The sequence below is a fragment of the Algoriphagus litoralis genome (assembly GCF_003259255.1).
Taxonomy (GTDB): Bacteria; Bacteroidota; Bacteroidia; order Cytophagales; family Cyclobacteriaceae; genus Algoriphagus; species Algoriphagus litoralis.
The window spans coordinates 57672-173014 of record NZ_QGOL01000013.1 but is presented as its reverse complement, the minus strand read 5'-3'; the positions used below and the strand labels follow the sequence as shown (position 1 = coordinate 173014).

The following is a 115343-nucleotide window of genomic DNA, read 5'->3' as shown; positions in this document are numbered from 1 at the left end:
AACCTGGTCAAACTCTCCGATAGAAAATGCCTGGGCTATTTCGATTCTGGTCATGGCTTAGAGGTTTTATAATGGGAATTGCCCGTTTAGAAATTTGCTCCTCGAGAAAAATACCAAAAAAACTCAACTCCCCTTCAACTTCTCTCCTCTTGCTGAAAGCTGCGCCAACTCCAAAATCCGGGAATTTCTTGTCTTTTCGGTTTTGGCAAGTTTCAGCCAACGTAGGACAAAACGCTTGCTGGAATCATTGATTGCATAAAAAAACTCGGTAGCGCCTGCATGCTTTTCTAGTTCCTCCTGCAGATCCTGAGGGACGATCAGCTGATCCACATCATCCATAAAATCCCACAAACCGGCTTGTTTGGAAAGTTCAATGGATCGAAACCCTGCTTCTTGCATTTTGCCTTCCTCGATGAGTTTCGCAGCGCGGTCTTTATAGGTTTTAGCCCAATGCTGCACACGGCGTGGGGAGATCAACTGCATGGTCCGGGTTTCGTCAAGCTTCCTTCTGATTCCATCGATCCAACCAAAACAGATCAGTTCGTCCAAAACCTCCGATGTAGAAAGATATTTCTCAGGCACAATTTTCAAAAAAGTCACCAACCAAACGGACTCCTCTTGGCCATAATGCTGCTCCAACCAAGATCTCAATTCGGTACTGGATGAAACTTCAACTTTGAGGAAATTGTCGGTTTGGAGCATTTTTTAACGGTTTGGAATTTGGCGAAGGAGCAGAATTCGAATCACTAAACTGTCTGCCAACACTGAATCCCGCACCTGCGGGAAACAAAGCTTAATTAACCACTGAATCGCCACTTTTGGGTAGGTGTTGTTATGCGGTCGGCTTTCTTGTTCTACCATTGTTTAGTTATTTTTTCAAGTCTATCATTGTCGAATATTAGCAAAACTCGATTGAGTGAAATGGTGTCCGTTTTGAAGTCCATAAACTCAAAATCCTTTCGGTCTTTAAGTTCGGTCTCTATTTGTTTTTTAGTCAAGTCCGTTTTATTAATGATTTCAATTAGTTGGTCAAGGTCGTTTTCTGTGTCTCTGTAACCTTCTTTTTGATAGGTCAGTGTTACACCTTGGTCAATAATTGAATAAACAGAAAAAACAGTCACCGCAACCAAAAGTGTCAAGCAACACCAAAATGCAATTTTCCATTTATTCATTTTCTGGCTTGGTCTTTATACTGTTCAACAAATTCCTTAGCGTCACGAAGGTTGTCAGGATACTTTGCATAATTCTGATAGTTCGTCACTCCATTTTTAGTCTCAACTATTTCATATATGTGCTGAAAATAAAATCCATTTTCAATTAGAAACTTAACTGTTTCCCATTTTATGTCTTCTGTCTTCTTAGCTGGTTTAAATAGGTGAGGCAAAAGTGTCATTGGTTTTCCGCATTCAGGGCAAGGATATGTTTGTTCAGAACCACTGTCAAATGGTCTGTTAAGTGTTAATCTACATCCTAAACAAACTTTTTTATGTCCCATTACTTTCTATTGTCGTGTCGTTTTTTAAGCTGCCGCCAACGGTTAGTATATGAAAAGTAGGCGATTTCGAAGCTCTAGACTTTCGGTTAAGCACAAAGATTGATGCGAGCTAAAAACCTTGAATTCAGCACTATTTCGCCTATTTTTTATATACATTGTTAACAGCATACCTTTTTATTTTTCCCTGTTCTCATAGAAATATTCACCAAGTTCAATAACCTTATTTTCTATAGAGTCCTTTGCCTGATGTTTGAATTCTCTTATCAATTTGTTGGAAATTTCATTGTCAAACGTCCTTAATGTCTCGTAAGCGTCTGCCCGATAAACTTCCTGTTCTGTTTTGTCAAATAGAATTTGTCCCATTAGGTCAGTCGCAGGTTGATAATCAATTTTTTGAAGTCCGAGAATTGCGTATGGTCTGTACTTCATTTGCTTGTCTTCAATTTTCTCTGTCAATATCGGTCCAATTTCTTTACCTGCTTCTTCAATCGGTCTCACAATGTACCCTTCGGCAACTGATTGGTTATGAAAAACAGAGTAGTAATGGAAAGCACATTTTTTGTCGATTACTTGTCCAACTGTGAAGTGATAAATTAAAGTCAATACTATTACGGCTCCTGCTGTCTTAAAATTCCTTTTTCTTAGTTGGAGAAGTCCAAATACAAAGAAGTTTGCCGTAACCAACCAAAAAATTGTCTTGTAAAAGAAAATCGAAGTCAGGGCAATGTCGAGCATTAGCAATTCTTTTCCTTCTGGATTCCAAGCGTAATTGTCTGTCCAAGTCCACATTTTCCAAAATCCAATTACCAACAAACTGGCAATCAAATAGGGTAATATTTTCTTGGTGAATGTTTTCATTTTTTAGGTTGCTGCTAACTCATGTATTATCTCACTCCAAACTACTAATTCCCTCTCACTTAAAAAAGCCCATCCCAGCGCATAAACCCATATTATCCGACAACAAACGACTACTATCGACTACAAGCGTTTAGCTACCGACTAGTTTTTGCGCCTCCTCCCAACTTTGGACCATCAGTTATCCTCTAGCGGAAATTGTTAATCAAATCTTTCACATCTAACATTTTAAACATCATGAACACGCTAAGAAACAAAGTTCAGCTCATCGGTAACCTGGGTGCCAAAGTAGAATTGAAAACCCTCGAGTCCGGCAAAGTCGTAGGCCATGTCACCATTGCGACCAACGAATCCTACAAAAATCAACAAGGCGAAAAAGTCACCGAAACGACCTGGCACAACCTCGTTATTTGGGGCAAGCAGGCAGAAATCCTTGCGAAATACACCGACAAGGGCGCCGAAGTCGGCATCGAAGGTAAAATCACCAACCGCTCCTACACAGACAAGAATGGTGAAAAGCGCTACATGACCGAAATCGTGGTCAGCGACTTCCTCCTTATGGGCAAAAAAGGAAAAGAGGATTGAGGTTCCTGTGTATTTGTAAATGGTCAGTGGTGAGTTGTGATTGGGTAAACATTGCGCTTTCACATCTCACCTTAATGTCCAGAAAAAAGGATTTTTATACACAAGAACTATATCCTCTCCAAACCCGCGGAATTAAAATTTCAAAAAATCCGCGGAAACCTACCTGTGACAGGCAGGTCTGGGGAAACCATAAAGAAAAGCCACTATACAAAATGGAATTAAGTGGAGTTCTGAGATAGTCAGTCCTCACTTCGCTTTCTCTATTAAATACCGATCCAACAGCTCCCCATCCACTCCAAAAACCTCCCAATTCAAACCCTCCTTTTTCACCTCCAAAATTCCGAAATGGTGGGTTTTGATCAGCTTGTCCATCTGAGGAAATTCGGAAATTTTCCCATTTGGCTCCAAGCCTCCACCTGCTCCGCCCACGATCAAAAAAGTCACCGGATTCCCCGAAAAGTCTCTAGTCAACCGCTCGTAATCGTGCGTATGCCCAGTCACCACCAGATCAACTAGTCCCCGATGAAAATACGGCTCCAGCAAGTCCTGAATTGAGGTTTCCCCATGGTAACCCGGCCAACCCTGAGAATAAGGGGGCTGATGCAGCACGATCATTTTCCAAGTTGCAGCTTTCCATGCTTCGGATTCGATGGCGGATTCAAACCAGGTACGCTGAGTCGTCCCACCCGGAATACTTACTGGAAAATTGACATTGGGATCCAGCGTAATCACCGCCAATGGTCCCAAAAGCTGCATTCCATACGTTGGCTCATTCGGACGAAATAGGAATTTCTTCATCAAATCCGGCTCCAGGTCCTCATAAAATCCGTCGTAATCGTGATTCCCGGGTACTGGCAGTGTTGGAGTTTTCATCAGACTGAGGGTTTGCAGAAATCGCGGATAGGCAAATTCCTCCGAACCATTATTCACCAAATCTCCCGCTCCGATATTCAGGTCAGGTTGGTGACCTTGAATCTGCTTGGCAATCTGGGCAAAGGTCTTCCATCCACCCTGTGAATCTCCCCAAATGGCGAGTTTCAATCCATCTTCAAGTTTAGGTACGGCAAAAGCAAAATTCCCAAAATTCGAATTCTCCTGATGAAGGCTAAACTCCAACTCGTTTCCTTCTGGTTCGAAAGTGAAAACTCCATCTTCCGACTTGACTTCTTTTTCTATTCCTCCGGCAAAAGTAAGCTTTGCAATTCCAGCCTTTTCACTTATCCATCTGAGGAAATAACTGCCATCAGTTCCCAAGAGTAGTACTGGTTCCGTCAGCAAAATCGGATATTCCTCCAGCATGATTTTCTTTTCATCTATGCTCAAATCAGCCAATTTGGACGAAAGGTTTTGATCCTTCAGCATTCTTGACTTTCGCTCGAGAAAAATCGAATCCTGAATGGCGAGTTTCTTTTCCTCCCTATTCAAAAACTCCTCCTGACTGATCCACGTCACTTTGCGAAGCCCACCAGCCATAGCATTGTTCACAGCACGGATGAGCAGCTCCTTTTCTCCTGAATCTGAAATCTCAAAAAACTCTCCCCGCTCCGATCTTGGGATTCGCTCCCCATTAACCCAAAGCTGGGCACCGTCGTCCGCATCAATCAGAAGCACTCCGGGCTCAAGCGTGACTTTTGCTTTGTACCAAAAATTATGATTGGCAGCCGTAAGCCGATGAGGAAGCTTGATCTCCTCTCCACTTTCTAATACCGGGATTTGCGGTGCTATGCCGGGAATGGAGTCTTTTCCCAAAAAGATCCAACCCGAATCCAGCGGAACTGTCTCCAATGCAACTGCTGGATTATAGTACCCTACCAGCTGGGATTCATCCGAAAAAAATGCCTCTCCAAAAGTCGGAGAGGCATGTTTAGAATCTGTAGACACGCATCCGACAGCAAATAGGAATGCAAAAAGTAGGATTACAGACTTGTTCATTTTACCATTTCTTTGATCGCAGGAGCAGCTTTTGCATCAGGGTATTCCAAGCCCAATAATTGGAAAATGGTTCTTGCGACCATCGCAGATTGCCATTGCCCTTGCGTTTTCATCTCACCAGAAGCGGGAGTATCAGGCCCGATGGCCATCATCCAGATTTCTCCTGCATCATGCACCGATGCTCCATGACTCTTCCAGCTGGTTTTGGTCGTACCACGCCCATGATCTACAGTGATGATCATCGTGGTTTTGTCTTTGTATTGAGGATCGGCCTGAACGGTTTCCCAGATTTCACGGATAAACGCATCCGTCTGCTTTGCCGACCAGATGTATTGATCGTATTTGCCTCCGTGTGCCCAATCGTCCGTCTCTCCATAGGCGATGTAAAGCACCTTCGGCTTATACTTTTTGATAGATTCCAAGGCATAATGCTGGGTAAACGGATCCAATCTCACCCCTCCCCATGGACCACGGATCTCGGATTGGAGTCTGTTGACGGTTTTCTCCACATCAGTCAGATCATTTCCTTCAGCTTTGTCAAAACCTGCATTGACCGGTACGCCGCTTCGCTCCTCATTCACGATGTAGGGGAATACATCCCAGCTTCCAAAAGCCATTACTTTGCCTTTGTATTCCGGCATCTTATTCAGGTGTTCCAGTAGCGTGACGTTTGGATTGTTGATTTTGGAATTGGAGTTGATCCGTTCGTCATCGGCAAATCCGCTTAATACCTCATTGTAGCCCGGGTAGGAAAACCACATTTTGTTTTGATTGTCTACCTTATTGCCATAGGCACGGTTGCCGTAGAGTTGCCCCTGAGTGGCGATGGTGTTCCAAAAGAAAGGGAAAAGCATTTTTCGTCTAACTAATGGATCCTCGTGCCAATAATCTGCCAGCAGGGAACCCGGAGTTTCGATCATCCCGGTATCATCTATCAAAAGGGAATCTGCACCCTGAAAAAGCTCCTGCCAGCGAAGTCCATCGAAAGTGATCAGGATGATGTTTTCGGTTTTGTAGTCAGTGGTTTGGGAAAAGGCCGGCTGAAACGCCAAAAGGGCGATGGCCAGTAAAAGGAACCTTAAATTCTTCATGTTGGTATGGGAATGGGTTTTAAAAAAACCGCTGCCTGAAACCAGGCAGCGGATATTGGATTTAATTTACAGCAATTTACTTCACATCCCACCACACTCGCGTGGTAATGGCATCTTCACCTTGTCTCGCTACTGCTGCTTTATAATTTTCTTCATTCAAAGCTTGGGCACTACCCGGATACATGTAGCGAACTGGCACCGTATTAATAAATGCTGCCGGACCGGGCACGATCTCAGGATAGCCTGTTCTTCTCCAATCGTACCAGCCTTCCATGCCTGTAAAATAAAGGGCTAGCCATTTCTGCGTGCCGATTTTCTCCAATTTCTCCTCCGCTGTACCTTCGTAAGCCACACCGGACTGAGCGAAATAGGATTCATCCAGGATTAATTTATCTGCGATTTGAGGCAAGTTGACCAGTCTGTATCTTTCATTGTAATACTCAAATGATGACTCGATTCCCTTTCGGTAATACTCCGAAGCAGTACCGGTAGTGATAAACCCTCTTTCACGAGCCTCTGCCAGAATAAACTGCAATTCAGCGTAGCTCATCAAAATAGCCTGATATCCTGTTGGATTTGCAAGGGAAGTACAGGCAGAGCAAGACCATAGCAACCCAACCCGTGAGATGTAATTGGAACCGCCTTTGGCTGGATCACCAGAAGGTGAATACTGCAGCGCTTCTTCGTCACCTAAGCCGTTTGGCACACCCTGATAATCGTCCACTGTTCCCAAAACACCTGCCCCAGAAGCAGTAGTAGGCTGTGCATAGGCAAATAATCTTCCATCATTCAATTCCTTCAGGACACCTTCCATTTTCTCGCTTAAGCGGTACTCATCGTAAGAACCAGATCTGGTAGTGTAAAGTGGATGCTGATTTGGCACATCGCCCAAGTATTGAAGTGCAGCCTGATCTTCATTTCCTTCGAAAATCGGAGATTGGCTGGGATTGCTAAGAATTGCCTGCATTGCTGCAGATGGATTCTGACGGTCTGACAATCTCATCAAGATTCTCAATCGAAGCGAATTGGCAAACTTCTTCCATTTCATGACATTGCCTCCGAAAAGGATATCCCCGGCGACAACTTCTGAAGTGGAACCCAATAGATTGTTTGCTTCTTCCAATTCCGCAAGAATTCCTGCATAAATGGTTTCCTGTGAATCAAAAACCGGATAGTTCACATCACTCTTCGCCTTGATAGCTTCAGTGTATGGTAGATCGCCATATGCATCTGTCATGAAGGAAAACAAATTGGCGCGCATTACTTTGGCTATACCTACGTAATTCTGCTGACCTGCTGCCTCAGAGAGTTCGATCACATTATTGATGTCCCGCAGCGCATTGTAAAAGGTGCTGTACGGATTTCCCTGCGGACCCCAGTTGTATCGGTCTTCGTTGGTAAACTGGATTTTGGCAGTTTGCTGCATCACCACATTGCCATATCCCCAAGCTCGTCCGGCGATTTCATTGGTCGTAGCGCGAATGACGTTAGGCAAAAGTAGCGCTGAGGAAACGGTCTCAGGGCTGTTTGGATTGACGTTGATTTCTTCGAAATCTTTGTCACAACTGCTCATTCCCAATACCAGGGTCATGGCAAAAGCTGTTAAATATCTTTTATTGAATTGCATGATTTCTGTTTTTAGATGGATGAAAAATCAGCCAATTAGAATTTGACATTGATGTTGAATCCTATGCTGCGTGTGGATGGGAAAGCCATATCCTCTACTCCTGGAATGAGCGTACCTCCACCCATAGAAAGGGTCTCTGGGTCGAAGTGTGGATTTTCTGTCCAAAGGGCCAAGTTTCTGCCGACCAAGGAGATTTTGACATCCTGAATTGGCATTTTGCCAAGGACACTTCTAGGAATAGTATACCCGATGGTCACTTCTCTAAGCTTCAGGAATGTGGCATCATACTTAGCAGCTTCCACATTGTTTCGCTCGTAATATCTGTTGTGCCAGTTTCTGGAAGTGATCTTGATGGTATTAGGAGTGAAAGATCCGTCAGAATTTCTGATGACCCCTTCGGAAATAATTCCATTTCCTTCTACCGTCAGGTCATAGCCATTTTCACGTCCGAAAAGTGTCTCTTCCAATTGACCGGAAGTAGAACCGATTGTTTTGGTACGGGAAACCACGATTCCTCCATATCTGAAGTCAAACAAGAAACCTAGGTTGAAACCCTTGTAGCTCAGGTTATTTTGCAAACCTAGCATCCAGTCAGGATTGTAATTGCCCTGATTTTTCAGCGTAGGATCTGTGATCGGAGTGCCGGAAGTGTTGTGGATGATCTGTCCGAAATAGGGTGAAGCTGGATCATCGACTCTGGCAAAGCCAGCTCCGTAGATATTACCCATTCGCTCACCTACTCTTGCCTGAATGTTTGCACCGTTTCTTCCTGTGAGTGTATAGGTGTCCAGACCTTCGGTCAATTCCAGGACATAGCCTCGGGTACGGGTGAAGTTGGCCATGAAATCCCAAGTGAAGCCTGATGCAGACTGTACTGGACGACCGCTCAATACGATTTCGATCCCTTTGTTTTGGATCTCACCTGCGTTGATGATTCTGGACGCATACCCTGTGGCGATGTCCAATTCAATTGGGATGATCTGATTTCTCGTTCTATTGTCAAAATACGTGAAGTCCAATCCCAATCTTCCTTCTAAGAATCTTACATCCAAACCTGCCTCAAAAGACGCAGTACGCTCAGGCTTCAAGTTGGCATTGGAAAGGCGGCTTGACTCAGTTTTTGCCTGAATAGTACCCCAAGCAGTGGCTGTGTTGTAGACATTCGTAAGCGCATAAGGATCGGTATCGTTACCTACTTCAGCATAAGCTGCACGTACTTTCATGAATGAGATTGCCTTAGGCAAAGTGATCATATCGGAAAGAACCGCACTTAGGGTTGCAGAAGGATAGAAGTAGCTGTTGTTGTCAGCAGGCAAGGTGCTTGACCAGTCATTACGACCAGTGACATCCAAGAAAAGTACGTTTTTGAAACCAATCTGGCTAAAGCCATAAATGGAGTTGATTCGCTTCTCAGAGGTAAATTGGTTTACCTGAAGGTTTACCGCTGTGTTGGTGAAGTTGTAAATCCCAGGGATCAACAACTGAGGTGCGACGGTCTGCACGTATCTGTTTTCCTGACGCATGGCATTACCACCTAAGGCGATGCTGTATGACCATACTGGCTTGGTAGTCTCAGAGAAAGTCAACAAGAAATCGGAGTTTTGCTCGCTGAAGAAGACATCGTCTTCACGGTAGTTACCTCTTGGGAAACGCTGTGTGCTGAATGCACGCTTTCTGTCACGAAGCTCATTGTAGGTATCCAGACCTGTCCTGAGCATCAGGCTCAACTTAGGAGTAAACTTGTACGTCGCTGAGATATTTCCAAAAATACGGTCCTTACCCTGTCCGTTGGTATTTTCATACACATTGAAATACGGATTGTCGTGGTAGTTGTAGTTGTAGTTAAACTGCTGCTGACCTTCCAATCCAGGCATCCAGTAATCCCTCAGGCTGTTGGTATTCACCTGACGGCCATACCAGATCCAGAGATACATCAAATTCTCAGTCCCGTAGGAAATATTCGGTCTGTTTCCGCTGTTGGATCGCTGGTAGTTGATGGTAGAGTTTACCGTAAGTTTATCTGTCAGGTTCATTCCACCATTCAGCGCGATGGTATTACGCTTCAGGTCTGTGTTAGGCACGATTCCCTTTTGATCCAAATTCGTCCAGCTCAGACGGATATTTGATTTTTCGTTGGCTGCTTCCAGTGAAATGTTATTGGCAAGGGTTACTCCAGTTTGGAAAAAGTCATTGATGTTATCAGGTGCGGAGACCCATGGTGTAGCATTGATCGTGCTTCCCGCAGGAGCATTCAAGTCACCACCTCTGAAACCAGGTACGCTTCTCGGAGAGTCAAACTGTGGAATCAAGAGGCCTTGATCCAATTCAGGACCCCAGCTTTCGTCTACCCCATCAGCAATACCAGAACCGGCTCCATTGACGAAAGCAAACTGCCCGTTGTTTCCTTGTCCATATTTATCCTGCCAGTCAGGAAGTCTAAGCGGATTGTCGAACGTTGTGTTCGAATTGATCGAAATACCTAGACCTTTTTTACCTTTTCCAGTTTTGGTTGTGATCAAGATCGCGCCATTTGCTGCTCTGGATCCATAAAGTGCTGCAGCAGCCGGACCTTTCAATACAGTCATGGAAGCAATATCATCTGGATTGATCTCACCCGCAGCGTTGCCATAATCGACTTCTTGGTTACCAGATCCAGAAGAACCTACGATGTTATTGGATATCGGAACACCATCCACTACGAATAGCGGCTGGTTTGCATTGATATTCAAGGAAGATTCGCCTCGAATCGTCACCCGGCTCGATCCTCCCAAACCGGAAGAACCATTAGTGATCTGTACACCTGCTACGCGACCACTTAGTGAGTTGAGGACGTTAGTTTCTCTTGCTTCGGTAAATCGACTTCCGTCAACAGCCTGCACAGAATACCCGAGCGCTTTGGTTTCTCTTTCCACACCCAAGGCAGTCACCACCACTTCACTGAGTGCTACACCTTCGGAGAGTGACACATTGATGATGGTGGAATTTCCAACCAATTGTTCTTTGGCCTCAAAACCGACAAAAGAAAAAACAAGCGTTTCGTTGCTTGCTGCCTCGATGGCATAGGAGCCATCCACATCTGAAACTGTACCACGAGTGGTCCCTTTGACCAGGACAGTAGCTCCCGGCAGCGGTTCATTGTTCACATCACTTACTTTCCCTGTGACCCGGACTTGCTGGGCGAAGGAAAGATTGAGGACGAAGATCAGACAGGCTGTCGTCATCCATTGCCAAATGCTTTTTTGAGCAATCATTTGATAGTAGAGGTTTGGAATAAGTAAACTTTTTGGTTAAAAATTTTACCAAAGCTATACTTCCTCTGTTCCGCTGGCGTTAATCCGACTTTATCAAAAAGTGAATTAATTCATTGTTAACTCGCTCAAAAAGTGAATAAATAGTCTCAAATTAATCAAAATAGCCCATTTTAATTTCTTAACATTGCCTGAAATGTGTAGGAATTATTAAAATCAGGTTAAGAAAAAATGTATATAAATATTAAACATTTCAAATCGCCCCTCAAGGCCCTTTTTTCTAAAAATCAAGTAGCGATTGGAGCTTTTTTAAACAAAGCGACTCGAAATGGGGAAGACTTTTTTAAAAAAATTGGTTGTCCACCACAATGCCAGTAGATCAATATTCCTCCACTTGGTTAGTCCATTGGATTAGATAGTATTGGTAGTAGGGCTTTAACCAAATCTTGAAAAAAAATTTGGCTAAAGCCTAAATTAATTGTGGGTTGAACTCACAGTGAACTCACTAATGCCTCGTTCCAATTCATCCCACTCAAAGCAGATTAAATCCGCCTTTAACCAACACAATGATGGATTCATCCAGACCGGGAACAGGTTCTATTGCGGTCATTGCTTTATTCTGCACTCCCGGATTGACTTTGACCCGCTCCAAGCGATAGCCTTGTTCGGTTTTGCCTTTTTGAACCAAAACAAAATATTCCCCATCGGACTCCACCAAAGCATCGGAAGGAAGTGCCCAGGACTGCTGCGGATCCAGTTGAATTGTAGCCTGAACAAACATCCCAGGAAACAGCTGCTTTCCCTGTTTTTCGTCCAGGAGATCTGCATGGACATTGATCTGCCGCTGTTCATTGACAGATTGCCCTACGACATGGATTTCTGCCAAATAGTCTTTGCCCGACACATCCGGCAGGGTAAAGCTCAACTTCTGGCCAACGGAGATTTGTGCGGCATCCTTTTCAAAAAGAATCAATTCGATATGCAAATGATCCTTATTCAATAAAGAAATGGCTTTGCCGGAAGCTGGAAGAAACTGACCCGGGACCACAAAAACCTCCTCCACAAACCCGTTGACTGGCGAAAGGACAGGAACTTTGGATCGAATCGATTCAGGGGTAAGTTGGTCTGTATTGATATTAATCAGACCCAGCTGTTTTTTGAGGCTTTGGCTTCGCGCTAAAGCACCGAGGTAGTCCGCTTCGGCTTTGAGGAAGTTTTTCTGCGCAGATATCTGCTCTGCAAAAAGTGTCTTTTGCCGTTCAAACTCTGATTTCAGATACGCCAGTTGACTTGTCGTCTCAAGGTAATCCTGCTGCAAGCGGATGAAATCGGGATTTTCCAGGTAAAAAAGCGTTTGCCCTCTTCGAACTGTCTGACCTTCTACCAAGCTTATCTCACTCACATATCCGCCAAAATAGGCCGATATTTCCTGCATGCCCTCAACGGGCACTTTGACTGTTCCCTGCACATTGATTACTTCGGAAAATTCCCCTTGGACCGGGCTACCCCACTCCATTTTCATGGTATTGAACTGCTCCTCGGTCAGGTATAATTCCGACGATCCCTCTGGCGCTTCGGAGACTTCTATCCCATCCCCTCCCGAGGGTTCAGATTTTCCACAGCCTGAAAAAATCCCCAAAATCAGGGCGAAAAGGCCCAAGCTATAATAGTTTGATCGAATCGCTTGCATCAGTTATTGAGATAAATAAGTTCTAATTGATTGAGTTGAAAATCCAGTTTGGCCTGAAGGTACTGCAGGGTGATACCCCGGGAGTTTTCAATCAGCTGGACGTATTGGAGAAAGTCAATTTCGCCTTCCTTATAGGAGCGAATGGCTTGTTCACGCAATTGGGTCGACAGCTGCAACCCTTCGGATTCATAGTAGTCGATGACCTGTTTATTTTGGGCCAAAGTAGTTTGGATATTGGAAGCGTTGGTCTCTAGCTTTTGTTTGTAGGCTTCTGCCTCCAGCATAATTTGCTCCTGCTGAAATTTTCCGGCTTTTACTTTTGCACTTTGGGAGCCAAAAAACAAAGGAATTCCCACTCCGGCCTGAAAACCCGGATAAACTTTAGCACCTGGTTCGGGATTGGTTCCCCTGAAAAGGTCCACATTCAGATCGGGCAGCAATAATCGCCGATCGACTTTTACCTGACTTTCTGCCTCGAGATAGGCTGACTCATATAAAAGCAGCGAAGGATGATTCGCCAAATCCACCGCTTCTGAGAAATCAAATGACTCAGCTACCAACTCTACTTCTCCTTCGATATTCAATAGCTGTCGAAGCCCGTTTTTAGCAATTTCAAAGCTTCGGCTGGCTTCCGCTTTCTTCAATCCGATCTCCCGAAGCTTACTCTCTGCTGTGAGTTTTTCCAGCAGGTTGGACTCTCCGGTCTCCAGCCTTCGCGTAGCAGCCCTTGCAAATTCCCCATACAGACTGTCGAGGAAACTGTAATTCTGCTCCAATTCTTTCCAGTACAACGCAGTGACGAAGGCTTGACTGATCTCTTTTTTGAGCAGGCGATTACTCAATTGAAAGCGAGCGGATTCCTGCATTTCCATAGCTTCAAGTACATTCTTTTGCGCAGCATAGACTGAGGGAAAAGCAAAACTCTGACGTACTCCCCAGACCCGGTTGTAAAATCCATTTTCCGCGATATCATTTTGGTCAGCACCATAATAGACTTCAGTTTTGCCGACATTCCAAGCAGAGCGGGATCGGGCGGCGGCTGATTCCAGACCTTTTTCCGCAGCCTGAATTCCAAGATTTTGCTGCTGAGCAATTTCCAGAGCCTGATCAAGTGTTAGCTTTTGTACTTCAGTCTGAGAAAAAGCCGGAAAAGAAAACCCTACAAAAAGACCCAAAACCATAAGTGCTGATTTGGGAAGTTTATTTCCACTCCCTTTTTGGGAATTAAACAGCACGTATAAAACCGGCAACACAACTAAGGTCAGCAAAGTGGCAGAAATCAACCCACCAACGACCACTGTCGCCAATGGGCGCTGTACCTCAGCACCTGCCGAACCTGAAACTGCCATCGGTAAAAATCCCAGCGCAGCAGCCGAAGCAGTCAGCAAAACCGGACGCAATCGCTCTTTGGCACCCACGATCACGAGCTCCCGGATGGAAGTGAATTTGTCTTTCATAGATTTGAAGTGTTCGATCATGACGATCCCATTGAGGACGGCGATGCCAAAGAGTGCAATGAAACCCACACCTGCAGAAATACTAAAAGGCATATCTCTGATCCACAGGAGCAGGATTCCGCCAATTGCCGAAAAGGGAATTGCGGTATAAATCATAAAGGCATCCCGGGAAGAGGAAAACGCGAAATACAACAGGATAAAAATCAGAATAAGGGCCACAGGAACGGCAATCATCAAGCGGTTTCGGGCTTGCTGCAAGTTTTCAAACTGCCCCCCATAATCCACCCGATAGCCTTCCGGAATGTTGATCTTCGAGACAATCCCCTGGATGTCATCGACCACGGACTGCAGATCTCGGTTACGTACATTCACCCCGATCACGATCCGCCGCTGAGTGTTGTCTCTGGAGATCTTGGCTGGGCCTTTGGTATAGGAGATTTTGGCTAATTCGTGAAGGGGAACACTTCCTCCTGTAGGAACTTGGATGGAGGCGTTTTCGAGATGAATGATATCCTTGCGGAAAGGCTCCGCAAACCGTACGACTAAGTCAAACTGTTTTTCACCTTCGAAAACCGTCCCTGTACTCAATCCTGCAAAACCCATGGTAACGACCTGATTCAAGTCTTCCACATTCAAGCCATACTTGGCAATCTTGGCGCGGTCGTATTCGATTTTCATCTGAGGAAGGCCATCGACTTTCTCCAGAATAATGTCAGCGGCACCCTCTACGCCTTGAATGGCAGCCTCTATTTCCTCTGCTGTCTCCAGCAAGACCTCCAAATCTTCTCCAAAAACCTTGATCGCCAAATCTGCCCGGACACCAGTAATCAATTCATTGAATCGCATCTCGATCGGCTGGGTAAACTCAAAATCCAATCCAGGGATCGCTTCCAGTGCTATTTTAAACTCCTCGGCCAATTCATCTTTGGTCTCGACAGTCGTCCATTCAGAGGGAGGATGCAGCGTCACAATCACATCACTTTCCTCCATAGACATGGGGTCAGTGGGGATTTCGGCTGCACCGATTCGGGTGACGACCTGATTCACTTCAGGGAATTTCATCAGAATCTCTTCCATTTTGGTCACCGTTTCGACCGTATTGGAAAGCGTGGTCCCAGTCTTCAACACCGGCTGAATGACAAAGTCCCCTTCATCCAGAGTTGGGACAAACTCAGATCCCATGGTTGAAAAAAGTGCAAATGCAGCGATAAGAATCGCAGCTGCTCCAGCCAATACAGCTTTGGAATGCTTCAAAGCCCAATTCAGCGTAGGCTCATAGATTTTGTTCAGGAAATTAATCAGGCGGACAGACACATTTCTGGGTCCAGGTGCTTCTGATTTGAGGAAAAGTGAGGATACTACCGGTACATAAGTCAAACCCAAAATCATCGCACCGATGAGGGCAAAGCTGAACACTTCAGCCATAGGTCGGAACATTTTCCCTTCTACTCCAGAAAGTGAAAGAATGGGAATAAATACAATAATGATGATGATCTGCCCAAAAATCGCCGAATGCATCATCTTGGAAGCCCCAGAGAATGCGATTTTATCTTTCTCGATCTGTTTTTCACTTTTACTAAGTCCCTGAAAAAGCTCCGTAGATCGGGTAAATCGGTAAGCAATGTACTCGACGATGATCACCGCACCATCGATAATAATTCCAAAATCAATCGCTCCCAAACTCATCAAGTTGGCATCGACACCGAAGATGTACATCAGCGAAAGCGCAAAAAGTAAACTCAAAGGGATCACCGAAGCCACTACCAAGCCGGATCGAAAGTTGCCGAGCAGCAGGACCACGACAAAAACCACAATCAAGCAGCCCAAAATAAGGTTCTCCGCAATGGTAAAGGTCGTCCGATCGATCAGTTCGGACCGATCCAAAAAGCCGTTGATCACCACCCCTTCAGGTAGCGTATTTTCCATTTCGGCGATCCGTGCTTTGACACGATCGATGGTTCCTTTGCCATCCGCTCCTTTGAGCATCATGACCTGCCCCAATACTTTTTCTCCCTCCCCGTTGGCAGTGATTGCTCCAAATCGATTGGCATGTCCAAATCTGACTTCAGCAATATCCCGAATGAAAACAGGGGTGCCATTTCTGACATCCACTACGATATTGCCTATATCCTCCAGACTCGTCACCAAACCTTCTCCACGGATGAAAAAGCTTTCGTTGGTCTTTTCGATATAGCTTCCTCCAGCGACAGAATTATTTTTACTCAAAACCTCATAGACCGAAGCAAGATTGATATCCATCCCCTTCAGCCGGTCAGGATTGATTGCTACTTCGTATTGCTTGAGAAATCCACCCCAAGTATTGATTTCGACTACTCCCTGAATTCCGGCCAATTGTCTCCGAACCACCCAGTCCTGAATGGTGCGCAGGTCAGTGATCGAATACTTGTCTTCATATCCGGGCTTGACATCAATGACGTATTGGTAGATCTCTCCCAATCCTGTAGAAATCGGCCCCATAAATGGAGTCCCAAAACCCTGCGGAATCCGCTCCTGTGCCATTATCAAGCGCTCAGAAATCAGCTGACGGGGTAGGTAGGTCCCCAACTCTTCTTCGAAAACTATGGTCACCACCGAGAGTCCAAACTTGGAAACCGACCTGATTTCCTTCACCCCAGGGAGGTTGGCCATCTCCAGCTCTACCGGATAGGTGAGGTATTTTTCCACATCCTCAGTAGCCAGATTGCGGGAAGTGGTGATGACTTGGACTTGGTTATTGGTGACGTCGGGTACGGCTCCGATGGGCAAATTGGAGAGGGCGTAAATCCCAAAACCCAACCAAACGGCAATAAAAATGAAAATGATGAGCTTGTTGCCAATACTCCATTGGATAATGCGGTCTAGCATGAACTTGTAGAATTTAAACCCGAAGGTCTGAGTTCAGCCTTAATCCTGCCTTAGGGGATTCTTAAGATTTGCTTAAGAAAGGGGAAAATCGAGTCTAAACGTACTTCCTTGTCCCTTTTCACTGACTACAGAAATCTTGATTGCAGATTCCTGAGCAAGTTTCTTCACAATGGCCAATCCTAGTCCCGTACCAGGAATCAAGCGGTCGATTGCTTCTTTTTCCCGAAAAAACGGATCGAAAATTCGCTCCAAATGGATAGGAGATATCCCTACCCCTTTGTCGCAAATTTCAATGAAGGGAATTTTGTTTTCGACCCCTGTTCGCACCAATACCTCAGATTCGAAATCGGAATACTTGATTGCATTTTGGATCAGGTTACTCAACATCATCTGAAGGGACTTTTCATTGACTTTGACGTAGATCGGGATTCCGGAGAGGGATTGGAAGGTGATCTTCCGCCCCTGCTCAGTGGCTGTTTGATCGGTGATTTCCTCCAAAAATGTAATGAGCTCCAATTCTTCCTTGACGAGATTTTTCCCTTTTTCCTCCCGCGCCAAAGCCAAAAGCTGATCGATCGTCGCCGACATGCGATCGATGCTGGCAAGGGAGGTTTTGATCTTTTCCACATATTCTTCCGCTGTCCTTGGCTTGCGAATCAGCACTTCCAAAGTTCCTCTCAGTACAGAAAGTGGCGTCCTCAATTCATGAGAAGCATCTGAGGTAAATTGTTTTTCACGGTTCAGGGAGGATTCCAAGCGTTGCAGGAGTTCATTGATCGACCGGGTGAGTTGGCCGATTTCATCGTTGGGATCTGCCTCAGGCACACGCTCGTTGATATTATTTTGGGTGATTTGGTTGGTTTTTCGGATGATGGCTTGGATCGGCTCGATGCTTTTTCCGGCGAGATATCGCATGGTAAGAAAGAGCGAAAGCAAAATAATCGGATAGAGGATCAACAGGACATTGCGGAGATTATTCAGGAGCTCCCGTGAATCCTCAAATGACTTGGCCAACAAGAGGTAACCTTCAAGTTTACCGGCATTGAAGAGCGGAATCTGCATCTGTCGTACTTCACTGGCACCGATTTTCAGGGTCCAGGCTTCTTTTTCTGCCGATTTTTCTGGAGAAAAACTAAGGTGATTTTCACGAAGATTAGGGGATCGATCCATGGATTTGCCTTCCAGGTCGACGATCTCGATAAAAATCGGATTAAGCTGAATCTGGCTGTGCTCCATCTCCTGCCATTCGTCCTTGTGCAAAAACCGAATTTCTCCATTGACCATGAAGATCTCGCCTTTATGCTTGTCCGTTTCCAGCCCTAGTTCGCGATCTATATTCCTCACGACAGTCACGTTGGCTACAAGGTAAATCACCGCAAAAACCACCAAAATGATCAGTGCCGTCACTAGGGTAAGTCGGGTTGCGATTCGCTCTTTATAGGCCAGTTTCATCGTTCTTGACTGTATTTATAGATCTTTAGCCATATAGCCGACTCCACGGATGGTCTGAATGTAATCCTCATCAATGTGTAGATTGAGCTTTTTGCGGAGCGAGTTGATAAAGACATCGATCACACCGGTATTGTATTCAAAGTGAATATCCCAGACACTTTCGATGATCCGGGTTCGGCGGCACACCTTGTTTTTGTTTCGGACGAGATATTCCAGCAGTGCAAATTCCTTTTGCGTAAGCTGAATCTCTTCTTCTCCATTCAGGACCAGATGCCGATCTGGGAAAATTGAAATTGGCCCCAGACTCAGTTTCTCCTCCGAATCCGTTTTCCCGCGGAGCTGAACCCGGATTCGCACCAGCAATTCTTCAAAATGGAATGGCTTTTTGATGTAGTCATTGGCTCCCGATTGGAGACCGAATACCGTCTCGTCTACCGTGTCTTTGGCAGTAAGAAAAATGATCGGCGTCTGTGGGAAGTCTTTCCGAAACTGACGGGTGAGCTCGATGCCGCTGATGCCGGGAAGCATCCAGTCGAGCAAAAGCAAATCGTAATTGCCAGAAAGCGCCAGCTCCAGCCCCTCTTTTCCATTGTCCGCCACATCTACGGCAAATGCCTCCTCTTCCAATCCTTGCTTGAGGAAATTGGATATTCCGGGCTCATCTTCTACTATCAGAATGCGCATAAAATGGATTTACGGCAACAAAATTTGAAAATCCAACGAGAAAACAACGATTTGAAGCCTTAAGATTCACTTAACTTTTCACTTCGCCGGAGCACTGACCACTCCCACCATGCTGTCGGCAGTTCCATAATACAGCAGCCATTTTCCCTGAAAATAGACCAAGCCTTCCAGAAAAGTCGTCCCCTCGGGATATTGTCCAGATTTCTCAAAAGGCAATTCGGGTTGAATGAAGGGTGCAGTCACCCGATCCAAAAGTTTCCAGGGTTCCGAAGCATCAAAAAGGGCCTGCCCTCCTGTATAAACACGATTTCCAAGATTCTTCACACCAACCTGCTGAGAGTTTCCGGCATTATAAAGTACCACGATTCCATCTTTGGTCAACAGTGGCGGTGGACCAGCTTCCACCAACCAAGAGTCAAAGAATCCGGGACGCGGACTCAAGACCGGAACCCGGTTGCCCTCGTGATTTTCGACTGGAACCCAGTTTACCAAGTCATCAGAAGTGGCAAGCCAGATGTGCGGCACACCGTAATACATCCAATATTTTCCCTTGATTTTAGCTGCAACCAGCTTTCCGTCTTTCAATTCGGTGACGATAGCACCGGATTTTGACTCGACATGGTGGTATTTTCCATCCTTCCATTCCTGGAAGATCGGACCGTGCTTTTCCCATGTTTTCAGATCACGTGAAGTGGCCACGGCCAGTCGGGGGACCTCGCGGTTCCATTGGGTATAGGTCAGGACAAACAGTCCCTCCTCAGTCTCCACGATTCTCGGGTCCTCGGTTCCGCCTGTCCACTCAAATTCCTTTTGGGAATCAGCCTGAGGATAGAAAAAAGGAACTTTTTCACGCTCAAACTGAAATCCGTCCGATGAAGTCGCCATTCCTAACCGGGAAGTATGACCTCCGATCTCTTTTTCTCCGAGCTTTTCTTCGGCGCGATAGATTACATGAACTTGACCGTTTCGGACAATCGCTGCGGGATTGAAGGTCGCCATCGATTCCCAATTGACCGTTTTGCCGGACATCGGATCCAGAAACTGTGTATCTGAAATCGGGGAAATGATCGGCTTGGCATTTTCGGGCCGTTCGAACGGGCCAAGCATCCAGGCTTTTTGCTGGGCAAAAGTCAGATTGCTCAAAACTAATAATAAAGCCGCGAGGAATAGTTTGCTTGTATTTTGGGTCATGATAGCAAAATACGGTTTAACAATTGAGGTTTACCTACCCTGGCTGTTTTTTTAACCAAGAAGGCCTCAAAGTTCCGCAAATTAGATCTGTGAACATTCGTCCCAACAGTGAGATTTTTTTTACTATAGAGAAAAAAGAGGGAGGGGTATTGACTTTCACTAAAGTAAATAGAACTGCATTCCCAAATGCTTTTTCAAACGTTTTTGAGAACACTGAGAAAAACTAAAGCTTTTAGTTTTTAACCAGTAAATGAAATCTGGGAATATCTGTGTCGTTTTCTGAGGAAATCTGAAAGAAATGATTCAGGGAAAAATTTTTCTACGACAAACAAAAAAAGACTTCCGGAAATCCCAGAAGCCTTTTTTTTCAAAAATTGAAACTTATGTTTATGCCATTTCGGCCATAGTAGTTACCGGCGTTTTTGCCTTTGACGTTTTCTTCTTTTTCCGCTTATTCCACCAGATCAGCGTTCCAGTGATAGGCAAAGAAGTAGCAATCAGACAAGCCACAAACCAGATAAACTTGGTGAATTGACCGAAGATTTCCCCTGTGTGAAGCGCCTTGACCGATCTGCCGATTTGCTGTCTGACTGGAAGATCTGCAAACAATTTTGCCTCTTTTACTTCCAAAGTCGAAGGATTTAAACTTAGCTGATCCGCTCCTGCTTTTGCAAAAAAGCCCGTTCTTGACTTGCTGACAGATAGATCCCCTCCTGGCTTGGAAGGAAGAGAAATCCTCAAATTACCTGGATAGCTCAGTTCCGAATTACTTTTGGCCACCACTTGATCCAGAGAGATAAAAACCGGCTCTGCAGGTATTTCCTCTTTAGGTTTTTCCTCTTGGCCTCCACCTGCATTCTCTCCGCGGGGAGCCTGATAGGTGTCAAATGTCTTCTGCCATCCCTCTCTATACCATTGGTAGGACCAGAAAGGTCCAGTCACTGCCATGATAAATAAGACCACAAGCGAGTAGAAGGCCAATGTATTGTGCAAATCGTGATTGACCCGCTTCCAATTGCCGGACCATTTGATTTTAAGACCCTGCTTCCAGTTTTTGACTTTCTGAGGAAACCAGATAAAAATCCCGGTAATCACCCCCAATAAAAACAGCAAAGTGGCAACTCCATTGATAAATCGACCCAACTCCTGATTACTCATGGACTCCAGGATTGGCTCTTCAATTTCATTTAAGAGCAACCAGCGGTGAAGTGAAAACATGTAGCCCATAAACTTCTCTGCTCCCGTTTTCTCCGTATTGTTTGCTAGGATTTCTCCTGAATATGGATTGACATAAAAGGTAGTAGGTCGCTCTGCTCCCGCTGTTTTGACACCGAACTGTACGCTACGGTCTTCTGCCTGAAAGACGTTGGCACTGACTACCTCACCTTGTAATTCAGTTTCCACCATGCTTTTTAACTCATCCAATGTCTTCATTTCACCGGAAGCCTCGACAAAATAACGCTCGGAATCAGCAGTTTCCCGGATCTCAGTATTGTAAACGTAAATCGTTCCGCTGAGGCAGACCGCAATAACAATTAAGCCGGATATCAAACCTGCGTAAAGATGGATGTCATTCAAAAATTTCCGGATGGGCTTCCACATGATGGCGTTGAGTTAACGTGTTGCTCTTAGAATAAGAATTGGTACAAAAGTAAAAAGGGGATTCATTATTTAGAACGGTTCTACAAAATAATTTTATTTAGACTGAATATTCATAATAGAATCAAAAATATCCTTCAGAAAAAAATTCTGACAAGTATTTAACTTACCAGCGGAATCATTACCTCCTATGAAAATCACCAAAATCATCCCCATCCTGATCCTCGTTAGTCTTTTCTTCGCCTGTAAGCAAAAGGACACCACTCCAGACCCAAGACTGGAGCAACCTGAAGAATTTAAAAAACTGCTCGACGCGCATGGTGACTGGAAGAAATGGGTCGATGCTAAAGCCTTCTCCTATGCCATGGTCCATGAGACTAATTTGGCTTGGGAAAATCATTACATCAACCTGACCGACCGCAAAGTCCGGATCGATGCAGATACCTGGCAAATCGGAAACGATGGGGAGAAAGTATGGATCAGCCCGAATAGACAGGCTTTTCAGGGCAATTCAGTGAGATTCTACCATAACCTTTACTTCTATTTCTATACCATTCCCTACATCTTCACAGACCCAGGTGTGAATGTGCAAAAAGTAGACCCGCGCATGCTCAATGGCCAGTCTTTCGAGACTTTCGAGGTGAGTTTTGATAAAAATGTAGGCGATAGTCCGGATGACAAGTATTACATGCTGGTCGATCCTGAAAGCGGGAAACTGGCGTGGTTGCTCTACAAGGTGACTTTTTATGATAAAAACAACCAAACCATGAATGCACTCAAGTATGAAGATTATCGGGATGCAGGCGGATTGGTTTTCCCAAGGGTCATGACGGGATACCAGCTGGAAAATGACTCTACCAAGCGAATCCGATACCAAGTCAGCTTTTCTGATGTATTTCTCATAGATGAGCCGATGGATGATGAGTTGTTTGCAATGCCTGAGAAAAATGCAGTTGTGGCCAACTAGTCAATGTTCAAATTCAATTTTGAAGGCTAGTTTATGCTAAGCTTTTCCTGAAAATTGACTATTTCCCCTTGTTCAGCAGTTTCATATCCACTACCGTCCTGAGCTCAGAATCAGCCAGCCCGCCAAAAGTCCCCTGCACCGGCAATGTTCTGACCGGATCCGGGTGGCAAGCCAGTGGGATGTAGCGATGATCTGTAAATAAACCCAAGCTCGGATCCAATCCCAGCCAGCCAGCACCTGGCAGGAACACTTCCAACCAGGCATGCAATTCGTGTCCTTCCTCCAAATCCGGATTAAAGGCGTAGCCACTCACAAATCTAGCTGCCAGACCCAATTCGCGCAGCATTTCCATCTGCATCAAGGAAACATCCCTGCATGATCCGCTTTTTCTTGAAAAAGTAAAGTCGGCCTCCCAGATATTCTGCTCATGCCGGATTTCGTGTTGCCAATCCTGATAGATTTTCTGCGTTAGATTTACTAAAAAATCTACTAAGCCGGTGGAATTTTTCTTGATCTCCAGCAGGTATTCAGTGAATTGATTTTCTGATTTATCAGACAAAAACGGGATCAAAAAGGCGGTCTTATCCTCATAGCTGAATTGGAAAAAAGGATTACTCCAGCCCTGTTCCTCAAAGCTCTTGTCAATGATGAACCCAAAAGGATTGAATGCATGCATTTTGAAAATCCATTCTCCCGTGACCTCCAAGGAACTGGTCTGACCTGAAAACCAAGCCAGTTTGTACCAATTACCTGCTAGATCCTGCCTGTAGTTTTGACCATCAGGGTCCGGATTGACGGAGAATTTCTGATGCTCTATCCTGAAATAGGGTCGATGCTGAGGGATAAGATACAGCTTATGGATCCCCAGAATCACCTCTGAGCTGTAGTCGTATCTGGAGTGATGAGTGACCTGTACCAGCATGGCTCAAGCCTCCCGGGTGGCAAAGTCAAAATCCTCGAAGGCACTGCTCAGCACTTCAGAAGGAAGTTCCGCAATGGCATTTTTGAGACGATTGTTCCAAAACGTCGAAATATGTTCCAATTCTTTTTGCTCAAAACGCTTCTCGCGGATCGCATATTCGTCATTTCGGAGAATCACCGTATCAATGGGGAAATCCACATCATTCGCTGAAATCCGAGTAGCATCAAAAGCCAAAAAGGCACATTTTAGGGCATACTCCAGGGAGTCTTCAAACTGGAGTGAACGTCTTAACACCGGATTGCCAAACCCGGTATTGCCGATGATGACAAATGGAGTACCTCGGCGGATTTCGATCCAATTACCCTGAGGATACAACAAGTATAACTTGGGCTCCGGATCATCTTCCAGCTGCCCACCGATGATGGAGAACAAATTGAAATTGAATCCAGCTTCTTCCAAATAGGTCTTGTCTTCTTTGGCTACAACTTTGACTTGGTTGCCAAATTCATTCACCGCCTGATACAGCTTGGTAAATGAATCATCCTGTCGGTCTATGACCTCGGAGAAGTAGGTGATTGCTTTGTCACGGACAGATCTCAAGCCTGAGGTCATGATGAAAAAGGAGTGTTTCCGCTTGTTGACGGTATACACTTTTTTGGAGGTAGTGGTCTCACTACCGGAGGTAATTCGGGTATCAGAAAGGCCAACAAGGCCGTTTTTGGTTTTTATCCCCAGACAAAAGGTCATGCTTGTGATTGAGATTGAGTGATGTTGTTTTCCTTGATACGGAAATAATTGATGTCTATAAGGTCGGAAATATGGTTGATTTTTAGCTGAACTGTATCTAAATATTCATGAAGTCCAGCAGAAATTATATCATCGACCTCTGAGTACTCCAGACGGGATCGCATTTCTCCGATCGACTTTTCCACGGAATTTTTAAATCCATCGGTATTTCCTCCCGAGATACAGTGAAGACAGCGCTCGGCTTCCTTGATGCAATAATAGATTGAGCGGGGAAAGTACTTGTTAAGCACCATAAACTCCACCACTCCTGATGGATCTATATTCCCATACAATCTCCGGTAGGTATTAAACCCTGTCACTGACTTGAGCAAAGCCATCCAATGAAGAAAATCCATCGGAGATCCGACTTCATAGATCGATGGCAACAAAATATGGTATTTGACATCGAGGATTCGTGAGGTTTTGTCCGCACGCTCCAGCAGTTGCCCCAATTGCCTGAAATACCAACCCTCAGTTCTGGCCACAGTGGCATCAGCCAAGCCGTAAAGGAGCAGTATTTGATTTTTGACCTGTTCATAGAATTGGCGTGGATCCTCTTTTTTCCAGACTTTCTTATCCAAGCCTGTCTGCATCATGTAATAGAGTTCGTTGGCTTTTTCCCAAGTTTCTTTACTTAGATTTTCACGGATTATCCGGGCATTTTCCCGTGCATTTTTGACCGCATTCAGCATCGAATTGGGATTATCCATATCGAAGGTCAAAAAGAACATCACCTGATGCCGCTCAAAGCCTATATATTTCTTTTGATAAATGTCCAAGTCACCTGTGGCAGCCACCAGTGGCCCCCATTGTTCCTTGAGATCCATGGGAAGATCCTGCATTAGGTTGAAGTTGACATCAATAAAGCGTGCATAGTTTTCGGCTCTTTCCAGATACCTTCCCAACCAATAAATATGACTTGCTACTCTACTCAGCATAGTTTTTCAGATTAATTGTAAAGAACCCAAGTATCCTTGCTGCCCCCACCTTGGGAGCTATTGACCACGAGTGATCCTTTTTTGAGTGCCACTCGGGTGAGTGCTCCCGGTATTACCTCGATTTCGTTGCCATAAAGGATGTATGGCCTCAAGTCCACATGCCTTCCCTCGATGCCTTCATCTGTCAGACAAGGTACCGTAGAAAGTGACAAAGTAGGCTGAGCGATGTAATTTGTAGGATTTTCTTTGATCAATTCCCTGAATTTGTCATGCTCCTCTTTGGTTGATTTCGGCCCGATCAGCATTCCATAACCTCCTGCAGCATTGGTTTCTTTCACGACAAGTTCATGAATATTGTCCAGGACAAATTTCCTGTCCTCGTCTTCCCGACACAGGTATGTTGGCACATTATTCAGAATCGGCTCTTCATTGAGGTAATACTTGATTATGCGGGGGACATAGGCATAGACTGCCTTATCATCTGCTACGCCTGTACCCGGAGCATTGGCAAAAGCGACATTGCCCGCTTTATACGCCTCAAAGATCCCAGGCACCCCCAAAAGTGAATGCGGATTGAAAGTCAGCGGATCAAGAAAAGAGTCGTCGATTCTTCTGTAAATCACATCAATCTGCTGCAAGCCCTTGGTCGTCTGCATGTAGGCAATCTTATCTTTTACGATCAGATCGACTCCGTTGACCAGCTCTACTCCCATTTGCAAGGCGAGATATGAATGTTCAAAATAGGCCGAATTATAGATTCCGGGAGTCAATACTCCCACTACTGGTTTGGCCTTGTTGGACAGAAACTGGAGCATTTTCAGGAGCTTTGTAGGATAGTCGGAGACGGGCATTACTCCTTCGTCATTGAACAGTTGCGGATATGCTCGCTTGATGATTTCGCGGCTTTCCAGCATATAGGATACACCCGAGGGACAGCGGAGATTGTCCTCGAGAATGTAATACTCTCCGTCCTTATTTTTCACCAGGTCCGTACCGGTGATGTGGCACCAGATTCCTTTGGGAGGGGTCAGGCCGATACAGGGCTTGAGGTAATCCTTGGACCCCAAGATAAGTTCTGCCGGGACGATCCCGTCCTTGAGTATCTTCTGATCGTTGTATATGTCCTGTAGAAATAGATTTAAGGCATAGATCCGCTGCTTGAGCCCAGCTTCCAGTTTTCTCCATTCTGCATTGGCAATGATCCTAGGAATGATGTCCAAATGCAAGATCTTCTCCAATCCTTGGTTGTCATGGTAGACATTAAATGTCATACCCATCGCCTTTTGAGTCCGGTTGGCAGCTTCCTGGAGCTGCTTCATCTTCTTGGAGGAGACTTTACTTAGAAAACTGTGGAACTCATCGTACTGTGCTCTAGTCTTGCCTTCTGCAGTAAACATTTCATCGTAATGTTCATTGCAGGAATACCCATCTATCTTCATACTTGGCTGGATTAAAAATCTAGCTTAAGATAAAAAATAAACTTCAAAATCAAATAATTTCAAAAAAAACACAGATTATCAGTATTTTTTTCAGTCAATCTTTTCAAAAATTAATCTTTTTTCAAAAAAATATTCAAAATCAAACCATCTTTCAAAAAAATCACTCGAGACCTAATGCATGCCTCACCAGATGTTCTTCCTCACCAGAATTGATCATGATCATCAGCTTGTCTCCTGACATCAATTCGGTTGCCCCATTTGGAGTGATGTATTTATTTTTTCGGTTGACCAATACGATCAATGAAGTCTTTGGAAATTCCAGTTCCAAAATCTGTTTGCCATCTATTTTTGAATCTTCCGGCAAGTTGACTTCGACCAATGCATTTTTGAAATCATCCGATAGCTCGATATCCAGCAAACTCTTCCGCTTCAAACCTTCCGGCACAGCCAGATGAAGCCACGCGGCCACTTTGGCAAGCGTTGTCGCCTGCAAGGCCACCGAAGTAAGAACAATGAAGAAAACGATATTGAAGATCAGATTACTCTTTTCTATCCCGGCTATCAGCGGAAACGTGGCAAACACAATCGGCACTGCTCCCCGAAGACCTACCCAGCTGACAAATGCTTTCTTTCTATTGGTATACTTGAAGAAGGACAATGAAGCCCAGACACCCAAGGGTCGCGCCACCAGGATTAGGAACATCGCAATCACAAATCCCACTCCTACTACCGGCCATACTTGAGACGGATATACGAGCAGCCCCAGAGCGATGAACATGATGATCTGCATCAGCCAGGCGATTCCGTCAAAAAACCGCACCAAACTCTTGTGGTGAAGCATTCGACTCTGATTCATAGTAATGGCAGAAAGGTAAACGGCCAAAAACCCATTGCCTCCGATCAAATCCGTCACGGTATAGACCAGCACGACCAAACCTAGCATCAATACAGGATAGAGTCCTTCGTATTCCAGATTGATTTTATTCACCAGGAATACAATCCCTTTACCAAAAAGAAACCCTGCAGCTGCCCCGAAAATCATTTGCTTTACAAACATAGGAACCAAGTCCACCGGACTAAATCCCTCCACACTCAGCCAGGAAGTCATCCCGATCGTAAGGAAAAATGCCATGGGATCGTTACTTCCGGATTCAAATTCAAGCAGAGGCCTAAGATTTCCTTTCAGTCCGATGCTTTTGCTTCGCAAAATGGAAAAAACCGCCGCAGCATCTGTAGAAGACACAATCGCACCAAGCAAGAGACCTTCTTTCCAAGTGAGATCAACTACCAGCGTAGAAAAAAGTCCTACTGAAACTGCCGTCAGCAAAACCCCCAAAGTGGACAAAACCAAACCCGGCTTAAGGACAGGCTTGATGGATTCCCATTTGGTGTCCAAACCACCGGAGAAAAGAATGTAGGTCAAGGCCAAAATACCAAGAAACTGAGTGGTATCAGGATCATCAAAAGCGATTTTCCCGATACCGTCTGTCCCTGCCAGCATCCCAACTCCGAGGAAAAGTAGCAGGACAGGAATCCCTGCCCGACCCGCAGTTTTGCTGGCAATGATACTGAGGATCAGAAGTAATGAGCCTATCAAAAGGATATTTTCGGTAGTGATTTCCATGAAAAAGACAAAGCTATTTTATTGATTCGAAGAAAAGCAGAATGTGAGAAGTTAAGAAAATTGCGTTGAAAATGGTTGTGTCTAAAAAATCAAAAGAACAGGAATACTGTTTCCAGCAACAGTTTTCATTAAGATAATTCTGTAACCAAATCCTCGTTCATAATCAGAGATGGTTAAAAAAAACCTGTCAGGTTCGCTAAACGCTGACAGGTTTCTTTTATCCAAAATTTCACTTCTAGACACTTGTTTCTTGCCTCTAATATCTTGTTTCTAATTCTTAATACTTAAATCTAAGGTCTTGATACTTTTGGATTAGTCTATGCTTCGACTCCGCTCCGCATGACATAACCTACGAAATCGTCGATCCACCCGCAGTCCCTTCATGAGGCTGAAGCAACTTTAGCTTTCCATCTTTGTCTTCCGCCATCAGGATCATCCCTTCCGAATCAATGCCCATCATTTTCCGAGGAGCCAAGTTGATCAGCATGGTCACTTGCTTTCCGATCAGGAATTCCGGCTCAAAATGCTCTGCTACTCCACTCAAGACGGTGCGATGGCCCAGACCTATATCCACTTTCAGCTTGAGCAACTTCTTGGATTTTGGCATTCTTTCGGCTTCCAAGACAGTGACCACGCGCATATCCAGCTTAGCAAAATCATCGTAAGTGATCAGTTCTTTCATTGGCGCAACAGGCGTATTGGCAGCTTCATTCATCTTTTTGGAGTCAAGGAGTTTTTGAACTTGTTTTTCTACGGTTTCGTCTTCGATCTTCTCGAAGAGCAAACCCATTTGGCCTAAGGTTTTTCCTTCGGAAAGGAGTTTGCCATTTCCGGCATGAGACCAGGAAACCTGATTCATTCCAAACATTTCCACCAGTTTGGCAGCGGTAAATGGCAAGAATGGCTCAGAGACTATCGCCAGATTTGCAGCGATATTCAGGGCAATATTCAGGATGGTTTTGGTCCGCTCAGGGTTGGTTTTGATTTCCTTCCAAGGCTCGGTATCGGCCAAGTACTTATTTCCCAATCGGGCAAAATCCATCACAATCGATAAAGCTTCACGGAAGCGGTACCGCTCAATGGAAGCCGCAATTTTCTCAGGGAATTCTTCCAAAGCAGCTAGTACTTCTTTGTCATAGCCAGTCAGCTCACCTCTTGCAGGGATTTCCCCCTGGAAAAACTTCTGAGTCAAGACCACTGCCCGATTCACAAAGTTGCCATAGATCGCTACCAGCTCTGAGTTATTTCTACCTTGGAAATCTTTCCAGGTGAAGTCATTGTCTTTGGTCTCGGGCGCATTGGCTGTCAGTACATAGCGAAGCACATCCTGCTTGCCAGGAAACTCCTCCAGATACTCATGAAGCCAAACGGCCCAATTCCGTGAAGTGGAGATTTTGTCACCTTCGAGATTTAGGAATTCATTGGCAGGTACATTCTCAGGCAGCACATAGCCCCCATGAGTTTTGAGAATCGCCGGAAAAATGATGCAGTGGAATACAATGTTGTCCTTGCCAATGAAGTGTACCAGCTTGGTGTCTTGATCTTTCCAGTAAGGCTCCCAGTCGATCCCTTTTTCTGCTGCCCATTCTTTGGTCGAGGAGATGTAGCCGATCGGTGCGTCAAACCAGACATAGAGTACTTTGCCTTCTGCACCTTCCAAGGGCACTTTGATCCCCCAGTCCAAATCCCGAGTCATGGATCGTGCCTGCAAACCGTCACCGGCTTCCAGCCAAGAGCGGCACTGTCCTAGAACGTTATTTTTCCAATCCTCCGCATGATCTTCGAGGATCCACTTTTTCAAAAAAGATTGATATCGAGCCAAATCCAAAAACCAATGCTTGGTTTCTTTCAGCACGGGAGTTCTTCCGCTCAGTTTCGATTTTGGATTGATCAGATCAGTTGGACTCAGAGCTGAGCCGCATTTTTCGCATTGATCACCGTAAGCATGCTCGTTGCCGCATTTTGGGCAAGTGCCTTCAATGTAGCGATCCGCCAAAAACTGATTTGCCTCCTCATCGAAATACTGCTCTGTAGTCTGCTCCAAAAATTCACCTTTGTTGTACAAATCAGTGAAAAAACCCTGCGCAGTCTCATGATGAACCCGAGCAGAGGTACGGGAATAATGGTCAAAACTGATCCCAAATTCCTTGAAACTTCCCTTCATCATTTCATGATACTGATCCACGATTTGTTGAGGAGTTTTGCCTTCTTTGGCAGCTTTGATGGTGATTGCTACCCCATGCTCATCCGAACCACAGATATAGGCGACTTCACGACCCTGAGATCGGAGATAGCGGACATAAATATCAGAGGGCACGTAGCATCCAGCCAAGTGACCGATATGAAGCGGACCATTTGCATAGGGAAGCGCCGAGGTGACAGTAAAGCGTTTGAAATTTTTATTGCTCATGGGTAAAATAAATGGGAGACCGGAGTCGGAAGAGTGAAATAAGCTTTGCTCTGACCTCTGAAATCGATGCCAAAGATAGGAAAATCACCCGAAGGCGAGGTCAGGCATTTTCAAATTCATTTCGGGCTTCGGGTGTCAAAATCCCATTGTAAATGATACTAATGGCTTGGTCATAGACTTCAGACGGCGGGATTTTCACCCCTTTCTGAAGCGCAGTGGGAAACTGCCCGGAAAATTTGGGATCCAAAAGCGACTGAACCGCAGCAGCATACAACATGACGATGAGACCGGTATTCAGGCGGGGATTGACGAGTCCTTGAGACACCCCTTGGTCAATTAGCTTCGCAAAGCGCAGGTAGGCCGATTCATTGATGTAGGTGGTGAGTTCCTCCCATATTTCAGGAGCATGATCGCGAAGGTCTTCGAAAAGTTCGGGATTAATCGGTGCCAAATGCGTTGCGATGACTGTGAGCGTAGACTTGAGTTTCAGTGGAAATGAAATGTACCGATTATCCAGGATTGCCTCCACTTTTGCAGTCATTTTGGTTTTCAGAACTTCAAAAGAAGCCGACAAGAGTTCCAACTTACCGGGATAGTACTTGTAAAGCGTCTTTTTGCTCATTGCCAAATCCTGCGCGATGTCATCCATCGTCGTATGACGGTAGCCTTTGCCCAAAAATAACCGATACGCGGAATCCAGAATTTTTGCTTCTGTGGAGGTTTTTTTGCTCATTGGTCTAGTAGGTAAAGAAGATTATAAAATTCAAAAAACTGTTAGAAATGTATCCGCAAAACAGTTCAGAACTTTCACCAAGTTCTACTGCTCAGTATTCAATTGGGTTAGGAGAACTCTGATTTTTTCAAATTTTCTCCAGCAAATAGACCCTCAGCATCGCTCTCTCCTTAAAACCCAATTTCGAATACACCTTGATTGCTTGGGTATTTTCCGGATACACATGAAGAAAAGGAGTTTTTTCATCTGCCCTAATCTCTTCTATCACGCGTTGAATAACTTTTGCCGACAGACCTTTTCCCAAATAATCAGGATGCGTACACACAGCACTGATCTCAACAAATGGATCTGGACTGAGACGCTTACCTGCCATGGAAATCAGCTTTTCTCCTTCGAAAACTCCAAAATACCCTCCAAAATCTATCGTTCTTGAAATGAATGGTCCTGGCTTTGTCAACTCGGTGAGTTCAAGCATGGCTGGAATATCTTTTTCACCGAGTTTAAGCAAAGGCATGGTTGGTTGTGAGCCTTCAATTCCTTCGTCACAAACCATTTGCAGAAGCTCCCGGTCATTTAACACCAGCCAGTTCTGATTCAGCGGAAGATGCCCAGGAGTAAAAAGAATAACCCGCTGACCTGGAGTACAGGCAGCATAAAGCCGGTCCAAATCCTCTCGCTCATAGCTTGGCATTCCAGCAAAGAAACCCATCCGAGGATCAATAAACCTACACTGTTCATTTCCATGGGAAAAGTGGGCGCTTCCGGTATTCAGGGCGTTCCAGATGGGATTGTTTAAGGGATGGGTCATTTGGAAAAGTGAATAAGGCGGTAAAAATAGAGAAATTGATTTCTTTTTGAAGTGAATTGATCAAGTCCAATGAACCGATGCGAATTTTCTGATTTCAGACTTTTGAATTTATCCTTTATAATTTCCCAATCTTTCATTTTTCAGATCTTCCAATCTAAGCCAATCCTCTTAATTTTAGCTTTCCAATATTTTCGAATCAATGACCCATTCCGAAGCCGCCGTCCGAATCGCCCAACTCAGCAAAGAAATCAATCACCACAATCAGCTTTACTATCAGGAAAGTAGGATTGAAATTTCTGATTTTGAATTTGATCAGTTGCTGGAAGAGCTCGTGAAGTTGGAACAGGAATTTCCAGATCTACTTTTTCCTGACAGCCCAAGCCAGCGCGTAGGCGGCACGATCACCAAGGAATTCCAGACGGTGGAGCACAGTTCAAGGATGCTTTCACTGGGCAATACCTACAGCAAAGAGGAGCTGATCGCCTTCGATGAGCGGGTCGCAAAAGGCCTCGGTCATACCAATTACGAATATTTCTGCGAAATGAAATTCGACGGAGTGGCGATCAGTTTGGTGTATGAAAACGGCAAACTTGTCCGCGCAGTGACCCGTGGGGATGGCTTCAAAGGGGATGATGTCACGGCCAATGTCCGCACGATCCGGAATATTCCATTGACAGTGGTCGGTGAAAATGTTCCATCAAATTTTGAAGTACGCGGAGAAATATTCCTACCGCTGAAAGAATTCCTGAAAATCAATGCCGAGAAAGAAGCAGCAGGAGATCAGCTTTTGGCCAATCCAAGAAATGCTGCTTCAGGTACCTTGAAAATGCAGGACAGCTCAGTCGTAGCCAAGCGACGTCTGAACTGCTATTTTTACCAGCTTCTAGGCGATGAAATCGGCGTCAGCACGCATGAGGAAGCTATCCACCTAATCGAAAGCTGGGGATTCAACGTCTCCCCCACTTACCAAAAGGCCGCAACCATTGATGAGGTGCTTACTTACATTGAGGAATGGCGCGAAAAGCGATTTTCGCTTCCCTTGGACACCGACGGCATCGTGTTAAAAATCAACAACTACGATCAGCGGGAAGAACTCGGCTTCACTGCCAAAATCCCACGCTGGGCCATAGCCTATAAATACAAAGCCGAAAGTGCAGAAACCGAACTCCTGTCCATCACCTACCAAGTGGGCCGGACTGGCGCAATCACTCCCGTGGCCAACCTTTCACCTGTCAGCCTTGCTGGTACCACGGTGAAGCGTGCTTCTCTTCACAATGCGAATGAAATCGAGCGTTTGGGGATTCATGTGGGTGATTTTGTATTTGTGGAAAAAGGCGGTGAAATCATCCCAAAAATCACCGCTGTAAATGACCTTCGAAGAAAACCTGAGGCGCAGCCTATCCAATACATCGATACCTGCCCGGAATGCGGAACCAAACTGATCCGAAAAGAAAGCGAAGCCAAGCATTATTGTCCCAATGCGGTCAGCTGTCCACCTCAGGTATTGGGACGGATCGAGCATTTTGTCAGCAAGCGGGCGATGGATATCGACTCCATGGGAACGGAACGAATCCGAGCCTTGATCGATCAGGGTTTCATCCGAAACTATGCCGATATCTATGATTTGGATCAAAAGCAAAGTGAGCTTCTGGGACTGGAAATGAGCCAGGATCAGTACGAGCGAGAAGAATCCGGAGTGCTTTATATTTCTTTGGAAAAAGCATTATTTGCACTCACCGAGACCATTTCCTTCAAGCAGATTCAGGACTTTTTGGGAGAATTTTCGCATTTACCCCTTCGGGAAAAGCTCAGGGAATTTCAATCCCAAATTCGACTTTGGAAAAAGAAAGTTCCTGCCAACGTAGGCATGGTCGATTACCTTTTGGAGCATCTCAATAGGCATTCCGAACTTGGAAAAGTGGAAGATTACGTCCCGGTGGCGGTGATTTTGGAGATTTTCTTGGGTAGACGAATTGAATTTGAGCAGATTCTGGCAGCCAGCCGAAAGCATGGCACTGTCCACATGATTCTCTTGGATTTAAATCTGGAGTTGCCGAACGAGTTGAACGAGCGAATCAAAAAGCTCAAAGCAAACACCTTTCAGGAGGGTGTCATTTCCAACATGATGGAAGGAATCAAAGCTTCTAAAGCTCAACCTTTCGAGAAAGTCTTGTTTGCTTTAGGGATTCGAAATATCGGAGAAAACACCGCTCAATTGCTTGCTAGGCACTTTGGCAGCATCGAGAAGCTTCAAGCGGCGACCGCAGAGCAACTTTTGGAAATCAATGGCGTCGGAGAAACGCTGGTGCAAAGCATGCAGGAGTTTTTCGCGCAAGCGGAAAATCTGGAAATCATCGACCGTCTAAAAAGTCACGGGTTGAAGTTTGAAGTCGAGCAAAGCGAGTCCAAGCAGTTGGGGTCGAGTCTGGCTGGAAAACGGATTTTGGCTTCCGGCAAACTCCAAAACTTCAAGCGGGATGAAATAGTGGAGTTCGTACAGGCACATGGCGGTCAGTACATTTCGTCCGTTTCCAAAAATCTCGACTTCATCATCGAAGGCGAAGAAATGGGTCCAAGCAAAAAGGAAAAAGCACAAAAACTCGGCGTGCCGCTGATCTCTGAGGCGGAGTTTTTGAGGATGGTGAATGGTTAGAAACAAGAAGGTTGAGACAACAACCAAGTTTCTAGACTTCGCTAACTACCGCAAATCAGAGGAATTGATTGTTTATTCAATGAGAATCCGAAATAATTAACCTATCAAATAGTTAAATTAAGTAAGGTAAAAGTCCAAGAATTGACTTGCCTGAATCGGAGAGATGAATTAAACTAAAAATATGCAGCCCAGAGATATTTTACTTTTCCATAATCCAGACCAATCTGTCAAAGTCTCAGTTTACTTCCAAAGCGGCACCTTTTGGCTGACTCAAAAAGCTATGGCGGAGCTTTTTGGGGTGAACGTACCCGCTGTCAACAAACACCTGAAAAATATCTTCGATACAGGAGAATTGGAAAAGGAAGCAACTGTTTCCATTTTGGAAATAGTTCGAAAGGAAGGAAAACGAAGCGTAAGCCGAAATGTGGAGTTTTACCGCTTAGAAGCTATCCTTGCCGTTGGCTACCGGGTAAACTCCATGCAAGCGACAGACTTCCGGAAATGGGCCACCCAGACACTCAACGAGTTTATCATCAAGGGATTTGTGATGGATGATGAGCGGATGAAGCAAGGAAAGCACTTCGGGCAGGATTATTTTGATGAACTGCTGGAGCGCATCCGGGAGATACGGGCAAGTGAGCGCAGGTTTTACCAAAAGATCACCGATCTCTATTCGCTGAGTACCGACTATGACCCGAAAAGTCCCCAAACCAAGGAGTTCTTTGGTATGGTCCAAAACAAACTTCATTGGGCCATCACTGGGAAAACTGCTGCAGAAATCATTTATACCGAGGCCGATGCTACCAAGCTCTATATGGGATTGAAGACTTGGAAAGATGCTCCCAATGGAAAAATCCAAAAAAGTGATGTAGCAATTGCAAAAAACTACCTTGCTCACCAGCATATTCAGGAGCTAAACCGGATTGTATCTGCCTACCTAGACTTGGCTGAGAATAACGCGCAAAGGGGGAGGGCCTTTTCGATGCAGCAATGGACCAAATTTCTAGACAGCTTCCTCGAGCTTTCCAGCTATCCAATTTTACGAGACAAAGGAAAAGTTAGCATGCTGGAAGCCAAACTGAAAGCTGAGGGTGAATTTGATAAGTTTCGAATCATACAGGACCAAACCTATCAATCAGATTTTGATAAGTTGATTGCAAAAGCAGAAATCAAAAGAGATTGAAGTCGGAAAATCTCCAAAAACTTGGCGTGCCGCTGATCTCGGAAGAAGCGTTTTTGAGGATGATTGAGCAATAAATAGGGGCAAAAAGATTCTCAAGGCCACCGATGAATCTTTTTCCAAATCCTACTTTAAACCCACTAAACCCTATTTTTTCTACAAACGGGCTCCAAAACCGAGCTAAGACTGTATCTTTGCAGCCCAATCAAACCTACAAACATGAACGCATTCAAAGGCACCGGAGTGGCATTGGTTACTCCTTTTCATGACGATCTTTCTATTGACTTTGACAGTCTCAGGAAGCTGATCGATCATGTAGTTTCAGGCGGAGTAGACTATCTTGTCGTGCTGGGCACCACTGGAGAGTCGGCTACTTTGACTTCCGCCGAAAAGAAACAGGTGCTGAAAGCCTGCCTTGACTACAATGCGGGTCGGGTACCGGTCATGCTTGGGATCGGTGGAAATAACACCCATGCTTTGGTAAATGAAATCAAAAAAACAGATTTCTACGGCGTGGCATCCCTGCTTTCGGTCTCCCCTTACTACAATAAACCTAGCCAAGAGGGAATCATCGCACACTATACAGCCTTGGCAGATGTATCACCTGTTCCAATGGTCCTGTATAATATCCCGGGACGAACCATGTCCAATATGTCTTCCGCTACCACACTTCAACTTTCCCATCATCCAAATATCGTCGGCATGAAGGAGGCAAGTGGGAATCTGGAGCAATGCATGCAAATCGCTGCGGCTATGCCAAAGGATTTTTTACTCCTTTCCGGAGATGACTTGTTGACTCGTCCGATCATGAGCATAGGTGGTAGTGGAGTTATTTCTGTGATGGCAAATGCATTTCCCGAGGAATTTAAAGTAATAACACATGGGTCTGATGAAGATGCCCTGCAAACCGTCTTTTCTTTGTTGGAAATGAATTCACTGATGTATCAGGAAGGCAACCCAGTTGGGATCAAAAACCTGCTTTTTCACCAAGGAATTATCAAATCTGATCAGGTCCGTCTGCCTATGTTGAAGGCTAGTCAGGCGCTCAGCTCAAAAATAAAAGCAGCCAATCAGAACTAATCCACCATGTCTCCGCTATCTATTTCCCAACTTACCGAGCAGATCCGGCTAACCCTGGAAAACGAGCTCGAGCCGGTATATTGGGTAGTGGGTGAGTTGGCGGACTTTCGTCAGGCGCCACAGGGTCATGTCTATTTTGAGTTGGTAGAAAAGCAGGGCAACCAAGTTCAGGCAAAAATCCGCGCCAATCTCTGGCAGTTTACCTATCGCTCAGTCGCAGCCAAATTCCAATCCGTGACTGGAACCACGCTCCAAAACGGAATGAAAGTGCTCGCTCAAGTAGCTGTGACCTATCATCCAGTGTATGGATTGAGTATCAATGTAAAGGACATCGACCCCTCTTTTTCCTTAGGAGAGCGAGCGCGACTTCGCCAGGAGACAATCGATCGGCTGACCCGGGAAGGATTGATCCAGCTGAATTCAAGATTTCAACTTCCTCCAGTGGTGCAGCGGATAGCGGTCATTTCAAGTGCCACAGCTGCAGGTTATGGGGATTTTGTGGATCAGCTCGAAAAAAACTCGTTCGGCTATAAAATTTATCACAAGCTCTTTCCTTCCTTGATGCAAGGAAATGAAGCGGTGGGGAGTTTGCTTTCAGCTTTGGAAAGAGTGCAAGCTGAAAAAGATCACCTTCAAGTGCAGGCTGTGATCCTGATCCGTGGCGGAGGAGCTCAACTGGATCTGGATTGCTTTGACGACTATAGACTCGCTGCCGCAATTGCAAATTTTCCTTTGCCAGTCTTTACCGGAATCGGCCATGAGCGTGATGAAACGGTCGCTGACCTAGTAGCCCACACCCGACTCAAAACTCCAACTGCAGTTGCGGAATTTCTGCTGTCCGGATTTAGGGAATTTGAGGAAAATCTGGGCATTTTGCTGCAAAGACTGGACCGATCCACCAGACAGCAGCTCCGGGAAGAGGACGGCAAAATTCATCAATTTGCACTCAGGGCTAAGTCACTGGCCAAAAACCGCATTTCTCTTGAGGGCGAACAGGTAAAAAATCGATCAAACCGAATCGAACTTGCGGCCCGAAGCCTCCATCGGATCCATTCTTCAGAATTGGATTCAGTGTCCAAAAACCTGAAAAAAAATCTGAATACATTTCTCGAAAAACAAGCCGAAAAACTGGCTAATAAAGAATTGCTTCTACGTCAATTAGACCCCGGATCAATCCTAAAACGAGGCTATACCCGCACTGAGCTCAATGGCACCCCTGTACATTTGGCTAAAGTTCAGGCTGGGGATCAAATGAATACCTATACCCAGAATCAACTAATTCGCAGCAAAATCACTGAAATCAAGGAACTATGAACGATCAATCTTACAGTGAGGCCATGGCCAGATTGGAATCCATCCTTCTCCAACTTGAGGAAGGTACCAAATCAATTGATGAGCTTTCAGACTTGGTCAAAGAGGCTGCTGAGCTTGTAAAAACCTGTAAATCAAAGCTAAAAACAACTGAAGCAACTATTCAGAGTGCGTTCGAGGGGATATAGCCTTTCAAAAACAATAATTTCACACCGAATGAGTTAATGATTAGGTCGCCAAACTCCATTGGCATGTTTGTTGAAGATTAATCGCCTACCAACTTATTAACTCACACAGTCAGCCACTTACGTCATGAGACTTTTGCTTAAAACCTTCAGCAGCCTTGTTTTTATCCTGATTTCCGGAGGAATTTCAGCACAAAATTTCTACAAAGAGCGAATTTCCAGAGACAATATTCTGACTATAGGAGTCGGTCCTTCCTTTGCCTATTTGGACAACGGAGGACAATACCGCGCTTTGAATTTTGAGATTAAGCCTTCCTTTTCCCTTTCCCTAACCAAGCGGCTAAATCCCACCTTTGACCTGCGCACCACAGCAGGGATACAGTGGATCAGTAGCGGAGGAGATCCATCGACAGCTATTCGGGATTCTTGGTTTGCGAATTTCGCCTCCTTCACTGCCAAGGGTCAAGCCTATTACTTTGACTTGATGCCAAGTATGAACCTAATCAGCTTTGGCAACCACATGAACAGAAGCCTATTCAACCTTTATGGAGGCTTTGGCTTGGGAATTATGAATGCACGGACGAAACAAACCAAGTCATTTAATACTGAGGAAGTCCCTACTAGTCATGAGATCACTACGGGGTATGTTCCTGTTAGAGCTGGCCTCAGCTATCGGATTGGGCCATATTCAGATATCGCAGGAGAAGGCACGATGATGTGGACTTTCACGGATAATCTGGATGGAAATGTGGGTTTCAATCGATTTGGAGACCACCTCTTCCAAGCGCAGATTGTCTACCGAAGGTATTTTATTCCAAAAAATAAAGACTAAAAAAAACCGCCCTGAGGCGGTTTTTTTATGCATTTACATTTTCAACTACTTGCAGGTATTTTCGCTCTATGGTGATCATCATGTTTTGCATGATACCTGGGATTCGGATCAGGAAATAGTCTTTATTACCCTTCTCTATACATTCTCCTTCCATATTCTGCAGTGGACCTCCCACTACCCTGACTTTCTCTCCAGGTTCAATATCACTTCCGTCAGTCTCTACAGCGACTCCAGTAGTTACCACTCGCTTAATGATATCCAGATCTTCCTCTCTAATGGTGGCATGCTGTCCGGAGAAATGGACAAATTTCACAGCACCTGGTACTTGCAAGCACTCCCAGAGTTTATTGCGCTCTGTTTTGACAAAAACATAACCGTTAAAAAGCGGACGCTGTACTTTTTTCTTTCGATCTGACCATTGACGAAGCTCTTCTACTATGGGTAAATAGACCTCCCAACCTCTTTCTGCAAGTCGATCTGCTACTTTCTTCTCCGAGCGTGAGGTAGTGTACATCACATACCATTTCATTTCCAACATCTCTAAATCCTTTTAATTTGGGAAAGGCAAATTTACAAAAAGCATGCTGTAAAGTAGTTGCTAAAAAGCAAAAAACCCCCGGAACATTGTTCCGGAGGTTTTGTCAAAAAAAACCACCAACCTTAAATCAATCATGCTTTGATATTGCGGATTCTCATGACGAGCTTATCCGACAACAAATACATGACTGGTACGATCACTAACGTAATGACTGTGGCAAAGGTTAGCCCAAATATTACAGTCCAAGCCATTGGACCCCAAAATGCTGCGTTGTCTCCACCTACATAGAACTGCGGATCAAATTCCGTCAACAAGGTTCCAAAATTGATGTTCATTCCAATTGCAAGCGGAATCAAGCCCAGTACGGTAGTAATCGCTGTCAACAAAACAGGACGAAGTCTCGTTTTGCCAGCCTCCACTATACTTCCTAGCAAATCATCAATGTTGAGGTACTCCCCTTTTTTGATTCCTTTTTCTTCCCGCTTTCTTGCCCGTACCAAATCGGTATAATCGATCAATACGATCGCATTGTTTACCACTACTCCGGCTAGGGAGATAATTCCGATTCCAGTCATAATCACCACGAAATCCATATTGAAGATAACCAAGCCCAGGAAAACCCCGATGGTACTCAATAACACCGAAATCATGATGATAAATGGACTAATTATGGAATTGAATTGTGCCACAATGATCAAGAAAATCAAGGAAACAGCAATCAAAAGCGCGTTGAGCAAGAAGGCCATAGACTTGGCTTGTTCTTCTTGTTCCCCAGTAAACTTTACCGAAATACCATCCGGGATGGCGTAATTTTCCATGAGCACTTTGATCTGCCCATTGATTTCGGTAGGGTTATAGCCATCGAGAACATTGGAGAATAAAGTGATTGCTTTTTCGAGATCTTTACGCTTTACAGAGCCATAGGTAGATCCATATTGAATATCTGCCACGGCCGAAATGGGAACCTCTCGCTTGTCTCCAAACTTATCTCGGAATCCTATTTTCTTGTTGACTAAGGTATTGATATCGTAGCGATAGTCCTCAGAAAGACGCAGCTGAATAGGATAATCATCCTCGCCCTCTTTGTACTTGGAGACTTCCAATCCGAAGAGCGAAGTCCTCAATTCAGTAGCGATCTGAGAAGTGGAAAGTCCAAATCTTCTGGCTTTATCACGATCAATTTCTACTACGACTTCGGGGCTTCCCAAGGATAAGTCCGTTTTCAATTCTTCCAATCCGGGGATGTTATTGGATTCCAAATACTCTTTGGTTTCACCCACGAAGGCAATCAATTGCTCATAATCTTCGCCTACAAACTCAATGTTGACCGCTTTTCCTACAGGAGGGCCATTTCGCTGTTTGTCTACAGTGATCAGGACACCGGGATATTGCTCCACCAAATCACGAATCACCTCCATGGCACCGTTGGTATTGATCCCCTGTCTATCAATGTAATCCACAAACCCAATCGTGATTTTCGCTTTATGCGGAGTAGCTTGTTGACTTGGACCTTCTGTAGGGTCTCCGGTACCTTCTCCTACCTGAGTGATCACAGATTCTAAAATGTCGCTATATGGCTCCAATGCCACCAGCATTTCATCTTCCATTTTGTCCACAAAGGAATTGGTAGCGTTGATGTCTGTACCGATCGGAAACTCGACAAAAACATTTACCAACTGAGGCTGATTATCTGGAAAGAAAAGAACCTTTGGAGCACGGATTCCTAACAAGACAAGCGAGAGTATCAATAAGCCAAACATCCCTCCAAAGAAGAAATACGGTCTTTTGCCATTCAAGGCATATTTGAGCGTAGATTCGTAGGAATTTTCCAATTTCACCAAAAGCACCGTCTGGAACCATTCGATTGCCTTTCTCAAGAAGAACACATTGAATATGGTCAATACGGAAGCCACTAGGGAAACTGACCCTAGTGCGGTCCAGCCGATCAAAAAGAAGATGGTTGCCAAAACGAGGAATATCCCTGCCACGATAATGGACTTTTGCTTCGGCTTTTCTTTTCCAATTTCGTCTATTTTCATAAACATCGAAGTCATCACAGGATTGATGACCAAAGCCACAAATAGAGAGGAAGAAAGTACGATAATCAATGTGATGGGCAAGAATTTCATAAACTCACCTACCAAATCATCCCAAAATGCCAAAGGAAGAAATGCTGCCAAAGTAGTGGCTGTAGAAGTGATAATCGGCCATGCGACCTCACCCACACCTTCTTTGGCCGCCTGAATACTCGGCTTGCCTTCTTGCATTAATCGGTACACATTCTCTACGACCACAATCCCATTATCTACCAACATACCCAAAGCGAGAATCAAGGAGAACAGCACCATCAAATTGAGCGTGATCCCAAATGCATTGAGAATGAGGAAAGAGATAAACATCGAAAGCGGAATCGCGGAACCTACGAAGAGTGCATTTCGGAATCCCATGAAGAACATCAAGACCAAAACCACCAGGATAATCCCAAAAATGATCGAATTTTCAAGATCACTTACTTGAGTGCGGGTCTGCTTACTTTGATCATTGGTAATCGTGATTTCAAGATCCTGAGGAAATCTGTTTGCCTTAGTCGTTTCAATGATCTCCTTGATCTTATCCGCAGCGTCCAACAGGTTTTCGCCGCTTCGTTTGGTGACGTTGATCGTAACTACAGGAAGGTTTTTGCTGCGTGCATAGGAGGTCCGGTCTTTGAAGGTATCCCTGACACTGGCTACATCCCTCAAGTAGACTATTTTTTGCTGGTCTGTCTTGACAATAATGTCCAGCAGATCCATGGGATCAGAAAACTCTCCATCCACACGAAGGGTGCGTTCGAAGTCCCCACTTTTAATACTACCTCCGGAAATCGTAAGATTCTCTGCTTGAATCGCACTGGAAATATCCCCAAAGCTCACACCTACAGCTTCCATTTTATATGGATCTGCATTGATCTGTATCTCCCGTTCTACTGTTCCTGCCAGATCAGCTTTGGATATTTCAGGAAGTTTTTCGATTGCATCCTCCAGGTACTCGCCAAAGTTTTTTAGCTCTTGCTCAGAGTAAGGACCTGAAATATTGACATTCATAATCGGGAAATCCGATGTATTTACCTCCAGTACATTGGGATCCTGGTCCAAATCCGAAGGAAGCTCACTTTTGGATTTATCCACTGCATCCTTTACATCCTGGATCGCCTTGGAGATCTCAATACCTGGATTGAATTCAATTACAATTGAAGAAAAGTCCTGAACGGAAGTAGACTTGATATCCTTCACATTATTGAGCGACTTAAGCTCTTTTTCAATGGGCCTGGTGATCAAGTTTTCCATATCCACGGGAGAATTTCCAGGATAGGGAGTACCTATATAGACGGTAGGAATGACGATCTCAGGAAAACTTTCCTTGGGCATAGTCCTATACGCACCCAAGCCCAGGACTGTGATGATCAGCGTCAGGATGACCACCGAGGTGGAATTGTCCACACTGAAGCTGGACAATCCAAATTCCCGGGTAATTGATGATTGTGGAGAATTGGTCATAGTTTACAGTTGAGCAATATTGACACTGAAATTATCCCCTACTTCACGGAAGCCTTTGTCCACGAGGGTTTCAGAACCTGTCAATCCCTCTAGAATTTCGGTCTCATTGTTTGCAGTAAGGCCTCGTTTTACGTATTTCTTTTGTGCAGTTTGATTCTCGACTATAAAGACATAGTCTCCTTGATTATCGGCCAAAATCAGGTGTGCAGGTACAAGCACGCTATTTGGATTTTGGTAATCACGGATTTTCAAAACTGAAATCATGTTAGGCTTAACATCTTCTATATTGGGTAGCAATACTTCTACCTTGAATGTCCTATTATTTGGATTGATGACTCCACCTACCGCTGACACGCGACTTGAAATAGATTTATTGAGAGATGGAAAATCTACTTTGACCGTGTCTCCTTTACCGAGTACGCCAACGTAACTTTCGGACACATCTGCTTGAATAAACAAGTCGCTTTCTCCGACAAATTCAAACATCGGAACTCCGGGCTGAACCAACTCACCAACCCTAACCTGAACTGTCTCTATGGTTCCATTGAAAGGTGCTCTCACATAGGTTTTGTCCAATTGAGTCTTCATTGAGGCCAGGTTTTTCTGCAATCCCTCCATTCGGTTTTTTGCCTCTAGGTATTGAACCTCTGTTCCGATTTTCTGATTCCAAAGCCGCTCCTGCTTCTGGAAAATGGTAGTGGCCAATTCAAGCGAATTTTCCATTTCTTCGATGTTGCGTTGGATCGTTTCTGAGTCGATTCGGGCAAGAATCTGCCCTTTGGACACTCGCATGCCTTCCTTAGCCGGCACATCCAAAACAAGACCTGAAGTCTCCGCACTGATGCTCACATTTTTCTTAGAGAGCACAGAGCCTGTCACTTCGACAAAGTGGGTAAACTCACCTTTTCGAACAGGAGCTGTGGTTATGAGTATGGATTTTTTATTTGCATTTGCAAATTCCGGATCGAGCTTCGAAATCTCTGCTTCCAGTGTTTTGATTTCAGTATTGAGCGCACCAACTTGATTTTTGAGTTCGGCAAGTTTGGTTTTCTTGGCCTCTACTCCTTCTTCTTGAGCGCAAGAAATCACCAGAGTTGCGGCAAGAATTATTGGTAAAAATTTAAAGATAGGCTTCATATTGAGAATGAAATTTAAATGTGAAATGGGTTGTTGGTTTAGTTATTCAGATCAGCTTTTAATAGCCCCAGGGCTTTTTCGAGATCTACTTTGGAAATTAATCCATCGTAAAGCGCCGCCAGGTAATTGATTTCGGCTTCTATCAAGGCTCCATCTGCATCAACAACTTCTAAGTTGGAGCCGACTCCCTCTTGGTACTTTATCCGTGCGATATCATAGACTTCTTTAGCCAGATCGAGATTTTCCCGTTGAACATCCAGGATATTCAGGTCATTTTTAAGATTGGCTTTGGCAGTGAAAATTTCATTTTTGAAACTATCATTCAGATAAAAGCGCTGATTCTCAAGTTGATTGATGGTATATCTGTTTTTTTGGATTCTTGCACTTTTACTCAATCCATCAAAAATTGGAATGTTCATACTTAATCCCAGCAAAGAACTCCCAAACCAATTTTCGTTTGAAAAGACGGTATTGATATCATTTCCAGCTCCACTTCTCCTCATATTTCCAACAAAGTCAATCGTCGGCATGTATTGGGACGTATTGTACTTAAGATCATACTGTTGAAGCTCGATCTGAGTACTCAACTGGTCCATTTCTACCCTTCTCTCCCCTTCTTCAACCAAGAGTCGATTGAGTTCTTCACGAGGATTTAATTCCTGAAGGGATTCCGTGATCAGTATATCCACAGTCAATGGCATTCCCATCTGAATCTTTAGGATCTCCTTGCTGATCTCCCATGCAGTTCGGCTGCGTTCTAGTTGGCTGTAGGTGTTGTTTCGCTGTACTTGGATACGTGACACATCGATTTTTTCTGAAAAACCCGCTTCATAGAGTGCCTTGGTTTCTTTCAGCAGAGAATCGATTCTGGCCAAGTTGGATTGCGAAAGACGGATTCGCTCCTGATTCACCAACACTCCGAAATAGGCCTTTTTAACATTCTCAATGACATCATTTTCAGCTTTCACTAGATCAAAATCCGTGAGCTGGGTCAAAGTTTTGGCAGCACGTAGACCAACAAAGAAGGAGCCGTCAAAGATCATCTGTGTCATATTCAAACCCAAACCAGAAGAATAACTCACACCAAATCTGGCGGGAATGACATCCGATGGATTTGTGGGATCTCCGAAAGGAGGCTGATTGGGAAGAAAAACAACCGGAATCTTGGGATTGTAATCCAGATTGAAAGAACCGTTGATCTGAGGAAGACCCAGTGCGGTTGTTTCTTTCACAGTCGCTTTAGAAATCAACGTTTCCAATCGGGCATTTTTAGTCTTGACATTATTCTCAATCGCATATAAAATCGACTCATTCAATGTCAGCTGGGCTACATCCTGAGCTTGCGCTGAGGTCAGTGCTAGGAATAGCGCCAAAACTGAAAAAAGATACTTTATCATAGGGTGGGTTGGTTTTCAGTTATCAATTGCTTGTTGATTCGAATAGGCCTCTCGGCCTTTTTCGGTGAATATTCCATGTAGGAAATGGTCCATCAGTACCATTTGCTCTTCAGCGAGATTATAATCTGGGTTATTCAGATTAGATGGGTCGAGTGCAGAGGTAATTTGGTTTACTCTTACTTTGGCCAATATCTCAGAGTCAATTTCTTCTCTGAAATAGCCTAATTTTTTCCCTTTTTCGATCACGTTGATCAAGTCAGCCATGATGATCCGGGATTTGAAATCTTCAAACATTCGCCAGGATTCGGGGAAATATTTCTGAATCTCCATGATTACCATCGGATTCATATTTTGGAGTCTTTCCCGCATCATCTTAGAGGTTTTCACCAAATGCTCTATCACCCCATCTTCATTTTCCAGAATGTAAGCCAATTTGATCCGGTCCGCCTCCAAAATTTGCTCAAATGCTTCCCTTACTAAGTCTTTCTTATCCGAAAACTCCTGATAAATGGTTTTTTTGGATACACCTGCCAAGCGGGCAATATCCTCCATGGTCACTGTTCTGACCCCAAATCGAAAAAACTGCTCGGTGGCAATTTCCAATATTCTTTTTCTCGTCTCCAATTCTTCTTTTCTGAATATGGGGGCAAAACTATGGAAACTACCGATTGGTTCAAAGTTTCCAAAGTTTTTTTTAGATTAATATTTTATGAATCCCCTGAAAACATGTTCATTATTGAACATAACGCAAAAAAAACTCTTCTAAACAGAATATAATTTGATTCAGAGCTTAATCGTATGATAAAATTTCATGCTTTTGGTATCTTCGGATATTAAATTTTTGACAAATGAAGTACTTGATTCATTCCAAAGGGAGGTTGGCTTATGCCAAAGAGGGTACCGGTTCGGAATTCGTCTTGGTTTTTCATGGTTTTGGGCAGACTCATAAGGACATGCTCGCTTTTACAAGCATCCGAAAGTCAAACCAGTGCTTGTTGCTTATAGATATATTTTACCATGGAGCCAGTCAATGGGATAATTCCAGTCAAAACCTTGGAAAAGAAACATGGGCTGAAATCATTAACCTCCTTCAAAAACAAGAAGGATTCACAGAATTTGGATTAGTGGGGTACAGTATGGGAGGTAAATTTTCCCTGATCACCTATGAGCTTTTTCCAAACCAGGTCAAATCACTTATCCTGCTCGCTCCAGATGGAATCAAAACCGGTATTTGGTATAGCCTCAACAGTTACCCTGGAATTTTTCACCCGGTTTTTAAGCGAGTAGTGTTCAAACCAAAATCCTTCTTTGGGATGGTGGATGGCCTAAATTCTGCCGGTATGGTAGAGAAAAGTCTGGTGAAATTTATCAAAACCCAACTAGAAACCCGATCTAGCAGAGCTCAGGCTTATTTTGTATGGAAGGTTTTTGGGTCGATGCTGCCACATATCGACAGGATCATACGATTGGCAAGGGAGCATCAAACTCCCATTACCTTATTCACAGGACAATATGACAAAATGGTAACCCAAGAAAATCTCAAGAAATTCACTGAAAAAATCCCGCAAATCAACTCCATCAACCTTCCCGTTGGGCATGGACAATTGATTGGGGAGGCAGTTGAATACCTGAAAAAAAGAAACGATCCCTTCGAATAGAATATCAAAGCTATTTTTTCTTAATCGAATAGGAAAGCGATGACATCGATCATCAAGGCCTCCAGCAACCTTGAGTTTACATTTTCCCAATCTTTCATTCCCCGGCTTTCCAATCTATCTGCCAAATCCTTACCTTTGCGGCTTACCAGCCCAAGGACATGATTTTCTTCTTTGAATCACCTCAAAAACTCGTTTACGGAGTTCAATCCCCACAGCCCCTCACACCTGAAGACATCGAAAAACTCACCTGGCTATTTGGCGAAGCCAAAGCGATACAGGGAACACGATTAGCAGGAAACTATTCCGGACCACGCAAAGAAATGATCACTCCTTGGTCTACCAATGCCGTAGAGATCACGGTCAACATGGGAATCATGGGGATTCAGCGAATTGAGGAGTTTTTTCCAATAGAGGATCACACTGCGATCGATCCGATGCTCCAAAAGCGCTACGATGGACTGGATCAGGAGATCTTCGACATCCACCTGGAGCCTGAGCCGGTCAAACCGATCACCGATATTGCAGCCTATAATAAATCAGAAGGCCTTGCGCTAAGTCAAGAAGAGGTTGATTATTTGGATCATGTTTCCTCCCAATTGGGTCGTCCGTTGACCGATTCTGAGGTATTTGGATTTTCGCAAGTAAACTCGGAGCACTGCCGGCACAAGATCTTCAATGGCACTTTTGTCATCGATGGTGAAGAGAAACCGATGACTCTTTTCCAACTTATCAAAGAAACTTCCAAGAAGCATCCCAACCGGATTGCGTCAGCATATAAAGACAACGTTGCTTTTGTTTCCGGTCCAAAAGCACAACAATTCGCACCAAAAACCCAGCACCAAGCGGACTTTTTTGAAACACGGGAGATCGATACGGTCATTTCGCTAAAAGCCGAAACACATAACTTCCCGACTACCGTGGAGCCATTCAACGGCGCCGCCACAGGAGCTGGGGGAGAAATCCGCGACCGATTGGCAGGTGGGACGGGTTCGATTCCTTTGGCGGGCACAGCCGTGTACATGACCTCCTATTCCCGATCCGAAAAAGGGCGAAGCTGGGAAAAAAATCTGGCCGAGCGTCCTTGGCTCTACCAAACCCCGATGGATATCCTGATCAAAGCTTCGAATGGAGCCTCTGATTTTGGAAATAAATTTGGTCAACCACTAATCGCTGGTTCAGTGTTGACCTTTGAGCATGAGGAAGATGGAAAGCATCATGGTTTTGATAAAGTCATCATGCTCGCTGGTGGAGTCGGCTTCACCAATGCTAAGTATACCAAGAAGAGCGAACCTGAAAAAGGCGATCAAATCGTCATCATGGGCGGAGACAACTACCGGATTGGTATGGGTGGATCTGCAGTATCCTCCTTGAATACTGGCGAACTTTCCAATGCTATCGAACTCAACGCTATCCAACGCTCCAATCCAGAAATGCAAAAGCGCGTTTCCAACGTGATCCGGGCAATGGCCGAAAGCGAAAACAACCCGATCATTTCTATTCACGATCACGGTGCCGGAGGACATTTGAATTGCCTTTCTGAGTTGGTCGAAAGTACCGGTGGCACGATCCATATCGATCAGCTTCCTGTTGGTGACCCCACCCTTTCCGCCAAGGAAATTATCGGAAACGAATCTCAGGAACGAATGGGATTGGTAGTTGGTAAAAAAGATGTGGACACACTGAAGCAACTTTCCGAGCGTGAGCGTGCTCCGTTCTATGTGGTCGGCGAGACTACAGGAGACATGCATTTCAAGTTTGAAAACAGCAAAACCGGTGAAAAACCAGTAGACTGGAACTTGGCTTACATGTTTGGTTCTTCGCCAAAAACCATTTTGGAGGATAATTCAGGCAATGCTTCTTTTGCCGAAGGCGAATACAATGAAGCTCAACTGAAGTCTTATATCGAAGAAGTACTTCAGCTGGAAGCTGTGGCCTGCAAAGACTGGCTGACCAATAAAGTCGATCGTTCAGTAACTGGCCGAGTTGCCACCCAGCAAACTGTAGGTGAAATCCAACTTCCGCTGAACGACGTGGCAGTCATGGCTTTGGATTTCACTGGAAATAAAGGTATCGCCACTTCTATCGGTCATGCCCCGGTAGCAGCATTGGCTGATCCTGAAGCAGGAAGCCGATTGGCAATAGCTGAGGCTTTGACCAATTTGGTCTTTGCGCCGATAGCTGATGGGCTGAAAGGCATTTCGCTATCCGCCAACTGGATGTGGCCTGCAAAAAATAAAGGCGAAAACGACAGACTTTACCGAGCCGTTCAGGCAGTTTCAGAATTTGCGATTGAGTTGGGAGTCAATATTCCAACTGGGAAAGATTCCCTTTCCATGACGCAGAAATACCCTGACGGGAAAGTGGTTTACTCTCCGGGTACGGTGATTATCTCGACTGTGGGTGAATGCTCCGATATCAAAAAGACGGTGAAAGCTGCACTTTTGCCGAAGGCTGGAAGTAAAGTACTGTATCTCGATTTTTCCAAAGACTCAGCTAAGCTTGCCGGTTCCTCCTTTTACCAAATTTTAAACAAGGTTGGAGCTGAGTCCCCAAGCGTGTCTGATTCGAGGTATTTCGCTGCAGCTTTTGAAGCGGTGCAAAGCTTGATCGAGAAAGGCCTCATTCTATCCGGTCACGACATTTCCTCCGGCGGGATCATCACAGCCCTCCTGGAAATGTGTTTTCCAACCGAACAGGTAGGTTTGGCGGTCAAAGAATCCCGACTTGAGGAAACCGACTTGGTCAAAGCCCTTTTCGCAGAGAATCCAGGAATCTTGATCCAGGTGGCCGATGATCATGAAGTGGAAGCACTGTTGACAGCCGCGGACATCAACTTTGTGGAACTGGCTGAAGTGACCCAAGACGGAACTGTTTCTCTGGAAAATCTATCCTTGAACGTCTCCGAAATGCGGGACGTTTGGTTCCGATCTTCCTACTTACTAGATCGAAAGCAAAGCGGAGAGAAATTAGCCAAGGATCGCTTTGAGAATTATAAATCCCAACCACTTTCCTATGAATTTGCAGAGGGCTGGAAGGGAAGTTTCGAAGGATTGGGCTTAGATCCTTTCCGTAAGTCAACAGGAAAAGCGAAAGCTGCCATCATTCGTGAAAAAGGCGTGAACGGCGACCGGGAAATGGCTTACTCGCTCTGGTTGGCAGGATTTGAAGTGAAGGACGTTCACATGACTGACTTGATTGCCGGTCGAGAGAATCTGGAAGATGTTCAGATGATCGTTTTCGTCGGCGGCTTCTCCAATTCCGATGTCTTGGGTTCGGCTAAAGGCTGGGCCGGTGCCTTCCTTTACAATCCAAAAGCCAAGCAAGCCCTAGATAACTTCTACGCAAGACCCGATACACTTTCTTTAGGCGTATGTAATGGTTGCCAATTGATGGTGGAATTAGGTCTTGTTACGCCAAATCATGATCAAAAGCCAAAAATGCTGCACAACGCAAGCCATAAGTTTGAGTCATGCTTTGTAAATGTGACCGTTCCGGAAAACAATTCGGTGATGCTTGGTAGCCTTAGCGGACAGCGTCTAGGCGTATGGGTCGCACATGGAGAAGGTAAATTCTCACTTCCAAAAGGAGAAAATGGCTACAACTTCGCAATTAAGTATAGCTATGCAGCTTATCCCGGAAATCCTAACGGCTCTGATTTTGCGACAGCGGGCATAGCATCAGAAGATGGAAGGCACCTAGCCATCATGCCACATATCGAGCGAAGCCTGAAGCCATGGAACTGGGCCCACTACCCTAGCGAAAGAACCGATGACTTTACCCCTTGGATGGAGGCTTTTGTGAATGCGAGGAAGTGGGTTGAGTCGAAGAGCTAGTCTACAGCGCTCGATATTCTTTATTCGATATTCATAAAATAATCAATTGCGCTAATTTGCTAAAAGAGCGAGAACCTTTCCATTTCAAAAAACCCTTCCAGCTTCTATGGAAGGGTTTTTGGTTTTTCGGGAAAATAGTTGGTCAGGGCTTCCCTTACTTTTCTTCAAAACTAGCTAACTTTCACTAGTTAGTTCCATCTATCCACCCTCCTCAACTCTGGCCATGAGCATTCCAAAAACCCCCAGTATTCAATTTTTAATCAGCGGTTTGCTTTTCATTTTCTCTCAAATCCTGATCTCCTGCGGTGCCCCTGAGGCAGATCAATCTCCCGCCACGATGTATTTCAATGGAGATATTTTGACAATGGAGGGTCCAATGCCCGAATATGCAGACGCCCTTCTTGTGCGGGATGGACGTATAGCATATGTGGGTACGGAGGAAGAAGCGATGCGGCTTGCCGGCAAAGGGCACGTGATGGTTGATTTAAAAGGAAAAACCTTACTTCCGGGTTTTATCGATGGTCATGTGCATTTTGGGAATTTTGGTCTACAGGCCATCGGAGCACAACTTTTGGCGCCACCGGATGCGACCTGCAAAGACATCCCGACATTGATAGAGATACTAAAAGCATGGAATACCCCGGAAAACGTGGGTCTGACGGGATGGATTTTTGGTACTGGCTTTGACGATTCTGTTTTAGAAGAAAAGCGTTTTCCGACACGCCATGACTTGGATCAGGTGAGTACCGAAATTCCCATTATGATCACCCATATCTCCGGTCACTTTGCTGTAGTCAATTCCAAGGGCCTTGAAATATTGGGTTTGAATAAAACCAGCAAGGATCCAGAAGGCGGAATCATCCGCAGGGAGGACGATGGCAAAACACCAAACGGAGTGCTCGAAGAGCTTGCAGCAATCCCTTACATGGTCAAAGCCTTGAATCCAAAAGATCAATCCGGAGCCGATCGCTTTTTTCAGGAAGGTCAAGACATGGCGCTGTCTTTTGGGTACACTACCGTCCAAGAAGGCCGTGCAATGCAGAATCATGAGTTTCTCGCGGCAAAGGCCAAATCGGGGGAGATAATGATAGATGTGGTGAGTTACATTGATTATGCATTTGTAGATCAATACATGTCTTCCGAATGGAATTCAAAGGAATATTCAAATCACTACCGGATAGGTGGAATGAAGGTAACCCTAGATGGATCCCCACAAGGTAGGACTGCCTGGAGGACTCAGCCCTATTTGATCCCTCCCGATGGCCAAGGCTCAGCGTACGTGGGATATCCTGCCATCCCCAGTGATTCGGTGGTTCAGGCAATTTTTGCCAAAGCTTTTGACAACAATTGGCAAATTCTTGTTCATGCTAACGGTGACGCAGCGATCGATCAAATGATCCGAACCCTACGCCCAAACATTGAGAAATTTGGCTTGGGAGATCGCAGAAACACCCTAATTCACGGTCAATATATCCGGGAAGATCAGCTGGACTCTTTTAAAGAAATGGATGTGATCACTTCTCTTTTTCCGCTACACACCTTTTATTGGGGTGATTGGCACACCCAAATCATCGGTAATGAATTAGGAAACAAAATCAGCCCTGTCAAAACCGCCCTTAATAAAGGCCTCAAAGTCACCATTCACACCGATGCTCCCGTCGCCCTTCCCAACCTGATGCGGGTCGTGTGGACAGCAGTCAATCGAACTTCCCGCTCAGGTGCGATCATCGGAGAAGGGGAACGATTGACTCCCTACGAGGCCCTGCAGGCGATCACGATCTGGTCAGCCTATCAGCATTTTGAAGAGGGAGAAAAAGGCAGTTTGAAAGCTGGAAAATTAGCTGATTTGGTGATCTTGGATAACAACCCGCTCAAGGTAGAACCTGATGCAATCAAAGACATTCAGGTGATTGAGACGATCAAAGAAGGCACTACCGTCTTTTGCAAACCCATTCAATAAAACTCAGTTCAAAATCACTTCAAAGCTTTTCTTCGAAACCTCTCTTCAATTTCGGCGATTTCGGATTCGGTTTGCGCCTTGTTCTTTTTATTGGTTTTTTCCTTATTCAAATCCGTAGCATAAAAGTGTGTATCCTGAAAATAACTCACCCTGGCTTCTGATTCTCCCTTGGCTTTGGTCCACTTTTCACCTTTGAACAGCTTCACTTTTTCCTCATGTAATTCCAGCAATTCATCATAAGGCCCTCTAGCCGATATCAGCTTGACAAAGATTGGTGCAGTCTCGATCGCAATGAAAAGCAGCATAATGAAAATATTCGCCATCGCCATAGCGGAGCTTTCGGATGTCAATATTGACAAAGCATCCATCCTTGCGGCAAGCCCATCAAACCCTTCGATCCCAGGTTGCTGCTTTTCAAACTCTGCTTGACGCAATGCGATAAATCCCCGGATTTGAGCCTCCAGCGTATCGATGCGGGTTTGATTTCTTTTGCGAAGCTCATCCAAAGCCAACTGGGAAGCGTCAAGCTGGGCTTCTTTCTTCTTTGCGTTGGTTCCCAGCCCGACGATACCGCTCGTTCCGGTTGTTTTTTCGCCAAATCGCTCTGAATCGTATTCGGTTTGAAGCTGATCTCGGAAAGTTTCCGCTTGGGAAACTTCACTTTTCAAGGTGTCAATCTTTGCTTCCAGTTCCTGAATTTCTGGAAATCCCTTAGCCAAATTGGCTTTGGACTGAGCTATAAATTCGGTCTTTTTCTCATCCAGCTTCCGATTGATCTCTCGCTCAAACATTTTCAATTCCAGCGGTTTGGAGATGACTAATGCGAGCAAAACCGCCAAAACCAGTCTTGGGATGGCAAGCTTCCACTCTGCCCAGGCATTTTCCCGTTTTCGCATGCTGGAAACAATAAATCGATCCAGATTGAAGATCATCAGCCCCCAAAGTAATCCGAAAACCACAGCTGGAACGAGGCTTTGAAATACAGTGAATAAGGCATATCCTGCGGCAAGGGCTGCGAGTATTCCGGTGAAAAAAACTGTAGCGCCGATTCCAAAATATTTATTGGATTCGGTGGGTGTGCGTTTAAGCAGTGCAAAATTTGCCCCGCTGCAAAACCAAAAGAATCGGGTGATATGCTGCATGTCTTTGGATATTGATTGAAATGGCTAATTCTCTAACGCTAAAACACGACCAAAAAACTTATTGAGCTCCGAACAGGGACGAAAAGTCGTTTTCTAGGGACAGAAAGGGCTTTTAACTTTTCGCCAATAGCTACGGTACAAAACTTGATTTCGTTCGCTCTGTACGCATTCGGCCAAATGTTGAACGGTTTTGGTTCAGGTAAAAAATCGACTAAGTTTGAAAATATGAAAAAGCACCTACTTCTCCTTTTTTCCATTATCGGCCTTCTTCACTTTACGGGGTATTCCCAAACGGTACCTTTTGAGCAGGAAGTAAGAACTATTTCAGCCAAGATTGACAGCATGGGCTGGCAAGCAGGAAGCACGGTTTTCACAGGAAGCTCTACCATCCGAATGTGGAAATCGCTTCAAACTTCCTTTCCGAAGGAGAACATTCTGAATACAGGTTTCGGTGGTTCAAAGGCCTCTGATTTGGAAACCCATCTGTTCCCATTGGTAATCCGTTTGGAGCCAAGTCGGGTTTTTATCTATGAAGGAGACAATGACATTTGGGCAAATGTGCCTGTAGCAGATATCCTGACCAGTCTGGACAACATAGTCAATCGCCTTCAGCTAATTGACCCCAACATCAAAATATACCTTATCGAAGCAAAGCCGAGCCCTTCGCGCTGGGAGAAGAAAGCCAACTATGAGATATTCAATCAAAAGTTAAAGGAATATTGTCTTGCTAAGGAAGGAGTGGAATTAGTTCCAGTATGGAAAGCCCTCACAGATGATGCTGGCAATCCAAGGCCCGAACTCTATATTCAGGACCAACTTCACCTGAATGAGAAGGGTTACGAGATCTGGACAGCGATTTTTAAGGAATATTTCTAACAGAAGAGTTATTTGACTTTTCGAAATTTCTTTTCGAAAACGGACAAGGGAAGAATTCCTCCAAAAGACCAAGTAAGTCCTTCCCATCTTCGATCAATCTTGCGAGGTAGAGCATCTCCTAGAGTGAGCGTATATTCTCTATTTGCACTTAGGGTAAAAAATTGGCCTAATTCCAAGTTTAGAAATGATGAATTAAAAAACCGAATCCTGGAATGGATTCCTGTTTTGAAAAAGAATGGACTTTTACTCTTAGAAACAAGCGTATAGTTTATCGCTCCATTTTCACCTTGAATTCTTCCTGACCGTGAATCGTCATTTCCCTCTAAAGAAATAATTGCCACGTTACCTGTGAAAAATGCCCCGAAGCGAATGTTGCCTTGAGCTCCAGTAGGAATGTCATAGCGAAAGGTAAAAGGCAAAACCACAGAAGCCAAGTCCGAATTCATTACATACTCTTCCCTCTCCCAAATCGGAAAGTAAACTGCACTGGAAGTATGGTGATACAAGGAAAGCCCCGACTCTAAAGAAAGATTTTCTTTCCTATACACAAGTCCAAGTCCATAATAGAGACTTAAATCCTCAAGACCGGAAAAGGATGGATCGGGATTTTGGCCATACCGAATTCCAAAATGTGGCATCAAAAAAAAACCATTGTCATCGCTTAACTTTCGATAGTCATCTTTTTTGTTTAGTCGGGAAGCTTTTTTGACAGCATTGGTCTGAATTTGTGAATAGGAAGAAAAACCTAAAGAAAAGGCCAGAAAGACTAGAAATAGTTTTTTCATAAAAAAAAAAGAAGTAAACAAAAGTTAAACTAAAAATCAAAGAATATATTGTACTTGCATCATTCTTAAGGCTCATTTAATTTCTTTTTACTCCAAAACGAAGCTAGAATCGACCCTGAAATATTCTGCATCGGACCGAAGACAGCCGGAGCTAATCCCACCGTCGCAATTTTTTCCAGAGTCTTGGCAAGACCAGACGCCAAACCGGCATTTTGCATCCCTACTTCAATGGCAATCGTACGGCAATCCCGCTCACTGAGACCGGAAAATTTCCCCAGGTAAAACCCAATCCCATACCCAGATAGGTTGTGAATCAAAACCAAAAGAATCAATAGTGGACCAATACTCAACAGACTATCACGACCGGCAGCAGTGATGACCAGAATTATCAAAGCAATTCCAATCATGGATATCACTGGCATGGCTTTGTCCACCCAATCTGATTTCCCTTTCAACATCCTGTTGAAAATCAGTCCAGCTGCGATGGGGATCAAAATCATCTTCACGATATCCCACATCATTTTCAGCAAATCAATCTCAATAAACTGACCGGCAAGCAACTTCATCAACAGCGGTGTCATCAAGGGTGCCATTAAAGTAGTGATGGAAGTCAGGGTGACAGAAAGAGCCAGATTTGCTTTGGCTAGGTAAGTCATCACATTGGAGGCTGTTCCGCTGGGAGAGCTTCCTGCCAAGATTATCCCTGCGGCTATCTCGGGAGGCAATCCACTGATGCTGGCAAGAAGAAAACCCACTAGGGGCATAATAAAAAACTGTGCTCCAACGCCAATCAGAACCGATTTCGGACTTTTGATTACCTCGGAAAAATCCTTCAGACTCAGCGAAGTACCCATTCCAAACATGATGACTTGAATCAGCGGAGTGATCAGATTGGACAAAGAATATCCCCGGAATTCCTGAAAATAATGGGGGAAATACAGGGCAAGCGCCACTACGCCAAATATCAAAACCGGAAAACTCAAGCCCTTCAAAGATTCCTTTCGATTCAAACCCAAGGCTAAGCAGCTAAAAAACCCAACAAGGGCTATGCCTTGATAGGTAGGTAAAGGAAATACAAAGCCCAAAACCCAAACCGAAAAAAGGACAAGAGCGGCTACAAAGAAGAACTTTGACATGAACATCGGATCAAACAGCCTGAAAATAGCTGTTTTTATTTGAACCAACCAAGCTCAAAAAATAGCGTGTATCAAACGCCTATTTCCCAAGAATGATCCGGGTCAAGCCATGCTTAGCCAATTTGTCCCTGTAAACTTCACAGGCAGATAACCTTACTACCAAATTAAATTCGTACTTTTGCGGCTTCAATTAGGCAAACCATGCAGAATATTCGGAATATCGCGATCATCGCACACGTTGACCACGGTAAAACAACCCTCGTGGATAAAATCATCCACGCCTCTCAAATCTTCAGAGAAAATCAACAATTCCAAGACCTTATCTTGGATAGCAATGACCTTGAACGCGAACGAGGCATCACAATTCTTTCAAAAAACGTTTCTGTACGCTACAAAGACGCAAAAATCAACATCATTGACACCCCTGGTCACGCCGATTTTGGCGGTGAAGTAGAGCGCGTGTTGAAAATGGCCGACGGCGTTATTCTTTTGGTAGATGCCTTCGAAGGACCAATGCCACAGACCCGATTTGTATTGGGCAAAGCTCTAGCACTTGGTCTTACCCCAATAGTCGTAGTAAACAAAGTAGATAAAGAAAACTGTCGCCCAGACGAAGTTCACGAGTCAGTATTTGACCTGATGTTCAACTTGGACGCTACTGAAGATCAACTGAACTTCCACACGCTTTACGGTTCTGCCAAGCAAAACTGGATGGGTCCGGATTGGAAAAATCCTACCGATTCCATTTTCCCACTTTTGGATGCCATCTTGGAATACATTCCTGCGCCTAAGATCGAAGAAGGCTCTCTTCAGATGCAAATCACCTCTTTGGATTACTCCAACTTCGTGGGTCGAATTGCAATCGGTCGTGTAAAAAGAGGCACAATCACTGAAAACCAGCAGATTGCTCTTTGCAAAGCTGATGGATCAATCAAAAAGATGCGTGTAAAAGAACTTCAGGTATTTGAAGGTCTTGGTAGGGTGAAAGTATCTGAAGTTACAGCCGGAGACATCTGCGCAGTAATGGGTATTGAAGACTTCGAAATCGGAGATACCATCGCAAATGCAGAAAATCCGGAACCACTTCCGAGAATTTCGATTGATGAGCCAACGATGAATATGCTCTTCACGATCAACAACTCCCCTTTCTTTGGTAAAGAAGGGAAATTCGTTACTTCCAGACACCTAAGAGACAGACTCTTCAAAGAAACTGAGAAAAACTTGGCACTTCGCGTGGAGTCAACCGATTCTGAAGATAAATTCCTAGTCTTTGGACGTGGTATTCTTCACTTGTCTATCTTGATTGAGACGATGAGAAGAGAAGGTTATGAACTTCAAGTAGGTCAACCTCAGGTGATTTTCAAAGAAATCGACGGCGTCAAATGTGAGCCGATCGAATTGCTAGTCGTAGATGTACCTCAGGAAACAGCGGGCAAAGTAATAGAACTTGCAACTCAGCGTAAAGGCGAACTGACCATCATGGAGCCTAAAGGAGATCTGCAGCACCTGGAATTCAGAATACCTTCCAGAGGATTGATCGGACTAAGAAACAATGTGTTGACAGCTACGCAAGGTGAAGCCATCATGAACCATAGATTCTCTGATTACGAACCATTCAAGGGGCCAATCCCAGGAAGAATCAACGGCTCGCTGATCTCTATGGAAGGCGGACCATGTACAGCTTATGCAATCGACAAGCTTCAGGACAGAGGGGTATTCTTTGTAGATCCAGGAGATGATTTGTATGCGGGACAGGTAGTCGGCGAACACTCCAGAGACAATGATATCGTAGTCAACATTCAAAAAGGAAAAAAACTGACTAACATGAGAGCCTCTGGTTCTGATGACAACGTCCGAATCATTCCTGCTAAAAAATTCTCTTTGGAAGAATCAATGGAATACATCCAAAAGGATGAATATCTCGAGATCACTCCAAAATCAATCCGAATGAGAAAAATTTATTTGGATGAGAATGAAAGAGCTAGAATGGCTAAAAAAGAATCCTAATCAGTCTGATAATTAGACAGTGATATTCAACAAACAAATCCTCTAGCATTCCAGCTAGGGGATTTTTTGTTTCCATTCGTCACAAATATTCTTCTTAATCTAAACCTATCAACTGAACTTTCGTGAGTAAAACTATATTCCAACTAAATCATATGAACAAGCCACTTATTCTCTTTTTAGTCAGTCTGACTATTTCTACGTTTTCCTTTGCTCAAAGCAAAAATGACGTAATCCATCTCGCTGAAGGCCCAAAGGAGGTACAGGTAATCGAAGTCGGTTTTAACACGATCAAATACTCGTTTCCAAACGAAAAAACCGTGTACAGCATCAGTAAGCATCATGTGAATAAGATCGAATTTGCCAGCGGAAGAGAGGAGGTTTTTGAAAGTCCATTCCAACCAGTCCATGGACTGGACGATTTCGAGAAAGTATACATCTCCTATAATCCTGATGATGTGGTCGGGTTGGAATCCAAAGGTGAACTCTTCAGTAAAGCGACGGGAGTCACCACACTTTCCAGTATTAACAATGTAAAAAATAGAGCACTGGACAAACTTAAGGCTGAAGCCTCCATGCTTGGGGCAAATGTGGTCTTCATCGGAGATGTGTATCAGCGTGGAAATACCTACGGCGGTGAAAATCAAGCAGGAAATTCAACTCAGACTACCTTCTCGGGTACAGCTTACAGTACGATTAAGCTAAACCCAGCGCAAGTCAAATCCTTACTTTCAGGTAAATCTTTTCACCACTACCAAACCCATAAGTTAAACCGAAATTCATGGAGTCCTGACCGCGCCATTGCTACCGCATATGATAGTGACCGAAGACCTGTCATGTTTGAATTTGATAAAATCACTGAAAAACAAGACGGTATTTATGTGTCGGGATACAGCATCCCAACCAAAATGAAGGAACTTAAAGTAATATCAGCGGATGAAAACATGGTAATCCTGATGGAAAGAAATGATAAAATCATCACCAACTACATCTTGATTTCTGAAGACAACAACTACTTCAAAAACATTCAAAACAGAGTTGTTTTGTAAATTGGAAACTGGTTTTTCCCACAAATCAAAGGCAGGAGATTTTTTCCTGCCTTCGTTTTTTCGATTTAATCCATTAGATCAGTTTTTCATACCAGCTTAAGCCAAATCTTCCCCTTTTACTAATTCAAGCCTTTAATAACAATATTCCCGGTACCATCCGAAAGACAGGGATATTGAAAGTCCATGGCTGCCCGCTTGGGATTGGTGATGGCATCATAAAACCCATCCAAAAATCTAGTAGAGAATTTGACATACTTTTCGTCCAAAAGTTCGCTTTTCGTATACAGGGAATAAATTTCATCCTTCTTTGCAAGGAATTCAGAGAACACTTTTTGAAAAGCCTCCATTTCCTCCACACAATAGCCCCGATACCTTCTATCTGTGACCGAAGCCAGTTTCAGTTCAGGAGCAGGATTGGCATAGGGTGCCCGGACAATTCCTGCGTGGTCGAAATCATACGGAACAGCAATGGGTCTCTCATGCTCCCCAGCATGCATCAATTTGATATTTTGACGGAATTGAATCGACCAATCCGTATTCCCGATGAGGTATTGAAAAACGGCCATTCGGAAAAAATCTTCTTCCACTATACGCTCAGGGCTCACCAAATCTTTGTCCAAAATATTCATCTGATTTCGTTCAGCTAAATGGTCCTCATCTTCAATCAAAAACCCCAAAAACGATTCATAGGTCTTCGCATTTTCTGATTGATCCACCAACCTAAGCCGAACCAATCTTACCTTAAAGCTCAGCGGGGTGAGTAGATTATACAATTTATAGGCGAAATACTCACGGATCACATAGCGTTCACCTTGGCAAGGCAGTACCAATTTCAGCTTATTCTGGCTCGAAAAAATAGTATTCTCCGTCTCTTTTTTTGAAAAATTAAGCAAAAGGGGAGGATAGGTACAGAAATTCATTTCTCTTCTAAAATGCCCCCGAGTTCTGACTCGGATCGGAATCATTGCGGATTCACCATCTTGCATTGAGTATCCAAAAGTAAAATCAAAGTAAGTGGGATCGCCCTTTGTATTCTTCAATACTCCTTTGACATCGCCTTTCAGGGTCATTTCCAGGATTTCCACCCTTTCAAAGAGGCTTGAATTCTGTCCAAAACTGAGTTTTGAAAAGATCAATAAAGCGATCAAAGTCAGCGCTACTTTTGTCAGATTGAACAGAATAGTCATTGGATTAAAATCTAGTTTTGGGTAAAAAGACAAGTGACTTTTTAACTTCAGCACATCAGAATAAAAATCAAGGTTATTTAAAGTAATTTAAAGTTTTATCTTTAAAACTCATTTAGAGCACCTTAAATCAAACCTGTTAAACGCAGCTATCGACTGCAAAAACCCAATGACATCCAGAAGAAAAGTAATTCAAACCTTAGGTCTGGCGAGTGCCTCGGCCATTTTACCTTTTAACACAATCGCTTCAATCATGCCTGCACAAAAAATGATTCACCAAGTTTACTTTTGGTTACACAAAGATTCCGATTTGAAAGAATTTATGTCTGATGCCGCTCCTATGCTGGGCCGGTGCAAAGACGTAGCAAATTTTATCATGGGTACTCCTGCGCCTACAGCAAAACGCGAAGTGGTCGATCACAGCTTCCATGTATCTTGTACCTTGTTTTTTGATTCGCTGGAAGCTCAGGCAGCTTATCAAGTCGACCCATTGCACCTAGAGTTTATTGAAAAATACTCCCACATGTGGAAAACCGTTAAAGTTTACGACATCGCAATTTAAGTCAAACCCTTGTCAAGGGAAATTGCGTAAATGATTCAGGCTTTAGACCAAGGATATATGAGAAAGTTAAATTGGATTATCGGATTGGTGATTTTGTTGGGGTGGGGATGCGAACCAAAAGACGACCCGACTCCAGTAGCTCCAGGTCAGGAAGTTAAAAAAGCCATTTTTGATACCATGAATGAATGGTATTTCTGGAATCAGGAACTTCCAGCTGAGGTGGATTTTGCTGACTTCCCTACGAATGACGATTTTCTTGATGGCATTATTTTCAAGCCATTGGATCGATTTTCGTACCTCACCACTCAGGAAGCTTTCAACAATTCCTTCGTCGGAAGAAATGCAGGTCATGGATTTGGTTTTGCCTTTACCGAAGATGAAAAGCTCTACATTTCTTTCGTGTTTGACGAATCTCCTGCCGGAAAAGACGGTTGGAAACGAGGCTGGGAAATCACTCAAATCAATGGGAAACCAATCGCCGATTACAAAACAAGTACTGGGGGCTATGACTTCAAGCTTGGAACTTCAGACCCTGGAATCAGCAACACTTTCACGTTCAAACTTCCCGATGGCAGCACCACTACCCGGACTAATGTAAAGGCTGAATACCAGTCAAACTCCGTATTGGAGCAAAAAGTATTTGATGTGGGGGGTAAAAAAGTGGGGTATTGGGCATACCAAAGTTTCAAAGCTACTGCTGGTCTGAGTCCAACTCGGAGTGCCGAAGTCACTTCTTCGATGGAGTTTTTCCAGAGCCAAGGGATCAATGAGTTGATTATTGACTTAAGGTACAACGGTGGCGGCTCTGTTGCCGTAGCTGAGCAAATTTCCAACTACCTGATCCAAGCATCCAATTCAGGTAAATTGATGTACACCAACAAGCTCAATTCTACCAAAACCAGTCAGAATTCCTCTGAAAATTTCTCAAAAATCGGCAATCTAGAATTGTCCAGAGTGATCTTCATTACCTCCAGAGGATCTGCTTCTGCTTCCGAACTGGTCATCAACAATTTAGATCCTTACTTAGATGTGATTCTGATCGGAGATAATACCTTCGGCAAGCCAGTGGGATCCTTTCCGCTTTCCCAGTTCAACCGAGTATTGGTTGAAAATAACGTGGAGCTTGTACCGATCACGTTTGCCACAGCAAATGCCGAAGGAAAAGCAGAGTATTTCGATGGTTTCCCGGCAAATTTCAGTGTAGGAGATTCCCCGCAGTTTGACTGGGGAGATACCCAAGACTTGCGATTAGCCGCTGCTTTGCAGTACGTTCAAAATGGATCTATCTCCGGGAGAATTATGAACACCTTCTACAGACCAAAGTGGGAAATGATTGACGCATTCAAGGGATTGCAGCAGGAGTTTCCAGCATTCTAAAACAACAAAGCCCGGTTAATTGACCGGGCTTTTTTATTCAACGAAAAATTGAGATTCAAGCCCTATTTCGAGCATGAAGGATGGTTTAAATTCCAATTTCCTAATCAACTCCAACTTCTTACTAAACAATTCTAGAAGCATCTTGTTGGAGACATTTCCAAGATTTACTTTTATAAGTTTAAGGGGTTTCTTTTTGATTAGATAACTTATTTTAAAATCAGCATCTTTTTGAAATCAAAATAAAATCATGTTCATCGGCGTAATCAGAAATTGCGGAATCTTTGGTTTCTGATCCCTCTAAAATTGAATTAACATGAATTGCTATATACCCTTGGGAATTCAAAAAGTTGACAAGTTTGTATGAAATATGAACGTCACACAAAACTTCATGAAGCTAACTCAGTCAAGGATGTACCTGAAAGAGAAAGTTTAGCAAATTGAAGTGAAGCAAAAATATCCTCACGCTCTAATTCGGGATGATCTTCCAAAATTTCCTGAATTGTCATTCCTGAACCCAACATATCCAAAATAACTTCGACTGGCCATCTCATTCCTCTAATGCAAGGTTTACCATGGCAAATTTCAGCTTCAACAGTAATTCTTGAAATTAGATCCATTATTTTTTTATTTTATATTAAAGTTAACCGATCACCTCGAAAAACATACTTTTGAACAAATTGATTCTTAGATAAATATTACAATGCGGCTCATTTTTTATGCCGCTCAATGAGCACCTCCATAACCTCATCAAGTTCATAGCCTTTTGCTTCCAACAAAATCAGGTAATGAAAAAGAAGATCCGCCGCCTCACCTAAGAAAAGTTCCTTGTTGTCATCTTTCGCTTCGATGACGATTTCCACGGCTTCCTCGCCTACTTTTTGGGCAATCTTATTGATGCCTTTGGCAAAAAGCGAAGCTGTGTAAGATTTCTCGGTAGGGTTGTTTTTTCGGTCTTTGATGATTGTTCTGAGGTGATCAATAAATGCCGTCTTGGAAGAATTCTCCTCCGCAAAACAAGTATCTGCTCCGGTATGACAAACTGGGCCCTTTGGATTTGCTTTAACTAAAATGGAATCCCCATCACAGTCCTCAACCAATGAAACCAACTCCATGAAATTACCGGATGTCTCTCCCTTAGTCCAAAGTCGGTTTTTGCTTCGGGAGAAAAAAGTCACCATTCCGGTCTCTTGGGTTTTAGCAAAAGCTTCCTCGTTCATATACCCTTGCATTAGGACTTTCCCGCTAAGGGCATCTTGTACAATTGCCGGAACGAGGCCATTCATTTTATCGAAGTCGATTTTCATTATTTTGTAGTTTTCTGAATTATTGGAATAGAAAGACAGTTGAAATACGATAGAAATAAAACCTGACAAGTTAGGGTGAAATAATCACCACTGATCTTTTATCCATTTATTTCAGCCCGATTTATCGGGCTTTATTTCAACAGTATTTCGCGAAGCATATTTCACCAAGTGTATTTCAACCGTATTTCCAATTATTTCCTGATACTAATTCCTTCACCAATCAAATATTCCTTCAACTCCGGAATCGGGATTTCCTTGAAGTGGAAAATACTTGCAGCCAATGCTGCATCCGCTTTCCCAAAGGTAAAAACATCTTTGAAATGCGACATGGTCCCTGCACCTCCTGAGGCGATGACCGGAATGGACAAGGCGGAAGAAATCTCTGCCAAAATCTCATTGGCAAATCCACCCTTGGTGCCATCATGGTCCATGGAAGTAAGCAATATTTCGCCAGCCCCACGATCTGCTACTTCCTTGGCCCAAGCTTGAGTTCTGAGCAAAGTTGCTTTCCGTCCACCATGGGTATGGACAAAATCCAAGCCGTCCACATTCCGTGAATCGATCGCTACCACAATGCACTGCGAACCAAACTCACTAGCCATCTCATCAATGACATCCGGATTGTTCACAGCAGAAGAATTAATAGAAATCTTATCAGCTCCGGCGTTAAGCAAGACTTTCACGTCCTCCACCGAGGAGATTCCGCCACCGACTGTAAAAGGAATATTGATCGCTTTGGCCACTTTGGTCACCAGTTCAGCAAGCGTCTTGCGCTTATCCACTGTGGCCGTGATGTCCAAAAACACGAGTTCGTCCGCTCCTTCATCCGAGTAGATTTTTGCCAACTCGACAGGATCGCCTGCGTCCCGAAGTTGGACAAAATTAACTCCTTTGACCGTTCGGCCGTCTTTGATATCGAGGCAGGGAATGATTCTCTTTGTTAGCATTTTATAGTATTCAAAACTTCATTATTCTTCATTCGAAGTTCGGTGTTCGATATTAGAAAATTTACGATTTACGATTTTTGATTTACGACATCATGCTGAACTTCAATCCTAAAACAGGAAATCAAAACCTTTGAATTTGGGGTTTGTGGATCCTAACAATCTCGTAAATCGTCATTCGTAAATCGTAACTTAAAAGGCTGCCAGTTCCTCCAGCGTCACCCTTCCTTCATAATAGGCTTTTCCAACTATAGCTCCATAGACTCCGCATTTCTCCAAATCTTCCAGGTCTTTGACGGAAGACACACCTCCACTGGCAATCAATTTTAAGCCAGGAATTTCTTGCAAAATCTCCTGATAGAGTTCAACTGAAGGACCTTGAAGTAAGCCATCTTTGGCTACATCGGTACAGATCACATAGCTTAGACCTTTTGCTACATAGCCTTTGATAAAAGGGATAAGTTCTGCTGTGGTGGTCTCTTCCCAACCTCCGACAGCAATCATCTTATCTTTTGCGTCAGCGCCAAGAATAATCTTCTCTGAACCATACTTGCTAATCCATTCGTCGAAAAGCAGGGGATTCTTCACGGCTATACTTCCTCCTGTCACTTGCTTGGCCCCCAGGGAAAACGCTTTCTCAATCTCTTGATCAGCTTGTATTCCTCCCCCAAAGTCAACCTGAAGGGAAGTTCCGGCACATATTCGCTCCAAAACGGCTCCATTGATGATTTTTTTAGCTTTGGCTCCATCCAAATCCACCAGATGTAGTCGCCGAATTCCCACTCCTTCAAAGCGCTTGGCCATTTCTAGCGGATCGTCATGGTATTCTTTTTTGCTGCTGTAGTCGCCCTGACTGAGTCGGACGCATTTGCCTCCGATGAGGTCGATGGCGGGAATGATGTGCATTGGAAGATTGAAATTTTTGAATATTGGAAAATTAGATATGGAATTACGATTTACGAATTACGATTTACGAGGCCACTTTGACTCTAAAACCTACTTACCAAGAGTTAAATCCATGGAAATTAAATTTGATGTTGTCGAGGATACCGTAAATCAAAAATCATAAATCATCAATATCTTAAATACTTAGGAAGTTTTCTAGAAGCTTCTCCCCTACCACACTGCTTTTCTCCGGATGGGCCTGAATCGCCCAGTAATTATCCCGATGCAAAATCGCAGTGAAGTCATGGATATAATGCGTGGTTGCAATCGTGTATTCGCTCATTTCAGCATAAAAGCTATGCACGTAGTAAACAAAAGGATTCGCAGGTAAATTAGTCAAAAGCGGATTTTGAGCTAGGTTTTCGAGTTCGTTCCAACCTACATGCGGCACTTTAAATTCCTGAGAATTCTCCGGAATAAAGCGCTTCACTTTCACTGGAAAGATTCCCAGACATTCCGTATCATTTTCCTCTGAATGCTCGCAGAGCAACTGCAAACCCAAACAAACTCCCAGAAAAGGTTGCTTCAACTCGGTGATCAGCTGATCGAGTTTTCTGGCTTTAAGATAAGCCATAGCTGTACTTGCTTCGCCTTGACCGGGAAAGATCACCTTATCGGCAGAGCGAATTTTTTCCACGTCATCTGTGAGTTCGGCATCCACTCCCAGTCGCTCAAGGGCATATAGCACTGATTGGACGTTTCCGGAGTTGTATTTGATTATTGCTATTTTCATTTTCTAAGTATCAAGACACAAGAACCAAGACGCAAGACTTCTTAATGTCTAATGTCCCACATCTTGAGTCTTATGTCTAATATCTTGATTCTAATTTCTCGCTTCTTTTTCAGCCAACATTTCCTCCAGCACTTCCTCAATCTCAGGCAGGGAATCAAAAAGCTGCTCGTAGCTGTCGATCACCCAGTATTTATCCTGAAAATGGTCTTTCCAGTATTCTGTATTCATAATTTTCCGGACATCATAGGGAAAATGTTTGGGTTCATCAGAAAGCGAAAACTTCGTTTCCCCTGCCGAACTCAAAATACCTGCCCCATAGACTTTCAATTCTCCGTTTTCACGAATGAGTCCAAACTCAATCGTAAACCAGTAGATCCGGCTTAGCAACTGAATCGCCCAAGGGTCCTGAATATGCTTCAGCGCGATGCCACTTAGCTTTTCCAGGAAATCCACATATGGCTGATTGGTCAGCAAAGGCATGTGCGCGAAGGCATCGTGAAACATGTCTGGCTCCTCGAGGTAGTCGAGTTGTTCCATTTTTCGTAGCCAAGTTGACGATGGAAATCGCCTATTGTGCAGCAAGCCGAAAAACAAATCGTCATCAATCAATCCTGGCACTACTTGCACCTGCCAGCCTGTGGTATTTACGAGGACCTCGTTTAGTTCCTCAAAATTGGCAATCCGATCGGCGGTAAACTTCACTGCTTTCACCCCTTCCAAATATGCCTTTGATGCGGCTTTGGGGAGATTTGGCATCTGCCGCTCGAAAAGAATCTTCCAAACATTAAAATCCTCCTCTGTATAGGCAGCATAGTCCTGCCTTAATTCTTTCAATCTTGGGTCGGTAAAGACCCAGTCTTTAGGTTTATTAGTCATTTTACACTTGGGTTTATATTTCTTTTTTTACTTCTAAAACTAGAAAAGGCCTAAACCAGTTACGGAATAGGCCTTTTTATATCTTCAGCAAAAACCAAAGTCATTCCCATTCCCTCAGCGGAGGAGATGATATGAATGATGCACGTAGGTTCTTGGTGTTGGATTCATGGTGTGAATTTAAGAAGCTGTACGTCAATCGACAATTTTATTTTTACAAAAGGTCGAAAGTTTTGCGCATCGCAAAGCTCTCCCTGATCCAAGCCGCCAATCTTGCACTTTGCGCAAAGTCAAGTGTCTGCTGTCCATCAGAATAGGCTTTCTCCGGAACCTCATGCGATTCATAGATGATTCCGTCTGCACCGGACATCACGCCTGCCAAAGCCATCTGAGGCACGTAGGCTCTGATTCCTATTCCATGAGACGGATCGACGATCACCGGTAGGTGAGATTTGGCTTTCAGAATCGGAATCGCATTCAGATCCAGCGTATTTCGTGAAGCACGTTCGTAGGTTCGGATGCCTCGCTCGCAGAGGATCAATTTTTCATTTCCTCCAGAAAAGACATATTCCGCTGACTGGAGCAATTCTTCGATTGTTCCAGAAATTCCCCGTTTGATCATCACGGCTTTATCCACTTTTCCTAGTTCGTCGAGTAGGTTGAAGTTCTGGGAATTTCGAGCGCCCACTTGATACACATCCACATAAGGATACATTTCTTCAATTTGAGAAGTCTGCATCACTTCGGTCACGATTTTGATTCCCGCTTTGCTAGCGATATCGTGCCACAGCTTCAAGCCTTCCAAACCCAATCCACGAAAGGCATAAGGGCTACTTCTTGGTTTAAAGACACCACCTCGCATCAGTTTGATTCCGTTTTCCACGCAGTGTTCCACCACTTTTCGGATTTGCTCTTCTGACTCGATCGAGCATGGTCCGGTGATGATGGCCATTTCGCCGTCTTTGATATAGACCTGATCGCCCAAATCGACGGAGGTTGGCTTGGCTTTCCATTTTTTGGATACCAGTTTGTATTCATCGGAGACGATGTGGATGTCTTTGATTCCATCCATTTGACCGATTTTCCGGATGTCAAACTCATTCTTTCCGATTCCGATCAAGTAGTCACCCAATTGGGTTTTGACTTCGGTAGTTTTATAGCCGATTCCATTGACCTGATCGATCAATTTGTCCTTTTGGACATCGGAGATATCGGGTTGAAGTTGAATAATCATTTTGATTTACGAATTACGATGTACGAATTACGAGGTCTTTGATAGGCTTTGAGATTGAAAAGCAATTTTAAGAAATACCCCTACCCCCTTTGAAAATAGGGAGTTGGCCTCTTCTGAACTTTTGCCCTTAATCCACAGATCAATGCTTTACCAATAACCAATACCTGATAATTTATTAACTAATAACTGACTGAATATATTTCTGAATGTCTCCACTCAGATCCTTCGCCTCTTTTACTTTCTTAATAAAAGCAGAGCCGATAATGGCTCCTTGACTATAATTGGAGGCTGTGGTGAATGTTTCGGAATCAGAAATTCCAAAACCGATCAATCGTGGATTCTTCAAGTTCATAGCTTTGACCCGCTCGAAATACGCGATTTGTTCTTCGCTGATTCCGCTTCGCGCTCCAGTGATGCTATGAGCCGAAACCATGTAAATAAAACCATTTGAGTTTTGATCGATCTCCCGGATTCTCTTTTCGGAAGTCTGCGGAGAAATCAGGAAGGTGTTGAACAAGCCATACGCTTCGAAGAGCTCTTTGAACTCCTCTATATATTGTTGCATTGGCAGATCGGGCAGGATGAGACCATCGATACCGACTTCCTTGCATTTTTTGCAAAAATCTTCCATCCCAAACTGCATGATTGGGTTTAGATAACCCATCAGAACGACTGGAAGATGAATTTTTGCCCGAAAACCTTTCAATTGATCGAAGAGTTTCCGCAGGCTCATGCCATTTTCCAAAGCGATTAGATTGCTGTCCTGAATCGTCGGACCATCAGCGATGGGATCGGAATAAGGGACACCAACCTCGATGATATCTGCTCCACCAGCCTGAATCGCCTCCATGATCGGAAGCGTATCCTCCAAACTTGGAAAACCAGCTGTGAAGTAGATCGAGAGTACTCGTTCCTTTTTAGTGTTGAATAAGTATTGTATGCGATTCATTCTTAAATGCGAGTTACGAATTACGAGTTACGAGGTGGTAAGTAGAGTCAGCGCCTTTTTCACTTTCCAAGTCTTGAGAATTTAATTTTAGAAGTACGATTTATGAATTACGATATACCGAGTGGTGAGGAGAGTTGAGTCATTAACCAAATTCAGTCCTCTTTTGGATTTGACACTTGTGGTCCTTTCGAGGTCGTAAATCCAAAACCGCAATTGGTAAATCAATAATTCCCCCATTTTATATAGGTCTCCAAGTCCTTGTCACCTCTTCCAGAGAGGTTGATGACGATCACGTCATCTTTTCGATATTCGATCATGTTCAAAGCATGGATAGCATGTGCCGTCTCTATTGCAGGAATGATTCCCTCAGTTCTGCTGAGCAAAATCCCGGCTTTCATCGCATCTTCATCCTCCACAGCTACAAATTCAGCCCTTCCAATATCAAACAAATGTGCGTGTACCGGGCCGATTCCTGGATAATCCAAACCTGCAGAAATGGAATGTGGCTCTACAACCTGTCCATCTTCCGTTTGCATCAAAATCGTCTTTGATCCATGCAAAATCCCAGGAGTTCCGAGTGCAGTCGTTGCAGCTGACTTGCCTGAATTCACTCCCAAACCCGCTGCTTCCGCAGCAATCAGGCGCACTTCAGGTGTATTGTAATAATGGTAGAAAGCTCCAGCGGCATTGGATCCACCACCCACACAGGCGATGACGGCATCTGGATTTTCGCGTCCTTCTTTTTCCATAAGCTGCCATTTGATCTCCTCAGAAATCACGGACTGGAATCGGGCCACCATCTCCGGATAAGGGTGTGGACCGACGACCGAACCGATGATGTAATGCGTATCCACAGGATTATTGATCCACTGACGCATCGCTTCGTTGGTAGCATCTTTTAATGTCTGCGAGCCAGAAGTAGCCGGAACGACCTTGGCACCGAGTATTTTCATCCGTTCCACATTTGGTTTTTGGCGCTCAATGTCCAATGAACCCATATAGACGGTGCATTCCATTCCCATCAATGCACAGACAGTCGCAGTGGCAACGCCGTGCTGACCAGCACCGGTTTCTGCGATGATTCGCTTTTTCCCAAGCTTTTTGGCCAAAATGATTTGCCCAACTGTATTGTTGACTTTATGTGCGCCGGTATGGCAAAGGTCTTCCCGCTTGAGGTAGATTTTAGCGCGGAATTTTTCAGAAAGCCTCGATGCAAAATACAAAGGCGTCGGTCGACCGACAAAGTCACGCAAAAGGGTCTGAAACTCGACTTGATACGCTTCAGTGGCTATGATTGATTGCCAATTCTCCCTCAGCTCTTCAATATTGGGATGAAGCATCTCGGGGATGTATGCCCCACCAAACTTTCCGTAAAAGCCTTTTTCATCTACACGTATCATGGCTGTGAGTTAATGGTTAAGTGTTATTGGTTAATTGTTTTTAGAGCCAGGCTCCTAAATCAATTTTAATGTTTACAAGAGATTAAGTCGCCTTTTGAAGCGGGTCAACTTTTCAATGTTTTTTAATCCCGGAGCATCCTCAAACTTGGAGTTGAGATCTACGCCTTGAAGTTGAGGGATTCGCTGGCGCAAAGCTAAAACTTCATCTGCGCTTTCGTCATCCAACCCACCACTCAATAAAAAGCCTTTGTCAAAGGGATAAGTTTGCAAAATCTCCCAATCAAATTTCTTTCCCGATCCTCCATGGGTTGCAGTGGCAGTGTCAAAAAGAAATTTGTTTACATATGGCAAGTAATCCTCCAAAGTTTTCCAGTCAACCTGATCTCCTACAGAAATAACTTTCCAAAGTTCACAATCGCTCTTTTCCGAAAGACTTTTTACTAATTCGACTGACTCATTTCCATGGAGCTGAATGGCCGATAGGTTGAACTCCGCTACCTTTCTCAACATCTCCTCCTCAGATTCATTGACAAATACTCCGACTTTTTTTAGTTGGATTTCTTTCAATTCTGCAGCTTTTTCATCGGAAACAAACCGGGCTGATTTGGGATAAAAGATTAATCCCATCCAGTCAGGCTTCATTTTAGAGATTAATTCGTGGATATTTTCCAGTTCCCGCATGCCACAGACTTTGATTTCCATCAGAATTTATTCAGTTCGATTGCAGCCAACAGCTTCCGATATTCTTTCATGAAGTTGTAGGCCGCCTGCTCAGGTCTCGCCGATTTCATGAAATTCTCACCGATCAAAAACCCATCAAACCCTGCTTTTTTCAGTTGGATCAAAGTATTGGGATCAGAAATTCCACTTTCAGAAATTTTGACGAAAGCAGAAGGAATCTGATTTACAAGGGCCAACGAAGTATCCAAGGAAACCTCAAAAGTCTTCAGGTTTCTATTATTGACACCAACCAAGTCCACGTTTTCGTTCAGGCTTTTTTCCAATTCTTCTTCGTCGTGCACTTCAAGCAAAATCTCGAGTCCAAGGCTTTTTGCAAAAGCTGCTAAATCTTTCAGTTTGGCTGGATCCAAGGCCGCTGCAATCAACAAGATGCAATCCGCTCCGATGGATTTGGCTTCGATGATTTGGTATTCATCCACTACGAAATCTTTGCGCAGGAGCGGGCAAAAGTTAAATTTTCTAGCAGTCTTCAAGTCTTCATTGGTCCCACCGAAATACTCTTTGTCAGTTAAAATCGAGAGCGCAGCAGCACCTGCCTGCATGTAGCCAATGCTGACTTTCTCTACCGATGCTGATCCATTGATTATTCCTTTGGAAGGAGACTTTCGCTTGAATTCTGCGATGATCCCTGACTTCTCCGGGTTAGTCACGTACTTTTTCATCGAGACCACTTTCCCCTCGAAGTAAATGCTCTGTTCCAATAATTTGGTGGGCAAAATGCTGCTTTTCTCAGCTACTTCACGCTGCTTATCTGCGATGATTTTTTCTAAAATATTCATTGATCTGCTTATACTAAGGATACTGTAGTTTTGGGATTAACGAGGCCTTGGAATACACGAAGCGCTTTACCACTCAATAAAACTTCCTCTGCTTGGTCAACTGCCTCGGAGAAATTCAAAGATTCTTTTGCTGTCACCAATGCGGCGGCGGCATTTGCTATCACCACTGAATTTTGGCTGGGGGTTCCTTCTCCCCTCAGGATGGATTCAAAAATCTTGGCTGATTCCTGAATGGTAGTACCGCCAGCGATACTTTCAGCTGACAGCTTAGCAAGCCCTAAGTTTTCAGGATTTAGTAATTTTTCCCCTTGATTGGAAATCATTTTAAACGGCCCAGTGAGGGAGATTTCATCATATCCATCGAGCGAATGAAGGATGGAAAACCTCCCTTCCATCTCTTGATAGAGATAGCCATACAGTCGGGCTAATTCCATACTGAAGACACCAACGAGTTGTTTTTTGGGAAAGCTTGGGTTAACCATAGGGCCTAGCATGTTGAAAAAAGTCTTCACGCCCAGTTCTTTTCGGATAGGGGCTACATTTTTCATCGCAGGATGAAATAGCGGAGCATGCAAAAAACAAATTCCAGCTTCATCCAGGGATCGGCGGATCTCACTGATGTCATTGGTAAAGTCATACCCAAAATATGCCAGGAGATTGGAGGAACCACAAATCGAAGAAACTCCGGTGTTACCATGCTTGGCGACATGCTGACCAGTCCCAGCAACAATGAACGATGCCAACGTAGAAATATTAAAGGTATCCTTGCCATCTCCTCCAGTGCCACAAAGGTCCATAGCGTCATACTCCTTGATTTCCACAGGAATACACAATTCGAGCATCGCCTCACGAAATCCCTGCAACTCCTCTACGGTAATACTTCGCATGAGGTAGACGGTCATAAATGCAGCTATCTGGCTCGAATTGTAGGAGCCCGTCGCCAGATTTTTGAGCACTTCGCGTGCCTGATCCTGGGAGAGCGTTTTATGCTCGATCAGTTGATTAAGGATCTCTTTCATAGGATTGGGGGTGGGTGATATCGATTTGAGGTTAGGCTTCTAACCAATTTTGCATAATTCTGACTCCATTCTCGGTCAAGATACTCTCGGGATGAAACTGAACTCCGCGCACGTCGAACTCCCTGTGACGGACTGCCATGATTTGGTGATCGGGTGTTCTGGCAATTACTTCCAGATCAGGCGAAAGGGTGGATTCGTCAATGACCCAAGAGTGGTATCTTCCAATACTAAATGTATCGGGGATTTGTTCAAAAAGCAAGTCCTTCTGCACTGTCACTTTAGAAGCGACTCCATGGAGAACCTCAGAGAGGTTAATCAAGCTGCCTCCAAAAGCTTCACCAATTGCCTGATGTCCCAGACAAACACCAAGAATAGATTTGGTAGGCGCATATTTTTTAAGCAACTCCGGCATGATACCTGCTTCGGAGGGAACTCCAGGCCCCGGCGAAAGGAGGATCTTTTCGTACTTTCCGACGTCCTCCAAACTGATTTTATCATTTCGGAAGACATCCATATTGGCACCATATCCCAACTGACGCACGATATACACCAAGTTGTAGGTAAAGGAGTCGTAATTATCGAGAACTAATATTTTCATGTCTAATTGGATCAAATATTTTCAGCTGCGCGCAATGCTACCCTCAACGCCTCCAACTTATTCGCTACCTCTTGAAGTTCGGATGGAATAGAGGACTTTGCCACTACTCCTGCACCTGCCTGAAACCTCAGTTGATTGTTTTCGGAAACAAAAGATCGGATCAGAATGGCGTGGTTAAAGTCTCCATTGAAACCTAAATAGCCGATCGCTCCACCGTAGAATTGCCTGCTGGTATTTTCCAGTTCATCTATAAGCTCCATTGCACGATATTTAGGCGCTCCGCTGAGAGTTCCTGCAGGAAAAGTATCAGCCACGAGTTGAAGTGGATTGGCTCCCTCCGGCAAATGACCGGTTACTTTGGAAACAAGGTGGATTACATGGGAATAGTATTGGATCTCCTTGAACACATCGACTTCCACTCGATCTGAAGATCGGGATAGATCATTTCTGGCCAGATCCACCAGCATCACATGCTCGGAATTCTCCTTTGGGTCGTCATAGAGTTTTCTTGCCAATTCGGCATCTTCAGCATCATTTCCAGTCCTTCGGAAAGTCCCAGCAATTGGGAAAATGGTTGCTTTTTGGTTTTTCACCACGATCTGAGCCTCCGGTGAACTTCCGAAAACCTTGAATGATCCATAGTCGAAATAGAACAAATAAGGTGATGGGTTGACTGATCGTAGCGCTCTATAGACATTAAATTCATCCCCTTTGAAGTCAGTAGTAAACCTGCGTGAAAGAACTATCTGAAACACATCACCACGAAAACAGTGCTCCCTACCTTGGTTGAGAATTTTAAGAAACTGCTCATCGGTGTAGTTAGAAACTTCCTCTCCGATTTTCTTGAATGAATAGGCTGGAATATTCTTGTTATTCAGCAAAGTCTCGATTTCATCCATGTACTCGGGATTATCTGCTCCAGCTACACGATGTTCGAATAGATGCAATTCATTTTTATAATGATCTACTACGATGATGTTTTGATACATGGCATACTGCATCATCGGGGTCTCGTTTGGCATGGTATTTTGAAGTTTGATGTCCTCAAAATAAGCCAAGGTATCATACTGGATATAGCCAAAGAGTCCATTGGTGCTAAACTTGAATTTGTCTGGAGTCGGGTCAAACTTATTCCCAAAAGCCCTAAGACAATCCATTAATCTCTTTTTGGCGCTTACCTCGTATTCCAATACGGGTCCAATAGGTAGTGTTTCCTGAACCTTGCCTGCATTAAAACTAAACTTCGCCAAGGGATTGAAGCAAATGAAGGAATAGCTATTCTCCTGTCCGTGGTAATCGGAACTTTCCAGCAAAATCGGATTGGCAAATCGATCTCGAATCTGCAGATAAATACTCACCGGTGTGATGGTATCAGCGAGCCTCTTGCGGTAGGTGGTGAGGATAGGGAATTTGACGTGGTTCATTCGGGAATTGATTTTTGGGCATGAAAAAAGGCTTACCGGGAAATCCAGTAAGCCTTTTACTATGTAGTTGCGCAAATTTTAGGCAACGGCTTTCTGAGCTTTCCCTAGGAAAGTTGAAGAATGCCACCACCAGTATTTCGTTGCGATTGTTTTCATAAGACAAGCACAAATTTAGAAATGGATCGGAATTACCAAAGCATGATTTCAATTTTTTCAAAAAAAAATAATTAAGAATGAAAAATTGATAATAATTGGAAGTCAACATTGCTGAAAATTAGGCAACACGGTGACCAATTTATTCGTTGAGAAAACCGAATCTAACCCAGAAACCGATGAAACAGGCAATCTTACTCTTCGCAATTTTCTCCCTGCTCTCCATAACCTCCAGAGCACAAGAAAATCCCATCTGGGAAACTCCGATGCACGAAGTCAAATTCAAGTCAGAGGGCTCGGACAAGGCCGTGATGAAGGTGGACCCGGGGTTTAATTATGCGGACTTGTCTCACGAGGGGCGAAACTATAGAATTCTCTACGTTTACAGTACGGGTAAAATCAAACATGCACGGATAATTGATCAAGATTCTAAACTCCAAATAGCAAGAGGAAAGGGAAGTTATTTTTGGGGTAATGCAAGGTTTGAGTTTGTTGACGGAGATATTTTTAAATTAAAAGTAAAAAGAACTAAAACTGGTTATGAGATAATTGGTCCTTATGGCATTTTATTCGCGGTGGAAAATTTTGGAATTAGCCCTGTTAAAACTCTAAATGAGAAAGACTTTCTGGCTCAAGCCGTTTTTGTCTTTAATCGTATCCAAAGCACCCAAAAACCACCGGCAGATGTAATTTACATCTCCACTAATGCTTATAATTTCAATAGCGACCAGTGATCAGTTAGCTTTGTAGATTGAAACAAATCCTATGGCCAAGGCAATTTCACACTATTTCAAGCGCGTATTCGATGACTATCAGGTGCTCGTGATGGTGAATCCAACCGATTTCACGGGAGTAGAGCTGATCGTTCACCCTGATGGCAAAATTGAAAAAACTGAGATGGAATTCGATGAAGAGATTTTTGATGATTTGGAGGCTGACGAATTCCAAACCTGTAGTGCACTGGAATTTCAAATGCGCCTAGCTCAATTTTGAAGCTATAAAAGTCAATTCTTTCAAATAAAAAAATTCAGTTGATGCCTCAGCGAACAACTGGATTTTTTGGTTCTAGTTTTTTCGGGATTGAGTAAATCTATTCTTTTTCAAGTTTTCGGTTGACAAAAAAGCTAACAACCAAGCCCAGTCCTCCAAAAATAAATATGCAGGCAGGGAAGGCGACATCTTCGTCCATACCGCCTTGGTTTAGCCCAGCTCCTACCAATACGCCAACACCAATTCCTATTGCCAATAGCGCGAGATTGAGCACAATTGAACCTAATCCTCTTTTACGTCCTGAATTAAATAAACTCGCATCGGCACCTCTTTCGATCAGCGCGAGTCTTTCTTTATTTCGGGTCGTGAGGTAAACATAGACAACTCCAAAGAGGGTGGAGAAAATAATGAGGGGAATTAAGATATCAGCTTGCATGTGGTTTTTGTTTTGTTTGCTCTTTGGATGCAGGAGACTCTTGTGAGGTTACAAAAAAATTTAAAAAATAAATTGTAACTTTTTACTTATCCCCTCCATCTAAATGTGGAATGCGATTCCTGGAAGACCACCACTATATTAAACTTACGCGGCAAGGCGACATGCAGGCTTTTGGTATGCTCGTACAAAAGCACCAAAATCTAGTGTTCACCCTTGCGCTCCGGATGCTTAAGAATCACGAAGAAGCTCAAGAGGCTGCACAGGATTCTTTTGTGCGAGTTTACCAATGTTTATCCAGCTTTGAAGGCAAATCAAAGTTTACCACATGGCTTTATCGGATCGTTTACAATGAGTGTTTGGGGAGATTGAGAAAAACAAAACGTCACTTCACATTGGTTGATGACATTTTGGATCACTCGGACGAGCCACCGGATTTCACTGACGGATTGAAACTCATGGAACAACAGGAACGTTCGGAATTGATCAAGAAAGGAATCCAACTCTTAAATCCATCTGAGGCTGTAGTTTTGACTTTATTTTATCTAGAAGATCAATCCATCAAAGAAATTGCATCGATCACTGGAAGTTCAGAATCAAAAATCAAAGTCCAGCTTTTTAGGGGTCGAAAAAATCTTGAAAAAACAGTAATAAAATTGAGCAACCATGAGCTAATCGGACTGTCATGAAGCAAGAAGAACTAAATAAAGTAGATCCACTGAAGAATTGGATCAAGGAAGTCGGAATGGAATCTCCGGGACCGGAGTTTCATATGGCAGTTCTAAAAAAAATTGAGGTACTGCCCAAAACTAATCTGAGCTATACTCCGGTAATTTCTTCGTTTGCCTGGAAGCTAATCCTGGGCTTATTGGCTGTGGTATTTATAGGATCCATGGTATTCATTCCAGCAGATTCTAATTCTTCATCCTTATTTGATAAACTACCCGAATATCAAGTTCCAAAGTTTAATTTGGCCTTCCCATCCTTAGATTTTAGTCCTCCCTTTTTTCTAAGCATTATTGCCTTTTTCATTCTTGGTTTTATCATGATAGTGGGAACTATCAGAAATAACAAAGTGGGAATTTAAGCATAAAAAAAGGCAGCTCTCGAGCTGCCTTTTTTTATGCATTTAGATTCAATTAGCTTTTCAACCAGTTGATAAATGTCTGATAACCAACACCAATTTCTCTAGCAAAAGCAGCTTTCGTTTTCTTTCCAGCAGCTTCTACTTTTTTCCATTCTTCTACAATTTTGTTTTTCTCAGAATCTGAAAAAGATCTTCTTTTACCAGCTCCTTTTGAAGAACCAGCTCCACTTAGTACACTGATCAAATCGTTCAATTCGTTGACAAATTTACTATCTGTCAAGAATAGACCAGCAGCTTCTAATTTCTTGATCACTTCATCCTTTGGGTTTACTGGAGTCACTGCGATCCCTCTGGCAGCAGCTTCATGAAGTTCAATTTTTTTACCTTCTGCAGTAACATAGATAAATCCATCTGTCTTTTTTAGATCAACAATGGCTTCTTTAATTAATTCTCTCATTTTTATGGAATTTAATTGTGTTATTTAAAAATCCTTGCAATATATAAATTGCTTTTTAACGATTAAATAGATTTATAAAATATTTACAAAATAAATTCCCGAGATTATTGATTTGTCGATTAATTAATTGAATAGGTTTTAATCCAAGTTTCAATCAGATTTTTGGTTTTGAATTCTTTCGAAAGAACGCTGAAAAAGGCTTTTTCTAAGCTTCCATCGACAAATCTGGATTCAAACTGGCTGAGATCATTCTCTTTTATCAATTTATCCAGCATTTCATTAAATGAGGTAAAAGATTCTTGGCAAGGAAGATTCATCTCACTTTTCTCTCCTTTGTCTGAGTCAGACTCAAAAAAGAAGGAATCAAATGCATAAGAATAGCTAACCTTTCCTTCTTTGAACAATTTAAATAGTATAATGGTCTTTTGATCAGATTTTAAAGTTGCGATTTCATCAAATTGCTCATTCAGCTGGATATCTTCAAGTAAGGATTCTACAATAAAGTAAACAAAGCGCTTCCAAGAACTCAGTATTTCCTGATTAAAACCATATTCGAAATCAACAATAGATAACGATTTGTACTGTTCAAGGTCATATGAATAGGATTTACACAAGGAGGAAAGTTCAAACCACTCTTCTCCCATTTGCTCGGCAAGTGGCCAAAAACAAACTAACTTCTTTCCCAGCAAAACGACATCTTCAAAATACTTCGAATAAATTTTATTTATCACTTGAACATCATCTTCAAAACAAGTCCAGTCAATCTCTGAAAATAAATTGACCGGATCCAAAATCACAGATCCCTTACTTAGTAGGTTCATTTTTTCAAACCAATCTGAATTCATTTCAAGTTGGCTATCGACAAGTACAATACTTTTATTTTCTGAGTTCATAATTAGTTGTTTGTGTAAAACCGCTTATTTATTGAATGATTACAAATCATATAGTTCCTTTCGCTAATCTGATGACTAAGGTAGATTGGATTCATATATAAAAATAATTTTTGACACATATTGACACTAATTATCTTTCATTAGTTCTGCCAGCTATCTGATCAAAATTCAGGAAATCCCAAAAATCGCCAACAAGTTCAGAAGCCAAGTCAGGAAATTTCCCTAATTTTGAATCCCATAAGATTCCAATTAAAAATATCCCTCCACCATTCTTATGGGCTCATCCACCAAATACGTTTTCATCACCGGAGGAGTCACCTCATCCCTGGGCAAAGGCATTATCGCAGCCTCTTTAGGCAAACTTTTGCAATCCAGAGGATTCAGTGTGACTATCCAAAAATTCGACCCTTACCTCAATATTGACCCGGGGACACTCAATCCCTATGAGCATGGCGAGTGCTATGTCACAGAAGATGGAGCCGAAACAGACTTGGACTTAGGACATTACGAGCGTTTCCTCAATGTGCCAACTTCTCAGAGCAACAACATCACCACTGGTCGCATCTATAATAACGTAATCACCCGCGAGCGAAAAGGGGAATTCCTAGGTAAGACGGTTCAAGTCATCCCCCACATCACCGATGAGATTAAGAGTAACTTTTACAAACTTGGTCAGGATGGAAAATATGATGTAATCATCACTGAAATAGGAGGATGTGTGGGTGACATTGAATCCTTACCTTTTATCGAGGCAGTTCGTCAAGCTCGATGGGACTTAGGACCGAATAATTTCCTGGTCATTCACCTGACATTGATCCCCTATTTGAGTGCTGCCAAAGAACTGAAAACCAAACCTACGCAGCATTCAGTAAAGCAGCTTTTGGAAGCTGGAATCCAACCGGACATTCTAGTCTGCAGGACTGAATATCACCTGCCATTGGACGTCAAAAAGAAACTGGCTCTTTTCTGCAATGTGCAGCTCAACAGTGTAATCGAGGCCATGGATGCTGAATCCATCTACGATGTCCCTCTTTTGATGAAAAAGGAAAAACTGGACGAGCGGGTGATGAGTAAATTGAAGCTTTCGAGCAAAACCCAAACTGACCTCGAGACTTGGAAGGACTTCTTGGGCAAACTGAAAAATCCCACTCAGGAAGTAACTATTGGACTGATTGGTAAATATGTTTCTTTGCCTGACTCCTATAAATCGATCATCGAGTCTTTCACCCATGCAGGCGCTTCCGTGGAGTGCAAAGTAAATCTTAAGCTCATTTCTTCAGAGGAGATTCATACCGATAACTATGAATCAAAACTTAAAGAGCTCGATGGGATCCTTGTAGCTCCTGGTTTTGGTGAGCGAGGATTTGAAGGCAAAATCGAAACAGTCAAATATGCCAGAGAAAACAACATTCCTTTCTTTGGGATTTGTCTCGGGATGCAGGTCGCAGTCGTGGAATTTGCGAGAAATGTACTCGGACTGGAGGACGCAAATTCTACAGAAATGGACCCAAATACTCCCCACCCAATCATTGCCCTGATGGAAGAGCAAAAGAAAATTGACCAAATGGGTGGAACTATGCGATTGGGTTCGTATGCTTGCGAGCTTAAAAAAGGAAGTAAATCTGCGTTGGCCTACGGAAAAAGTAAAATTCAGGAGCGCCATAGGCACAGATACGAATTCAATAACTCCTACCTCGATCAAGTCCAAAGTAAAGGAATGATCGCAGCAGGAAAGAATCCTGATACAGGCTTAGTCGAAATCATGGAATTGAAAAACCATCCTTGGTTTGTAGGCGTTCAATTCCATCCAGAATACAAAAGTACAGTGCTCAATCCTCAGCCGCTGTTTGTCAAATTCATCCAGGCGGCGATAGACAATAAAAAAGTTAAGTAATTGAATAGCACCGGATAACCGGCGTGGAACTAATAAATTATGGATAAAAATCAAGCAACAGGTTTGATCCTTTTTGCGGCGGTCATTTTGATCTACTCAATGTTTTTTGCGAGTGGTCCAGAAATCCCCCCAATCGAAGAAACACCCCAGCAAACTGAAGCCCAAGTAACGTCAACTGCCCAGGAGCCAACTGTAGAAGTGCTTCCAGATAGCCTGGTAGATGCCCAGCGGAGTGCCAAATATGGCGTGTTGGCAGTGCTTACACTGGGTGAAGAAAAGGATGTCTTGCTCGAAAACGATCAGGTAAAAATCACCTTCTCGACCAAAGGAGCTCAAATCAAAGAAGTAATTCTGAAGGACTTCAAAAGCTGGGACATGCAGCCTTTGGCTCTTTTGGATGAGAAAAGTTCCACCATGGACTTTACCATTGAAAGTTCAAGAGGTCCAGTCAATCTTTCGGATTTTTACTTCGAACCTGCTATCACATCGGAAGAAATAGATGGAGTAAAAACTCAGATTCTGACCTTTTCAGCGGGATCTGAATCCGGGCAAATCATCCAGCGGTATGCTTTGATGGATGGGAGCTATGAAGTAAAAAAATCTTTTGAAATAGAAAGGTATCAGGGTGTCTTCTCTGGCAATACTATCAATCTGACTTGGGAAGATCAGGTGAAAGCGCAGGAAAAAGATCTTTCTGAATCCAGAAGACAAACCCAGCTGAACTATTACCTCGCTTCGAATTCCATGGACAACCTGGGTGCCGGAGAGGATCCAGAGGAGGCCCAAATCTCCGAACCGGTGAAATGGATTGGATTTAGCCAGCGGTTCTTCACCGCAGGTATCATTGCTGATTCAGTCTTCCAGGATGTAAAGATTTCCCAATCCACTCCGACAGATTCTTCAGTAGTTCGGATTATGTCTGCATCTCTGGCTATTCCACTCGAAAATGGAAAGGCCGACCTCAGGTATTATTTTGGTCCTGATAAGTACAAAACACTCAAGAAAGTCACCGACGGATTTGAGGACAATGTGGACATGGGCTATTTCTTCGTCAGCTGGGTCAATAAGTATATCGTGGTACACTTATTCGAATTTCTGGAGAAGTACTTCAACAATTACGGAATCATTATTATCCTGATCGTATTGATCATCAAATTGGCCCTTTCGCCATTGACCTACAAGTCATACATCGGGATGGCCAAAATGCGGGTCATCAAACCTGAGATAGACGAGCTCAAAGAAAAATACGGAGATGATCCTACCAAAATGCAGCAGGAACAGATGAAGCTGTTTTCCCAATTGGGAGTCAGCCCGATTTCAGGCTGCTTGCCTTTGGTCCTTCAGATGCCATTCCTTTTTGCGATGTTCTTCTTTTTCCCAAATGCCGTAGAACTCCGTCAGGAATCTTTTCTTTGGGCAAATGACCTATCAACCTATGATGAGTTCATCAAATTGCCCTTTACGATTCCATTTTATGGATCTCACGTCAGTTTATTCACCTTGTTGATGACCGTGTCACAAATTGTTTACACGCACTTCAACAACCAACTGACCACAGCTACCGGGCCGATGAAAAACCTGGGCTACATCATGCCTGTGATGTTCATGTTTATCTTGAACTCCTATCCTGCCGGACTTAGCTTTTATTACTTTGTATCGAACATGGTGACATTTGGCCAGCAGGCCATCATCAAACTCACCGTCGATGATGCCAAAATCCGGGCAAAGGTGGAAGAAAGCAAGGCTAAAAACGTAAATAAAAAGAAATCGAAATTTGCACAGCGACTGGAAGATGCCATGAAAGCTGCCGATAATTCGAGAAAAAAATAAACCTAAAGAAGGAGCTTTACCAAGGCTCCTTTTTTTTGATCTTTACGATTCAGGGAGAAATCAAATTTTTTGCAGTCTTTGTTGAAAATGAAGAAATTAACAATTTTTCATCCAGACTTAACTCCAAAAAAGAGTAAGCTACCACGAGTTTCGCTCTTAATTTGATTAATATTGAGTCAAAATACCCTTTTTACTAAACCATGGGAAAAATAATTGCTATTGCCAATCAAAAAGGCGGAGTGGGAAAAACGACCACTGCAATGAACCTTGCAGCCAGTCTGGCTGTATTGGAGTTTAAAACCCTGGTCATTGACGCTGATCCACAAGCAAATACTACTTCGGGGTTAGGACACGATCCTAAGTCCATTGAGGCTAGTATTTATGAATGCATGGTAGATGGTGTCAATGTCGAAGAAATCATCAGAAAGACTTCCATCGAAAATCTGGACCTCGTGCCATCCCATATTGACCTAGTGGGTGCAGAAGTCGAAATGATCAATCTCGAAAATCGCGAAGAAAAGATGAAGGAAGTCATCGCTGTACTTCGAGACAAATATGACTTCATCATCATCGACTGCTCTCCATCGCTGGGTTTGATCACGATCAATGCACTTACAGCTGCAAATTCAGTGATTATTCCGGTCCAGTGTGAATACTTTGCCTTGGAAGGCTTGGGAAAATTGCTCAATACAATCAAAATTATCCAAACCCGGCTCAATCCGGATCTGGAGATTGAGGGAATTTTATTGACCATGTATGACGTGAGACTCCGATTATCCAATCAAGTGGTAGAAGAGGTCAGGTTTCATTTCAAAACAATGGTTTTTGATACAATTATTCCGAGGAATGTTCGTCTTTCAGAGTCACCAAGTTTCGGTTTGCCAGTAATCTCCTTTGATGCAGATGGAAAAGGATCGATCGCCTATCTAAACTTGGCCGGAGAAATCGCTAAAAAAAATGGTCGCCAAAAAGTGGCTGAATGATTATGTCAGAGAATAAGCCCAACAAAAAAAACGCATTAGGCAGAGGCCTTGGAGCACTTTTAGAAGATAGCCCTGCTAAACATAAATCGAATGAAATTCTTCCGGAAATCGCAAAAACCGGGATTTTTGAGATTCCCCTTGGAGAGATTCAGGTCAACCCCTATCAGCCTCGGGTACACTTTGACAAAAATGCCCTTCAGGAACTTGCCGATTCTATTCAGGTCCAGGGAATCATACAACCGATCACTGTAAGAAAACTTGCTCCAAACGAGTACCAACTCATTTCCGGAGAGCGTAGATTTCAGGCTTCAAAAATTGCAGGATTGACACAGATCCCTGCTTATGTGCGAACAGCCAATGACCAGCAAATGCTGGAAATGGCCTTGATTGAGAACATTCAGCGAGAAAACCTAAACGCGCTCGAAATTGCAAATTCCTACCAAAGACTACTGGTCGAGTGTAGCCTTAAGCAAGAAGAGCTCGGCGACCGCGTAGGAAAAAACAGAACGACTGTCAATAATTACCTCAGACTACTGAAGCTCCCTCCCACTATCCAAGCCGCGATACGGGACCAACAACTGTCCATGGGGCATGCCCGCGCACTTATCAATATTGAGGACGTAGATAAACAGTTGGCGATTTTTAAGAAAACCGTAGACGAAGGATTAAGTGTCCGCAATGTGGAAGCTCTGGTGAAAGCACTGAATGAAGGCAAAGAAGAAAAAACAAAGCCTTCTACTGGACTCGACCCCGTCCGCAAATACGAGATCAACAAAATTCAGCAGCGACTAGCATCCCATTTCGGGACCAAAGTTGCCTTGAAAGCTGACGAAAAAAATAAAGGTGAAATCAAGATCCCATTTAATTCCGCCACAGATCTGAATCGAATTCTTGAAATACTCGAAATCATCTGAAAATTGAATCCAAAACTTTCACATTCAAGCGCAAAAATAAAAACCCCATGGATTTCCTTGGGGATTTTGCTTTTGATGTTTCTTGTATCCAGTCCAATCTTCGCTCAGACTCAATCTGAAATTGAAGTAGTAGAAAATGATACTAAACGGGAAAAAGATAAGCCAGACTATTCCAGCCTTCCCAAAAACCCAAAAAAAGCTACTATTCTATCCGCAGTTCTCCCTGGTGCTGGGCAGGTCTACAATAACAAAGCCTGGAAAGTACCTATCCTGTATGCTGGGTTTATGACCGACATCTATTTCATAGGCTACAACAACAAGCGATACCAAACCTTCCGGACTGCCCTATTTGCATTCGATGATGGAGACACCAGCCAGTTTCCTTCATTGAATCGAGAAGCATTGGTAAGAAACGTAGACTATTGGAGGCAAAACAGAGATCTGACAATTCTCCTTTTGGCAGCTATTTATGCCCTTAATTTAATCGATGCAAATGTGGACGCCCACCTTTCTGGCTTCGATATTTCAGATGATATTTCCATGAAAATCGAACCAAATGTCGGTACTTTCGCCTCAGCGGGTAATTCAATGGGCCTATCTTTTAAACTTCAATTCAAATAATGAACATCGTAATTCTAGGATATGGTAAAATGGGAAAAATCATCGGCGAACTCGCTGAATCCCGTGGCCATACCATCGCCGGAAAAATCAACATTGACAATAGAGAGGATTTAAATTCTCTCAACCCCTCTAAAATTGATGTAGCTATTGAGTTTAGCCAACCGGAAGCCGCAGTAGAAAACATCACATGGGCCATGACTCGAGGAATCCCAGTCGTATCAGGAACTACCGGATGGCTAGCTCGAAAGGCTGAAATCGAAGAGTTGACCACTGCTCAAAAGGGTGCTTTTTTTTATGCTTCCAACTACAGTATCGGAGTAAACATCTTTTTTAAAATCAATGAATTTCTTGCCAAACTGATGAATGAAACGAGTGGGTATCACACTTCAATCGAGGAAATTCACCATACGGAAAAAAAGGACGCGCCTTCCGGTACTGCAATTACCTTGGCAGAGGGTATCCTCCGAAACATGGACAAGTTAAATGAATGGCACTTGAGCGGACAATCGCACGATACCGAACAGTCCATTCCCATTACAGCCAAGCGAATTGACCCAGCTCCAGGTACCCATATTATTCGCTATAGGTCTGAAATCGACCAAATTGAAATCAGTCATACCGCACACAGCAGGCAAGGATTTGCCCTTGGCGCAGTTTTGGTGGCTGAATGGATTCAGGGTAAAAAAGGAGTACTTTCAATGGATGATTTTCTATCTTTCTGAAACAAATACTAGCACATGAGCCAAACAAAAAACAAAAAATCAGCAGTTCGGGAGTGGGTGGATGCTCTCGTTTTTGCAGTAGTCGCTGCCAGCTTGATTCGTTGGCTTTTACTTGAGCCGTTTACCATTCCTACAGCATCTATGGAAAAGTCTCTTCTAGTAGGAGATTTTCTTTTCGTAAGTAAAATGCACTATGGAACTAGAATTCCCAAAACCCCTCTCCAAGTACCCCTGACACATCAAAAAATCTGGGGAACAGAAATTCCTTCGTATTCCGATGCCATAGAAATCCCTTATTTCAGGCTTCCGGGATTCAGTGATGTGGAGCGAAATGATGTGGTGGTTTTCAATTACCCAGTGGAATTTCAATATCCCAGCGATCTAAAAACCAACTACATCAAACGGGCTGTAGGCATCCCAGGCGATGTAATTGAGATAAAAGATGGTGATTTGACAGTAAATGGAGAGAATTCTCCAAAACCTGCAGAAATGCAATATTCCTATGATTTGATTACCAACCGACCTTTGACAGTGGATTTTTTCGCTGATTATGGAATCAATCCAGAGAGTTTTATGGCCTTCTCCAACGGGGCAGGATACCTGATTTGGTGTACCGATCAAACAGTAGAAAGACTCAAAAGTTCTCCTGTTGTAGTATCTGTATCCAAACGAATCATGGGCAAAGGTGAAGCAGAGGACAGCATCTTTCCAAAAGGATCAAATTACAATTGGAATCGAGACAACTACGGGCCACTACAAATACCAGCAGAAGGATGGACAATAGACATGACTGCTGATAATGTGATCCGTTATGGATTTACCATAGAAAAATATGAAGGACACGATCAGGTCGAGATCAAAGAGGGTGGCTTATTCATCGATGGACAAAAGGTCGAGACGTACACCTTCAAACAAAACTATTATTTCATGATGGGCGACAATCGTCACGATTCCCTAGACTCTAGGTATTGGGGATTTGTGCCCGAAGATCACATCGTCGGCAAAGCATGGTTTCTCTGGCTTTCCCTTGACAAATATGAATCCATGTTCAGTAAAATCCGCTGGAACAGATTCTTCAAAGGCATCGAATAGCTGATAAATCCCCGAAGAAATTCGGGGATTTTTTTTCACCAGTTTATGGGTTTGATGTTTCTTTCAGAGAGGTATTGATTGGCCATTGAAAAATGCTTACACCCCAAAAATCCACGATGGGCCGATAGTGGACTAGGATGAGGTGCTTTCAATACCAGATGCTTGGTATTGTCGATTAGATCTGCTTTTTTTTGGGCATAGGCACCCCAAAGCATGAATACTACATTTTGCCGATGATCATTTACAGCCTTGATCACCTCATCTGTGAACGTCTCCCACCCTTGATTTTGATGAGAACCAGCCTGATTTGCCCGGACAGTCAAAGTAGCATTCAAGAGAAAAACTCCTTGTTGAGCCCATCGCGTCAAATCTCCATTTGGAGGCATATCCTTACCGATGTCAGACTTTATTTCCTTCAAAATATTCAGAAGACTGGGTGGGAATGGCACTCCGGGCTTAACCGAAAAAGAGAGACCATGTGCTTGACCTGGACCGTGATAGGGGTCTTGACCTAAAATAACTACTTTAACAGAATCAATTGGGCAGTGGTGGAATGCATTGAAAATTTCTTTTCCCGGAGGGAAAACCTGCTGATTTTGATATTCGTCTTTTACAAAGGAAACTAAGCGTTGAAAAAAGTCCCTTTCAAAAATTTCACTTAATACTTTTTTCCAACTATCTTCGATTTTCACTTGCATACTACTTGATTTGTTCATCTTTAATTGTAAATTAAATCCATTTTAATGCATTTTCCCATGGTTATTTCAGTTACAGAAGGAATTAAAGTTAGTGTTGAGGTGACCTACCAAGCAGAATTTTCTAACCCTCTGCAACATCACTTTGTATTCACCTACAAGGTTACCATCGAAAACAAAAGTCAGCATACCTATCAACTTCTCAGAAGAAAATGGGAGGTTTTTGATGCAGCCGAAGAATCAAAGATAGTGGAAGGAAATGGTGTGGTTGGCCAACAACCCGTTTTAGAACCTGGCGATTCGCATTCGTACGTTTCTGGCTGCAATCTGAAATCAGGTATTGGCAAAATGAATGGTACCTACACCATGGAAAAACTTTTTGATGGCAAACTCATCGAAGTCGTAGTTCCTGAATTCCAGATGATTGCCACTATTTTTCAAAATTAAATTGGGAGATTGGCTTTTTGGTGCTAGGGCTTTTCTCAAGTATTGGTTAAAAAAAGAGGACCGATATAGTCAACAATCGCCCTTTGTCTTTCGCATTTACAGTGAGCTGATCGAGTATTTAAACCAAAACAAATCAGGAAATCCAACCTTTGAATCATTCAGAAATTCACTTCTGAATGATCGTTCAGAAATTGAAGTTGAGGATCTGGGTGCAGGTTCAAAAAAAGTACCTGAAGCCTCCAGAAGCATCGCGGATATCACCAGATATTCCACTAGCGGAATTAAATTCTGCTCACTTTACCAATATTTCTGTACCCTTACTCCTGCAAAACATGTTGTCGAACTTGGGACTTGTGTGGGACTTTCTACCAGGTACCTCAGCCTCAAAACCAACGGAAAGCTTTATTCATTTGAAGGCTCCTCTGAAATTCAAAAAATCGCTAAACGTGAACCCTATCCCGGTCGAACTGAATTTATTTTAGGACAAATAAAGGAGAGTCTACCAATTGTTCTCAGTCAGATCCCTCAAGTTGACTTCGCTCTGATCGATGCCAATCACACCTATGACGGGACCATGTTTGCTTTTGAATCCATGCTTCCAAAAACACATAGCCAGTCAATTTTAGCTGTAGGAGATATTCACTGGACACCGGAGATGGAACAAGCTTGGGGAGAAATAAAAGCCAACCCAAGGGTGAAATTGACCATGGATTTTTATGAATGCGGGATTGTGTTCTTTGAAAACCCAGGAAGAAAGCAGGATTTAATCCTTGACATTTAGTTTTTTTTTAAGTTGATAAACAATTCTTGACCCATTCGTGGTGGGATGGAATTGTAGCAGGATTCAAATTTTTCAAATTCAAAATAAGGTCCAAAAAGCTCCCGGTATTCCACAGTATTTCCACCGAAAGGAGGTCCTGCTGCTTGAAACAATCGATCAAATAAAACTCCAACCAATCTGCCTTCTGGTTTGAGAAGACTATGCATTTTTTTAACATACTCAATTCTCAAATCTGGATCTATCGCGCAGAAAAAAGTCTGCTCTAGGATCAAGTCGTATTTACCCTCATGCTCAAAAAAGTCCTGATGGATTGCATGATTGCGTGGGAAAGAAGGAATATTTTCTAAAAATTTATAAATAGGAAGGTCTGAAATATCAAGCAGATAGATACTTCTAAAGCCCAAACCCCAACCTGCAGCGACTTCATGGGCATTTCCCGCCCCGGGAACGAGGACAGTAATATTTTTAGTATCAAGTTGGCAAAGATATTGATAAAGTGGAGGTGAAGGAGATCCAATGTCCCATCCTGTATAGCCAAGCTGATACCTGGAAGACCAAAAACTCTCATCTAAATTCAGCATTTCACAAGTCCTTTAACTAAGTCAAAATATGAGCACAAATTTCGAAAAGGAATCCGGTTCAAAGAAAGATCAAAATAAGAACATCATCATTATTGTCCTTGTTTTGTTAGTAATTATCAGCGGTATTAAACTTTACACTGACTACGTCGATCGCACCAAAAAAACTGAGGAAATTCTATTGCTTTCTACGGAAAACAATGAGCTCAACAAACGATTGGACTCAGTTACCTACCAACTGGACCTTAGGATCCAAGAAATAGAAAAACTGGGTGGAGATATCCAGGCACTTGAGGCTGTGAGAGATCAACTAATTGCTGAAAGAAATTCGACCAGACAGCGGAGTGCCTCTGAAATTGCCGCGCTCAATGGAAAGATTACCAACTTAAATGGCTTGATCGCCCAAAAAGATCAGGAAATTCTTGAATTGAGAGCCGCCAATCAGCAGCTTTTTGCGGAAAATCAAGACCTGAAGACCACTCAAGCCGAAATAGAAGAAGAAGTCGTCCAGCTCAACATTCAAAAACAGGATCTTCAAGCCAAGGTGGATGTCGCATCTATGCTAAAAGCTGAAAACATTACTATCGCAGCAGTCAATTCTCGGGGAAAAGAGCGAATTGAAACAACAAAGGATTTCAAAAACCGGCAAATCGAACGCCTCAAGGTTAGTTTTATCATTGCTGACAATAAAGTAGCAGAAAAAGGCCCTAGAAATGTTTACGTTCAGGTTTTAGACGGAAACTCGCAACCTATCTTCGATGTCGCAAAGGGCTCAGGAACATTTATGATTAATGGTGCCGAGCAATTTTACACAGTCAAACAAGACATCATATTTGATAATTCCGAGCAAGAGTTGACATTCTATTACGAAAAAGGGTCAGATTATGCGTCAGGAAGTCATGAGGTACGGATTTTTGTAGACAACTACCAGATAGGCACAAAGACCTTTACCGTGAAATAATTAGACACTCCCATTTTTGAAGTCCCGCAAGTGCGGGACTTTTTTGTTTTATACCTCATCTGATTTTTGACAAATATTTGGAAAACAGCGCCATTTCCTCTACTTTTGCGGTCTGTTTATTCAAATTCCTTAAACACATTAAAAAATGTTCCAAAGAAATTATGAGACGGTATTCATTTTAACTCCCGTTTTGTCTGATGTTCAGATGAAGGATACCGTCGACAAGTTTGTAAACTTGTTAAAAGAAGAGGGGGCAGATGTTATCAATGTGGAGAACTGGGGTCTTAAGAAAATGGCGTACACCATTGAGAAAAAGACAACAGGGTTTTACGTACTGGTTGAGTTCAAGGCCGATCCCACTATCATCCGTAAGTTTGAGCTAGAGCTTAGACGTGATGAGAAAGTGATGCGATTCTTGACTACTGTGTTGGACAAGCATTCTATTGCTTATGCCGACAGAAGAAGAAAAGGAGAGTTTAACAAAAAAGTAGAAGTTAAAGAGGAAGCCTAATGACACTAGTAAACGAACCAATCAACAGAAACGAAATCCGGAAGAAATATTGCCGATTCAAGAAGCACGGTATCAAATATATCGACTACAAGGATCCAAACTTCCTTTTAAAATTCGTCAACGAACAAGGTAAAATCCTTCCTAGAAGACTTACCGGAAACTCTGCAAAATACCAGAGAAAGGTAGCTCAGGCTATCAAAAAAGCAAGACATTTGGCTTTGTTGCCATTCGTAACCGATGGTTTGAAATAATTCGGTCTTGTATCGTTCAATCAAAAAAGATCATTACAAATGGATATCATTCTAAAAACAGACATAAAAGGTCTTGGCTACAAAAATGACCTTGTAGCAGTAAAGCCAGGCTACGGAAGAAATTACCTGATTCCTCAGGGTTTTGCTGTGTTGGCTACCGATTCAAACAGAAAGATTCTTGCTGAGAACATCAAGCAGGCTGCTCACAAAGCTGAAAAAATCAAAACTGAGGCTGAAAATATCGCAGCTAAACTTGCTGAGGTAACTTTGGAAATCAAAGCAAAAATCGGTGATTCGGGAAAAATCTTTGGAAAAGTGACTACACTTCAGATATCTGATGCGTTGGCAACCCAAGGTTTCGAAATTGACAGAAAGAAAATCTCAATTGGTGTACCGGTAGACGGTGCAGGAGAATTCTCTGCAGACATCGATCTACACAGAGAAGTAAAAACCAAAGTGAAGTTTGTTGTCTCTGGAGAATAAGCAATCATACCAATAAATTAAAAAGCTCGCCTTTCAGCGAGCTTTTTTTTTGAATTAAGCCAGAGCTTTTTCTAAGTCTTCTACCAATTTTTTTGAAACGGCCTTTGCATTTTTCTCTCTTACCTCTTTGAAAGCAGCTACAGCTTGTGAAGCTTTTTCAATTACACCCACCGGATTCTGATCATTTTGGAAACTTACCCAGCACCAGCTAAGATCTGCAGCTAGATCTGCATGCTTCAATTTTCCCAACTTTTCGATGACATCAGCCACCAATTTTTCCATTTTGTCCACTTTCATAGTACTGTTATTATTAGTTTGGTTTTCAAATTTGAAGTAAAACAAGGCAAATATTTTCATTCAATCAATACAACTGCCTGAAAATTAATAAAAAGACAAAATTCAAACGATTTCAATGCTTTCTACCTTTAAAATACTTCCTTTAACTACCCTGAATTTTGATCCTTTAGTGTTTGAATACCAAAAATATTTTTGTTCCTGAATGCAAGTAAATTACATACTGCTCCCAAAATTCTTTTGGGAGCCATTTGGAAAAAATAAGGTAAGAATCTACCTTTGTGAAACTTTAAGAGAAGCACATGCTTGCTTAAAACAAAATTGGCTGATGGTGTAACTGGCAACACGTCTGATTTTGGTTCAGAAGAGTCCAGGTTCGAGCCCTGGTCGGCCAACAAAAGCTTCCCGTTAATTCGGGAAGCTTTTTTATTTCTAGGGCAATGCTGTTAAGGCTCCAATCTTATTGGGGTATTGTTTCATCCACCTCAGCCGAAATGAATTCATCGCAAATCTTCCCAAGTGCTCCGTAAGCCTATAATTGGCTAGAGCCCCCACTCCTGCTCCAATTACCGGCACCAATTGCGCCAGCTTAGCCAAATCGATATAGTCCCTGTAATCCAGTTGAAATGTCCTCCAATCGAAATCCTTCATTTGTTTGGGGAGCTCATGTCTGAATTCTTCCCAATTTTCAATCAAGCCTACAAGTTCATTTCTTCGCTTTTGGTCGGAAAAACTCAACTGAAAAATGTATAGCAAAAATAAACGCTCATGGTAGTCCTTGGTATCTGCCCCATACAAAGCTGCGATATCAAACAGCATTTTCATCTTGATGGTCAAAAATGCCGGGAAATCTACAAATCCAAGTAGAATACCTCCGGCACCTGTGATTGCCCCTTCAGCAGAGGCCGTGTTTCGATACCATTTGATCCGCTCTCGGACTTTATTCTCCCGCTCCAGATAAGTCATCGCGGCATCTGCCTTGGGTACAATCCACGCAGATCCTGTAATTACTGCCTTTACCATATTTTCAATCGCAATGGTAATCGCCTGGTGAACTTTCTCCGGGATAAGGTTATTGATTTTGCCCTGAACCCCATGAGTCAATCGCCCAAACAAACTCGGAGGCTTTTTCATCTCATAAAGCCAAAGACCAACTTCCGCGTCAATATAGTGCTGATATGAATCCATTTCTTTTCATTAATCCAAATACTATTACAAGTACTAATTACACGAAAAAGCAAACCGAAAGTCTTTAAATACTTGAAATCAAAGGTATTTTAAACTGTTACGAGATAGGAACATTTTCAAAAATTTAAAACATAAAAAAAATCTTCTTGATTACCTGATTTGACTCAAGCTGTAGACAATCAATAAAAGATTTTCAAAAAGATCAAAAAAAAGCCACTTCAAACCAGAGTCTGAAGTGGCTAAATGAATCCAAGACGGCTTATTTGTACAAACCGTTGAACAGCATTTTGAATGTACCATGAGACTGAGCCCTGAAAGTAATTTCAGGACCAAAGGCATAGAGTTTACCTTTTCCAACTTCTGCTTCAAAAGCTGTTACTCCGTTTTTGAGGTATTGTTGGCCCCAGGCCCAGCCGCTTTTGAGGGGCTCCTCAGTACCAAACCATGCCAAGGGTTTCACGCCCTGTTGGGCAGCTCCTGGAGCAAGTTTGAACACTGGACTATTGTTAAAAAGAACGTTTGCTTTTTGTCCCATACCAAAGTTTGCTGGAGAAGAAGTATCTAAATGCATCTCCAGCACACTTCCCGGGATATAGTACTTATCCCCTGTCAAGGATTTCTCTTTCCCATCCACGATTTCTACCAAAGCATTGGAAACAGGAAGGTTCAAATGGTAAGCCAGAGAAGTTGCTGCTCCAACAGTGACCACCTTTCCTCCATTTTCCATGAAAGATTTAAGTTGAGGAATCGACTTCTCTACAGATAATCGGCCAATCATGTGGTGGTATTCTGCCGGAATGTCCTCTTTCTTGGGTTGGCTTCCGCTGCCATATCCTCCACTTCCTCCCGGCATTCCAGGACCGATGAATAGGATCACATCATAATTTGCAGTGAGATTTCCTGCGTCTATCTCCTGTGGGAATACTACTTGGAAGTCAAAATGAAACTGCTCCATCATCCATCTCACCCAGCCTGAAGGCATCGAACCTCCATAGTAATCATATAGCCCAATTCTGGATGGTTTAATTTCCTCTGCACCTGTCGGCAAACCTTTCCCCGGATGAACTTTGACACCATATTTTTTAGCCAGGGATTCCAAATCTTTTTTCCCTGTGGCAGGGATATAAAAAGAACCGGCTGGCAGTCCATTTACAGAAGTAGGGGTACGATAGACTTTTACTTTGGCTTTCAGCAAATCATTTACTGCCATGAATGAATCATTTACTCTGGAATCAAGGATGAAACCCGAAGCATTCGGCAGTGTAGTTGGTTCTGGGCTCAATAATTGCCCATATGCCACCTTCTCAAATGGCCCGTCAAATCCTTCCATTATCCGATCCACCGATACGCCCATTTGATAAGCGAGTGTCCAACCGGCCGCATCATATGGACGAATGGGAGGGCCGCCGGGATAAAGGAAGTCATTTGGGTGATCCTGAGGCTCAAACATATCGATCACATGTGGCCTAAATGCTTGCGCTGTCTTGACGATGTAGGATCCTTTTGGATAATTTTTGCCAGATACAGTGAAATCAGAAGTGGCTTTGTGTACTGCAATCCCTGATTTGATCAATGCATTAAGAAACTTAATGGCTGTGGAGAAATCCGGCTGATCTGCTGAAAGGATGTAACCTCGCGGATCTCTTTTTGAAGGGTCTTTGTATACGGAATCATAAAACTGAATTGGTATCCCTGAACGAAATCCAAAATAGGCAGCTTCCTCATCGTCCTCAGTCTTCTTTTTTTGCGCAGCATCAAAAGTTGACTGAATATCCTGTGCATATTTTGGATATCTGGTCCAGGTGTCAGTATTTCCCCGATCAATGGACTTTTTGCCCATCAGGTAAAAATTATACAAGAGCTCATCCCCGTGTCTTACGGCGTGATTCAAAATGGCATAATTAAGCGAAACTGAATAGTCGATAGATCTGCGGAAAGGCCACGGACCTGGTGTCACCGGATAGGGAGTTCCATTATTTGGAATCAAGCGATCAGGTACCAATGGAATCGAATATGGGGATGGACTGCCTACAATCTCGGTCAAAATCCCAATCATATTGTGATAATATGGAGTAGTCCTCAATCCCCCGTTCCACCAAGTAGAAAAGACCGAACCATCTAAGCGGGTATAGCCAGGCTTGTCTTCGACATGAAGTCTATTGATCATCGCTGCTCCAACAGCGTCAAGGCTGGTGATGATCAAAGGATCAAAAACATGATTGAAAGGATCTCTGTATGGAGGCCCAGCCACTACCGTGCCTGCTGGCCCTGACTGGTGATGATTGTAGATAATTTGAGGAAGCCATTCCACGTATTGTTGAAGTGAAATGTTGGTCGACTCAGACATGTTATTCATGTAAAAGTCTCGGTTATTGTCATGCCCGACGTATTTCTGATACAGGACAGGGATATTCTGCGCTCGTTTGGTTTTATCCTCATTTCTCATGTACCAATCCGACATGATTTCCATGCCGTCAGGATTCACATGAACCAAAAGAATTATTACTTCATCGAGAATTTTAAGTGTTTCTTCATCATTTCTGGAAGCTAACTGGTAAAGTGTCTCAATCAATTGTTGTGCTCCTACTACCTCATTTGCATGCAGACCTCCATCGATCCAGACTACCGGCTTCCCTTCCATTGAAAGAGCCTTTGCTTCAGCCTCGGTGATTTCAGCTCGACCCAGCTTTTGAGAAATTTCCTTATACCGATCGATTTGGGAAAAATTCTGGGGAGCAGTAATGATCAACATGGGTTGAGAACGACCAAATTCAGTTTTTCCGATCTCAACCAGCTTCACACGGTCGCTTGCCTCATCTACTTTTTTGAAATAGGCTTCGGTTTGGCTAAAATTGGCCAACATGTATTCATCTCCAATATCAAATCCAAAGTGGGATTTGGGTGTCGGGACTGTCTGGGCAATAGATACCGAAACAGAAAAAAACAAAAACAGAATAAATCCTAGTTTTCTGTGTGTATAAAACTTCATAGGCTTAAATTATTTTTTTTTAAAAATAGCCTATTTGACAAGCTTTCAAGTTGAATCAATCGAATGATCCATAAAATTTTACAGGAAAGGAAATTTGAAGAATTTAAACCTACTTATCCTATTTTGAAATCCTAACAAATTCACGGTATCTCGGATCATTTTGATTTTGTTGGGATTGAAAGCCCCCTCCGTTAAATAAGGCTGGCTTAAGCTCCCAATCTTGAAAATCAATTCTCAATACACCTATTCCGTATGGGGAATTGATCATCATACCGGCCTTACCTCCTTTCCCTGTTAATTGGAGTGATTCTGTTTTCTTAAACTTATCCTGAACGACAATACTGAACCCATATCCTGTATCACGTTTGTTGTCAACGTAATTATTTGAATTCACTTGGTGCAAAATAAATTCACCGTTTCCTTCCAAATAAAGGTCTGCACCAAGGACGGAGTTACTAATATCGACAGTTTTCCCATCTGTAACCACCAGTCTATTTGTCAAAAACAACTCTTCTTTGCCGGATTCTTTCCGTTGAAACCCAAAATGGACTCCCTGCTTATCCTTAATTATCGGGTTCAAAATGACAGGCACTACAGATTTGGTATTTACTAGATGAGGTTTTTCAGAAAATTCAATTTCAGGCTCAAAACGATTTTCCATATTACTATACCAGCTAATCCTTCCACCGATAATCTGAACCCGTTTGGAATTATCTTTGGTCAGAAGCTGCCTCAACCTCAAGCCCTGAGGTCTGTAATCAATCCGCTCGCTATAGCACGGCGAAAGATCCTCATTGATATAGCTGACGTGTTCAAATCTTGCCTCAGAGGGTAGTGAATACAAACCTACCAGAATTGAATTCTGCGGAAACTCAACCGGTAAATTGACAGAAGCAATTTTGACTTCACCTCTATTCCCGTCAAAATCCTGAATTAGCTCTACTTGCTGAATCTTTCCTGACTCGGGATGAGCTAATAAAAGTTTGTGCCCCTTTTTCCAAATTGGAGCACCGAGGTTATTTACAGAAATAGCATTAACAAGTCCAGAATGTGACTTTGAAGTCTCTGCCCATAGCGGTCTTGCTGTACTTCTGATCATCCCATGTATGTCCACGTTTCTTAGTACCAGATTGACATTGTAATCGATATACATCAGATGACCAGGACTTTCGTTTCCGATTCCCCATGCCGCCTTACATCCATTCCTGAATTGACCGTCGAGCAAATGCTCCAAAACTGATCGCTCAACTCTAAACTGAATAGAAGAAACTGGCCCGGTGACAGGCTTATCCAGTTCAATCTCTGTATAAGTAATCCTTCGATCTCCTCTTTTTAACCTTGGTTCGGACAGATTATTTTGAACCGCAAATTGCTCCCAAGTCTTCCATTTTCTTCCGATGGATTTCACTGTAAATACCTCTCCAGCTGCGGAAAGTTGATCCCCTTCTTGAATTGACCAACCCCAGATTTCAAATCGGTTGTCAGCAACTTTACCGATAATCCCCCCTTCTCTCAAGTTTTGCAAATCTTGCTTAATCAAATCTCCTTTAGATGGAATTCTATCAAAAAGCTTTACACTCCGAGCACTAAATGATCGACCTTTCAGATCCCCCTCACCATTGACTAACCAAAAGTCTCCATTAGAATTCAATCCAATTTTCCTTCCATCTACTATGAGGTGTGTAAATTCAGAACCGGTACTCGTCCCTCCAGTCCACTCCTGGCAGGCTAAATGAAACCAGGTGAAGTCCGGACTATCCACTTCAACTTCTGAATTAGATGAAAATTTCAACTTTAAATCTTCAAACTGAAAAGCCTTTTGGGATTCCAGCTCGACGAATCTTCCAGGCTTCTCGGTTGATTTACCGATCCACTCTAGACGAAGGCCACCGCTGGTTCTCGCCTTCATGTTATTAGGATCCCTTGCAAACCAGTCCCCTTCAAATCGATAGGTACAAAACTCCTTTATATCTGAACCATCATGGATTCCTCCACCATTGCAGTAGCCTTGATTGGGCATAGAACAAGTTACTCCTGGCCGGGTAAATCCCAGTGCAACCGTCATCTTCTCTTTAATTAAAAATTGGTTGAAATTAGCAAATCGTTTAAGCCCATATTGACTGCTGCTTGCGGCGCCATCAAAAAAAATCACCCCATTGGGCACTCCATATTGTACGACCTTTTGAGCGTAGGTCGGCGGGATCAGCTGCCAATCAAAATTGAGATCAACACGGCCTTGGCCAGGCAATTCAAACAACTTCAGATTCTCTCCAAATGTCTCTTTAAAACTATCAGGCATTTGGTCACCAGTACCATTGATATCCCCAGTAAAAGCATCGGAAACCATTAAATGAATGGCAGGCCGATCGCCAAGGCCGTCAAATTGGAAGTTAAGGGTAGAATCTGGAGTCACTACAATTTTTGGAAATCCAAGACTTGCATAGATCTGACCAGACTTGGCTATTAAATTGTCTTTCCGGTGTGCTGCCCCTGCCCATCGTTCAATAGCAAATTTATTATCAAAAAAGAAGGTCCCGTCTTGATCGCTTACCGCTTTAGGTGATTGAATCGAACCTCCATTGTAAGAAAAATCAACCACGAGATTTTTCCCATCTCTTACCTCCAAAACTTTGGAATACACCACCCCATTTGCAGACGGAAAATAGTTCCTTCCTTTGGATGGGTATTCTGATGAGCATTTGTGAACTCTAGAAGGCTCTAACCATTTCCCCACAAATTCATGATCAAATACATTTTCAGATCCTTGGTAAGTCACAAGGGATGTTTTGTCATTCAATGCTTTGTAGGTCAGTTTTCCCCAAAACATTCGATAGAAAGAATCGCCCCCAAATTCCTCTAGAGTATTGCTTTCGGTGTTTAATTTCCGAGATTCAGGAGCCACTATCCGGTCATTACTTACTTCAACTAAGACTTCTTCTGCCTCATCACTTGGTAAAGCTGCAATGACTGTGGCAGCAACTACCTTTGTTTCTATGTTCTCCGAAATTGGGACTGGATCAGGGATATTTTCCTTCTCAGTTTTTTTGGGGACAAATTCCTCGTCATTGATTTTTAGCGAGGTGATTTTGATTGGAGATCCATCAGGCGATTCGATAGAGATGGAAAGTCGGACTGGAGTTACTTGGCTCATAAAAAATCAGTTACACAGAAAAACTACCTAGCCTAAAGATACAAATTCAGCAATTTATATTCTTTGAAATTCAAAAATTGTTTGGCAATAGAAACGGGTGGATTTCAAAATTTATTGCCCAAGCAAAAGGAATGCACTTAGCCCATCTGTCAAAAATCCTTACTTTTGTCTCTGATTCCATTCCTTTTGCTCCAAAAATCTCCACCATGTCCGAGGTCAAAATATTTGCTGGCACCAACAGCCTTCATTTGGCAGAAAAAATTGCCAAAAACTATGGAAAAAAACTAGGCGATCTGACCATGTCAAAATTCAGTGACGGGGAAATGTCACCAAGTTTTGACGAATCAATCAGAGGCTGTACCGTTTTCATCATCCAAAGTACTAACCCTCCAAGTGATAACATTCTGGAGCTATGCCTGATGATCGATGCCGCCAAACGTGCCAGTGCCTACAAAGTCTGCGCAGTGATTCCCTACTTCGGCTACGCCAGACAGGACCGCAAGGACCGCCCGAGAGTATCCATCGCCGCCAAATTGATCGCAAATATGCTCACATCAGCGGGTGCAGATCGGATCATGGCCTGCGACCTGCATGCCGGACAAATTCAGGGTTTTTTTGATATCCCCTTGGATCATTTGAATGGATCAGCTATTTTTGCACCCTATTTGAGCACACTTAGGCTTCCGAACATGATTTTCGCGGCGCCTGATGTGGGAGGTGTGGCGAGAGCGAGATCTTTTGCGAAGCACTTCGAAGTAGAAATGGTCGTCTGTGACAAGCACAGAAAAAGAGCCAATGAGATTGCTTCCATGCAAGTAATAGGAGATGTGGAAGGTAAGGATGTGATTCTAGTGGATGATTTGGTAGATACGGCAGGTACACTCTGCAAAGCTGCTCAGATCATCATGGAAAAAGGCGCTACCTCGGTAAGAGCAATAGTCACACATGGCGTACTTTCTGGAAAAGCCTATGAAAACATTGAAAATTCAGTTTTGGAAGAATTGGTGATTACAGATACCATTACACTAAAACAACAATCTTCAAAAATCAGAGTACTGACGGTAGCCGATTTGTTTGCAAAAGCAATTCATGCCGTTACAGGGAATACATCTATCAGTTCCCTTTTTATTTAAGAAACCAATTTAAATACAAATACTAATGAAAACACTTGAGATTATAGGGTTTAAAAGAGCAAATCTCGACAGTGCCGCTTTGAATGAAATCAGAGACTCCGGTAATGTTCCCTGCGTAGTTTACGGACCTGGTATCCCTGAACAAATTCATTTCTATTCTCCTATTATCCTTTTCCGCGACTTGATCTACACTCCCGAGGTTCACTTGGTAGAGTTGAATATCGAGGGTACGATTGTGAAGGCTGTTTTGAAAGAAGCACAATTCCACCCTGTAAGTGAAGTATTGCTACATGCGGACTTCATGGCTTATACGGAAAAGAAAGCTATCAAATTTGAAATTCCTGTGAAAGTAACCGGTAGCTCTCCTGGTATTGCAAAAGGTGGTAAGCTTGAATTCAAAACTAGAAAATTGAAAGTGAAAGGTATCGCTGCAAATTTCCCTGATTTTATCACCGTGGATATTTCAGATCTTGATCTTGGTAAATCTTTCAAAGTAAGCGAATTGAAGCCTGAAGGCTTTGAAATCCTTACTTCACCAAATGTATCCCTAGTGACTATTGGTATCCCAAGAGCGCTAAGAGGTAAGAAAGGCGAATAATTTATTCTTCCTCCAATCTTCAAATCCTGCTCATTTTCTGGGCAGGATTTTTTATTTTCCAAAACTGAAGAGAACCTACTATGAAATATTTAATCATAGGATTGGGCAATATTGGCCCTGAATACGAGCTAACCCGACACAATATCGGATTCCTTACTCTAGATCGCATGGCTGACAAATCAGAAGTGACCTGGAAAAGTGACCGACTGGCATTCAAATCAGAAATCAAACACAAAGGCCGAACACTTCATCTGATCAAGCCCACCACTTACATGAATCTGAGCGGGAAAGCTGTAAATTATTGGATGAAAGAATTGGGCGTTTCTAAGGAAAATATTCTAATCCTCGTTGACGATGTTGCCATTCCGTTTGGTAAACTCAGAATGCGAACCAAGGGAAGTGCAGCGGGCCATAATGGACTGAAAAACATTGAGGAACTCACCGGAGGACAAGATTATCCCCGCCTGAGAATGGGAATAGGTGACAATTTCCCCAAAGGAAGGCAAGTAGAGTTTGTTTTGGGCAGGTTCACCCAGCAGGAATTTGACGAACTTCCCATGATAATGGACAAGGCCATTGCTATGATTTTTGGCTTTTGCACCCTCGGAATAGCACAGACAATGACCCAATTCAACGATTGAAAACACGGGAGATTTGGAAATGACCGAATCTCCCTTTTTCTTTGCACCACATCAGGAGACTGATTTATAAAGAAGAGGCGAGAGAATAGGCTCGATGACCCTCTGGCAACCATCCCTAACCAGGAGAACGGTGCCAAATCCTACCCTCAGCGGGAACTATAAATTGGCGTAAATCTACTGCCTCAATTCTGGTTCGGATTCTGTCTTTGGGGAAATTCTTTTTCAGTCCCAGAGAATTTTATCAGCAATCAAAACCGATCAAACTATGTCTCATTTCGAAACAGACGCCATTCGCATCCAGCGCCGCAGCGATATCAAAGAACACTCCTCCCCAATTTTCCTTACCTCCAGCTTTACGTTTGAGTCAGCAGAGGAAGCACGAGCGATGTTTGCCGATGAGATCCAAGGCAATATTTATTCCCGGTATTCCAACCCAAATTCCTCTGATCTGATCGAAAAAGTCTGCCGTGCTGAAGGCACCGAAGACGGGATTGCAACGGCCTCAGGTATGGCGGCTATGTTCGGCAGCATTGCTTCATTATTGCAGCAAGGGGACCACATTCTTGCCTCACGATCTCTTTTTGGATCCACTCATCAGCTCTTGACCCGGGTATTCCCAAAGTGGGGCATTACATCTACTTACGGGGATATATCGGATTGCAAAAACTGGGATAAGCTCATTCAGCCTAAAACCAAAATGCTTTTTTTGGAAACCCCTTCCAATCCCGGACTGGAAATCATCGATTTGGAATGGGCAGGAAAATTTGCAGCTGCGCATAATTTGATCTTGGTGGTGGACAATTGCTTTGCTACTCCCTACCTGCAGCAACCTGCAAAATGGGGTGCACATATCGTCACTCATAGCGCTACCAAGTACATCGATGGACAAGGACGAGTTTTGGGAGGCTTGATTTTAGGCAAAACAGAACTGATCAAAGAGGTACAGTTCTTCACCCGGCATACAGGCCCCTCCATTTCACCTTTCAATGCTTGGATTCTGGCCAAAAGCATGGAAACTCTCGCCGTACGAATGGACAGGCACTGCGAAAATGCTATGAAAATAGCCACTTACTTCGAGGGAAATCCAGAACTGGAAGCGGTCCGTTATCCTTTTCTCAAATCCCACCCGCAGCATGACTTGGCTTTAAAGCAAATGAAAGCTGGAGGAGGAATCATCACCCTGACACTCAAAGGTGGATTGGCAAGAGCCCAGCGCTTTATCGATCAGCTGCAAATGATCTCTATTACGCCCAACTTAGGGGACAGCCGAAGTATCATCACCCATCCTGCCTCGACTACGCACAGTAAGCTTTCTCCAGAAGAGCGCGCTCAGGTAGGAATCAGTGACGGGCTTGTCAGACTCTCTGTGGGACTGGAACATCATGAAGACATCATGAAAGATGTAGAGCAGGCTATTCAAAATTCTAAATAATTGATTTAAAAAGACTTATACGAATAAGCTACACTATATAAAACCAAAAAGGTATCAAAATTTGAGGCCTTTTTGGTCTTTACCAAGTCGTATGCTTGAGTTTTGGAAATGCTCTTATTACATCACTTAGACTCAATTGCCCCACCAATCTCCCTTCCTTCATTACCGGAAAACGTCGGATTTTATGTTCCAAAAATTTTTGCGCAGCATCAAAAAGTGACATCCCAGGATCCAAGGTAATGACTTGGGTACTCATATGTTCTTTGACCCGTGCAGGAAATCGAACCGTATTGCTGTATTTGCCTTTGATAATTTCGGCCAAGCAATCGACCTCGGATATGATTCCCACCAAGCTGCCTGAACCATCTACGACAGGTGCCCCTGAGATCTTACGCTTGGACAGCATTTCCAAAACCTGATCGATGGTATCTTCTTCTCTAAAAGTGACCAAATTGGTCGTCATGTGATCTTTGACCAGAATTTGTTGAATTGGGGCTTTGGGTTCTACCTCTCTGACCCCCTGAAAACTTTTTACCATAGCTTAATTATTTTGGGAAAACAATAAGCTACTGATTTTTCAACTAAAAAGAAATAAAAAATTGAACATAAATTCTATTTCAATCTTTTATTTCCTTCTATCGTCTTTTACGAAATTTAACTTACTATTTACCCCCCTTCATTGCCAATAGTTCAAAATTGCCTCGACTTCACTCGACCATCGGATTTCAGGTTATTAATGTGAGGGAAGGAAGTCGAGGTGAATTTTAAATGAATTTGCCTGCTGGAAGAATTGCGGATATACCTATTTAATTTTTTGAATTCCTTAGGATGACAAAAGGACTCCAGTTTGCAGTTGGCGCCTTGTATAATTCGTCAAAGGCAAAAGTACCAATCACCAAATCGGGGTCACCATCCCTATCCAAGTCACCTTGAGTGATCGTCAGCCAATTAAAGTCTGGCGATTCATTCAAGACAAAAGGCTGAAAATCGTTTGTATTTGACTGCCTGAAATAAATCAAGTTTTGCTTGGGGGATTCGTTTCGATCAGGAAAAAAAGCAATCGCAAAAAGATCTACAGTCCCATTTTGATCGAAATCCCCCACCTCCAATCCACTTGCTCCATGCATTGGATAAAACCAGGTCTCCTCAAACCTTCCTTCGCCATCGTTTTCGAATATTCGTACGCCGTGGTAGTTTTTCCAAATCTGTGATTGATCTGCATTGTCTCCATTGACCAAAACCAGATCATTAAACCCATCCCCATTCATATCTTCATAGCGAAAATCACTAGATCCGAATGCCGGTTGAAAACCCAAAAGCATCCGCTCTTTCAGTTCACCATTCCCCAAATTCTCAAAAAGCACTATTGATTCTTTGGCCTGAGTCATCAAAGCCAAAAGATCGATATCTCCATCCTGATCAAAATCTACCGCAATAGTTCTCCGTGCACCAGGATCTTTTTTTAGGATTTTTTCATGAAATCCAGAGGCAGATGACAAGTATAAGCTGAGTTTACCCAGGTGGTTTCCAAAATGAGAGATGACTTGATCCTCCATTCCATCACCATTGAAATCCCCATATTCCACATGTACCGGACGCATCAAACCCGTGTGAATAGAATCTGCACGCCAGCTTTTATCAACTTTGGAATAGTTTTCCAAGCGACCGAGCGAGTCATTGGCAGGATCCATTAATCCCATAGCAAGCAATTCAAAAGAATCGTTGGACCTCCATACAATCTCCACCGGAGCGACAGGGGTAGGTATTGAGTCTAATTGTTTAAATCCATTTTTAGAATCCAGAACAAAAAGCGACCGGAACCGATGACCTACCCACAGGTTACCTGTGTTGGGATTTACCCGAACCATTGTGGTGAGGCTTGGACGGATAAAAGGAAAATCGGGAATTTCCATTTCAAAACCCGGAATTCCCTTTTTAGGGGCAAGTTTTTTTGCTTGAGGAAGGGGCTTTTCAGGCGCGTTTTCCAAATAATAGTCCAGTATTTTTTGCCAATTTTCTCTGGTTACAAGCTGAGTTTTGGAATAGATTCCGGGAGGCACACCTTCATCCTCTGGTAATGCAGTTCCAAAATCCTCCTCCAAATACAAGCCCATCCGCTTTCTCATATCAGGAAGGACCTTAGTCTCCCAAGTGACTTTGTCTAAGATTTCGGGCTCAGGTTTGATATGGCAAGCTGCACAGTAGCCATTGGCGAGCTGCTCCCCGCTCAAATCCAAGTCGGACTGAGACAACTGGTACAAACTTGGAGGCGGTTGTTTCCGCTCGGAAATCGGCCCACAACTCACCCCTATCAACCCTACCATCCAGAGAAATTTCCGCATTATTTTGATTTACAAAACTGATTTGAACTCGTTTACTAGACTCTGATCCACACCCAGCTGAAGGGAATAATCAAGCGGAACACCAGAAAAAGACAAGTCTTTGTTGACAAATTCATTCCGGGAAGGCTTGGCTATTTTGCAAGAAGCATGAACTTCCTTCAAATAGCCGCTTTCTTTCAAAGTAGCTAAATGCTCAGGTTTAGTCCCTCCCCCCGGCATAATGATGATTTGGTCCTTGGCTTTTTCCAAAAGATCCAAAATTACCGGCAAACCCTCAGAAAGTGAGTTTTTCCCACCCGAAGTCAGGATCCTGTGAAAACCCAGATGAATGATTTTTTGCAAGGATTCATTCAAATCAGATGAAGCATCAAAGGCCCTGTGAAAAGTACATGGTTTGCCACCTGCTGCCCGCAACAGCATTTCACAGGCAGCCTCGTTTATCCTTCCTTTTTCATCCAATACTCCAAAAACAAATCCATCTGCACCCAACTCAGACAGGAGTTGAATATCCTGTTTCATCACGATTTGTTCTTTCGAGGAATACACAAAATCACCTCCGCGTGGCCGGATCATGACAAATACCGGAATATCCACCTCGCTTTTCAGAAAGCGAAGCATGCCTGCACTGGGAGTTTCTCCTCCTTCGGGAAAATTGGCACACAATTCCAATCGGTCTATCCCATACTGAGCCGCTTCCAAAGCTGCCTGCAGATTGAAAACCGGAGCTTCAAGTAAAATTCGATCCATTTCTTAAAAGTGACTTTTTGAATCGATCAAGACGTTTCCAGATGCAGTAGCCTTCGCAAAATTGAATCCTGGATGCACTGCGTAAGCACCGGTTTCACCGTCTTTGTTGACTGCTAAAAATCCAGCCTGAATGTCCTGAATGTTCTTGCTTTTCTTCACCAATCGGCGCACAGCTTCTTCACAGGCTTCCTGGGGTGATCGACCCTGCCGCATCAATTCCACGATCAGGAAACTTCCACAGATCCGGATAATCGTCTCTCCAAGTCCAGTCGCCGTAGCAGCTCCCACTTCATCGTCTACATAGAGCCCGGCACCGATGATCGGACTGTCCCCTACCCTTCCATGCATTTTGTAAGCTAGTCCACTTGTAGTACAACTCCCCGCCAATTTACCCTTAGAATCAATTCCGATCATCCCTATCGTATCGTGATTCTCGATATTGATGATGGGCTTGTATTGGCTGGTGACTTTCCATTTATCGTATTCAATTTGGGCTTTTGGGCTAAGTTTTTCCTCTTCCAAAGGAAAGCCCTGAGCTATGGCAAATTGCCGTGCGCCTTCCCCTGCCAACATGACATGGGGTGTTTTTTCCATCACCGCTCGTGCGAGTGAAATAGGATGCTTAATCTGCCGGACAAAAGCCACAGAGCCGCATGCCCCGTCACCAGTCATGATGGACGCATCCAGAGTGGTGATTCCTTCCCGATCAGGCAGGCCCTGCAGACCCACAGACAGATTATCCATATCCAATTCGGTATCTCGAACTCCTGCTTCAACGGCATCGAGAATGCTGTTTGTTTCTTGGAGTTTCGCCCAAGCTGCAGCATTGGCAGGAACCCCATGATTCCAGGTGGAAAGGATGAGTGGCCTCTCCCCATTAGGAGATTTTTTACTTTCAAATGCGGATAATGCCGAAGCTGTACCCGGTAAAAATAAGGCAGACCCCGCAAGGGATTGCTTGATAAACTTTCTTCTTTGGGACATTGAGCGTATTTTAGAATCAGGTTTCAAATTATCAATTTTGATCCAAATCACCCCGCCATCTGTCCAAATCCTATAAAACTAATCCCATGCGCCCCTATATTCTAAAAGAAGCTACCTGGAAAAGCCTTAAAACCTTTCGATATGATCTGGCAATTTTACCTTGGGGTGCCACCGAAGCCCACAATTATCATCTTCCTTACGGCACAGATGTCTATGAGGCAGATGCCATGAGTGCTGAAGGTGCAAAGAAAGCTTGGGAAAAGGGAGCCAAAGTGGTGGTCCTTCCGAGCATTCCATTCGGAGTCAATACCGGGCAGAGCGATATCTATCTAGACATCAATATCTACCCAAGTACTCAATTAATTATTTTGACCGATATCATCGAGGTCCTAAACAGGCAGGGAATAAAAAAGCTCCTGATCTTGAACAGCCATGGCGGAAATAATTTTCAGCCAATGCTGAGAGAACTCGGACTAAAATTTCCTGAAATGCTGCTATTTACCGCAAACTGGTTTCAGGCTTTGGATAAAAGCAAGTACTTCGAAGAGTCCGGGGACCATGCAGATGAGATGGAGACAGCTTTGATTCAATACCTACACCCAGAGTTGGTCTTGCCATTGGACGAAGCAGGCGATGGAGATGAGCGGAAATCAGTCATTCAGGGTATCCGTGAAAAATGGGCCTGGGCAGAGCGAAAATGGTCGCAAGTGACAGAAGATACGGGGATAGGAAATCCAAAAAAAGCCTCCCCTGAGAAAGGGAGGCGATATTTTGATGATGTTACAGATAAGATCGCAACCCTGATTTTGGACATCTGCGAAGCAAAAGCCGGGGAGCTCTATCGCTGATCAATTGCGGGTAAAAATGCCGACTGGGGTCATTTCTCCTTTGTAATCTATCATAACAGCGGATTTCGTGCCTTTTGGTAAAATCACTTCCCGGGAAGACTGAGACCCAAAACCTCCTCCTTGACTCAATTCAAATCGCTGCCTTTTCCCATTGTCAAATTCCAGAATTAGGGCCATCGCATGCTGTCCAAAAGACAGCGTTTTTGCTTCTTCATATCTGGACCTAAAAGCCAGCAATTTCCCTCGATTTTGCGAAGCGAAATATAGCGGCGCACCTGTCACTGGGCTGAGTTTGACGAGCGCTTTGGCATCCCCTGGTACCACAAAGCCACTGTTCCGTGGATTCACTGCTTCAAAACCACCCTGACCATCTCCCAAAAGTAGAAGTCCTACTGATGCATCCAGCCTGCCGATGAAGATCTCATTCCCATAATCATTGCCTACCATCAGGATATCGGTAAAACCATCTCCATTTATATCATCGGTAACAAGTCCATTTACCGGTGCTATTTGAGCCATTACGGGCAATTCATGAAGTTGAAATTTACCATTGCCAAGATTCTCAACCCAGGCAGTACGATCATAATTTCCCGTTAGAACTAGCACTTCTTTCTTTTCTTCTTCGGTGAAAAAGCTAGATTCTGTGCTTAGGGCAAAATATTTATACCGGTCAAACTTCCTTCTGAACATCGGACTTTGGCCGATCAGATCATCCCAAAAATGGCTTGGAAATGAATTGAATGTCCCACCCTCTCGGTCTTTGTAGTAAGCAAAAGTCACCGGATCCACACTGCCATTGTTATCAAAATCTTTGGCATAGATCTTCACAGGTCTTTCTACACTCGGCCGATGTGCATTATTGGCACCTAGATTCCCGATGACAAAGTCAGTATCCCCATCCTGATCAAAATCTGCCGAAGCAATGGAATTCCACCACCCTAGGTAATTTTCCAATCCTGTTTCTTTCAGCCTTTCAAACTTTTCTCCAGTATTCTTGAAGATGCTGATCTCCATCAATTCTCCTACGACGACCAAATCAACTTTGCCGTCTCCATCCACATCAGTCCAAATGGCATCGGTCACCATGCCTGCTTTTCTGAGTTCTGGTGCGACCTGATCTGTCACATCAGTTAATTGTCCATTGAAATTCCTTAACAAAAAACTGTTTTCAGGTAGTGGAAACTTCCCAATCGGAGCCCTACCACCCACGAACAAATCCAGATTCCCATCCCCATCGTAATCTGCTCCGCGAACCACGCTCCCATTTGCTTTAACGAGAGCAAAATTCTTATCCAAAGTGAATGCTCCTTTACCATCATTTAGGTAAATCCGATCCAAATACTCGGCGGATTCAGGTAAAAATTCCGAACTCCCACTGACAAGATAGAGATCAAGATCTCCGTCATTATCTAGATCAAAAAGTAAAATCCCCGTTTCTTCAAAAATCGAATTTTCCCCAGGCAGCAATTCTTTTTCAACGAAGCTTCCATCCTCTTGCTGCGAATACCAAACCGGCACAAAGCCTGAAGCTGAACCTATGATTAGATCCTCTCGCCCATTTCCATCCAAATCGCCTACCGCCAAAGGAGGGCCGAACTGGGTCAGCTTATGGGGTAGCGTTCGCTGTACATTAAAGTCGATTTTATCTACTTCTTGGTGTAGAAAATCAATTCCTAAGTCCATGGTCACATCGGTGACCAATTTCTGAGTTTCCTTTAAGTCAACAATTGCATAAGCATTTTTTCCGACTTTAGATGTAGCATAATCCACCTCAAGGACTTGGTTTGCTTCGACATTTTGCATGGAAGATTCTTTACCATCAGGCCAAATGACTCTGATTTCACTTACCGACTTGGTGGAATCCAAGCCAAAATGCAACACTTCTTCCAAGGAAGACATGTATCCTCGTCCTACTTGCATTTCCTGATACAGCATTTTTTTCGAATCAGCTTGTAGCAAGACTTTTGCACTCAATCCCTGTGGATTTGAAGCTGGACCCTTCAATTTTATTCGAAGGTAATTAGGTGATTCTGACCGTTCGTTAAGTATATTCTCAAATACAAAGGCCGGATCATTGATATTATTTACCACATAGTCCAGATCCCCATCACCATCGAGATCAACCAAAACAGCTCCATTTGAAAAAGACGGTTTGTTAAGTCCCCATGCTTCTCCCGCATCCTCAAAAGAAAGATTTCCTGTATTTCTATAGGCGTAATTCGGAATTTTCACAATAGGAATAGAATCTAACAGCTGTCGGGTGGAAGCTATATTTCCCACATCGGCTCTGTAGTTTGCAAAATCCTTATCAGTAATGTCCCTGGGAAATCCATTGGTTATCAACAGATCCCGATTCCCATCATTGTCCACATCCCCGAAAAGTGGTGCCCAGCTCCAGTCAGTTTGATATACGCCAGTCATTAAACCGATTTCGGAAAAAGGAATTCCTGGTCCATTATTCAAATGGACCATGTTACGGACATATTGGTATTCGTAGCCGTATTGTTCATTATTCAGGTAGGTTTGGTAAACGTTTTTACCAATCGTGGTTTTTTTCCGGTAGTTGTCTTCTCCCAACATATCGATAGTAATCAAGTCAGGGAGACCATCATTATTAAAATCAGCGATATCAGCACCCATCGAAAATTGACTTTGATGGCGTAAATTTTCTTTGGTTTGGTTAGAAAAAGTACCATCCTGATTATTGATGTAAAGGATATCATTAGTGATGTAATCATTACTCACATGGATATCCGGCCAGCCATCATTATTGACATCAGCAATCAAAAGTCCTAGTCCAAAACCTTCAAAGGTAATCCCTGCTTCGATAGTCACATTGGTGAAACTGCCATTTCCATTATTACGATAGAAGCTATCATTATTTACAGCGGACCCATCTGTTACTTTAGGTCTGAAATTGGTAGGCTTTGCTGTGAGTTGCTCATTATTCAACACATAGAGGTCCAAATCTCCATCGAGATCATAATCCACAAAAGCTGCTCCCATACTATTGCCGCTATCGGCTATGCCATATTGGGCCGCCATTTCTTTGAAGATTACCTTACCTGACGAATCTTTACCCTGATTTACAAAAAGAAGATTATTGCGCTCACCAGGTCCTTTTTTCATGGCTGCAGCAACGTAGATATCAGGCCACCCATCTGTATTGATGTCGACGATTACAGCCCCTGTACACCATCTGTCAGATGCCATTATGCCTGAAGCTTCAGAAATATCAGTAAACTTAAATTCCCCTTTGTTCAAATAAAGCCGATTTGACACCTGATTGCCGGTAAAAAACAGATCTGGTAATCCATCTTGATCAAAGTCCGCTACCGCAACACCCCCTCCATTAAAAATATATTCGTCAGTGAGAATATTGAATGAGTCTGATTCAATGATTTCATTATTGAAATCAATTCCAGTTTGATCAGAGGATTTCAATTCAAATAGGGAAGCATTCTGATCACAGGAAATAAGAAAGAAAAGGGATAAAACAACTGATAATGGAATAGTGAACTTCATAGGGTGTTTTGGGTATTTCTAGGGAATTGGAAATTACCATTTTTCAACATTCGGAAAAAATAGTACTGGTAAATCACAAAAAAAAGGGAGACCGAAGCCTCCCTTTTAAGATAATTTACAAAATAAAATTAGAAACCTGGATTTTGAGTTAGAATATCCGGACCTACAAGATCAATCTGATCTTGAGGAATTGGCACCCACTTAAATTTGTCGGTATATTTTGCACCGTTACCCAAAGCTGCAGGAAGTTTTACCCCATCATAAGCAAAGTAGAAATCCAATTCAGCTTGAGCAGTTCCCCATCGCTGTAGATCATAGAATCTATGGCCTTCCATACCTAGCTCAAGTAATCTCTCATGACGTACCGCAAGTCTTGCTGTATCCGCACTAGTCCAAGGCGTGTCATAAGTACTGATCTGATAGTTTGCGGCCATTGTTCCATCTTCTCTCATCAGTTTGGAGTTCATAGCTCTGGTTCTTACTCTGTTCACATATTCACGAGCTTTTTCCAATCCACCAGTTTCGATCTCAGCTTCTGCAGCCATCAAAAGGACATCAGCAAAACGGATAATCATGAAGTTGATACCAGTGTAGCCAGGAGTCCAAGAAGAGTTGTCTTGGAAAGAACCTTGCTCTGATCTTGCATATACATATTTCTTAGGTGAATATGGGCCCCCATTAGGTTGGTTACGAATCCAAGCTTGACCTGGGTGATCTTGCCAATCCAAATAAGGAATGCCTCTTCTACCTACCGTATGATCCAGTCTAGGATCTAAAGGACCAGCATCAGGAGTAAATGCAGCTCCAGAAGCAATAGACATATCACTCTTCACTTCATTTGCAGGAGAGTTATAGGATTTGTCCAAAAGTGGGAGACCATTTGCTGTTCTGAATGCATTCACGAAAGTAAAGCTTGGCTGGAAGAATCCGCAACAGTTTCCTGGACCAGCAGGTCCGGTGTTGTAAGGGAAGTTCAAGTCAAATTCAGGGTTTGCATTGTTAACAGATCCTGTACCTGCAGCCGCTTGGTATGCCCAAACAGACTCCTCATGGTTGTCATTTGCTCCACGGAAAGCATCGTCGTAGTAAGGAACAAGGCCATACTTCAGACCATTGGAAGTAACACCGTTTTCGATCACGTCGGTAAACAATGTTTTTGCCTCAGCAAATTTCTTCTGATAGAGGTAAACTTTTGCCAAATACGCTTTTGCAGCCCACTGATTCACTCGACCTACTTGTGGCTGAGTAGCAGGAAGATTAGCAACAGCCTCCTGAAGGTCAGCTTCGATAAATGGCCAAAGTGGCTTATCATTTTTCACTTCCTCCAGACCACTACCATAATCCACTGTTTCGTCTACATAAGGAGTTTGGTTGTAATCACGGGCTAATTCAAAATAGAAATGAGCTCTTAGGAATTTTGCTTGAGCTGACAAACGAACTTTATCTGCATCAGTAACATCTGGTCCTGCATTAGTCAGCAACCTCAATACTGAATTCGCTCTGGCAATTCCTTCATAAGCCACATTGTACTTAGAACCCATCTCTCCACCCGCAGCGTTATTTTCAAAACGCTGAATTGGATTGATTGTACTAAAATCACCGGGGTCAGTACCTTTATTTGCCTCTCCCCCTCTAATACTCCCCCAAACCCAGTTGGAAGGAGACCCTAATCTGTTACCGCGACCGTTTACTTGGGAATAGGCTGCAATCAAAGACGCATCCAAACCAGCTAATGAGGAAAGTTGATTTTCTGACAACTGACCTACTGGCGGAACCTCCAAGAACTCCTCGCTACAACTCACTGCTACCATCATCGCTGTGGATGCTAGTAGGGCACCGATTTTTAATTTGAAATTGTTCATTTGTTTAATCTATTATAGTGTCTATAACTCGATTCATTTTAAGTTGTTTGGATTAGAAGCTAAGGTTCAAACCAAAC

101 protein-coding genes, 1 tRNA gene and 1 riboswitch (2 of these 103 cut by a window edge) are annotated in these 115343 nt (G+C 43.4%); of the genes, 39 read left to right on the top strand and 63 right to left on the bottom strand.

Features of this window, described 5'->3' with window-relative positions; translation table 11 throughout:
* From DK188_RS16195 to DK188_RS16175, 5 genes are all read right to left on the bottom strand, one after another.
* Window positions 1-54, bottom strand: the beginning of a protein-coding gene (locus tag DK188_RS16195; RefSeq protein WP_111671879.1) for a nuclear transport factor 2 family protein. Its footprint begins 294 nt before the window's first position; only the first 54 of its 348 coding nucleotides appear in the window; the start codon lies at window positions 52-54; the stop codon falls past the left edge of the window.
* A 69-nt stretch (window positions 55-123) separates the two neighbouring features.
* The gene (locus DK188_RS16190) at window positions 124-702 is read right to left on the bottom strand and encodes a YdeI/OmpD-associated family protein (RefSeq protein ID WP_111671878.1); all 579 of its coding nucleotides are present in this window, start codon (window positions 700-702) and stop codon (window positions 124-126) included.
* A gap of 152 nt (window positions 703-854) precedes the next feature.
* Entirely contained in the window at window positions 855-1172 is a 318-nt protein-coding gene (locus DK188_RS16185; protein ID WP_111671877.1) for a hypothetical protein, read from the bottom strand.
* Complete coding sequence (locus DK188_RS16180) at window positions 1169-1495, bottom strand: hypothetical protein (protein ID WP_157963258.1); 327 nt, start codon at window positions 1493-1495, stop codon at window positions 1169-1171. The genes DK188_RS16185 and DK188_RS16180 overlap by 4 nt, the downstream gene beginning before the upstream one ends.
* A 174-nt stretch (window positions 1496-1669) precedes the next feature.
* Entirely contained in the window at window positions 1670-2353 is a 684-nt protein-coding gene (locus DK188_RS16175; protein WP_157963257.1) for a hypothetical protein, read from the bottom strand.
* A gap of 234 nt (window positions 2354-2587) precedes the next feature.
* Here DK188_RS16175 and DK188_RS16170 point away from each other — a divergent pair, with 234 nt between their 5' ends.
* Window positions 2588-2935, top strand: a complete 348-nt coding sequence (locus tag DK188_RS16170; protein ID WP_111671874.1) for a single-stranded DNA-binding protein — start codon at window positions 2588-2590, stop codon at window positions 2933-2935.
* A 246-nt stretch (window positions 2936-3181) separates the two neighbouring features.
* On the opposite strand, the gene DK188_RS16165 is transcribed toward DK188_RS16170, so the two are convergent.
* The 10 genes from DK188_RS16165 to DK188_RS16115 all read right to left on the bottom strand — a co-directional run bounded on the left by DK188_RS16165 (window position 3182) and on the right by DK188_RS16115 (window position 21774).
* The gene (locus DK188_RS16165) at window positions 3182-4867 is read right to left on the bottom strand and encodes a metallophosphoesterase family protein (protein WP_111671873.1); all 1686 of its coding nucleotides are present in this window, start codon (window positions 4865-4867) and stop codon (window positions 3182-3184) included.
* Window positions 4864-5958: an alkaline phosphatase family protein gene (locus DK188_RS16160; protein WP_111671872.1), complete on the bottom strand. Its 1095-nt coding sequence runs from the start codon at window positions 5956-5958 to the stop codon at window positions 4864-4866. Before DK188_RS16160 ends, DK188_RS16165 begins: the two co-directional genes overlap by 4 nt.
* Window positions 5959-6034: 76 nt before the next feature.
* Window positions 6035-7585, bottom strand: a complete 1551-nt coding sequence (locus DK188_RS16155; RefSeq protein ID WP_111671871.1) for a SusD/RagB family nutrient-binding outer membrane lipoprotein — start codon at window positions 7583-7585, stop codon at window positions 6035-6037.
* A gap of 35 nt (window positions 7586-7620) precedes the next feature.
* Window positions 7621-10836 (bottom strand): SusC/RagA family TonB-linked outer membrane protein, encoded by a 3216-nt coding sequence (locus DK188_RS16150; protein WP_111671870.1) that lies wholly within the window; start codon window positions 10834-10836, stop codon window positions 7621-7623.
* 529 nt (window positions 10837-11365) lie between these two features.
* Window positions 11366-12523 carry an efflux RND transporter periplasmic adaptor subunit gene (locus DK188_RS16145; RefSeq protein WP_111671869.1) on the bottom strand — a complete coding sequence of 386 codons (1158 nt, stop codon included), beginning with the start codon at window positions 12521-12523 and terminating at the stop codon, window positions 11366-11368.
* Window positions 12523-16845 carry a CusA/CzcA family heavy metal efflux RND transporter gene (locus tag DK188_RS16140; protein WP_111671868.1) on the bottom strand — a complete coding sequence of 1441 codons (4323 nt, stop codon included), beginning with the start codon at window positions 16843-16845 and terminating at the stop codon, window positions 12523-12525. The genes DK188_RS16145 and DK188_RS16140 overlap by 1 nt, the downstream gene beginning before the upstream one ends.
* Before the next feature lie 72 nt (window positions 16846-16917).
* The gene (locus DK188_RS16135; RefSeq protein WP_111671867.1) at window positions 16918-18297 is read right to left on the bottom strand and encodes a sensor histidine kinase; all 1380 of its coding nucleotides are present in this window, start codon (window positions 18295-18297) and stop codon (window positions 16918-16920) included.
* A gap of 15 nt (window positions 18298-18312) precedes the next feature.
* Window positions 18313-18981 (bottom strand): response regulator transcription factor, encoded by a 669-nt coding sequence (locus DK188_RS16130; RefSeq protein WP_111671866.1) that lies wholly within the window; start codon window positions 18979-18981, stop codon window positions 18313-18315.
* A gap of 78 nt (window positions 18982-19059) precedes the next feature.
* Window positions 19060-20172, bottom strand: coding sequence for a glycoside hydrolase family 130 protein (locus tag DK188_RS16125; RefSeq protein WP_111671865.1), 1113 nt, complete (start codon window positions 20170-20172; stop codon window positions 19060-19062).
* 387 nt (window positions 20173-20559) lie between these two features.
* Window positions 20560-21774, bottom strand: a complete 1215-nt coding sequence (locus DK188_RS16115; protein ID WP_111671863.1) for a PepSY-associated TM helix domain-containing protein — start codon at window positions 21772-21774, stop codon at window positions 20560-20562.
* 187 nt (window positions 21775-21961) lie between these two features.
* On the opposite strand from DK188_RS16115, the gene DK188_RS16110 reads away from it, so the two are divergent.
* Entirely contained in the window at window positions 21962-22738 is a 777-nt protein-coding gene (locus tag DK188_RS16110) for a DUF6503 family protein (protein WP_111671862.1), read from the top strand.
* Window positions 22739-22796: 58 nt separating this feature from the next.
* On the opposite strand, the gene DK188_RS16105 is transcribed toward DK188_RS16110, so the two are convergent.
* The 8 genes from DK188_RS16105 to DK188_RS16070 form a co-directional block, all read right to left on the bottom strand.
* On the bottom strand, window positions 22797-23660 hold the full coding sequence (locus DK188_RS16105) for a transglutaminase family protein (RefSeq protein WP_111671861.1): 864 nt from the start codon (window positions 23658-23660) through the stop codon (window positions 22797-22799).
* A 3-nt stretch (window positions 23661-23663) separates the two neighbouring features.
* Window positions 23664-24407 carry a peptidase gene (locus DK188_RS16100; protein ID WP_111671860.1) on the bottom strand — a complete coding sequence of 248 codons (744 nt, stop codon included), beginning with the start codon at window positions 24405-24407 and terminating at the stop codon, window positions 23664-23666.
* On the bottom strand, window positions 24404-25384 hold the full coding sequence (locus tag DK188_RS16095; RefSeq protein ID WP_111671859.1) for an alpha-E domain-containing protein: 981 nt from the start codon (window positions 25382-25384) through the stop codon (window positions 24404-24406). Before DK188_RS16095 ends, DK188_RS16100 begins: the two co-directional genes overlap by 4 nt.
* Before the next feature lie 11 nt (window positions 25385-25395).
* Window positions 25396-26823, bottom strand: coding sequence for a circularly permuted type 2 ATP-grasp protein (locus DK188_RS16090; RefSeq protein WP_111671858.1), 1428 nt, complete (start codon window positions 26821-26823; stop codon window positions 25396-25398).
* Window positions 26824-26983: 160 nt separating this feature from the next.
* Window positions 26984-28447 (bottom strand): potassium/proton antiporter, encoded by a 1464-nt coding sequence (locus DK188_RS16085; RefSeq protein ID WP_111671857.1) that lies wholly within the window; start codon window positions 28445-28447, stop codon window positions 26984-26986.
* A 349-nt stretch (window positions 28448-28796) separates the two neighbouring features.
* Window positions 28797-30857, bottom strand: coding sequence for a methionine--tRNA ligase (metG, locus tag DK188_RS16080; RefSeq protein ID WP_111671856.1), 2061 nt, complete (start codon window positions 30855-30857; stop codon window positions 28797-28799).
* A gap of 100 nt (window positions 30858-30957) precedes the next feature.
* Entirely contained in the window at window positions 30958-31590 is a 633-nt protein-coding gene (locus DK188_RS16075; protein WP_111671855.1) for a TetR/AcrR family transcriptional regulator, read from the bottom strand.
* Between the two features lie 127 nt (window positions 31591-31717).
* Window positions 31718-32398, bottom strand: coding sequence for a GNAT family N-acetyltransferase (locus tag DK188_RS16070; protein ID WP_111671854.1), 681 nt, complete (start codon window positions 32396-32398; stop codon window positions 31718-31720).
* Window positions 32399-32597: 199 nt separating this feature from the next.
* Here DK188_RS16070 and ligA point away from each other — a divergent pair, with 199 nt between their 5' ends.
* The 6 genes from ligA (at window position 32598) to DK188_RS16035 (ending at window position 39639) form a co-directional block, all read left to right on the top strand.
* On the top strand, window positions 32598-35051 hold the full coding sequence (gene ligA, locus DK188_RS16065) for an NAD-dependent DNA ligase LigA (RefSeq protein ID WP_111671853.1): 2454 nt from the start codon (window positions 32598-32600) through the stop codon (window positions 35049-35051).
* 181 nt (window positions 35052-35232) lie between these two features.
* Window positions 35233-36234: a virulence RhuM family protein gene (locus DK188_RS16060; protein ID WP_111671852.1), complete on the top strand. Its 1002-nt coding sequence runs from the start codon at window positions 35233-35235 to the stop codon at window positions 36232-36234.
* A 216-nt stretch (window positions 36235-36450) separates the two neighbouring features.
* Window positions 36451-37311 carry a 4-hydroxy-tetrahydrodipicolinate synthase gene (dapA, locus tag DK188_RS16050; protein WP_111671850.1) on the top strand — a complete coding sequence of 287 codons (861 nt, stop codon included), beginning with the start codon at window positions 36451-36453 and terminating at the stop codon, window positions 37309-37311.
* Between the two features lie 6 nt (window positions 37312-37317).
* Window positions 37318-38625 (top strand): exodeoxyribonuclease VII large subunit, encoded by a 1308-nt coding sequence (xseA, locus tag DK188_RS16045; RefSeq protein ID WP_111671849.1) that lies wholly within the window; start codon window positions 37318-37320, stop codon window positions 38623-38625.
* Window positions 38622-38810, top strand: a complete 189-nt coding sequence (xseB, locus tag DK188_RS16040) for an exodeoxyribonuclease VII small subunit (RefSeq protein WP_111671848.1) — start codon at window positions 38622-38624, stop codon at window positions 38808-38810. Before xseA ends, xseB begins: the two co-directional genes overlap by 4 nt.
* A 124-nt stretch (window positions 38811-38934) precedes the next feature.
* Window positions 38935-39639: a hypothetical protein gene (locus DK188_RS16035; RefSeq protein ID WP_111671847.1), complete on the top strand. Its 705-nt coding sequence runs from the start codon at window positions 38935-38937 to the stop codon at window positions 39637-39639.
* Window positions 39640-39664: 25 nt separating this feature from the next.
* Here DK188_RS16035 and DK188_RS16030 read toward each other — a convergent pair whose 3' ends face one another.
* The 5 genes from DK188_RS16030 to DK188_RS16010 form a co-directional block, all read right to left on the bottom strand.
* Entirely contained in the window at window positions 39665-40177 is a 513-nt protein-coding gene (locus DK188_RS16030) for a UpxY family transcription antiterminator (RefSeq protein WP_111671846.1), read from the bottom strand.
* A gap of 131 nt (window positions 40178-40308) precedes the next feature.
* Window positions 40309-43713, bottom strand: coding sequence for an efflux RND transporter permease subunit (locus DK188_RS16025; RefSeq protein ID WP_111671845.1), 3405 nt, complete (start codon window positions 43711-43713; stop codon window positions 40309-40311).
* 3 nt (window positions 43714-43716) lie between these two features.
* Window positions 43717-44850: an efflux RND transporter periplasmic adaptor subunit gene (locus tag DK188_RS16020; protein ID WP_111671844.1), complete on the bottom strand. Its 1134-nt coding sequence runs from the start codon at window positions 44848-44850 to the stop codon at window positions 43717-43719.
* Between the two features lie 38 nt (window positions 44851-44888).
* Window positions 44889-46247, bottom strand: a complete 1359-nt coding sequence (locus DK188_RS16015) for a TolC family protein (protein ID WP_111671843.1) — start codon at window positions 46245-46247, stop codon at window positions 44889-44891.
* 15 nt (window positions 46248-46262) lie between these two features.
* The gene (locus DK188_RS16010; protein ID WP_111671842.1) at window positions 46263-46871 is read right to left on the bottom strand and encodes a TetR/AcrR family transcriptional regulator; all 609 of its coding nucleotides are present in this window, start codon (window positions 46869-46871) and stop codon (window positions 46263-46265) included.
* Window positions 46872-47095: 224 nt separating this feature from the next.
* Here DK188_RS16010 and DK188_RS16005 point away from each other — a divergent pair, with 224 nt between their 5' ends.
* From DK188_RS16005 to DK188_RS15995, 3 genes are all read left to right on the top strand, one after another.
* Window positions 47096-47905, top strand: a complete 810-nt coding sequence (locus DK188_RS16005; protein WP_111671841.1) for an alpha/beta hydrolase — start codon at window positions 47096-47098, stop codon at window positions 47903-47905.
* A gap of 158 nt (window positions 47906-48063) precedes the next feature.
* Complete coding sequence (gene purL, locus DK188_RS16000; RefSeq protein WP_111671840.1) at window positions 48064-51738, top strand: phosphoribosylformylglycinamidine synthase; 3675 nt, start codon at window positions 48064-48066, stop codon at window positions 51736-51738.
* A gap of 223 nt (window positions 51739-51961) precedes the next feature.
* Window positions 51962-53698, top strand: a complete 1737-nt coding sequence (locus DK188_RS15995) for an amidohydrolase (RefSeq protein ID WP_111671839.1) — start codon at window positions 51962-51964, stop codon at window positions 53696-53698.
* Window positions 53699-53712: 14 nt separating this feature from the next.
* Here the strand turns inward: DK188_RS15995 and DK188_RS15990 are convergent, their stop codons facing one another.
* On the bottom strand, window positions 53713-54840 hold the full coding sequence (locus DK188_RS15990; RefSeq protein WP_111671838.1) for a DUF4407 domain-containing protein: 1128 nt from the start codon (window positions 54838-54840) through the stop codon (window positions 53713-53715).
* Window positions 54841-55065: 225 nt separating this feature from the next.
* Here DK188_RS15990 and DK188_RS15985 point away from each other — a divergent pair, with 225 nt between their 5' ends.
* Window positions 55066-55716, top strand: a complete 651-nt coding sequence (locus DK188_RS15985; RefSeq protein WP_157963256.1) for a GDSL-type esterase/lipase family protein — start codon at window positions 55066-55068, stop codon at window positions 55714-55716.
* Window positions 55717-55724: 8 nt separating this feature from the next.
* Here the strand turns inward: DK188_RS15985 and DK188_RS15980 are convergent, their stop codons facing one another.
* Both DK188_RS15980 and DK188_RS15975 read right to left on the bottom strand, forming a co-directional pair.
* A complete protein-coding gene (locus DK188_RS15980; protein WP_111671836.1) occupies window positions 55725-56501 on the bottom strand; it encodes a hypothetical protein in 777 nt (258 codons plus the stop codon).
* 65 nt (window positions 56502-56566) lie between these two features.
* On the bottom strand, window positions 56567-57637 hold the full coding sequence (locus DK188_RS15975; RefSeq protein ID WP_198673031.1) for a bile acid:sodium symporter family protein: 1071 nt from the start codon (window positions 57635-57637) through the stop codon (window positions 56567-56569).
* A 201-nt stretch (window positions 57638-57838) separates the two neighbouring features.
* Between DK188_RS15975 and typA the strand changes: the two genes are divergently transcribed.
* Window positions 57839-59644 (top strand): translational GTPase TypA, encoded by a 1806-nt coding sequence (gene typA, locus DK188_RS15970; RefSeq protein ID WP_111671834.1) that lies wholly within the window; start codon window positions 57839-57841, stop codon window positions 59642-59644.
* 152 nt (window positions 59645-59796) lie between these two features.
* Complete coding sequence (locus tag DK188_RS15965) at window positions 59797-60690, top strand: hypothetical protein (RefSeq protein WP_111671833.1); 894 nt, start codon at window positions 59797-59799, stop codon at window positions 60688-60690.
* A gap of 119 nt (window positions 60691-60809) precedes the next feature.
* Here the strand turns inward: DK188_RS15965 and DK188_RS15960 are convergent, their stop codons facing one another.
* Window positions 60810-61877 carry a hypothetical protein gene (locus DK188_RS15960; RefSeq protein WP_111671832.1) on the bottom strand — a complete coding sequence of 356 codons (1068 nt, stop codon included), beginning with the start codon at window positions 61875-61877 and terminating at the stop codon, window positions 60810-60812.
* Window positions 61878-62043: 166 nt separating this feature from the next.
* On the opposite strand from DK188_RS15960, the gene DK188_RS15955 reads away from it, so the two are divergent.
* Together DK188_RS15955 and DK188_RS15950 are read left to right on the top strand one after the other, a co-directional pair.
* Window positions 62044-62436 carry a Dabb family protein gene (locus DK188_RS15955; protein WP_111671831.1) on the top strand — a complete coding sequence of 131 codons (393 nt, stop codon included), beginning with the start codon at window positions 62044-62046 and terminating at the stop codon, window positions 62434-62436.
* Between the two features lie 57 nt (window positions 62437-62493).
* Window positions 62494-63813 carry a S41 family peptidase gene (locus tag DK188_RS15950; protein WP_111671923.1) on the top strand — a complete coding sequence of 440 codons (1320 nt, stop codon included), beginning with the start codon at window positions 62494-62496 and terminating at the stop codon, window positions 63811-63813.
* Window positions 63814-64030: 217 nt separating this feature from the next.
* On the opposite strand, the gene DK188_RS21845 is transcribed toward DK188_RS15950, so the two are convergent.
* The 15 genes from DK188_RS21845 to DK188_RS15880 all read right to left on the bottom strand — a co-directional run bounded on the left by DK188_RS21845 (window position 64031) and on the right by DK188_RS15880 (window position 76756).
* A complete protein-coding gene (locus tag DK188_RS21845) occupies window positions 64031-64195 on the bottom strand; it encodes a DUF5615 family PIN-like protein (RefSeq protein ID WP_157963255.1) in 165 nt (54 codons plus the stop codon).
* A 4-nt stretch (window positions 64196-64199) separates the two neighbouring features.
* Window positions 64200-64430 carry a DUF433 domain-containing protein gene (locus tag DK188_RS15945; RefSeq protein WP_111671830.1) on the bottom strand — a complete coding sequence of 77 codons (231 nt, stop codon included), beginning with the start codon at window positions 64428-64430 and terminating at the stop codon, window positions 64200-64202.
* 90 nt (window positions 64431-64520) lie between these two features.
* On the bottom strand, window positions 64521-65156 hold the full coding sequence (gene hisIE / locus DK188_RS15940) for a bifunctional phosphoribosyl-AMP cyclohydrolase/phosphoribosyl-ATP diphosphatase HisIE (protein WP_262512139.1): 636 nt from the start codon (window positions 65154-65156) through the stop codon (window positions 64521-64523).
* A 152-nt stretch (window positions 65157-65308) separates the two neighbouring features.
* The gene (gene hisF, locus DK188_RS15935; RefSeq protein WP_111671829.1) at window positions 65309-66064 is read right to left on the bottom strand and encodes an imidazole glycerol phosphate synthase subunit HisF; all 756 of its coding nucleotides are present in this window, start codon (window positions 66062-66064) and stop codon (window positions 65309-65311) included.
* Window positions 66065-66253: 189 nt separating this feature from the next.
* Window positions 66254-66967, bottom strand: coding sequence for a 1-(5-phosphoribosyl)-5-[(5-phosphoribosylamino)methylideneamino]imidazole-4-carboxamide isomerase (gene hisA / locus DK188_RS15930; RefSeq protein WP_111671828.1), 714 nt, complete (start codon window positions 66965-66967; stop codon window positions 66254-66256).
* A 175-nt stretch (window positions 66968-67142) separates the two neighbouring features.
* Window positions 67143-67739 carry an imidazole glycerol phosphate synthase subunit HisH gene (hisH, locus tag DK188_RS15925; protein ID WP_111671827.1) on the bottom strand — a complete coding sequence of 199 codons (597 nt, stop codon included), beginning with the start codon at window positions 67737-67739 and terminating at the stop codon, window positions 67143-67145.
* A gap of 90 nt (window positions 67740-67829) precedes the next feature.
* Window positions 67830-68615: a phenylalanine 4-monooxygenase gene (locus tag DK188_RS15920; protein WP_111671826.1), complete on the bottom strand. Its 786-nt coding sequence runs from the start codon at window positions 68613-68615 to the stop codon at window positions 67830-67832.
* Between the two features lie 211 nt (window positions 68616-68826).
* Window positions 68827-69846, bottom strand: coding sequence for a bifunctional 3-deoxy-7-phosphoheptulonate synthase/chorismate mutase (locus tag DK188_RS15915; protein ID WP_111671825.1), 1020 nt, complete (start codon window positions 69844-69846; stop codon window positions 68827-68829).
* A gap of 175 nt (window positions 69847-70021) precedes the next feature.
* Window positions 70022-70795, bottom strand: a complete 774-nt coding sequence (trpA, locus tag DK188_RS15910; RefSeq protein WP_111671824.1) for a tryptophan synthase subunit alpha — start codon at window positions 70793-70795, stop codon at window positions 70022-70024.
* Window positions 70796-71016: 221 nt separating this feature from the next.
* Window positions 71017-72195, bottom strand: a complete 1179-nt coding sequence (gene trpB / locus DK188_RS15905) for a tryptophan synthase subunit beta (protein ID WP_111671823.1) — start codon at window positions 72193-72195, stop codon at window positions 71017-71019.
* A gap of 72 nt (window positions 72196-72267) precedes the next feature.
* Window positions 72268-72897 (bottom strand): phosphoribosylanthranilate isomerase, encoded by a 630-nt coding sequence (locus DK188_RS15900; RefSeq protein WP_111671822.1) that lies wholly within the window; start codon window positions 72895-72897, stop codon window positions 72268-72270.
* Window positions 72897-73715 carry an indole-3-glycerol phosphate synthase TrpC gene (trpC, locus tag DK188_RS15895; protein WP_111671821.1) on the bottom strand — a complete coding sequence of 273 codons (819 nt, stop codon included), beginning with the start codon at window positions 73713-73715 and terminating at the stop codon, window positions 72897-72899. The genes DK188_RS15900 and trpC overlap by 1 nt, the downstream gene beginning before the upstream one ends.
* Window positions 73716-73723: 8 nt before the next feature.
* Window positions 73724-74734: an anthranilate phosphoribosyltransferase gene (gene trpD / locus DK188_RS15890; RefSeq protein ID WP_111671820.1), complete on the bottom strand. Its 1011-nt coding sequence runs from the start codon at window positions 74732-74734 to the stop codon at window positions 73724-73726.
* 31 nt (window positions 74735-74765) lie between these two features.
* Window positions 74766-75332: an anthranilate synthase component II gene (locus DK188_RS15885; protein ID WP_111671819.1), complete on the bottom strand. Its 567-nt coding sequence runs from the start codon at window positions 75330-75332 to the stop codon at window positions 74766-74768.
* An 11-nt stretch (window positions 75333-75343) separates the two neighbouring features.
* The gene (locus DK188_RS15880) at window positions 75344-76756 is read right to left on the bottom strand and encodes an anthranilate synthase component I family protein (protein ID WP_111671818.1); all 1413 of its coding nucleotides are present in this window, start codon (window positions 76754-76756) and stop codon (window positions 75344-75346) included.
* 332 nt (window positions 76757-77088) lie between these two features.
* On the opposite strand from DK188_RS15880, the gene DK188_RS15875 reads away from it, so the two are divergent.
* Window positions 77089-77643 carry a hypothetical protein gene (locus DK188_RS15875; protein ID WP_111671817.1) on the top strand — a complete coding sequence of 185 codons (555 nt, stop codon included), beginning with the start codon at window positions 77089-77091 and terminating at the stop codon, window positions 77641-77643.
* 31 nt (window positions 77644-77674) lie between these two features.
* On the top strand, window positions 77675-77902 hold the full coding sequence (locus DK188_RS15870; protein WP_111671816.1) for a hypothetical protein: 228 nt from the start codon (window positions 77675-77677) through the stop codon (window positions 77900-77902).
* Between the two features lie 97 nt (window positions 77903-77999).
* Here the strand turns inward: DK188_RS15870 and DK188_RS15865 are convergent, their stop codons facing one another.
* Window positions 78000-78335 (bottom strand): DUF6249 domain-containing protein, encoded by a 336-nt coding sequence (locus tag DK188_RS15865; protein WP_111671815.1) that lies wholly within the window; start codon window positions 78333-78335, stop codon window positions 78000-78002.
* Window positions 78336-78445: 110 nt separating this feature from the next.
* Between DK188_RS15865 and DK188_RS15860 the strand changes: the two genes are divergently transcribed.
* Window positions 78446-79021 carry an RNA polymerase sigma factor gene (locus DK188_RS15860; RefSeq protein ID WP_111671814.1) on the top strand — a complete coding sequence of 192 codons (576 nt, stop codon included), beginning with the start codon at window positions 78446-78448 and terminating at the stop codon, window positions 79019-79021.
* Entirely contained in the window at window positions 79018-79419 is a 402-nt protein-coding gene (locus tag DK188_RS15855; RefSeq protein ID WP_111671813.1) for a hypothetical protein, read from the top strand. Before DK188_RS15860 ends, DK188_RS15855 begins: the two co-directional genes overlap by 4 nt.
* A gap of 52 nt (window positions 79420-79471) precedes the next feature.
* On the opposite strand, the gene DK188_RS15850 is transcribed toward DK188_RS15855, so the two are convergent.
* Window positions 79472-79876 carry a hypothetical protein gene (locus DK188_RS15850; protein ID WP_111671812.1) on the bottom strand — a complete coding sequence of 135 codons (405 nt, stop codon included), beginning with the start codon at window positions 79874-79876 and terminating at the stop codon, window positions 79472-79474.
* Window positions 79877-79995: 119 nt separating this feature from the next.
* Complete coding sequence (locus DK188_RS15845) at window positions 79996-80667, bottom strand: hypothetical protein (RefSeq protein WP_232825754.1); 672 nt, start codon at window positions 80665-80667, stop codon at window positions 79996-79998.
* A 376-nt stretch (window positions 80668-81043) separates the two neighbouring features.
* On the opposite strand from DK188_RS15845, the gene DK188_RS15840 reads away from it, so the two are divergent.
* The 7 genes from DK188_RS15840 (at window position 81044) to lepB (ending at window position 88825) form a co-directional block, all read left to right on the top strand.
* A complete protein-coding gene (locus tag DK188_RS15840; RefSeq protein WP_111671810.1) occupies window positions 81044-82663 on the top strand; it encodes a CTP synthase in 1620 nt (539 codons plus the stop codon).
* A gap of 39 nt (window positions 82664-82702) precedes the next feature.
* Window positions 82703-84493, top strand: a complete 1791-nt coding sequence (yidC, locus tag DK188_RS15835) for a membrane protein insertase YidC (protein WP_111671809.1) — start codon at window positions 82703-82705, stop codon at window positions 84491-84493.
* 200 nt (window positions 84494-84693) lie between these two features.
* Entirely contained in the window at window positions 84694-85476 is a 783-nt protein-coding gene (locus DK188_RS15830; RefSeq protein ID WP_111671808.1) for a ParA family protein, read from the top strand.
* A 2-nt stretch (window positions 85477-85478) separates the two neighbouring features.
* Complete coding sequence (locus tag DK188_RS15825) at window positions 85479-86390, top strand: ParB/RepB/Spo0J family partition protein (RefSeq protein WP_111671921.1); 912 nt, start codon at window positions 85479-85481, stop codon at window positions 86388-86390.
* Between the two features lie 3 nt (window positions 86391-86393).
* Window positions 86394-87011: a DUF5683 domain-containing protein gene (locus DK188_RS15820; protein WP_232825753.1), complete on the top strand. Its 618-nt coding sequence runs from the start codon at window positions 86394-86396 to the stop codon at window positions 87009-87011.
* Entirely contained in the window at window positions 87011-87733 is a 723-nt protein-coding gene (gene dapB / locus DK188_RS15815; protein ID WP_111671807.1) for a 4-hydroxy-tetrahydrodipicolinate reductase, read from the top strand. Before DK188_RS15820 ends, dapB begins: the two co-directional genes overlap by 1 nt.
* 15 nt (window positions 87734-87748) lie before the next feature.
* Window positions 87749-88825 (top strand): signal peptidase I, encoded by a 1077-nt coding sequence (lepB, locus tag DK188_RS15810; RefSeq protein ID WP_111671806.1) that lies wholly within the window; start codon window positions 87749-87751, stop codon window positions 88823-88825.
* 35 nt (window positions 88826-88860) lie between these two features.
* Here the strand turns inward: lepB and ung are convergent, their stop codons facing one another.
* Entirely contained in the window at window positions 88861-89523 is a 663-nt protein-coding gene (gene ung / locus DK188_RS15805; protein ID WP_111671805.1) for a uracil-DNA glycosylase, read from the bottom strand.
* Window positions 89524-89580: 57 nt separating this feature from the next.
* On the opposite strand from ung, the gene apaG reads away from it, so the two are divergent.
* Window positions 89581-89967: a Co2+/Mg2+ efflux protein ApaG gene (apaG, locus tag DK188_RS15800; protein ID WP_111671919.1), complete on the top strand. Its 387-nt coding sequence runs from the start codon at window positions 89581-89583 to the stop codon at window positions 89965-89967.
* A 1-nt stretch (window position 89968) separates the two neighbouring features.
* Complete coding sequence (locus DK188_RS15795; RefSeq protein WP_198673030.1) at window positions 89969-90748, top strand: O-methyltransferase; 780 nt, start codon at window positions 89969-89971, stop codon at window positions 90746-90748.
* Here the strand turns inward: DK188_RS15795 and DK188_RS15790 are convergent.
* Window positions 90745-91329, bottom strand: a complete 585-nt coding sequence (locus DK188_RS15790) for a class I SAM-dependent methyltransferase (RefSeq protein WP_111671804.1) — start codon at window positions 91327-91329, stop codon at window positions 90745-90747. The genes DK188_RS15795 and DK188_RS15790 overlap by 4 nt on opposite strands.
* A 28-nt stretch (window positions 91330-91357) precedes the next feature.
* Here DK188_RS15790 and DK188_RS15785 point away from each other — a divergent pair, with 28 nt between their 5' ends.
* From DK188_RS15785 to rplI, 4 genes are all read left to right on the top strand, one after another.
* Complete coding sequence (locus DK188_RS15785) at window positions 91358-92287, top strand: hypothetical protein (protein WP_111671803.1); 930 nt, start codon at window positions 91358-91360, stop codon at window positions 92285-92287.
* A gap of 145 nt (window positions 92288-92432) precedes the next feature.
* Complete coding sequence (gene rpsF, locus DK188_RS15780; protein ID WP_111671802.1) at window positions 92433-92798, top strand: 30S ribosomal protein S6; 366 nt, start codon at window positions 92433-92435, stop codon at window positions 92796-92798.
* A complete protein-coding gene (rpsR, locus tag DK188_RS15775) occupies window positions 92798-93049 on the top strand; it encodes a 30S ribosomal protein S18 (protein WP_111671801.1) in 252 nt (83 codons plus the stop codon). The genes rpsF and rpsR overlap by 1 nt, the downstream gene beginning before the upstream one ends.
* 39 nt (window positions 93050-93088) lie before the next feature.
* Entirely contained in the window at window positions 93089-93532 is a 444-nt protein-coding gene (gene rplI / locus DK188_RS15770) for a 50S ribosomal protein L9 (protein ID WP_111671800.1), read from the top strand.
* A 54-nt stretch (window positions 93533-93586) separates the two neighbouring features.
* Here rplI and DK188_RS15765 read toward each other — a convergent pair whose 3' ends face one another.
* Complete coding sequence (locus DK188_RS15765; RefSeq protein WP_111671917.1) at window positions 93587-93829, bottom strand: hypothetical protein; 243 nt, start codon at window positions 93827-93829, stop codon at window positions 93587-93589.
* Between the two features lie 319 nt (window positions 93830-94148).
* Between DK188_RS15765 and DK188_RS15760 the strand changes: the two genes are divergently transcribed.
* Window positions 94149-94221, top strand: a tRNA-Gln gene (locus DK188_RS15760).
* 37 nt (window positions 94222-94258) lie between these two features.
* Here the strand turns inward: DK188_RS15760 and DK188_RS15755 are convergent.
* From DK188_RS15755 to DK188_RS15745, 3 genes are all read right to left on the bottom strand, one after another.
* The gene (locus DK188_RS15755) at window positions 94259-95014 is read right to left on the bottom strand and encodes an EcsC family protein (protein WP_111671799.1); all 756 of its coding nucleotides are present in this window, start codon (window positions 95012-95014) and stop codon (window positions 94259-94261) included.
* A gap of 259 nt (window positions 95015-95273) precedes the next feature.
* Entirely contained in the window at window positions 95274-98003 is a 2730-nt protein-coding gene (locus tag DK188_RS15750) for a M14 family metallopeptidase (protein ID WP_111671798.1), read from the bottom strand.
* A 118-nt stretch (window positions 98004-98121) separates the two neighbouring features.
* The gene (locus DK188_RS15745; RefSeq protein WP_111671797.1) at window positions 98122-101154 is read right to left on the bottom strand and encodes a hypothetical protein; all 3033 of its coding nucleotides are present in this window, start codon (window positions 101152-101154) and stop codon (window positions 98122-98124) included.
* Between the two features lie 206 nt (window positions 101155-101360).
* Between DK188_RS15745 and DK188_RS15740 the strand changes: the two genes are divergently transcribed.
* The 4 genes from DK188_RS15740 (at window position 101361) to DK188_RS15725 (ending at window position 104958) form a co-directional block, all read left to right on the top strand.
* Complete coding sequence (locus DK188_RS15740; protein WP_111671796.1) at window positions 101361-102287, top strand: ribose-phosphate pyrophosphokinase; 927 nt, start codon at window positions 101361-101363, stop codon at window positions 102285-102287.
* Between the two features lie 25 nt (window positions 102288-102312).
* The gene (locus DK188_RS15735) at window positions 102313-102885 is read left to right on the top strand and encodes a 50S ribosomal protein L25/general stress protein Ctc (protein WP_111671795.1); all 573 of its coding nucleotides are present in this window, start codon (window positions 102313-102315) and stop codon (window positions 102883-102885) included.
* 80 nt (window positions 102886-102965) lie between these two features.
* Window positions 102966-103526 carry an aminoacyl-tRNA hydrolase gene (pth, locus tag DK188_RS15730; protein ID WP_111671794.1) on the top strand — a complete coding sequence of 187 codons (561 nt, stop codon included), beginning with the start codon at window positions 102966-102968 and terminating at the stop codon, window positions 103524-103526.
* A gap of 61 nt (window positions 103527-103587) precedes the next feature.
* A riboswitch (SAM riboswitch) is annotated at window positions 103588-103691 on the top strand.
* A 100-nt stretch (window positions 103692-103791) separates the two neighbouring features.
* A complete protein-coding gene (locus tag DK188_RS15725) occupies window positions 103792-104958 on the top strand; it encodes a trans-sulfuration enzyme family protein (RefSeq protein WP_111671793.1) in 1167 nt (388 codons plus the stop codon).
* Window positions 104959-105037: 79 nt separating this feature from the next.
* Here the strand turns inward: DK188_RS15725 and DK188_RS15720 are convergent, their stop codons facing one another.
* The 4 genes from DK188_RS15720 to DK188_RS15705 form a co-directional block, all read right to left on the bottom strand.
* Entirely contained in the window at window positions 105038-105496 is a 459-nt protein-coding gene (locus DK188_RS15720) for a CBS domain-containing protein (protein ID WP_111671792.1), read from the bottom strand.
* A 268-nt stretch (window positions 105497-105764) separates the two neighbouring features.
* Window positions 105765-107300: an FG-GAP repeat domain-containing protein gene (locus DK188_RS15715; protein WP_111671791.1), complete on the bottom strand. Its 1536-nt coding sequence runs from the start codon at window positions 107298-107300 to the stop codon at window positions 105765-105767.
* A 9-nt stretch (window positions 107301-107309) separates the two neighbouring features.
* The gene (locus DK188_RS15710; protein ID WP_111671790.1) at window positions 107310-108047 is read right to left on the bottom strand and encodes a copper homeostasis protein CutC; all 738 of its coding nucleotides are present in this window, start codon (window positions 108045-108047) and stop codon (window positions 107310-107312) included.
* Between the two features lie 3 nt (window positions 108048-108050).
* Entirely contained in the window at window positions 108051-109031 is a 981-nt protein-coding gene (locus DK188_RS15705; protein WP_111671789.1) for an isoaspartyl peptidase/L-asparaginase family protein, read from the bottom strand.
* A gap of 86 nt (window positions 109032-109117) precedes the next feature.
* On the opposite strand from DK188_RS15705, the gene DK188_RS15700 reads away from it, so the two are divergent.
* The gene (locus DK188_RS15700) at window positions 109118-109879 is read left to right on the top strand and encodes a creatininase family protein (RefSeq protein ID WP_111671788.1); all 762 of its coding nucleotides are present in this window, start codon (window positions 109118-109120) and stop codon (window positions 109877-109879) included.
* Here the strand turns inward: DK188_RS15700 and DK188_RS15695 are convergent, their stop codons facing one another.
* The 3 genes from DK188_RS15695 to DK188_RS15685 all read right to left on the bottom strand — a co-directional run.
* Window positions 109880-113404: a VCBS repeat-containing protein gene (locus tag DK188_RS15695; protein WP_111671787.1), complete on the bottom strand. Its 3525-nt coding sequence runs from the start codon at window positions 113402-113404 to the stop codon at window positions 109880-109882.
* Window positions 113405-113532: 128 nt separating this feature from the next.
* A complete protein-coding gene (locus tag DK188_RS15690) occupies window positions 113533-115266 on the bottom strand; it encodes a RagB/SusD family nutrient uptake outer membrane protein (protein WP_111671786.1) in 1734 nt (577 codons plus the stop codon).
* A 52-nt stretch (window positions 115267-115318) separates the two neighbouring features.
* Window positions 115319-115343, bottom strand: partial view of a SusC/RagA family TonB-linked outer membrane protein gene (locus tag DK188_RS15685; protein ID WP_111671785.1) — the final stretch only. 3257 nt of this gene lie beyond the right edge of the window; only the last 25 of its 3282 coding nucleotides appear in the window; the start codon falls outside the window, past its right edge; the stop codon is at window positions 115319-115321.

What these genes read in the sequence shown, in the direction of transcription:
- DK188_RS16190 (WP_111671878.1), bottom strand. Translation starts at nt 702, where the DNA reads ATGCTCCAAACCGACAATTTCCTCAAAGTTGAAGTTTCATCCAGTACC.
- DK188_RS16185 (WP_111671877.1), bottom strand. Translation starts at nt 1,172, where the DNA reads ATGAATAAATGGAAAATTGCATTTTGGTGTTGCTTGACACTTTTGGTT.
- DK188_RS16180 (WP_157963258.1), bottom strand. Translation starts at nt 1,495, where the DNA reads ATGGGACATAAAAAAGTTTGTTTAGGATGTAGATTAACACTTAACAGA.
- DK188_RS16175 (WP_157963257.1), bottom strand. Translation starts at nt 2,353, where the DNA reads ATGAAAACATTCACCAAGAAAATATTACCCTATTTGATTGCCAGTTTG.
- DK188_RS16170 (WP_111671874.1), top strand. Translation starts at nt 2,588, where the DNA reads ATGAACACGCTAAGAAACAAAGTTCAGCTCATCGGTAACCTGGGTGCC.
- DK188_RS16165 (WP_111671873.1), bottom strand. Translation starts at nt 4,867, where the DNA reads ATGAACAAGTCTGTAATCCTACTTTTTGCATTCCTATTTGCTGTCGGA.
- DK188_RS16160 (WP_111671872.1), bottom strand. Translation starts at nt 5,958, where the DNA reads ATGAAGAATTTAAGGTTCCTTTTACTGGCCATCGCCCTTTTGGCGTTT.
- DK188_RS16155 (WP_111671871.1), bottom strand. Translation starts at nt 7,585, where the DNA reads ATGCAATTCAATAAAAGATATTTAACAGCTTTTGCCATGACCCTGGTA.
- DK188_RS16150 (WP_111671870.1), bottom strand. Translation starts at nt 10,836, where the DNA reads ATGATTGCTCAAAAAAGCATTTGGCAATGGATGACGACAGCCTGTCTG.
- DK188_RS16145 (WP_111671869.1), bottom strand. Translation starts at nt 12,523, where the DNA reads ATGCAAGCGATTCGATCAAACTATTATAGCTTGGGCCTTTTCGCCCTG.
- DK188_RS16140 (WP_111671868.1), bottom strand. Translation starts at nt 16,845, where the DNA reads ATGCTAGACCGCATTATCCAATGGAGTATTGGCAACAAGCTCATCATT.
- DK188_RS16135 (WP_111671867.1), bottom strand. Translation starts at nt 18,297, where the DNA reads ATGAAACTGGCCTATAAAGAGCGAATCGCAACCCGACTTACCCTAGTG.
- DK188_RS16130 (WP_111671866.1), bottom strand. Translation starts at nt 18,981, where the DNA reads ATGCGCATTCTGATAGTAGAAGATGAGCCCGGAATATCCAATTTCCTC.
- DK188_RS16125 (WP_111671865.1), bottom strand. Translation starts at nt 20,172, where the DNA reads ATGACCCAAAATACAAGCAAACTATTCCTCGCGGCTTTATTATTAGTT.
- DK188_RS16115 (WP_111671863.1), bottom strand. Translation starts at nt 21,774, where the DNA reads ATGTGGAAGCCCATCCGGAAATTTTTGAATGACATCCATCTTTACGCA.
- DK188_RS16110 (WP_111671862.1), top strand. Translation starts at nt 21,962, where the DNA reads ATGAAAATCACCAAAATCATCCCCATCCTGATCCTCGTTAGTCTTTTC.
- DK188_RS16105 (WP_111671861.1), bottom strand. Translation starts at nt 23,660, where the DNA reads ATGCTGGTACAGGTCACTCATCACTCCAGATACGACTACAGCTCAGAG.
- DK188_RS16100 (WP_111671860.1), bottom strand. Translation starts at nt 24,407, where the DNA reads ATGACCTTTTGTCTGGGGATAAAAACCAAAAACGGCCTTGTTGGCCTT.
- DK188_RS16095 (WP_111671859.1), bottom strand. Translation starts at nt 25,384, where the DNA reads ATGCTGAGTAGAGTAGCAAGTCATATTTATTGGTTGGGAAGGTATCTG.
- DK188_RS16090 (WP_111671858.1), bottom strand. Translation starts at nt 26,823, where the DNA reads ATGAAGATAGATGGGTATTCCTGCAATGAACATTACGATGAAATGTTT.
- DK188_RS16085 (WP_111671857.1), bottom strand. Translation starts at nt 28,447, where the DNA reads ATGGAAATCACTACCGAAAATATCCTTTTGATAGGCTCATTACTTCTG.
- metG (WP_111671856.1), bottom strand. Translation starts at nt 30,857, where the DNA reads ATGAGCAATAAAAATTTCAAACGCTTTACTGTCACCTCGGCGCTTCCC.
- DK188_RS16075 (WP_111671855.1), bottom strand. Translation starts at nt 31,590, where the DNA reads ATGAGCAAAAAAACCTCCACAGAAGCAAAAATTCTGGATTCCGCGTAT.
- DK188_RS16070 (WP_111671854.1), bottom strand. Translation starts at nt 32,398, where the DNA reads ATGACCCATCCCTTAAACAATCCCATCTGGAACGCCCTGAATACCGGA.
- ligA (WP_111671853.1), top strand. Translation starts at nt 32,598, where the DNA reads ATGACCCATTCCGAAGCCGCCGTCCGAATCGCCCAACTCAGCAAAGAA.
- DK188_RS16060 (WP_111671852.1), top strand. Translation starts at nt 35,233, where the DNA reads ATGCAGCCCAGAGATATTTTACTTTTCCATAATCCAGACCAATCTGTC.
- dapA (WP_111671850.1), top strand. Translation starts at nt 36,451, where the DNA reads ATGAACGCATTCAAAGGCACCGGAGTGGCATTGGTTACTCCTTTTCAT.
- xseA (WP_111671849.1), top strand. Translation starts at nt 37,318, where the DNA reads ATGTCTCCGCTATCTATTTCCCAACTTACCGAGCAGATCCGGCTAACC.
- xseB (WP_111671848.1), top strand. Translation starts at nt 38,622, where the DNA reads ATGAACGATCAATCTTACAGTGAGGCCATGGCCAGATTGGAATCCATC.
- DK188_RS16035 (WP_111671847.1), top strand. Translation starts at nt 38,935, where the DNA reads ATGAGACTTTTGCTTAAAACCTTCAGCAGCCTTGTTTTTATCCTGATT.
- DK188_RS16030 (WP_111671846.1), bottom strand. Translation starts at nt 40,177, where the DNA reads ATGTTGGAAATGAAATGGTATGTGATGTACACTACCTCACGCTCGGAG.
- DK188_RS16025 (WP_111671845.1), bottom strand. Translation starts at nt 43,713, where the DNA reads ATGACCAATTCTCCACAATCATCAATTACCCGGGAATTTGGATTGTCC.
- DK188_RS16020 (WP_111671844.1), bottom strand. Translation starts at nt 44,850, where the DNA reads ATGAAGCCTATCTTTAAATTTTTACCAATAATTCTTGCCGCAACTCTG.
- DK188_RS16015 (WP_111671843.1), bottom strand. Translation starts at nt 46,247, where the DNA reads ATGATAAAGTATCTTTTTTCAGTTTTGGCGCTATTCCTAGCACTGACC.
- DK188_RS16005 (WP_111671841.1), top strand. Translation starts at nt 47,096, where the DNA reads ATGAAGTACTTGATTCATTCCAAAGGGAGGTTGGCTTATGCCAAAGAG.
- purL (WP_111671840.1), top strand. Translation starts at nt 48,064, where the DNA reads ATGATTTTCTTCTTTGAATCACCTCAAAAACTCGTTTACGGAGTTCAA.
- DK188_RS15995 (WP_111671839.1), top strand. Translation starts at nt 51,962, where the DNA reads ATGAGCATTCCAAAAACCCCCAGTATTCAATTTTTAATCAGCGGTTTG.
- DK188_RS15990 (WP_111671838.1), bottom strand. Translation starts at nt 54,840, where the DNA reads ATGCAGCATATCACCCGATTCTTTTGGTTTTGCAGCGGGGCAAATTTT.
- DK188_RS15985 (WP_157963256.1), top strand. Translation starts at nt 55,066, where the DNA reads ATGAAAAAGCACCTACTTCTCCTTTTTTCCATTATCGGCCTTCTTCAC.
- DK188_RS15980 (WP_111671836.1), bottom strand. Translation starts at nt 56,501, where the DNA reads ATGAAAAAACTATTTCTAGTCTTTCTGGCCTTTTCTTTAGGTTTTTCT.
- DK188_RS15975 (WP_198673031.1), bottom strand. Translation starts at nt 57,637, where the DNA reads ATGTCAAAGTTCTTCTTTGTAGCCGCTCTTGTCCTTTTTTCGGTTTGG.
- typA (WP_111671834.1), top strand. Translation starts at nt 57,839, where the DNA reads ATGCAGAATATTCGGAATATCGCGATCATCGCACACGTTGACCACGGT.
- DK188_RS15965 (WP_111671833.1), top strand. Translation starts at nt 59,797, where the DNA reads ATGAACAAGCCACTTATTCTCTTTTTAGTCAGTCTGACTATTTCTACG.
- DK188_RS15960 (WP_111671832.1), bottom strand. Translation starts at nt 61,877, where the DNA reads ATGACTATTCTGTTCAATCTGACAAAAGTAGCGCTGACTTTGATCGCT.
- DK188_RS15955 (WP_111671831.1), top strand. Translation starts at nt 62,044, where the DNA reads ATGACATCCAGAAGAAAAGTAATTCAAACCTTAGGTCTGGCGAGTGCC.
- DK188_RS15950 (WP_111671923.1), top strand. Translation starts at nt 62,494, where the DNA reads ATGAGAAAGTTAAATTGGATTATCGGATTGGTGATTTTGTTGGGGTGG.
- DK188_RS15945 (WP_111671830.1), bottom strand. Translation starts at nt 64,430, where the DNA reads ATGGATCTAATTTCAAGAATTACTGTTGAAGCTGAAATTTGCCATGGT.
- hisF (WP_111671829.1), bottom strand. Translation starts at nt 66,064, where the DNA reads ATGCTAACAAAGAGAATCATTCCCTGCCTCGATATCAAAGACGGCCGA.
- hisA (WP_111671828.1), bottom strand. Translation starts at nt 66,967, where the DNA reads ATGCACATCATTCCCGCCATCGACCTCATCGGAGGCAAATGCGTCCGA.
- hisH (WP_111671827.1), bottom strand. Translation starts at nt 67,739, where the DNA reads ATGAAAATAGCAATAATCAAATACAACTCCGGAAACGTCCAATCAGTG.
- DK188_RS15920 (WP_111671826.1), bottom strand. Translation starts at nt 68,615, where the DNA reads ATGACTAATAAACCTAAAGACTGGGTCTTTACCGACCCAAGATTGAAA.
- DK188_RS15915 (WP_111671825.1), bottom strand. Translation starts at nt 69,846, where the DNA reads ATGATTATTCAACTTCAACCCGATATCTCCGATGTCCAAAAGGACAAA.
- trpA (WP_111671824.1), bottom strand. Translation starts at nt 70,795, where the DNA reads ATGAATCGCATACAATACTTATTCAACACTAAAAAGGAACGAGTACTC.
- trpB (WP_111671823.1), bottom strand. Translation starts at nt 72,195, where the DNA reads ATGATACGTGTAGATGAAAAAGGCTTTTACGGAAAGTTTGGTGGGGCA.
- DK188_RS15900 (WP_111671822.1), bottom strand. Translation starts at nt 72,897, where the DNA reads ATGGAAATCAAAGTCTGTGGCATGCGGGAACTGGAAAATATCCACGAA.
- trpC (WP_111671821.1), bottom strand. Translation starts at nt 73,715, where the DNA reads ATGAATATTTTAGAAAAAATCATCGCAGATAAGCAGCGTGAAGTAGCT.
- trpD (WP_111671820.1), bottom strand. Translation starts at nt 74,734, where the DNA reads ATGAAAGAGATCCTTAATCAACTGATCGAGCATAAAACGCTCTCCCAG.
- DK188_RS15885 (WP_111671819.1), bottom strand. Translation starts at nt 75,332, where the DNA reads ATGAAAATATTAGTTCTCGATAATTACGACTCCTTTACCTACAACTTG.
- DK188_RS15880 (WP_111671818.1), bottom strand. Translation starts at nt 76,756, where the DNA reads ATGAACCACGTCAAATTCCCTATCCTCACCACCTACCGCAAGAGGCTC.
- DK188_RS15875 (WP_111671817.1), top strand. Translation starts at nt 77,089, where the DNA reads ATGAAACAGGCAATCTTACTCTTCGCAATTTTCTCCCTGCTCTCCATA.
- DK188_RS15870 (WP_111671816.1), top strand. Translation starts at nt 77,675, where the DNA reads ATGGCCAAGGCAATTTCACACTATTTCAAGCGCGTATTCGATGACTAT.
- DK188_RS15865 (WP_111671815.1), bottom strand. Translation starts at nt 78,335, where the DNA reads ATGCAAGCTGATATCTTAATTCCCCTCATTATTTTCTCCACCCTCTTT.
- DK188_RS15860 (WP_111671814.1), top strand. Translation starts at nt 78,446, where the DNA reads ATGCGATTCCTGGAAGACCACCACTATATTAAACTTACGCGGCAAGGC.
- DK188_RS15855 (WP_111671813.1), top strand. Translation starts at nt 79,018, where the DNA reads ATGAAGCAAGAAGAACTAAATAAAGTAGATCCACTGAAGAATTGGATC.
- DK188_RS15850 (WP_111671812.1), bottom strand. Translation starts at nt 79,876, where the DNA reads ATGAGAGAATTAATTAAAGAAGCCATTGTTGATCTAAAAAAGACAGAT.
- DK188_RS15840 (WP_111671810.1), top strand. Translation starts at nt 81,044, where the DNA reads ATGGGCTCATCCACCAAATACGTTTTCATCACCGGAGGAGTCACCTCA.
- yidC (WP_111671809.1), top strand. Translation starts at nt 82,703, where the DNA reads ATGGATAAAAATCAAGCAACAGGTTTGATCCTTTTTGCGGCGGTCATT.
- DK188_RS15830 (WP_111671808.1), top strand. Translation starts at nt 84,694, where the DNA reads ATGGGAAAAATAATTGCTATTGCCAATCAAAAAGGCGGAGTGGGAAAA.
- DK188_RS15825 (WP_111671921.1), top strand. Translation starts at nt 85,479, where the DNA reads ATGTCAGAGAATAAGCCCAACAAAAAAAACGCATTAGGCAGAGGCCTT.
- dapB (WP_111671807.1), top strand. Translation starts at nt 87,011, where the DNA reads ATGAACATCGTAATTCTAGGATATGGTAAAATGGGAAAAATCATCGGC.
- lepB (WP_111671806.1), top strand. Translation starts at nt 87,749, where the DNA reads ATGAGCCAAACAAAAAACAAAAAATCAGCAGTTCGGGAGTGGGTGGAT.
- ung (WP_111671805.1), bottom strand. Translation starts at nt 89,523, where the DNA reads ATGCAAGTGAAAATCGAAGATAGTTGGAAAAAAGTATTAAGTGAAATT.
- apaG (WP_111671919.1), top strand. Translation starts at nt 89,581, where the DNA reads ATGGTTATTTCAGTTACAGAAGGAATTAAAGTTAGTGTTGAGGTGACC.
- DK188_RS15790 (WP_111671804.1), bottom strand. Translation starts at nt 91,329, where the DNA reads ATGCTGAATTTAGATGAGAGTTTTTGGTCTTCCAGGTATCAGCTTGGC.
- DK188_RS15785 (WP_111671803.1), top strand. Translation starts at nt 91,358, where the DNA reads ATGAGCACAAATTTCGAAAAGGAATCCGGTTCAAAGAAAGATCAAAAT.
- rpsF (WP_111671802.1), top strand. Translation starts at nt 92,433, where the DNA reads ATGTTCCAAAGAAATTATGAGACGGTATTCATTTTAACTCCCGTTTTG.
- rpsR (WP_111671801.1), top strand. Translation starts at nt 92,798, where the DNA reads ATGACACTAGTAAACGAACCAATCAACAGAAACGAAATCCGGAAGAAA.
- rplI (WP_111671800.1), top strand. Translation starts at nt 93,089, where the DNA reads ATGGATATCATTCTAAAAACAGACATAAAAGGTCTTGGCTACAAAAAT.
- DK188_RS15765 (WP_111671917.1), bottom strand. Translation starts at nt 93,829, where the DNA reads ATGAAAGTGGACAAAATGGAAAAATTGGTGGCTGATGTCATCGAAAAG.
- DK188_RS15755 (WP_111671799.1), bottom strand. Translation starts at nt 95,014, where the DNA reads ATGGATTCATATCAGCACTATATTGACGCGGAAGTTGGTCTTTGGCTT.
- DK188_RS15750 (WP_111671798.1), bottom strand. Translation starts at nt 98,003, where the DNA reads ATGAAGTTTTATACACACAGAAAACTAGGATTTATTCTGTTTTTGTTT.
- DK188_RS15745 (WP_111671797.1), bottom strand. Translation starts at nt 101,154, where the DNA reads ATGAGCCAAGTAACTCCAGTCCGACTTTCCATCTCTATCGAATCGCCT.
- DK188_RS15740 (WP_111671796.1), top strand. Translation starts at nt 101,361, where the DNA reads ATGTCCGAGGTCAAAATATTTGCTGGCACCAACAGCCTTCATTTGGCA.
- DK188_RS15735 (WP_111671795.1), top strand. Translation starts at nt 102,313, where the DNA reads ATGAAAACACTTGAGATTATAGGGTTTAAAAGAGCAAATCTCGACAGT.
- pth (WP_111671794.1), top strand. Translation starts at nt 102,966, where the DNA reads ATGAAATATTTAATCATAGGATTGGGCAATATTGGCCCTGAATACGAG.
- DK188_RS15725 (WP_111671793.1), top strand. Translation starts at nt 103,792, where the DNA reads ATGTCTCATTTCGAAACAGACGCCATTCGCATCCAGCGCCGCAGCGAT.
- DK188_RS15720 (WP_111671792.1), bottom strand. Translation starts at nt 105,496, where the DNA reads ATGGTAAAAAGTTTTCAGGGGGTCAGAGAGGTAGAACCCAAAGCCCCA.
- DK188_RS15715 (WP_111671791.1), bottom strand. Translation starts at nt 107,300, where the DNA reads ATGCGGAAATTTCTCTGGATGGTAGGGTTGATAGGGGTGAGTTGTGGG.
- DK188_RS15710 (WP_111671790.1), bottom strand. Translation starts at nt 108,047, where the DNA reads ATGGATCGAATTTTACTTGAAGCTCCGGTTTTCAATCTGCAGGCAGCT.
- DK188_RS15705 (WP_111671789.1), bottom strand. Translation starts at nt 109,031, where the DNA reads ATGTCCCAAAGAAGAAAGTTTATCAAGCAATCCCTTGCGGGGTCTGCC.
- DK188_RS15700 (WP_111671788.1), top strand. Translation starts at nt 109,118, where the DNA reads ATGCGCCCCTATATTCTAAAAGAAGCTACCTGGAAAAGCCTTAAAACC.
- DK188_RS15695 (WP_111671787.1), bottom strand. Translation starts at nt 113,404, where the DNA reads ATGAAGTTCACTATTCCATTATCAGTTGTTTTATCCCTTTTCTTTCTT.
- DK188_RS15690 (WP_111671786.1), bottom strand. Translation starts at nt 115,266, where the DNA reads ATGAACAATTTCAAATTAAAAATCGGTGCCCTACTAGCATCCACAGCG.